The 105655-nt window shown below is 65.6% G+C and carries 91 protein-coding genes, 1 tRNA gene, 2 rRNA genes and 3 pseudogenes; 41 read left to right on the top strand and 56 right to left on the bottom strand.

The features are described from left to right. Nucleotides 1-26: 26 nt before the first annotated feature. The 4 genes from TV39_RS05435 to TV39_RS05420 form a co-directional block, all read right to left on the bottom strand. Nucleotides 27-671: a rhomboid family intramembrane serine protease gene (locus tag TV39_RS05435; protein WP_043479379.1), complete on the bottom strand. Its 645-nt coding sequence runs from the start codon at nt 669-671 to the stop codon at nt 27-29. 4 nt (nt 672-675) lie between these two features. Further along, nucleotides 676-1914 (bottom strand): threonine ammonia-lyase, encoded by a 1239-nt coding sequence (ilvA, locus tag TV39_RS05430; protein ID WP_043479377.1) that lies wholly within the window; start codon nt 1912-1914, stop codon nt 676-678. A gap of 3 nt (nt 1915-1917) precedes the next feature. Then, nucleotides 1918-3258, bottom strand: a complete 1341-nt coding sequence (locus tag TV39_RS05425) for an AI-2E family transporter (RefSeq protein WP_144406328.1) — start codon at nt 3256-3258, stop codon at nt 1918-1920. A 97-nt stretch (nt 3259-3355) separates the two neighbouring features. After that, nucleotides 3356-4375: an aldose 1-epimerase family protein gene (locus TV39_RS05420; RefSeq protein WP_043479419.1), complete on the bottom strand. Its 1020-nt coding sequence runs from the start codon at nt 4373-4375 to the stop codon at nt 3356-3358. Nucleotides 4376-4557: 182 nt separating this feature from the next. On the opposite strand from TV39_RS05420, the gene galT reads away from it, so the two are divergent. Genes galT through TV39_RS05405 form a run of 3 tightly spaced genes read left to right on the top strand, consistent with a single transcriptional unit; the run spans nt 4558 to nt 8194 of the window. Beyond that, on the top strand, nt 4558-5718 hold the full coding sequence (gene galT / locus TV39_RS05415; protein WP_043479373.1) for a galactose-1-phosphate uridylyltransferase: 1161 nt from the start codon (nt 4558-4560) through the stop codon (nt 5716-5718). Beyond that, nucleotides 5715-6935 (top strand): galactokinase, encoded by a 1221-nt coding sequence (gene galK, locus TV39_RS05410; protein ID WP_043479371.1) that lies wholly within the window; start codon nt 5715-5717, stop codon nt 6933-6935. Before galT ends, galK begins: the two co-directional genes overlap by 4 nt. 20 nt (nt 6936-6955) lie before the next feature. Next, on the top strand, nt 6956-8194 hold the full coding sequence (locus TV39_RS05405; protein ID WP_043479370.1) for an acetyl-CoA C-acetyltransferase: 1239 nt from the start codon (nt 6956-6958) through the stop codon (nt 8192-8194). A 95-nt stretch (nt 8195-8289) separates the two neighbouring features. Here the strand turns inward: TV39_RS05405 and TV39_RS05400 are convergent, their stop codons facing one another. Then, entirely contained in the window at nt 8290-9231 is a 942-nt protein-coding gene (locus TV39_RS05400; protein ID WP_043479368.1) for a Bax inhibitor-1/YccA family protein, read from the bottom strand. Nucleotides 9232-9726: 495 nt separating this feature from the next. On the opposite strand from TV39_RS05400, the gene TV39_RS05395 reads away from it, so the two are divergent. The 4 genes and pseudogenes from TV39_RS05395 to TV39_RS05380 all read left to right on the top strand — a co-directional run bounded on the left by TV39_RS05395 (nt 9727) and on the right by TV39_RS05380 (nt 13811). Beyond that, on the top strand, nt 9727-11022 hold the full coding sequence (locus TV39_RS05395) for a branched-chain amino acid ABC transporter permease (protein ID WP_235347282.1): 1296 nt from the start codon (nt 9727-9729) through the stop codon (nt 11020-11022). Between the two features lie 11 nt (nt 11023-11033). Beyond that, nucleotides 11034-12001 (top strand): annotated as a pseudogene (locus TV39_RS05390) (branched-chain amino acid ABC transporter permease). Next, on the top strand, nt 11998-13044 hold the full coding sequence (locus tag TV39_RS05385) for an ABC transporter ATP-binding protein (RefSeq protein ID WP_043479366.1): 1047 nt from the start codon (nt 11998-12000) through the stop codon (nt 13042-13044). Before TV39_RS05390 ends, TV39_RS05385 begins: the two are co-directional and overlap by 4 nt. Further along, a complete protein-coding gene (locus tag TV39_RS05380; RefSeq protein ID WP_043479364.1) occupies nt 13041-13811 on the top strand; it encodes an ABC transporter ATP-binding protein in 771 nt (256 codons plus the stop codon). The genes TV39_RS05385 and TV39_RS05380 overlap by 4 nt, the downstream gene beginning before the upstream one ends. Before the next feature lie 216 nt (nt 13812-14027). Here TV39_RS05380 and TV39_RS05375 read toward each other — a convergent pair whose 3' ends face one another. From TV39_RS05375 to TV39_RS05260, 24 genes and pseudogenes are all read right to left on the bottom strand, one after another. Further along, nucleotides 14028-15377, bottom strand: a complete 1350-nt coding sequence (locus TV39_RS05375; RefSeq protein WP_043479362.1) for an ABC transporter substrate-binding protein — start codon at nt 15375-15377, stop codon at nt 14028-14030. A 226-nt stretch (nt 15378-15603) separates the two neighbouring features. Beyond that, nucleotides 15604-15677: transfer RNA gene (locus tag TV39_RS05370), tRNA-Leu, on the bottom strand. A 20-nt stretch (nt 15678-15697) separates the two neighbouring features. Next, on the bottom strand, nt 15698-16642 hold the full coding sequence (locus tag TV39_RS05365; protein ID WP_043479360.1) for an N-acetyltransferase: 945 nt from the start codon (nt 16640-16642) through the stop codon (nt 15698-15700). A 65-nt stretch (nt 16643-16707) separates the two neighbouring features. Continuing rightward, nucleotides 16708-18177, bottom strand: coding sequence for an NAD(P)/FAD-dependent oxidoreductase (locus tag TV39_RS05360; protein ID WP_043479358.1), 1470 nt, complete (start codon nt 18175-18177; stop codon nt 16708-16710). Between the two features lie 53 nt (nt 18178-18230). Next, nucleotides 18231-19581, bottom strand: a pseudogene (locus TV39_RS05355) (S8 family serine peptidase). Between the two features lie 159 nt (nt 19582-19740). Continuing rightward, complete coding sequence (locus TV39_RS05350; protein WP_043479357.1) at nt 19741-20688, bottom strand: Ppx/GppA phosphatase family protein; 948 nt, start codon at nt 20686-20688, stop codon at nt 19741-19743. Next, nucleotides 20685-21404: a DUF501 domain-containing protein gene (locus TV39_RS05345; protein ID WP_043479417.1), complete on the bottom strand. Its 720-nt coding sequence runs from the start codon at nt 21402-21404 to the stop codon at nt 20685-20687. The genes TV39_RS05350 and TV39_RS05345 overlap by 4 nt, the downstream gene beginning before the upstream one ends. Nucleotides 21405-21498: 94 nt before the next feature. Beyond that, on the bottom strand, nt 21499-22221 hold the full coding sequence (locus TV39_RS05340) for an FtsB family cell division protein (RefSeq protein WP_043479355.1): 723 nt from the start codon (nt 22219-22221) through the stop codon (nt 21499-21501). An 84-nt stretch (nt 22222-22305) separates the two neighbouring features. Next, nucleotides 22306-23586: a phosphopyruvate hydratase gene (eno, locus tag TV39_RS05335; protein WP_043479353.1), complete on the bottom strand. Its 1281-nt coding sequence runs from the start codon at nt 23584-23586 to the stop codon at nt 22306-22308. A 121-nt stretch (nt 23587-23707) separates the two neighbouring features. After that, entirely contained in the window at nt 23708-24343 is a 636-nt protein-coding gene (locus TV39_RS05330) for a MazG nucleotide pyrophosphohydrolase domain-containing protein (protein WP_235347285.1), read from the bottom strand. Nucleotides 24344-24410: 67 nt separating this feature from the next. Beyond that, nucleotides 24411-25556 (bottom strand): adenosine deaminase, encoded by a 1146-nt coding sequence (locus TV39_RS05325; protein ID WP_043479348.1) that lies wholly within the window; start codon nt 25554-25556, stop codon nt 24411-24413. 69 nt (nt 25557-25625) lie between these two features. After that, nucleotides 25626-26381: a DedA family protein gene (locus TV39_RS05320; protein WP_043479346.1), complete on the bottom strand. Its 756-nt coding sequence runs from the start codon at nt 26379-26381 to the stop codon at nt 25626-25628. Between the two features lie 142 nt (nt 26382-26523). Next, complete coding sequence (locus TV39_RS05315) at nt 26524-27156, bottom strand: DedA family protein (RefSeq protein ID WP_043479344.1); 633 nt, start codon at nt 27154-27156, stop codon at nt 26524-26526. Between the two features lie 100 nt (nt 27157-27256). Continuing rightward, nucleotides 27257-28591: a thymidine phosphorylase gene (locus TV39_RS05310; protein ID WP_043479343.1), complete on the bottom strand. Its 1335-nt coding sequence runs from the start codon at nt 28589-28591 to the stop codon at nt 27257-27259. Further along, nucleotides 28588-28992, bottom strand: coding sequence for a cytidine deaminase (locus tag TV39_RS05305; RefSeq protein WP_043479415.1), 405 nt, complete (start codon nt 28990-28992; stop codon nt 28588-28590). Before TV39_RS05305 ends, TV39_RS05310 begins: the two co-directional genes overlap by 4 nt. A 38-nt stretch (nt 28993-29030) precedes the next feature. Then, on the bottom strand, nt 29031-30374 hold the full coding sequence (locus TV39_RS05300) for an ABC transporter permease (protein WP_043479341.1): 1344 nt from the start codon (nt 30372-30374) through the stop codon (nt 29031-29033). After that, on the bottom strand, nt 30371-31792 hold the full coding sequence (locus TV39_RS05295; protein ID WP_442853485.1) for an ABC transporter permease: 1422 nt from the start codon (nt 31790-31792) through the stop codon (nt 30371-30373). The genes TV39_RS05300 and TV39_RS05295 overlap by 4 nt, the downstream gene beginning before the upstream one ends. 19 nt (nt 31793-31811) lie before the next feature. After that, nucleotides 31812-33428 carry an ABC transporter ATP-binding protein gene (locus tag TV39_RS05290; RefSeq protein ID WP_043479334.1) on the bottom strand — a complete coding sequence of 539 codons (1617 nt, stop codon included), beginning with the start codon at nt 33426-33428 and terminating at the stop codon, nt 31812-31814. Nucleotides 33429-33614: 186 nt separating this feature from the next. Beyond that, complete coding sequence (locus TV39_RS05285; protein WP_442853484.1) at nt 33615-34724, bottom strand: BMP family lipoprotein; 1110 nt, start codon at nt 34722-34724, stop codon at nt 33615-33617. 241 nt (nt 34725-34965) lie between these two features. After that, nucleotides 34966-35991, bottom strand: a complete 1026-nt coding sequence (locus TV39_RS05280) for an NADP-dependent oxidoreductase (protein WP_043479332.1) — start codon at nt 35989-35991, stop codon at nt 34966-34968. Continuing rightward, nucleotides 35988-36419, bottom strand: coding sequence for an organic hydroperoxide resistance protein (locus TV39_RS05275; RefSeq protein ID WP_043479330.1), 432 nt, complete (start codon nt 36417-36419; stop codon nt 35988-35990). Before TV39_RS05275 ends, TV39_RS05280 begins: the two co-directional genes overlap by 4 nt. A gap of 74 nt (nt 36420-36493) precedes the next feature. Next, entirely contained in the window at nt 36494-36928 is a 435-nt protein-coding gene (locus tag TV39_RS05270; RefSeq protein ID WP_043479409.1) for a MarR family winged helix-turn-helix transcriptional regulator, read from the bottom strand. Between the two features lie 195 nt (nt 36929-37123). Beyond that, the gene (locus TV39_RS05265; protein WP_043479326.1) at nt 37124-38323 is read right to left on the bottom strand and encodes an amidohydrolase; all 1200 of its coding nucleotides are present in this window, start codon (nt 38321-38323) and stop codon (nt 37124-37126) included. 151 nt (nt 38324-38474) lie between these two features. Next, nucleotides 38475-39608, bottom strand: a complete 1134-nt coding sequence (locus TV39_RS05260; protein WP_043479324.1) for a mannose-1-phosphate guanylyltransferase — start codon at nt 39606-39608, stop codon at nt 38475-38477. 258 nt (nt 39609-39866) lie between these two features. Between TV39_RS05260 and sdhC the strand changes: the two genes are divergently transcribed. The 5 genes from sdhC to TV39_RS05235 all read left to right on the top strand — a co-directional run bounded on the left by sdhC (nt 39867) and on the right by TV39_RS05235 (nt 44324). Then, nucleotides 39867-40247, top strand: a complete 381-nt coding sequence (gene sdhC / locus TV39_RS05255) for a succinate dehydrogenase, cytochrome b556 subunit (RefSeq protein ID WP_011690992.1) — start codon at nt 39867-39869, stop codon at nt 40245-40247. 3 nt (nt 40248-40250) lie between these two features. Further along, entirely contained in the window at nt 40251-40745 is a 495-nt protein-coding gene (locus TV39_RS05250; protein WP_011690991.1) for a succinate dehydrogenase hydrophobic membrane anchor subunit, read from the top strand. Between the two features lie 119 nt (nt 40746-40864). After that, nucleotides 40865-42664, top strand: coding sequence for a succinate dehydrogenase flavoprotein subunit (gene sdhA / locus TV39_RS05245; protein ID WP_043479322.1), 1800 nt, complete (start codon nt 40865-40867; stop codon nt 42662-42664). Nucleotide 42665: 1 nt separating this feature from the next. Then, on the top strand, nt 42666-43448 hold the full coding sequence (locus TV39_RS05240) for a succinate dehydrogenase iron-sulfur subunit (protein ID WP_043479321.1): 783 nt from the start codon (nt 42666-42668) through the stop codon (nt 43446-43448). Nucleotides 43449-43553: 105 nt separating this feature from the next. Beyond that, a complete protein-coding gene (locus tag TV39_RS05235; RefSeq protein ID WP_043479320.1) occupies nt 43554-44324 on the top strand; it encodes an alpha/beta hydrolase family protein in 771 nt (256 codons plus the stop codon). Here TV39_RS05235 and TV39_RS05230 read toward each other — a convergent pair. From TV39_RS05230 to glyA, 10 genes are all read right to left on the bottom strand, one after another. After that, a complete protein-coding gene (locus TV39_RS05230) occupies nt 44281-45450 on the bottom strand; it encodes a YihY/virulence factor BrkB family protein (protein ID WP_235347281.1) in 1170 nt (389 codons plus the stop codon). The genes TV39_RS05235 and TV39_RS05230 overlap by 44 nt on opposite strands. Next, nucleotides 45380-45991 carry a 2'-5' RNA ligase family protein gene (locus TV39_RS05225; protein WP_235347284.1) on the bottom strand — a complete coding sequence of 204 codons (612 nt, stop codon included), beginning with the start codon at nt 45989-45991 and terminating at the stop codon, nt 45380-45382. Before TV39_RS05225 ends, TV39_RS05230 begins: the two co-directional genes overlap by 71 nt. A 94-nt stretch (nt 45992-46085) precedes the next feature. After that, nucleotides 46086-47129, bottom strand: a complete 1044-nt coding sequence (gene trpS / locus TV39_RS05220; protein WP_043479319.1) for a tryptophan--tRNA ligase — start codon at nt 47127-47129, stop codon at nt 46086-46088. Nucleotides 47130-47149: 20 nt separating this feature from the next. Further along, nucleotides 47150-47983, bottom strand: a complete 834-nt coding sequence (locus TV39_RS05215; protein WP_043479403.1) for an exodeoxyribonuclease III — start codon at nt 47981-47983, stop codon at nt 47150-47152. A 10-nt stretch (nt 47984-47993) separates the two neighbouring features. After that, nucleotides 47994-48557 (bottom strand): hypothetical protein, encoded by a 564-nt coding sequence (locus tag TV39_RS05210; RefSeq protein ID WP_043479318.1) that lies wholly within the window; start codon nt 48555-48557, stop codon nt 47994-47996. A 58-nt stretch (nt 48558-48615) separates the two neighbouring features. Beyond that, nucleotides 48616-49449 carry an ABC transporter permease gene (locus TV39_RS05205; RefSeq protein ID WP_043479317.1) on the bottom strand — a complete coding sequence of 278 codons (834 nt, stop codon included), beginning with the start codon at nt 49447-49449 and terminating at the stop codon, nt 48616-48618. Then, nucleotides 49446-50324 (bottom strand): ABC transporter permease, encoded by an 879-nt coding sequence (locus tag TV39_RS05200; RefSeq protein WP_043479315.1) that lies wholly within the window; start codon nt 50322-50324, stop codon nt 49446-49448. Before TV39_RS05200 ends, TV39_RS05205 begins: the two co-directional genes overlap by 4 nt. Further along, the gene (locus TV39_RS05195) at nt 50317-51240 is read right to left on the bottom strand and encodes an ABC transporter ATP-binding protein (protein ID WP_043479401.1); all 924 of its coding nucleotides are present in this window, start codon (nt 51238-51240) and stop codon (nt 50317-50319) included. Before TV39_RS05195 ends, TV39_RS05200 begins: the two co-directional genes overlap by 8 nt. Nucleotides 51241-51488: 248 nt before the next feature. Further along, nucleotides 51489-52397, bottom strand: a complete 909-nt coding sequence (locus TV39_RS05190) for a bifunctional methylenetetrahydrofolate dehydrogenase/methenyltetrahydrofolate cyclohydrolase (protein ID WP_043479399.1) — start codon at nt 52395-52397, stop codon at nt 51489-51491. Between the two features lie 8 nt (nt 52398-52405). Next, a complete protein-coding gene (gene glyA, locus TV39_RS05185; protein ID WP_043479313.1) occupies nt 52406-53713 on the bottom strand; it encodes a serine hydroxymethyltransferase in 1308 nt (435 codons plus the stop codon). A gap of 268 nt (nt 53714-53981) precedes the next feature. On the opposite strand from glyA, the gene purU reads away from it, so the two are divergent. Continuing rightward, nucleotides 53982-54842, top strand: a complete 861-nt coding sequence (purU, locus tag TV39_RS05180) for a formyltetrahydrofolate deformylase (RefSeq protein ID WP_043479397.1) — start codon at nt 53982-53984, stop codon at nt 54840-54842. A gap of 13 nt (nt 54843-54855) precedes the next feature. Next, nucleotides 54856-55545 (top strand): class I SAM-dependent methyltransferase, encoded by a 690-nt coding sequence (locus TV39_RS05175; RefSeq protein WP_043479311.1) that lies wholly within the window; start codon nt 54856-54858, stop codon nt 55543-55545. A 69-nt stretch (nt 55546-55614) separates the two neighbouring features. On the opposite strand, the gene TV39_RS05170 is transcribed toward TV39_RS05175, so the two are convergent. Then, a complete protein-coding gene (locus tag TV39_RS05170; RefSeq protein WP_052500500.1) occupies nt 55615-56202 on the bottom strand; it encodes a DUF2231 domain-containing protein in 588 nt (195 codons plus the stop codon). A 103-nt stretch (nt 56203-56305) separates the two neighbouring features. On the opposite strand from TV39_RS05170, the gene TV39_RS05165 reads away from it, so the two are divergent. Then, the gene (locus tag TV39_RS05165) at nt 56306-56827 is read left to right on the top strand and encodes a gamma carbonic anhydrase family protein (RefSeq protein ID WP_043479308.1); all 522 of its coding nucleotides are present in this window, start codon (nt 56306-56308) and stop codon (nt 56825-56827) included. A 53-nt stretch (nt 56828-56880) separates the two neighbouring features. On the opposite strand, the gene TV39_RS05160 is transcribed toward TV39_RS05165, so the two are convergent. Continuing rightward, nucleotides 56881-58611: a flavin monoamine oxidase family protein gene (locus TV39_RS05160; RefSeq protein WP_200890955.1), complete on the bottom strand. Its 1731-nt coding sequence runs from the start codon at nt 58609-58611 to the stop codon at nt 56881-56883. Further along, nucleotides 58608-60143, bottom strand: coding sequence for an amino acid permease (locus tag TV39_RS05155; RefSeq protein ID WP_043479391.1), 1536 nt, complete (start codon nt 60141-60143; stop codon nt 58608-58610). Before TV39_RS05155 ends, TV39_RS05160 begins: the two co-directional genes overlap by 4 nt. Nucleotides 60144-60245: 102 nt before the next feature. Here TV39_RS05155 and alr point away from each other — a divergent pair, with 102 nt between their 5' ends. Further along, on the top strand, nt 60246-61454 hold the full coding sequence (alr, locus tag TV39_RS05150) for an alanine racemase (RefSeq protein ID WP_043479306.1): 1209 nt from the start codon (nt 60246-60248) through the stop codon (nt 61452-61454). Beyond that, nucleotides 61435-63126 (top strand): PucR family transcriptional regulator ligand-binding domain-containing protein, encoded by a 1692-nt coding sequence (locus tag TV39_RS05145; protein WP_442853483.1) that lies wholly within the window; start codon nt 61435-61437, stop codon nt 63124-63126. Before alr ends, TV39_RS05145 begins: the two co-directional genes overlap by 20 nt. On the opposite strand, the pseudogene TV39_RS21585 reads toward TV39_RS05145, so the two are convergent. Together TV39_RS21585 and TV39_RS22325 are read right to left on the bottom strand one after the other, a co-directional pair. Continuing rightward, nucleotides 63108-63899, bottom strand: a pseudogene (locus TV39_RS21585) (nitrilase-related carbon-nitrogen hydrolase); the annotation flags it as partial. The gene TV39_RS05145 and the pseudogene TV39_RS21585 sit on opposite strands and share 19 nt — an antisense overlap. Nucleotides 63900-64045: 146 nt before the next feature. Continuing rightward, nucleotides 64046-65470 carry a polysaccharide deacetylase family protein gene (locus tag TV39_RS22325; RefSeq protein WP_200890954.1) on the bottom strand — a complete coding sequence of 475 codons (1425 nt, stop codon included), beginning with the start codon at nt 65468-65470 and terminating at the stop codon, nt 64046-64048. A gap of 142 nt (nt 65471-65612) precedes the next feature. On the opposite strand from TV39_RS22325, the gene TV39_RS05135 reads away from it, so the two are divergent. The 11 genes from TV39_RS05135 (at nt 65613) to TV39_RS05085 (ending at nt 78521) form a co-directional block, all read left to right on the top strand. Continuing rightward, nucleotides 65613-66803, top strand: a complete 1191-nt coding sequence (locus TV39_RS05135; RefSeq protein ID WP_043479304.1) for an ROK family transcriptional regulator — start codon at nt 65613-65615, stop codon at nt 66801-66803. A gap of 131 nt (nt 66804-66934) precedes the next feature. Continuing rightward, nucleotides 66935-68494 (top strand): multiple monosaccharide ABC transporter ATP-binding protein, encoded by a 1560-nt coding sequence (gene mmsA, locus TV39_RS05130; protein ID WP_043479302.1) that lies wholly within the window; start codon nt 66935-66937, stop codon nt 68492-68494. Between the two features lie 45 nt (nt 68495-68539). After that, nucleotides 68540-69811 carry a multiple monosaccharide ABC transporter permease gene (mmsB, locus tag TV39_RS05125; RefSeq protein WP_043479300.1) on the top strand — a complete coding sequence of 424 codons (1272 nt, stop codon included), beginning with the start codon at nt 68540-68542 and terminating at the stop codon, nt 69809-69811. Between the two features lie 50 nt (nt 69812-69861). After that, nucleotides 69862-70959, top strand: coding sequence for a substrate-binding domain-containing protein (locus TV39_RS05120; RefSeq protein ID WP_043479298.1), 1098 nt, complete (start codon nt 69862-69864; stop codon nt 70957-70959). 220 nt (nt 70960-71179) lie between these two features. Next, nucleotides 71180-72634, top strand: coding sequence for an ABC transporter permease (locus tag TV39_RS05115; protein WP_043479295.1), 1455 nt, complete (start codon nt 71180-71182; stop codon nt 72632-72634). A gap of 2 nt (nt 72635-72636) precedes the next feature. Next, the gene (locus TV39_RS05110) at nt 72637-73341 is read left to right on the top strand and encodes an ABC transporter ATP-binding protein (protein ID WP_043479293.1); all 705 of its coding nucleotides are present in this window, start codon (nt 72637-72639) and stop codon (nt 73339-73341) included. Between the two features lie 135 nt (nt 73342-73476). After that, nucleotides 73477-74547 carry a Gfo/Idh/MocA family protein gene (locus tag TV39_RS05105; protein WP_043479291.1) on the top strand — a complete coding sequence of 357 codons (1071 nt, stop codon included), beginning with the start codon at nt 73477-73479 and terminating at the stop codon, nt 74545-74547. 601 nt (nt 74548-75148) lie between these two features. Beyond that, nucleotides 75149-75640: a hypothetical protein gene (locus TV39_RS21990; protein ID WP_160292482.1), complete on the top strand. Its 492-nt coding sequence runs from the start codon at nt 75149-75151 to the stop codon at nt 75638-75640. A gap of 82 nt (nt 75641-75722) precedes the next feature. After that, complete coding sequence (locus TV39_RS05095; protein ID WP_052500498.1) at nt 75723-76517, top strand: hypothetical protein; 795 nt, start codon at nt 75723-75725, stop codon at nt 76515-76517. Nucleotides 76518-76770: 253 nt separating this feature from the next. Continuing rightward, nucleotides 76771-77994 (top strand): serine/threonine-protein kinase, encoded by a 1224-nt coding sequence (locus TV39_RS05090; RefSeq protein ID WP_043479287.1) that lies wholly within the window; start codon nt 76771-76773, stop codon nt 77992-77994. Beyond that, nucleotides 77991-78521, top strand: coding sequence for a hypothetical protein (locus TV39_RS05085; RefSeq protein WP_043479285.1), 531 nt, complete (start codon nt 77991-77993; stop codon nt 78519-78521). The genes TV39_RS05090 and TV39_RS05085 overlap by 4 nt, the downstream gene beginning before the upstream one ends. A gap of 71 nt (nt 78522-78592) precedes the next feature. Here TV39_RS05085 and TV39_RS05080 read toward each other — a convergent pair whose 3' ends face one another. Beyond that, nucleotides 78593-80818, bottom strand: a complete 2226-nt coding sequence (locus TV39_RS05080) for a catalase (protein WP_043479283.1) — start codon at nt 80816-80818, stop codon at nt 78593-78595. A 233-nt stretch (nt 80819-81051) separates the two neighbouring features. Here TV39_RS05080 and TV39_RS05075 point away from each other — a divergent pair, with 233 nt between their 5' ends. Further along, nucleotides 81052-81696 (top strand): SRPBCC family protein, encoded by a 645-nt coding sequence (locus TV39_RS05075; protein WP_043479281.1) that lies wholly within the window; start codon nt 81052-81054, stop codon nt 81694-81696. A 118-nt stretch (nt 81697-81814) separates the two neighbouring features. Here TV39_RS05075 and TV39_RS05070 read toward each other — a convergent pair whose 3' ends face one another. Further along, nucleotides 81815-84037 carry an NADP-dependent isocitrate dehydrogenase gene (locus TV39_RS05070; protein WP_043479279.1) on the bottom strand — a complete coding sequence of 741 codons (2223 nt, stop codon included), beginning with the start codon at nt 84035-84037 and terminating at the stop codon, nt 81815-81817. Between the two features lie 292 nt (nt 84038-84329). Here TV39_RS05070 and TV39_RS05065 point away from each other — a divergent pair, with 292 nt between their 5' ends. Next, nucleotides 84330-85322: a trypsin-like serine peptidase gene (locus TV39_RS05065; protein WP_043479278.1), complete on the top strand. Its 993-nt coding sequence runs from the start codon at nt 84330-84332 to the stop codon at nt 85320-85322. 28 nt (nt 85323-85350) lie between these two features. Further along, entirely contained in the window at nt 85351-85485 is a 135-nt protein-coding gene (locus TV39_RS22700; protein ID WP_268747726.1) for a hypothetical protein, read from the top strand. Nucleotides 85486-85599: 114 nt separating this feature from the next. On the opposite strand, the gene purH is transcribed toward TV39_RS22700, so the two are convergent. Then, a complete protein-coding gene (purH, locus tag TV39_RS05055; RefSeq protein ID WP_043479274.1) occupies nt 85600-87270 on the bottom strand; it encodes a bifunctional phosphoribosylaminoimidazolecarboxamide formyltransferase/IMP cyclohydrolase in 1671 nt (556 codons plus the stop codon). Nucleotides 87271-87422: 152 nt separating this feature from the next. Between purH and TV39_RS05050 the strand changes: the two genes are divergently transcribed. After that, nucleotides 87423-88775, top strand: coding sequence for an MFS transporter (locus TV39_RS05050; RefSeq protein WP_043479272.1), 1353 nt, complete (start codon nt 87423-87425; stop codon nt 88773-88775). Nucleotides 88776-88845: 70 nt separating this feature from the next. Here TV39_RS05050 and TV39_RS05045 read toward each other — a convergent pair whose 3' ends face one another. Then, nucleotides 88846-89781, bottom strand: coding sequence for a hypothetical protein (locus TV39_RS05045; protein WP_043479270.1), 936 nt, complete (start codon nt 89779-89781; stop codon nt 88846-88848). A 133-nt stretch (nt 89782-89914) separates the two neighbouring features. Next, nucleotides 89915-90478: a phosphoribosylglycinamide formyltransferase gene (gene purN, locus TV39_RS05040; RefSeq protein ID WP_043479268.1), complete on the bottom strand. Its 564-nt coding sequence runs from the start codon at nt 90476-90478 to the stop codon at nt 89915-89917. 39 nt (nt 90479-90517) lie between these two features. Between purN and TV39_RS05035 the strand changes: the two genes are divergently transcribed. Further along, nucleotides 90518-90949 carry a hypothetical protein gene (locus tag TV39_RS05035; protein WP_043479266.1) on the top strand — a complete coding sequence of 144 codons (432 nt, stop codon included), beginning with the start codon at nt 90518-90520 and terminating at the stop codon, nt 90947-90949. Nucleotides 90950-91017: 68 nt separating this feature from the next. Here the strand turns inward: TV39_RS05035 and TV39_RS05030 are convergent, their stop codons facing one another. Together TV39_RS05030 and TV39_RS05025 are read right to left on the bottom strand one after the other, a co-directional pair. Beyond that, nucleotides 91018-92334: a cell division protein PerM gene (locus TV39_RS05030; RefSeq protein ID WP_043479264.1), complete on the bottom strand. Its 1317-nt coding sequence runs from the start codon at nt 92332-92334 to the stop codon at nt 91018-91020. A 62-nt stretch (nt 92335-92396) separates the two neighbouring features. Next, the gene (locus tag TV39_RS05025) at nt 92397-92747 is read right to left on the bottom strand and encodes a hypothetical protein (RefSeq protein WP_043479262.1); all 351 of its coding nucleotides are present in this window, start codon (nt 92745-92747) and stop codon (nt 92397-92399) included. Between the two features lie 260 nt (nt 92748-93007). On the opposite strand from TV39_RS05025, the gene TV39_RS05020 reads away from it, so the two are divergent. Continuing rightward, nucleotides 93008-93469: a DUF4383 domain-containing protein gene (locus TV39_RS05020; RefSeq protein ID WP_043479260.1), complete on the top strand. Its 462-nt coding sequence runs from the start codon at nt 93008-93010 to the stop codon at nt 93467-93469. 166 nt (nt 93470-93635) lie between these two features. Here the strand turns inward: TV39_RS05020 and TV39_RS05015 are convergent, their stop codons facing one another. Beyond that, nucleotides 93636-95021, bottom strand: coding sequence for a phenylacetate--CoA ligase family protein (locus tag TV39_RS05015; RefSeq protein WP_052500497.1), 1386 nt, complete (start codon nt 95019-95021; stop codon nt 93636-93638). A 265-nt stretch (nt 95022-95286) separates the two neighbouring features. Here TV39_RS05015 and TV39_RS05010 point away from each other — a divergent pair, with 265 nt between their 5' ends. Together TV39_RS05010 and TV39_RS05005 are read left to right on the top strand one after the other, a co-directional pair. After that, entirely contained in the window at nt 95287-96720 is a 1434-nt protein-coding gene (locus TV39_RS05010) for a flotillin family protein (RefSeq protein WP_043479258.1), read from the top strand. After that, nucleotides 96713-96961: a hypothetical protein gene (locus TV39_RS05005; RefSeq protein WP_043479256.1), complete on the top strand. Its 249-nt coding sequence runs from the start codon at nt 96713-96715 to the stop codon at nt 96959-96961. Before TV39_RS05010 ends, TV39_RS05005 begins: the two co-directional genes overlap by 8 nt. A 31-nt stretch (nt 96962-96992) precedes the next feature. Here the strand turns inward: TV39_RS05005 and TV39_RS05000 are convergent, their stop codons facing one another. Then, a complete protein-coding gene (locus TV39_RS05000; protein ID WP_043479254.1) occupies nt 96993-97172 on the bottom strand; it encodes a hypothetical protein in 180 nt (59 codons plus the stop codon). A 177-nt stretch (nt 97173-97349) separates the two neighbouring features. Between TV39_RS05000 and TV39_RS04995 the strand changes: the two genes are divergently transcribed. The 5 genes from TV39_RS04995 to TV39_RS04980 all read left to right on the top strand — a co-directional run bounded on the left by TV39_RS04995 (nt 97350) and on the right by TV39_RS04980 (nt 103545). Continuing rightward, a complete protein-coding gene (locus TV39_RS04995) occupies nt 97350-98294 on the top strand; it encodes a hypothetical protein (protein WP_144406325.1) in 945 nt (314 codons plus the stop codon). Between the two features lie 86 nt (nt 98295-98380). Continuing rightward, nucleotides 98381-98533, top strand: coding sequence for a hypothetical protein (locus TV39_RS22220; RefSeq protein ID WP_160292481.1), 153 nt, complete (start codon nt 98381-98383; stop codon nt 98531-98533). 199 nt (nt 98534-98732) lie between these two features. After that, nucleotides 98733-99944 carry a glycosyltransferase family 4 protein gene (locus TV39_RS04990; protein WP_082049515.1) on the top strand — a complete coding sequence of 404 codons (1212 nt, stop codon included), beginning with the start codon at nt 98733-98735 and terminating at the stop codon, nt 99942-99944. Further along, nucleotides 99941-101305 (top strand): UDP-glucose dehydrogenase family protein, encoded by a 1365-nt coding sequence (locus tag TV39_RS04985; RefSeq protein ID WP_043479250.1) that lies wholly within the window; start codon nt 99941-99943, stop codon nt 101303-101305. The genes TV39_RS04990 and TV39_RS04985 overlap by 4 nt, the downstream gene beginning before the upstream one ends. 92 nt (nt 101306-101397) lie before the next feature. Continuing rightward, the gene (locus TV39_RS04980; RefSeq protein ID WP_043479248.1) at nt 101398-103545 is read left to right on the top strand and encodes a putative bifunctional diguanylate cyclase/phosphodiesterase; all 2148 of its coding nucleotides are present in this window, start codon (nt 101398-101400) and stop codon (nt 103543-103545) included. 336 nt (nt 103546-103881) lie between these two features. Here the strand turns inward: TV39_RS04980 and TV39_RS04975 are convergent, their stop codons facing one another. The 3 genes from TV39_RS04975 to TV39_RS04965 all read right to left on the bottom strand — a co-directional run. Then, nucleotides 103882-104721, bottom strand: a complete 840-nt coding sequence (locus TV39_RS04975) for an SDR family oxidoreductase (protein WP_043479246.1) — start codon at nt 104719-104721, stop codon at nt 103882-103884. A 282-nt stretch (nt 104722-105003) separates the two neighbouring features. Further along, a 5S ribosomal RNA gene (gene rrf, locus TV39_RS04970) occupies nt 105004-105120 on the bottom strand. A gap of 230 nt (nt 105121-105350) precedes the next feature. Next, nucleotides 105351-105655, bottom strand: a 23S ribosomal RNA gene (locus tag TV39_RS04965); the annotation flags it as partial.

The raw sequence follows: 105655 nt of genomic DNA, 5'->3' as shown, positions 1-105655 counted from the left end.
GGCGGGCGGCAGTCGTGCGTTAAGGCTTACGTCCGTGTGGCCTGGTCTTCCACCGACGGGCGTTCCTGCGGGAGCCCGCGGGGCCGTAGCAGCGTGGCGGCGGCGACGCCGCCCAGTGCTCCGCCCAGGTGGGCCTGCCAGGACACGAATCCTGCCACGCCGGGAAGGACTCCGAACAGGATCCCGCCGTAGCTAAGGAACAGGACTACTGACAGCGCTATCTGCCACCAGTTGCGGTTGAAGAACCCCCGGACCAGCAGGAAGGCAAAGAGGCCAAATACCAGGCCGGACGCGCCCACGGTGATCCCCCAGCCGCCGATCAGCCAGACCACTATGCCCGAGCCGAACCAGCTGAAGGCCACCGCGGTGACGAAGACCCTGAGCCCGGACATAAACACGAGGAAGCCGAAGATGATCAGCGGCAGTGCATTGGAGACGACGTGGCCAAGGTTGGCGTGGAACAGCGGGAACGTGAGGATGTCCACCAGTCCGTCGGCGCTGCGCGGACGGAGGCCGAACGTCCTGTTCAATGCGTGGAACGTGGCAGCATTGACGAACTCAATCGCAAACAGGATAACCACGAACAGCCCTGTGACCAACAGGCCGCCCTGGGCACGTGCGGCAGCAGTGTGCCTCACGTGCGGCCTGCCCCTCTGAGCCTCCGGCACCATTACCCTAGTGGACCACGATCGGCTGGAAGCCCTCGGCACGGAGCGCACCCAGGACCTGCTCGCAGTGCTCGTGGCCCTTGGTCTCCAGGTTCACGGTGATGGAAACATCGCCCATACTGATGGAACCGCCTACGCGGGTGTGGTCCAGGCCGGTGACGTTGGCATCGTTCTCCGCGATGATGCGGGCGATCGTGGCCAGCGAACCGGGCCGGTCGTCCAGCATCATGCGGACCGTCATGTAGCGGCCGGCCGCAGAGAGGCCGCGCTGGATCACCTTCAGCATCAGCATCGGGTCGATATTGCCGCCGGAGAGGATCACGGCCGTGGTGCCGGGATTTTCGATCTTTCCGTCCATCAGGGCGGCGACGCCCACGGCGCCGGCCGGCTCCACCACCATCTTGGCGCGTTCCAGCAGGAAGATCAGCGCCCGGGCCAGGGAATCCTCGCTGACAGTGACGACGTCGTCCACGAGTTCCCGGATGATGCTGAACGGCAGCTGCCCCGGGCGGCCCACGGCGATGCCGTCCGCCATCGTGGAGACCTTCTTCAACGGCACCAGGGCGTCTGCGGCGAGCGACGGCGGGTAGGCCGCGGCGTTTTCGGCCTGGACGCCGATGATCCGGATTTCCCGGCCCAGTTCCCTGGCCCTGGCTTTCACCGCCACCGCGACGCCGGCCAGCAGCCCGCCGCCGCCGACTCCCATCAGGATGGTGTCCACATTCGGAATCTGTTCCAGGATTTCAAGCCCCACCGTGCCCTGCCCGGCAACAACGTCCACGTTGTCGAACGGGTGGACGAAAACGGCCCCGGTCTCATCGGCGTAGCGCTGGGCTTCGGCGAGCGCTTCATCCACGTTGTGTCCGTGGAGGACCACTTCGGCGCCGTGGCTGCGGGTGGCAGCAAGCTTGGGCAGGGCCACCCCCAACGGCATGTAGATGCGGGCCTTGATGCCCAGGCTCTTGGCTGCAACTGCGACACCCTGGGCATGGTTTCCGGCCGACGCCGCCACCACGCCGCGCTTTTTCTCTTCGGCGGAAAGTTTCGCCATCCGGACGTAGGCGCCGCGGACCTTAAAGGAACCCGCCCGCTGGAGGTTTTCGCATTTGAAGAAGACCTCGCCGCCCACCATGCTGCCCAATGCCCGCGAGGATTCCACCGGGGTCCGCGTAATAATCCCCTCAAGCAGCTTCTGCGCCTCCAGGACATTGTCCAACGTGACGGGCAGGCTATTGAGGGTTTTCACGAACTAGTCTCCTTTGGGGAATTCGGCTGGGGCGTCCTGGCCGGCATGTCCGGCGGGATTTCCCGTTGACTGTGCGGCGTCCTTGCCGCGGCCCGGGTTTGCGCCGGGAAGGTAGACATCCTTGAAGGTGTTGTCCTGGCTGGGTCCGGAGCCCCCGGTTACACCCGGGCCCTCCGCCACCAGCACATCTTCATGTTCCCACGTTCTGGCAGCAATATATCGAATCGCCGAGTTTGCTACGGCGAGGATGGGCACCGAGAAGAGCGCTCCGGGGATGCCGGCGAGGTAGGAGCCGGCCGCCACGGACAGGATAACGGCCACCGGGTGAAGGGCCACCGCCTTGCCCATCACGAGCGGCTGCAGGATATGGCTCTCCAGCTGCTGGACCAGCAGCACGATCCCCAGCATGATCAGCGCATTGACCCAGCCGTTGGCCACAAGGGCAAGGAGCACAGCCACGGCCCCGGTGACCAGGGCGCCAACGATCGGAATGAACGAACCGATGAAGACCAGCACACCCAGCGGAAGCGCGAGCGGCACTCCGATGATGGCGGCGCCCACGCCGATACCCACAGCGTCCACGAATGCCACAAACATCTGGATGCGGGCGTAGCTGACCATGGACGCCCAGCCTTTGCGGCCCGCTCCGAAGGTGGCGGCCCGGGCTTTGCGTGGCAGCAGGCGGACCAGGAAACCCCAGATCCGGTCGCCTTCCAGGAGGAAGAAGATCAGGACGAACAGTGCGAGGATGAGTCCAGCGGCGAAATGCCCGGCCGTGCTGCCGAAGGACAAGGCGCCGCTCAGGATGCTGCTGCTGTTGTTTTGCAGCGCATCCGATGCCTCCTTCAGGTACTGGTCGATCTGGGCCGCCGTGAGGTGGAGCGGACCGTCCGCCAGCCAGCCCTGGATCTGTTGGATCCCGGCCAGCGCCTCGCTCCACAGTTCGCTGAAGCCCGAAACCAGCTGTCGCCCCACGAGCGCCAGGGAGCCGCCGATGAGGCCGAGGAAGCCCAGCACAGTGATGGCAACGGCGCCTCCGTTGGGGACGCGCCGGGCCTTGAGCCAGCGCGTAACCGGACTGAGCAGGCCGGCCAGCAAGGCGGCCACCATCACGGGAATGATCAGGAAACTGATCTTGCTCAGCAGCCAGATCAGTGCAGCAACAACGAGCAGGATCAGTCCGAGCCGCCACGCCCACGAGGCAGCGATCCGCACACCGTAGGGAATGTCCTGGTCCAGTTCACGGTCGGTTACCACCCGCAAAGGGCCGGCGGCGGCGGGCGATGCCGTGCCGTGGCGGGGATCCGGGCTCTGGTTTGGTGCGGAGTCCTCAGCTGGCGTCATAGCCTAATACTTCCCCAGCAGGGCCCCGATGGGAAACCGCCACGGCCTCCAGCCGCCATCGGCACCGCAGCACCCGTGTGGGCCTGCAGGGCCCGGGCTACAGCGAGGCGCTGATGCCCCAGGTCATGGTGAACGACTCCCCTGCCGGCAGCCAGCGCAGGCCGTCGCCGCTGTTGAACGCGTTCGCCGGGCCGGTCACGGGTTCGATGGCAACGGCTTTCGGCCTGCCGGGGAACTGGTCCGTCACGAAAACGTGGACGTAGCCGCAGTTCTCGTCCTGCCAGAGACTCACACTGCGGCCGTCGGACGCCTCCAGCGTTTGGCGGGCCACGCCGCCGTCGAACGTCAGGTCCGTGTAGGCGACGTCGATATCCAGCTCGGACACCGTCCGGCCCCCGCGCAGGTCCGCGCCGCCGCTGACCGGCTCCGAGCTGCGGGGTATGAGCCGCTCATCTGCCACGAGCCGGGTGCCGGCGCCCACCGTCAGGACCAGGTCCGAGGCGGGCACGTCGCCCAGCCTGAGGTAGGGATGGGATCCGAGGACGAAGGGGGCGGATGCCTGGGAATCGTTGATCAGGGTCTGGCGGACGACAAGCCCCAGGTCTTCGCCCAGAAGGTACTGGACGCGGTGCCGCACCAGGAAGGGGTATCCGTGCTGCGGGAAGACCGGCGCCTCCAGGGTCACGGAGAACTCCGATTCGTCCACGAGCTCATAGGAGGCGTTTCGCAACAGGCCGTGGCTGGCGTTGTTGCGGGACACTTCGGTGATGTCCAGCTGCTGCTTTTTGCCGTTCAGGTACCACACGCCGTCTTCAACCCGGTTGGCCCAGGGCGCCAGCGTGATTCCGGTTGCACCCGGAGGGATGTCCCCGTCTCCGTACGTTTCCGTCAGCTGGACGCCCGCCCGGGAGTAAAGCCGAAGGCCCGCGGCCAGCTCCGTGATCACGGCAAAGGCTTCACCGCGGCGGAGCTCATACTGCCTGCCGGAGGCGTAGCGGCGCGGCGCATCCCCGGTGCCCGGGTCCCCCGCGGCGCCCGGGTCCCCCGTGGCGGAGGCCTCGGTGGTGCCGGGGGCGGCGGTGTCGGTGCGGCCAAAGTGGGGTGCGCTCGGAGTCATGGCCACAACGCTACCTGCTCAGGCTCGCCGCCTCACCCCGTCGGGACATCCCGGCAAACCGGTTGTTAACTTTTGTTCGAAACTATTTCTTTTTGATCGTTTTGTGGGAGAATTGAAGTGCCTGCTGCCCCGCCCCTCGAGGGCGGGACTCCGATGGCCGCCGCTCGTAAAGGACTAGACGCATGACACACATCACCAGCACCAACCTTGCCGATGGCCGGGAGCTGCTCTACTTCGACGACGCCACGGCAGACGGCGGTTCGGCCGGAAGGACCGCACGCAACCCGGAGGCAACCCCCGACCGCCGCGAGCTGCCGGCCCGGAGCGAGCCGGGCGAAGTCAGGTTCGACGCCCTCACCGGCGAGTGGGTGGCCGTGGCCGCGCACCGGCAGAGCCGCACACACCTGCCCCCTGCGGACCAGTGCCCCATCTGCCCGACGACCCCGGCCAACCCCTCCGAGATTCCGGCACCGGACTACGACGTCGTCGTGTTCGAGAACCGCTTCCCCTCGCTCGGCCCGGCCCTGGGACCGGTCCCCGCCGACGCCGGCTGGGGAACCACCGGCACGGCGTTCGGCCGGTGCGAGGTGGTGTCCTTCACCCCGGAGCACACCGGTTCCTTCAGCGGGCTCAGCGAAGTCCGGGCACGCACCGTCGTCGAGGCCTGGGCGCACCGTACCGGGGCCCTCAACGCGCTGCCTGGCATCCGGCAGGTCTTCCCGTTCGAAAACCGCGGCGCGGACATCGGCGTGACCCTTCACCACCCGCACGGCCAGATCTACGCCTACCCCTACGTCACGCCGCGCGCAGCGGTGATGGGCGCTGCCGCCCGGAAATTTTACGACGACGCCGACGGCCGCCGGACGCTGACCGGCTCGCTGTTGCGGTCCGAACGCGAAGACGGCAGCCGCATGGTCCTCGAAGGCGAGAACTTCAGCGCCTACGTCCCGTTCGCGGCCCGCTGGCCGCTGGAAGTGCACCTGGTTCCCCACCGCCAGGTGCCGGACCTCGCGGCGCTCAGCGGCGAGGAGAAGGACGAACTTGCCCATGTATACCTGAACCTGCTCAAGCGGCTCGACGCCCTCTATCCGACGCCCACCCCCTACATTTCGGCCTGGCACCAGGCCCCGCTCGATGACCTGCTCCGGCCGGCCGGCTACCTCCACCTCCAGCTGACCTCCCCGCGGAGGGCGGAAGATAAGCTCAAGTACCTGGCCGGCTCCGAAGCGGCCATGGGTGCTTTCATCAACGACACCACCCCGGAACTCGTGGCGGAGCGGCTGCGCACCGTCACCGTTCCCGCATCAGCCCCCAAGCCAATCCCGGAAGGCGCACACGCATGACCGCCCCAGCAGGCAGCAGCACCCCAGGCAGCAACACTCCTGGCAACAGCAACCCTGGCGACAGCAAGCCGGGAAACAAGGACCTCGAAGCACGGTTCCGGGACGCTTTCGGTTCCGCCCCGGACGGCATCTGGCAGGCGCCGGGCCGCGTGAACCTGATCGGCGAGCACACCGACTACAACGACGGCTTCGTGCTCCCGTTCGCCATCGACAGGACGGCCCGGGTGGCCGTCCGGGTGCGGTCCGACTCGACGCTCCGGCTGCTGTCCACCTACGGAGACCAAGGCATGACCACGGCGGACACGTCGTCATTGGACGGCTCGCGTGCCAAAGGTTGGACGAAATACCCGCTCGGCGTCATCTGGGCGCTGCAGGAACGTGGCATCGACGTGCCCGGCCTTGACCTGCTGCTGGACTCCGACGTTCCTTTGGGCGCCGGGCTCTCCTCGTCCCACGCCATTGAGTGCGCCGTCATCTCTGCGCTGAACGACCTGACCGGCGCAGGGATGAAAGCCGAGGAAATGGTGCTCGCCACCCAGCGCGCCGAGAACGACTTCGTGGGAGCGCCCACCGGCATCATGGACCAGTCCGCGTCATTGCGCGGCGCCAAGGGCCATGCCGTGTTCCTCGATTGCCGGGACCAGAGTGCCCGGCTCGTGCCGTTCGAGACGGAGCCGGCCGGCCTGGTCCTGCTGGTGATCGATACGAAGGTTTCCCATTCACACGCCGACGGCGGCTATGCATCGCGCCGCGCCTCATGCGAGCTCGGGGCCGAAGTGCTGGGCGTCAAAGCGCTCCGCGACGTGGGTGTGGAGGACCTGGACGAAGCCAGCGGCCTCCTGGATGAAGTCACGTTCCGCCGGGTCCGCCACGTCGTCACCGAGAACGACCGCGTCCTGCAGACCGTGGAACTCCTCGGCTCAGCCGGACCCGGCGCCATCGGGCCCCTCCTTGATGCCAGCCACAGTTCCATGCGTGACGACTTCGAGATCTCGTGCCCCGAACTGGACCTGGCCGTCGACACCTCCCGGGCCAGCGGAGCCATCGGCGCCCGCATGACAGGCGGCGGTTTTGGCGGGGCGGCTATCGCCCTCACGCCGGTGGCCGCCGAGCAGCAGGTGCGTACCGCCGTCGAGCAGGCCTTTTCCCGCGCCGGGTTCAGGAAGCCGGACATCTTCACCGTTACCCCGGCGGCCGGAGCGATGCGGCTCGCATAGCTCGGGCGTAGGCTGGGCGCATGCCAGAAGCAGTCATTGTTTCCACTGCCAGAAGCCCGATCGGACGCGCCTTCAAGGGCTCCTTGAAGGACGAACGTCCGGACGACCTTGCCGCGGCAATGGTCACGGCGGCCCTGGACAAGATTCCGTCCTTCGACCCCCGCGGAGCGGACGGCGCGGGCCTGGACGACCTTTACCTGGGCTGTGCCGAACCGAGCGGTGAAGCGGGTTCCAACATGGCCAGGGTGGTCACCATCCTGGCCGGACTGGACAACGTTCCCGGTGCCACCATCAACCGGTTCTGCGCCTCCAGCCTGCAGACCATCCGGATGGCATTCCACGCCATCAAAGCGGGCGAAGGGGACGCGTTCGTTGCGGCCGGCGTGGAGTCCGTGTCCCGTTATCCCAACTGGACCGGGGCCGGGGAAACCGACGCCGGCAACCACAACCCGCTCTTCGACGCGGCGCGCCGGCGGACCGAGGCGCGGGCCGCATCCAACACGCCTTGGACCGATCCCCGACTGGGCGGGCGGATGCCGGACATCTACATCGCAATGGGACAGACTGCGGAAAACGTGGCCACCACCTACGGCATTTCCCGTGCCGAGCAGGATGAATGGGCGGTCCTGAGCCAGAACCGTGCCGAAGCGGCCCTGGCGGCCGGGTTCTATTCGCGCGACATCACCCCGTACACGCGCCGCGACGGCACCGTGGTGGACCGGGACGACTCTCCGCGCACCGGAGTCACACTCGAAGGCGTGGCCGCGCTCCAGCCCGTGTTCCGCAGTGAAGGGACAGTCACCGCCGGCAACGCGTGCCCGCTGAACGACGGTGCTGCCGCCGTGGTGGTGATGAGTGATGACCGGGCCCGTCAGCTCGGACTCGAGCCGCTGGCACGGATTGTTTCGACGGGCGTCAGCGCACTCTCCCCCGAACTCATGGGCATGGGTCCGGTGGAGGCAACCCGCCAGGCTTTGGCTCGGGCCGGGCTGGGCATCGGGGACATCGACCTCGTGGAGCTCAATGAGGCGTTCGCCGTTCAGGTGGTGGCCAGCGCGCGCGAACTGGGCATCGACCACTCGCGGCTCAACGTCCACGGCGGGGCGATCGCCCTCGGGCACCCGTTCGGCATGACCGGCGCCCGTATGACCACCACCCTGCTCAACGGGCTTCAGCAGCGCGGCGGAACGCTCGGGCTGGCGACCCTGTGCGTCGGCGGCGGCCAGGGCATGGCAGTGGTTTTCGAGCGGCTCAGTTAGGCACCTCGACTACGCAGAACGGGCCCCGCCGTTTGGCGGTGCCCGTTCCAGTTGATTCAGATCTAAATGCACGACGCCGCGTGCCGGCGGGGGTACTAGTCGTCGCCGCGGAGGATTGCCAGCAGGCGGATGATCTCCACGTACAGCCAGACGAGTGTCACCGTGAGACCGAAGGCGGCGGTCCAGGAGAACCGTTCCGGTGCGCCGTTGCGGACGCCCTCTTCGATGCTGGTGAAGTCCATGATCAGCGAGAAGGCAGCGAGGCCGATGGCCAGCAGGCCGATGAAGACGCCCAGCGGGATGCCGAAGATCTCCATGCTGCGCAGGCCGAACATTTCAGTTTGCAGACCCGTCAACATCATCACCATGTTGACCAGTGAGAAGACCGCGTAGCCGATAATCGCGATCATGAAGAAGCGCATCGCCTTGGGGGTGGCGCGGACCTTGCCGCTCTTGAACAGGAGCAGCGTCACGCCGAAGACGGAGAGCGTGCCGATGACAGCCTGCAGCCCGACTCCCGGATACATGCCGTCGAGGACGCGGGTCAGGCCGCCCAGGAAGAGCCCTTCCAGGCCCGCGTACGCCAGGATGAGGGCCGGTGACGGCTGCTTCTTGAACGTGTTGACGAGGGCGAGGACGAAGCCGCCCAGCGCGCCCACGATCATCAGCAGTGAGGCCAGCGGCATGCTCACGAAGAGCGTGACTGCCGCACCGGCCATCAGCACACCGAGGCAGGCGGCCGTCTTGATGATGACGTCGTCAAACGTCATCCGCCCGGTCTCTGCCGGGCCGGCAGCCGGCTGGTTGTACATCTGCTGCAGCTGATCATGGGTCAAGTTCTGCTGCTGGGCCATCCAGCCGCCCTGCGCGTCCATGACCTGGCCCGGAGCGCGGCCCGGAGCCTGGCCGTACGGGCCCTGCCCGTACCGGGGCTGGCCGTAGGGGTTCTGGCCGTACTGAGCCTGCGGAACAGGCGGTGCCTGGGTGGCTCCACGGAAATTCTTTCCGTTGAAGATCGGGTTTCCGCCAAGTGCCATTGCGGGTGTCCTCCAAATAAAGGGGGTAGGTGGTGATCCTGATAACTCAAGGTACCAATTCCCACGCGCAGGGGGCAGGGATAGTTCCCACTCGAGGCCAGCCGAACCGCAACCGTGACATGGGCTGCAGGCGGGCGTGACGCAGGCCACCGGCGCGCTCCGGCAGCGACTGTTTAGGAATACTCGGGCTCAACAAAAGTTTTCTTTAGCAGAACTGCAGCAAACCTGAGGCTGAGCTTCACTGTTGTTATCTGATCGCGATCTTAGGCCCGCCCGCGCGAGGCATCATTGATCCCCGCTGGCTGTAACATAAGCCCAAGCAGGGTGACTGACATCACAAGGTATCCGGTTTGTCTACCGCATATTTAGCGCCACGACTACGTCCCCCCGCTCCGTTCGCAGTGGTTGTAAAGGCGCAACCCAGTCCACCCCCATGTGGAGGTTTTCATTTTGAGAAGCACACCGAGAGGCCTGCCGCACAGACGGCGCGGCGGATTGCTGAAGACGTTGGGGGCCATATTCGCCGCCGTCGTTGCAATCCTCCTAGTCGTTGCCCCGGCATCCCAGGCCACTACCCCCTCGCCGACACCATCCCCGTCGAACCAGCAGTTCCAGAACAGCATCAGCGGCTTCCTCCGGGACGACACCCGGGCACCTATCGCTGACGTTACGATCACCGCCAAGAGCGGCGATTTCACCGGGACCGCAAAATCGGGCGCCAACGGCTCATGGAGCATCGGAGTCCCGGTCCAGGGCACCTACGAAGTAGAGCTGGACACGTCCACTCTTCCCGAAGGCATCAAGCTCGCTGACGGACAGGAAAATCCCCGCAAGGTCACTTTCAGCCAGACTTCCAACCTCTCCGTGATCTTCGCCTTCGGCAAAGGCATCGTGGTCCAGCAACAGGACTTCGGCCAGAACCTGCTCAACAGGCTCGTGGCCGGCCTGAGCTTCGGCCTCCTGCTGGCACTGGCCTCGGTCGGACTCTCGCTCATTTTCGGAACCACCGGCCTCACCAACTTCGCCCACGGCGAGATGGTCACGTTCGGTGCGGTCCTTGTCTTCGCCTTCAATGCCATGAGCCTGCCGTTCTGGCTGGCGGTGGTCCTTGCCCTGCTCGGCGGCGGCCTGTTCGGCTACGTCCAGGATGCCGGCCTCTGGAAGCCGCTGCGCCGCCGCGGGACAGGCCTTGTCCCCATGATGATTGTCAGCATCGGCCTGGCACTGGCAGTCCGCTATGTCATCCAGTTCTTCTTCGGCGGATCAACCCAGCAGCTGCCGTACGCCCAGAGCGCCGAAATCCAGATTGGGCCGGTGTCGATCTCGCCGAATAACCTTTGGTCGCTGGTCATCAGTGCCGTCGTGATCGCGCTGATCGGCTTCATTCTCCTGAAGACCCGCCTGGGCAAAGCCACCCGCGCAGTCGCCGACAACCCTGCCCTCGCGGCGGCCTCCGGCATCGACGTCGACAACGTCATCCGGATCGTCTGGGTGGCGGGCGGCATGCTGGCTTCCCTTGGCGGCATCCTCTGGGCCTACTACCGGCCCGGCGTCACGTTCGACATGGGTTCGCAGATCCTGCTGCTCATCTTCGCAGGCGTGACCCTGGGCGGCCTCGGCACCGTCTTCGGCGCTTTGATCGGATCCATCATCGTCGGCATCTTCGTGGAGCTGACCACCGTGTTCGGCCTGGCCGCCGACCTCAAATATGTGGGAGCACTGTTCATCATGATTGTTGTCCTCTTGTTCCGGCCGCAGGGCATCCTGGGCCGTCGCGAGCGCGTGGGTTAGGAGACACAGCCATGGACTTTGGATTTATTTTTTCCAGCGCTGCCGGTGAACTGTTCAGCCCGACGACGGCGGCGTACGCGCTTGCCGCGCTCGGCCTCGCCGTTCACTTCGGCTACTCCGGCCTGCTGAACTTCGGCCAGGCAGGCTTTATGGCCGTAGGCGCCTACGGCTTCGCCATCTCCACCCTCACCTTCGGCGTGCCGTTCTTTGTCGGCCTGCTGATCGCCGTCATCTGCTCGGCGATCTTCGCGCTGCTACTGGGTATACCAACCCTGCGCCTGCGCGCCGACTACCTGGCCATCGTGACGATCGCGGCGGCTGAAATCGTCCGCTACATCGTCACCACCAACCAGCTGACCTCCGTGACGGGCTCCGCCAACGGCCTGGCCGCCTTCGAAGGCGGGTTCTATTCCATGAACCCGTTCCCCGAGGCTCCTATTTCGGCATGAACAACAGGGACTTCTTCATCCGCGTAGTGGGCTGGGGCCTCGTGATCGTCTGCTGCACCCTCGTGTGGCTCCTGATGCGGAGCCCGTGGGGACGAGTCCTCAAGGGTATCCGCGAGGACGAGAACGCGGTCCGGTCGCTGGGCAAGAACGTCTACGCCTACAAGATGCAGGCGCTGGTGATCGGCGGCATCCTCGGCGCCCTCGCCGGCATGATCTTCACCCTCCCCCGCGGTGCAGTCCAGCCGGCCAACTACGGCACCGAGCTGACGTTCTTCCTGTACACGTGCCTGCTGTTGGGCGGACTCGGGACGGTGCTGGGCCCGGTGGTGGGCGCAATGATCTTCTGGGTGGTGCTTTCGCTCACCCAGGGCATTTTGTACGGCCTGATCGAGTCCGGGGCGGTGACGTGGCTGAATACGGTCCAGGCCGGTCAGCTGAGGTACATCCTCGTGGGTGTCGCCCTGATGCTGCTGATGATCTTCCGGCCCCAGGGCGTCTTCGGTAATAAGAAGGAGTTGGCGTTCGCATGAGTGAGCAACGCAATGTGCCCCCGTCAAAGGGCACCGGGTACAGCGGTACCACTGACGGAATCGACTACATGACGGACACCCGGCCGATCGCAGCCGGCGAAACGGCGCCCGGATGCAAGAAGCGGGATCCGATCGTCGTTGCCGAAAACGTCACCCGCAGCTTCGGCGGCATCAACGCCGTCGACGTCGAATACCTTGAGATCCCCCGCCACAAAATCACGGCTCTGATCGGTCCCAACGGGGCCGGCAAGACCACCCTCTTCAACCTGCTGACGGGCTTCGATACGCCGAACTCCGGCAAGTGGCAGTTCGAAGGCAACAGCCTCGCCGGCGTCTCCCCCTACAAGGTGGCCCGGATGGGCATGGTCCGCACGTTCCAGCTGACCAAGGTGATGGGCAAACTGACCGTCATGGAGAACATGCGGCTCGGCGGCTCGGAGCAGCCAGGTGAGCGGCTTTCCAAGGCCCTGTTCAAGGGCATGTGGGGCGGCCGCGAAAAAGAAATCACGGCCCAGGCGAACGTCCTGCTGGAGAAATTCAAACTGGACGCGAAGAAGGACGACTACGCGGCATCGTTGTCCGGCGGCCAGCGCAAGCTGCTCGAGATGGCGCGGTCGCTGATGGTCAGGCCCAAGCTGGTGATGCTGGATGAGCCCATGGCCGGCGTCAACCCTGCCCTGACCCAGTCCCTCCTTGACCACATCAAGAACCTCAAGGCAGAAGGCATGACCGTGCTCTTCGTCGAGCACGACATGAACATGGTGCGCCACATTGCCGACTGGGTGGTGGTGATGGCCGAAGGAAAGATTGTCGCCGAGGGCCCGCCGGCAGACGTCATGAAGAACCCCGCCGTGATCGACGCCTACCTGGGCGCCCACCACGACGTGGACCTTGGCGACGCCGAAGGCATCAAGGAACTGGCCGCCGAGCTTGTGGCCGACGAGGAGTCGATCGTGGGCACCGAGAACGCTGGAATCATCGCCGTCGACGTCGTGGCCGCTGACACGGAGGCGCCCGAAACCAGGAAGAAGGACACCGAATGAGCGCCACCAGCGCGGCAGCAGCCGCCACCCCTGCCGCCGCGGAACAGGCGGTAGTCAAGGTCACCAACCTGGTGGCGGGCTACATCCCCGGCGTTAACATCCTCAACGGCTGCAGCATCGAAGCCCGCAAGGGCGAACTGATCGGCATCATCGGCCCCAACGGAGCCGGCAAGTCCACGCTGCTGAAGGCGATGTTCGGGCTGGTGAAGGTGCACTCGGGGTCAGTGGTTGTCCGTGGCCAGGACATCACCGGGCTCAAGGCCAACAAACTCGTTGCCAAGGGCGTGGGCTTCGTCCCGCAGAACAACAACGTGTTCGCCACGTTGACCATCGAGGAGAACATGCAAATGGGCATGTTCCAGCGGCCCAAGGACTTCGCCGAACGGTTCGACTTCGTCACCAGCCTGTTCCCGGAGCTCGGTAAACGCCGTGCCCAGCGTGCCGGCTCGCTCTCCGGCGGGGAACGCCAGATGGTGGCCATGGGACGCGCTTTGATGATGGAACCGGCCGTCCTGCTGCTCGATGAGCCGTCGGCAGGCCTCTCCCCCGTCAAACAGGATGAGACCTTCCTGCGGGTCCACGAGATCAACCGGGCCGGAGTTTCAGTGATCATGGTGGAGCAAAACGCCCGCCGCTGCCTACAGATTTGCGACCGCGCCTATGTGCTGGACCAGGGCAAGGACGCGTACACGGGCACCGGCCGGGAGCTCATGAAGGATCCCAAGGTGATCCAGCTGTACCTCGGCACGCTGGCGGACGAAGTGTAGACCGCCGCTACGAGCCGCAGAGGGGCCGTCACCGCCAGGTGGCGGCCCCTCTGCATGGTAGGGGGCCCGTGTCCCCTCCGGGCTCCGCAGGGCCTCGCTCGGCGCCCTCAGCTCTGGAGTCACCATCGGTGCGGTCCCCCCGGCTCAGCCTGCGGGCACCAGAAAGCCCCCGCCCAAACGGACGGGGGCTTTCGTGCTATCCAGGTAGCGGCGGCTTTACAGCTTGCCGAATTCTTCCTTGGACGGCTTGTAGGTGTTGTCATCCTGGTACTCGTAGATGCCGATGTAGGCTTCCGTCGGGTCACCGGCGTCGGAGAAGGTCACCGGACCGGACTGGCCGTCGTAGTCGATGTCCTTGCCGTTGCGGAGCAGGGTCACGCAGGACGGGAAGTCGGTGCACTTCTCGCCGCCTTCGGAGACTGCCTTGAGCTGCTTGGCGATGTCGGTGCCCTTGGTGCTCTTGGCGGCTTCCGCAGCCAGGGCGATCAGGTTGACGGCGTCGTAGGACTCACCGGCGTAGCTGTAGTCCTTGAGTGCCGGGTCGATGGCCAGCAGCTTCTTCTTGAAGTCGTCCTTGGCGAACGTGCCCGGGATGGTGCCCTGGGCGCCCTTCAGCGTGCCCGCGGAGAAGTCCTTGCTGTAGTCCGACGTGTTGCCGTCCACCATGAACATCTGGGTTGGTTTGATGCCCTTGCCGGTCATCAGGGGAACGATGCTCTTGGCCTGGTCGAAGGTGATCAGGGCAATGGCGTCAGGCTTGGCCGCTATGACCTTGTCCACCTGGCTGCTGAACTGCGAGTCGCCTTCGTTGAAGAGTTCCTCGGCTACCACCTTGCCGCCGGCAGCCTCGAACGCAGACTTGACGTTCTTGGCCAGGCCGGTGCCGTACGCATCGTTCAGGACAATCATGCCGACGGTCTGTGCGCCACACGTAGCCATGTAGTTGCCGAGGACCTTGCCCTGCAGCACATCGGAAGGTGCCGTGCGCCAGTAGAGGCCCTTGTCATCCCAGGTGGTGAAGTCGGGAGACGTGTTCGCAGGCGAGAACTGGATGACGCCGGCACCGGTGATCTGGTTGATGACGGTCTTGGAAACGCCAGATGATGCAGCGCCGATGATGGCACTGACGCCGCTGCCCAGCAGCGCGGTGGTTGACTGCGTTGCAATATCCGTCTTGGTGTCACCGGAGTCGCGGTGGATCACTTCAACGGGCTTGCCCAGAACTCCGCCTGCGTCATTGACTTCCTTGATGCCCAGGTTCACACCGGCAATTTCGGGCGGGCCGAGGAACGCCAGAGACCCGGTTGTCGGCAGGAGCGAGCCGATCTTAAGCGGCGTGTCGGTGGTAGTGGTAGAAGCCGGAACCGAGCCGCCGGCGCCTGTCGGGGTGGTCGCGCCACCGCTGGCGCTGGGTGCGGGACAGGCAATCCCGGATGCCGCCGGAGTGGTGGAGCCTGTCGAACTCGGGGTGGACGAGCCGCCACAAGCCGTAGCCAGAAGGGCGACGCCGATGCTAAGCGCTGTGAGCTTAGCGACTCGCGGCGCCGCCTGGGGGAGTGAAATCATTAAGAGTCTCCTCGATCGAAAGGTGCGAACGGCCTTTGATGCGAATTACCAGGTGTTCCTGATTTAACTTCAAGCTAGTGCAATTTCTCCGCGAACATAAGTGACTATGATCACATCCTTATAACAGTCGTTGCATATGGGACACCACGGCGCGGAGGCGCGGAAATGGTGAAGCAGCAGGCCGGAAGCGGGCACAATGAAGCACGGCACAGCAAATGGAGGGAAGTACCCCAGGTGGGACTCGAACCCACAACACGCGGATTTTAAGTCCGCTGCCTCTGCCAATTGGGCTACTGGGGCGCCCGGTCAATGGTATCCCGTCAGAGCCTTTCAAAGGGCCCGGCATACCGGAACGTGCCGTGGATGCCGCCCGGCCAGACCGCGAGCGGGAGGAACTGGAAGGCGTCCCCACATTCGGCCTGGGGCGGTTCGATACCCAGGGAAACTGACGGCACAAAGCCGAAACGGGAGTAGTAGTCCGGTCTGCCCAGCAGGGCGATGCCCCTCTCCCCCGCAGCGTTGGCACGGGAGACGGTTTCCTGGATAAGTGCCGAGCCGATGCCGTGGCGTTGCAACCGAGGCACCACACCAATCGGGCCCAGCCCCAGCAGCCCGAGGTCGCCCACCCAGCCCCGCGTGCTGATGACGTGGCCCACCACTTCGCCGTTCTGTTCTGCGACGATGCTGAACTCCGGCAGGTACTCCTCACAGTCGAACAGCTGTTTCAACAACCCCACTTCCGCTGGTTCACCGTCCACGGGAAGCCCGGTTACCGGCGACACTGAGAAGGCCGCCGCCGTGAGCTCCACGATGGCCGGCCTGTCCGCCGGCTGTTCGTTGCGCAGGATGAGTTGGGGAGCGGGCTTGTCGGTGCTTGCTGCGGCCAGTTCATGCAGTATTTCCAGGGCGCGGTCCGCGTCCGCCACCGGGATCAGGAGATGGTCGTGGTGGAATCCCGCGAGGACGTTGCAGCTGATCCGGGCATCGGTGAGTGCCGCACTGACTGCAGCGGTCAGCCCGATGGCCTCGAGCGACGAATGCACCTGAAGCGTGATCCAGGCGGCAACAAAGTCGTAGCGGAGCGCCAGCCTGTCAGCCTCGTCCCGGGGCAGCACCACAGTCAGCCCTTCCGCTTCCCGGACGGCGGCTTCGATGCCTGGAACCAGCGGCCTGCCGTAGGGCCACAGGACGTACACATACTCCCCTTGGCGCAGGACGGGGTGGGTTAATGCCAGAAGGGTCCGGATGTCCTTTTCACCAGTCATTGGGCCATTAAACAACAACGGCGGCCGTTCCCCGGGGGAACGGCCGCCGTTGACGGCGCCGGTGGCTACTTGGTGTCGGCCGAAACAGTCTGCTTCTGCTGGCTGTTGCTGCCGGACTCGGCAGGCTTGTCAGCCGCCGGAGCAACGGGAGCCGCGGCCGGCTTAGGAGCGGGAGTGGCCGCAGCGACGAAAGCTCCGCGCGGGTTGTCCAGGTCCAAAAGCTGGGTGGTGTCGCGGCCTGCGAAGAAGCTGATGATCCAGTTGATGATCACCCGGAACTTGCGCTCGAAGGTGGGCATGGCCATGCCGTGGTAGCCGCGGTGGGCAAGCCAGGCCAAGGGGCCCTTGAGTCCGATCCGGCCCAGGAGGTTGATGTTGGCAACACCCTTCCATTCGCCGAAGCCGGCAACGGCGCCCAGGTTCTTGTGCTTGTAATCCTTGAGTTCCTTGTCCCAACGGGAGGCCCACAGGTTCTTCGCGAGGCGCTTGGCCTGGCGAAGGGCGTGCTGCGCGTTCGGTACGCAGGTACCGTCCGGCAGGCCGCTGCCCGTGAGGTCCGGGACGGCGGCAATGTCGCCGGCAGCCCAGGCGTTCTCGATGATGCCTTCGTCACCGGCGATACGCAGGTCCGGAAGAACGCGGACGCGGCCGCGCGGCTCCAGCGGGAAGTCGGTGGAGCGGACCATCGGGTTGGCCTGCACGCCGGCAGTCCAGACGAGGGTGTCCGCTTCGAATTCCTGGGCGGGGGTCTTGTCCGGCAGGTTGATGAGCTTCAGGGAGCCCTCAGCGTTGTCCAGCGAGGTGTTCAGCAGGACTTCGATGCCGCGGCTGCGCAGGTGCTCCACGACCCAGTCGGCCTGCTTGGCGGTGACCTCGGGCATGATGCGGCCCATGGCTTCCACCAGGACGAAGCGGACTTCCTCCTGCTTGACGCGGGGGTTGTTCCTGACCGCCGCACGGGCGAGGTCTTCCATCTCGGTGATGCACTCGATGCCGGCGAAGCCGCCGCCAACCACCACGAAGGTGAGGGCGCGGGCGCGCTCGGCGGGATCGGTGATGGTGGAACCGGCTTCGATCCGCTCGAGGACCTTGTTGCGCAGCGCAACGGCTTCCTCGATGGTCTTCAGGCCGATGCCCTTGTCCGCCAGGCCCTTGATGGGGAAGGTGCGGGTGATGGCACCGGCGGCCAGTACGACGTCGAAGTACGGCACCTCAAAGTTGGGGCCGCCGTCGGACGGCGCAACCACGGCGGTCCGGTTGGCGTGGTCGATCGAGGTGACCCGGCCCTGGATGAGTTCCGTCTGCTTCAGGTGCTGACGGTGCGAGACGACAGCGTGGCGCGCCTCAATGTTTCCGCCGGCAACTTCCGGCAGGAAGGGCTGGTAAGTCATGTAGGGCAGCGGATCAACGACAGTGACGATGCCACCGGCATTCGCGATCTTGTTCTGCAGTTTGAGGGCTACGTACAGGCCGACGTACCCGCCGCCGACGACGAGTACCCTGGGACGGTCCTGGAGCTGTGGGGTTGTTGCCATGGTTCAAGAATACCGTAGTTTGTGAAAATCTTCACTAACTAATTCGTCCCCCGTCAGGTTCCGTTCGAGTCCACCTTGTCCAGCACCCCGGTCTCGGGCTCGTCGCGCAGGTTCCCGGAGTTCCTGGACGCTCGTCGCAGCTGATATCCGGCGCCGCCGATGATGGCCAGGAAGAGCATTCCGAAACCGATGACAACCATGGCTGGAACCGCACTGTCCAGCTGGGACGGAGCTTCAGCCACCGGTATCGTGGCGGCGGGCAGCGTGGCGGGCGCACTCGTGGGGCTGTTGCCGGGTTCTGCCGCGGGGGTGGTTGCAGCGGACTCGCCACGACGGTGGATCCGGATCCATTCGGCGACGGTGCCCAAGGGATTTACCTTCGTTTCGGGCACGTCGTCCTTCAACGCCGCCTCCGCGTTCAGCACGCCAAAGCCGTAGATGGGGTCCTTGCCCGGAGCCCCGGCATCCTTGGCCGTCGTAACGATTCTGTTGATGACCTGGCTGGCTGTCATTTCGGGCCACTTCGAGCGGATCAGCGCTGCCACCCCGGACACGATCGGGGTGGCGCCGGATGTTCCGGCCCATTCTGCATAGCCGTCCCCGGGCATGCCGCCGATCAGGTCTTCGGCAGGTGCGGCCACGCCAATGCTGATGCCCTGGGACGACGAATCGACGCTGGCGGCGCCCGTGCGGTCCAGGCCGGCCACCGTCAGGACGCCGGGAATCGTTGCCGGCGCCCCCACCTGCACGTTGCCGCCCACGCGGTTGCCGGCCGCGGCAACGATGACCACGTCTTTTTGTTCGGCGTAGAGGAACGCGGCGTCCCAGCTCTGCGGCCATTCCGGTGAGGTACTGCCCAGCGAAATGTTGATCACCCGCGCGCCGTTATCCACGGCCCAGCGGACGGCGGCCGGGATCTGTTCCTGGTCGGTCTTGCCGCCGGGGTTCGGGGAGCCAAGCCAGGTGGACACCGACAGGATCTGCGCTTCGGGGGCGACGCCCACTATTCCGTCCGGGCCCGGCGCCGGCGTGGCGCCGGGGGGTGGGGGTGGCCGTGGACTTCGGCGGCTGGTGGCCGCGGCCGGCCAGCATGGTTGCCACCAGGGTGCCGTGCTCCGGCTTCGAGCCGATGCTCTTCTGGCCGTCCGCGCTGCCGGCCCCGGAGGCATCGCTTCCGCCGACGACTGCGCCCTTCAAATCGGGGTGCTTGGCATCCACGCCGCTGTCGATGACGGCGACCTTGACGTTGGCGCCCTTGGAAACGTCCCACGCTTTGGTGATGCCGGACTCTGCCAGCCAGTACTGCTTGTCCCGCCACGCGTCCGCGCGGGCTTCCGGCGCCGCAATCAGCGACGTTGCCAAGCTACCTGCGGCCAGGGCAATTGCAGTCACAGCGGAGGCCATCCGGCCCCAGCGGGTTGTTGCTCTGGTCATTCGGGTCCAATCGGCGTTACAGGTGATGGCGCAGCATGGAGGCAGGCTCCGGTCGCGTGGCATTGGCGGGACGGGGGTCCGCTGATGCGGACCCCGGCTGATGCGAAGTCGTTAGCTGATGCCAACGCACTAACTGATACTCAGGGCAATTCCGTCGAGAATATCGTGTTCGCTGGCGACAGCCGAAGTGATCCTTCCCTCCGTTACCTCCGCCAGGCGTTCCAGGACACGGCGCCAAACCAGTCCGCCGGCGCCGATGACATCCACCCGGCCCGGGTGCATGTACGGAAGTTCCGCCCGTTCGGCCTTGGACATCCCGAGGAGGTCCGTGCATGCCTCGCCGAACGTGCCCAGCGGAAGCTCGGCTCCGTGGATCGCCGCGGGCGAGTATTCCGGCAGCCGCAGCGCATGGGCGGTAATGGTGGTGACGGAACCCGCTACCCCGACGACGGCGGTGCTGCGCTCCAGCGGAACGGCCCGTCCCGCCTCGGCGATGGCGGCGTCGACGTCGGCCTCCGCTGCGGCGATCTGCTCCGGCGACGGCGGGTCGTTGCGAAGGTGGCGTTCCGTCATCCGGACACAGCCGACGTCCACGGATTTGGCAGCGATGACGCCGCCGGCGTCGCCGAGCACGAATTCGGTGCTTCCGCCGCCGAGGTCCACCACCAGCACGGGGTCGGTGCCGCGGGACGGGAGGACACTGCTGGCGCCGGCGAAGGAAAGGGCGGCCTCTTCGTCGCCGGTGATCACTTCGGGCTCCACGCCAAGGATCTCGCGGATGCCGTCCACAAAGACCTTACGGTTGCTGGCGTCGCGCGTGGCGGACGTGGCAACGAAGCGGACCTTCCCGGCCCCGTGTTCGCGGATCAGCGCCGCGTAGTCGGACGTGGCGGCGAAGGTGCGGTCCAGGGCTTCCTGCGCCAGTTCACCGGTTGCGTCCACGCCCTGGCCCAGGCGGACCACACGCATTTCGCGCACGACGTCGGTCAGCTTTGGGCTGTTCCCGGTTCCGTCCACGTCGGCGATCAGGAGCCGGATTGAATTGGTTCCGCAATCTATGGCGGCAACTCTGGTCACTGGGCGGCCTCCGGGGAGTTTTCGGCGTTCTCTTCAGCGTGGTTGCTATCAGCGTGCCGCTGGGTCTTGCGGACGGGCGCCGGACGGCCCACGATGGCGGGAAGGCCCTGCGGCCCGTGGCGGCTGAGGTCCCGGGAGGGCGCCTCCCCGCCGGTATCCCAGGCGCCGTCGCAGTAGCAGCGGTCCGCCGTCCACCATTCGCTGATGGCGGCAACGGCCTCGTCGCCGAGCGGATTGACTCCGGGACCGGCTGCGAGGGAATGGCCCACCAGGACGTGGAGGCATTTCACCCGGGTGGGCATCCCTCCGGCGGAAATACCGTCAATCTCGGGCACGGCGCCAATGCCGGACCGCTCGCCGATCTCCGCGCGGGAAACAAGGTAGGCATCATGGGCTGCCCGGTAGTCCGCGGCCAGACTGGAATCCTCGGCGAGGCGTTCGTTCATCCGGTTCATCAGGCCGGCGGCCTCGAGCCGGGACACTGCCGACGTGATGACCGGGTGGGTCAGGTAAAACGTGGTGGGGAACGGCGTTCCATTGCTGAGCCGCGGTGACGTCGCCGCGACCAGGGGGTTGCCGCAGATGCAGCGGGCAGGGATTTCCACGACATCGCGCACGGGCCGCCCCAACTGGCGGCTCAGGACGTCCAGGTCCCGGGCGGAGGGGTGGCTGTACGCGGGCACAGTCGATGATTCCTTAACAGGGCGCCCGCCCATGGCGTTGTCGCCTACTGCATTCTGGTCCACTGGCGCGGCCGCCTTCCTGCCCTTTAAGGCTGACCCGTGGGAAAGCCGGCGGAGGGCACCGCCTCTAGTCTGTTGCCGAGCGCCTGATGGACTCCCAAAGCGAGTCCACCCATGGCAGGTTGGCCGGGTCCTCTGCTGTTCCTGTACCGGCCTGGCCACTGGCGGTCCCGGCCGGCAGATCGCTGCCAAACACCCAGTAGCCGGTTTCTCCCGGCATAACCATGTTAATGCGGTCGCGGGCCTGCTGCTTCACGTAGTTTGGGTCCTGCCAGCGGGAGACCTGGAGTTTCAGGCCCTCCTGCTCCGCTTTCCGCGCTGCGATATCGGCCTCCAGAGCGGCGATTTCGGCCTTTTTGTCGATAAAGATCTTGACGGTGGGTGCCAGCATGATGGTGATGGCAATCATGACGACGGCCAGGGCCAGCATCCGGCCGGAAAAAGCCTTTGCAGGTACCGGATCCTGGTGATCGGCCCCGCCCTTCGCCGCAGCACCGGCGGGCTTCGCCGCGGCTTGGCCGCCAGCCGGCCGGCCGGCGGCCTGCCTGCCTGCGGCAACCCCGGCCTTCACGGAAGCCCCCAGCCGTTCGGCAGTGGTCGTGCCTCTTCCGGGTACAGCGGGCCCGCGCTTCACGCTTCCGGCCGCGACGGGCGTTTTGGTTTCACCGTCAGCGGGAACGTGCCGCGTCGCTCCGAAATCCGCGCGGATGACTTCAGCGCCGTCGTCGGAATCCTTGGACTGACGCACCGCGGGCGTAGCCCGGGGAACCTTGGGACGTCGGGTGGCCATGTCACTCCTTCAAAAACTGACCAAAAACAGAACCGGTGGCCATGGTCTTCAACCATAGCCACCGGTCAGCTGTTTCTGTGGATGCTAGCCCTTGAAACGCGGGAAGGCGCTGCGTCCGGCGTAGCGTGCGGCGTCGTCGAGTTCCTCTTCGATGCGCAGCAGCTGGTTGTACTTTGCGACGCGCTCGGAACGGGCGGGGGCACCGGTCTTGATCTGGCCCGCGTTGGTGGCAACGGCGATGTCAGCAATGGTGGTGTCCTCGGTTTCGCCGGAGCGGTGCGAGGTGATGGTGGTGTAGCCGGCACGCTGGGCCAGCGACACGGCGTCCAGGGTTTCGGTCAGCGAACCGATCTGGTTCACCTTGACCAGCAGGGAGTTGGCCGTGGCGGTGTCGATGCCGCGCTGCAGGATGGACGGGTTGGTAACGAAGAGGTCGTCGCCAACGAGCTGGACCTTGTCACCGATGGCGTCGGTGAGGGTCTTCCAGCCTTCCCAGTCGTTTTCGTCCAGCGGATCCTCAATGGAAACCAGCGGGTAGTCGGCCACGAGCTCGGCGTAGTAGGCGCTCATCTCGGTGGCGGAGAGGGCCTTGCCCTCGAACTGGTAGGCGCCGTCCTTGAAGAACTCGGAGGAGGCCACGTCCAGTGCCAGCGCGATGTCCTTGCCCGGGGTGTAGCCGGCGTTCTTGATGGCTTCCTGGATCAGGTCCAGTGCGGCACGGTTGGACGGCAGGTTGGGCGCGAAGCCGCCTTCGTCGCCCAGGCCCGTGGAGAGGCCCTTGGCCTGCAGGACGGACTTGAGGTTGTGGTAGACCTCAACACCCCAGCGGAGGCCCTCGGAGAAGGTCTCGGCGCCGATCGGGGCGATCATGAATTCCTGGATGTCCACGTCGGAGTCGGCGTGCGAGCCGCCGTTGAGGATGTTCATCAGCGGAACAGGCAGGACGTGTGCGTTGGGGCCGCCGAGGTACTTGTACAGCGGCAGGTCAGCGGATGCCGCTGCGGCGTTGGCCACAGCCAGGGAGACACCCAGGATGGCATTGGCGCCGAGCTTCGACTTGTTGGGCGTGCCGTCCAGGTCAATCATGGCCTGGTCGATGCTGCGCTGGTCCGTTGCGTCAAAGCCGGTCAGGGCCGGTGCGATCTGGTCGATGACGGCGTCGACTGCCTTCTGGACGCCCTTGCCAAGGTAGCGCCCCTTGTCTCCATCACGGAGTTCAACGGCCTCGTGTTCGCCGGTGGAGGCGCCGGAGGGGACTGCCGCGCGGCCGATCTGGCCATCGGAAAGCAGAACTTCAACTTCTACGGTCGGGTTGCCACGGGAATCGAGGATCTCGCGGGCGTGAATGGCATCGATAAGCGCCATGAATATGCTCCTTATGGTGAAGCGATTTACTGGGAAACTAGCGGAAAGACTCGACGTCCTCGTCAGGGACTAGCGTAGTCGAGAGTGGTGCACGTTACGGAAACCTATCCGGCACCGGACGTCATGATCCCGTCCGGGGCAGGTCAGGGTGAGTAGGGCGGTGGCTGTCCTGGTACCGCCTGACTGCCCCGCGGAGGGCGCGTTCGGCGTCGAAACCGCTGGTGCGGGCGGCGGCGACGAGCTCGAAGAGGAGATCGCCGAACTGCTGTTCGGAGTCCATGGTTTCGACAAGCCCAGCCACCGGGCGGACTTCCTCAACCACCGGTGGTTGAGCCCGTCGAAACCCCGCCCTTGCCGCCCGGTCCAGGGACTTTTGGGCCCGGGCGAGGGCCGGAAGATCCCGCGGAATTCCCTCGAAGGGATCACCGCGTTCCGGTTTCTCGGCCCGCTTGATGGAGTCCCATTTCCGGACGATCTCGTCCACGCTGGCCGGAAAGGTGTCCTGCAGCGAGCCGTCCGGCCGGAACACGTGCGGGTTCCGGCGGATCATTTTCGCCGTGAGGCCGCGGACGACGTCGTCGAACCCGAAACTCCCGCGTTCCTCTGCGAGGCGGGCGTGCAACACCACCTGGAGCAGGACATCGCCCAGCTCCCCGCGGAGCTCCGCTTCATCAGCGCCGGTTTCGATTGTTTCGGCCACCTCAAAGGCCTCCTCGAGGAGGTACTCCACCAGCGACTCGTGCGTCAGCGCCCCCATCCAGGGGCAGTGCTCCCGGAGGGCGGCTATGACGTCCACCAGGGAGGCAACCGGAACTGAACCGTCCTTAGGCAAGGTTGGCGTAGGTGTCGTTGATGTACTCAACGAGTGCTTCCTTTTCCTCCAGCGGCAGGAAGGCGGCTTCGGCGGCGTTGAGCGTCAGCTCCAGGATGTCGTCCAGGTCGTAGTCGAAGGTCTCCACGAGCAGTTCGAACTCGTCGGTGAGGGTCACGCCGCTCATCAGCCGGTTGTCCGTGTTGATCGTGACGTTGAAGCCGAGCTGGTACAGCATGTCCAGCGGGTGGCTTTCGATGCCTTCGCCGAAGCCGGCGATGGCGCCGGTCTGCAGGTTGGAGGACGGGCAGATCTCCAGGGCGATCCCGCGGTCGCGAACCCAGCTGGCGAGCTCGCCGAGGGTTACCATGCCGATGTTCTCGTCGGCTTCCTCCGCGGAGTCCTCGTCGTCGAAGTCGACGGTGATGTCCTCGGCGATCCGCACCCCGTGGCCCAGCCGCAAGGCACGGCCGTCGACGAGGGCGGACTGGATGCTTTCCAGGCCCGCAGCTTCGCCGGCGTGGACGGTGGCCGGGAAGTTGTGCTGGGCGAGGTAGGTGAAGGCATCGCGGAAGCGGGACGGCAGGAACCCGTCCTCGGCCCCGGCGATGTCAAAGCCCACGGCGCCGTTGTTACGGTGGCGGACTGCCAGTTCGGCAATTTCCTGGCCCCGGTCAGCGTGGCGCATGGCCGTGATGAGCTGGCCCACCTGGATCTCCCGGCCAGTTTCGGCCACGGCGTCCACGCCGGCGTCAAGCCCTTCCTGGATGGCCTCTACCACTTCGTCCAGCGTCAGGCCCTTCTGCAGGTGCTGCTCCGGTGCCCAGCGGACTTCGCCGTACACCACGCCGTCGTCGGCAAGGTCTTCCACGAATTCCTTGGCCACCCGGAAGAGACCTTCTTTGGTCTGCATCACGGCAATGGTGTGGTCGAAGGTTTCAAGGTAGCGGACCAGGGAGCCGGAGTCTGCGGATTCGCGGAACCACTCCCCCAGCGCCACGGGATCGGTGGAGGGCAGCGTGTGCCCCACTGCTTCCGCCAGTTCGATGATGGTGGCCGGGCGCAGGCCGCCGTCCAGGTGGTCGTGCAGGGATACCTTGGGGAGGCTCTTGAGGTCGAAGTCGATGGCAGGGGCAGCGTCAAGAATAGGCTCAGTCACGTTCCAACCTTAGGGTCGGACTGCGTCCGGCGCCACCCGGAAAGCCACGGCTCTGGCCGCGGTCCGCGATTAGCGGCCCGTTTCCACTTCCGCCACGGCGGGAAGGGCCAGCGGAGCAGGCTCGACGACGGCCTCCCGCTCGGCGCGCGCGCCCTGCTCCGGCGAGGTCTCCCTGGCGGCGTCGCTGCCTGCAGTCCTGCCGGTGCCAGCATCATCGTGGCGGCCCAGGCGCTTATGCCACCAGCGCAGCAGATGGTCGATGATGATGCCGAGGATGATGGCGAACACGACCGCAATGCCGGCTCCGAGCAGCGGGTTGTCATGCAGCAGGGGGAAGGAGCTGGCCAGGAGGCCTATCCCGATCGAGTAACCCACCCACGTGAAACAGGCAAGGGCATCCAGGACGAAGAACCTGCGGTGCGGGAATGCGGTGGTGCCGGCAACGTAGTTGACCGCCACACGGCCCCAGGGGATGTACCGGGCCGTGAAGATCAGGACGGCGCCGCGCTTCTCCAGCTCATAGTGGGCCCAGGCGAAGACCTTCTGCACCTTGGGTTTGCGCATCCAGCGCCAGCGTTCAAGCCCGATCTTCCGTCCGAGCATGTAGGCCATGTTGTCGCCGGCGATGGCGCCGACCAGGGCTGTGGCGCCAAGGATCCAAAGGTTGGGTTCACCGCTTTGGCGGGAAAACGCTGCAAGCGCCACGATGAGTGTTTCGCTGGGGACGACCATCGCAAAGCCGTCCACAAAGAAGAACACCAGCAGGATCGGATAGATCCACCATTGACCTGCGGCATGGAGCACTGCCTCATTGATAAATTCCACGCGGGGCCCTGCTCCTATGAAGTGACGGAAATCGCTATTTAGTGTCCCATGTCAGCGGCATGATCCGCTACGCTACGGCCGGGAAAAACTGACCCCGCAGCCGTCTGTTTCCCGTGCGGCCGGGCGCGGGCCACACAGCGGGTCAGGGTCCCGGCGCGGCCTCCCCCGCCGGTTCTTCGGGCAGGCGGCCACGGAGGCGGCTGATCAGGATGTCCACGATGATGCCGAGAAGGATGGCACAGGCGATGGCAATGGCGGCACCCAGCAGGTGGTTGTCTTCGAACCACTGCCCGAAAAACAGCCCGATAGCTACTGAATACGAGGACCACAGCGCTGCCGACAATACGGTCAGCCCCACGAAACGCAGGTGCGGGAAACGGGTGGCGCCGGCCGTGAGGTTGACGGCCACCCGGCCAATCGGAACGAACCGGGCCACGAGTACCAGGGAAGCCGGCCTTTTGCGGAGCTCCCTGCCTGCCCAGTGGAAGGCGGTCTGCATTCGCGGTCCGCGCATCCACCGCCACCGGCGGGTGCCCACCTTCCGTCCGATCAGGTAGGCGATGTTGTCTCCGCCGAATGCCCCCAGGGCAGCCATAAGCATGAGCAGCCAGGGATTGGGGACATCTGCGGTCGCTGCCACGGCCGCCAGGCCAACTACCACCGACTCGCTGGGGATCGGCGGAAAGAACCCGTCAATCACGCAGCAGGCCAGCACCAGGACGAGCACCCAGGGCTGCCCTGCCGCCGCGAGAATGAAGTCGTTGATAGCCTGCACAGTTTCCTAACGGCCGGGACCACCCGTTTTCTCCCCGGCCGGTCCGCGGGCGGCCGGTGGAGCCGCCGCGGAGGGAACCGGGCCGGGGAGAATCACGGGATCAGGCGATGCGGTCGATGATGAGCTGCTGCGCGGGCCGGGAGCCTTCCGGCGCAACCACCACGGCCCCTTCGAGTGCCTCCTTGGCGCGGCCGAATTTCTCCGGGGTGTCCGTCAGCAGCGTCATCAGCGGCTCGCCGGCCCGGATCATGGCGCCCGGCTTGGCGTGCAGCCGGACGCCTGCACCCGCCTGGACCTGGTCCTCCTTGCGCGCCCGGCCGGCACCCAGCCGCCAGGCGGCCACACCTACGGCCAGGGCGTCCAGCTCCACGAGGACACCGTCAGCCGGCGCGTAGACAACCTCGGATTCCCTGGCAACGGGCAGCTTGGCCCGGGGATCCCCTCCCTGCGCCTCGATCATGCGGTTCCACACGTCCATGGCCCTGCCGTCCTTCAGAGCAGCGCGCGGGTCTGCGTCGTGCACGCCTGCGCAGGCCAGCATCTCCTCCGCCAGCCGGACCGTCAGTTCGACGACGTCTTCCGGACCGCCGCCGGCCAGCACCTCCACGGATTCCTCCACTTCGATGGCGTTTCCCGCAGTCAGCCCCAGGGGCGTGTTCATGTTCGTCAGGAGGGCAACAGTGTTCACCCCGGCGTCCTTGCCCAGTGCCACCATGGTCTCGGCGAGCTCCCTGGCACGGGCTTCGTCCTTCATGAAGGCGCCGCTTCCCACCTTGACGTCGAGGACCAGCGAGCCGGTGCCCTCGGCAATTTTCTTGCTCATGATGGAGGACGCGATGAGCGGGATTGCTTCCACCGTTCCCGTGACGTCACGCAGGGCGTAGAGCTTTTTGTCCGCGGGCGCCAGTCCGGCACCAGCAGCGCAGATCACTGCGCCGACGTCCCGCAGCTGGGCCATCATTTCGTCGTTGCTCAGCGCTGCGCGCCAGCCCGGGATCGATTCGAGCTTGTCCAGGGTGCCGCCGGTGTGGCCCAGGCCGCGTCCGGAGAGCTGCGGAACAGCCACGCCGAATACAGCAACGAGCGGTGCCAGCGGCAGCGTGATCTTGTCTCCCACTCCGCCGGTGGAGTGCTTGTCCGACGTCGGCTTCGCGCTGCCGTCGGCACGCCTCAGTCCGGAGAAGTCCATCCGCTCGCCGGATGCGATCATCGCGGCGGTCCAGCGTGAGATTTCCGCGCGGTCCATGCCGTTGAGGAGGATGGCCATGTTCAGGGCGGCCATCTGCTCGTCGGCGATCGCACCGCGGGTGTAGGCGTCGATGGTCCAGTCGATCTGGGCCGGGCTCAGCACGCCCTTGTCCCGCTTGATGCGGATGATGTCGACGGCGTCGAACGCTTCGGTGTTGCTGTTGTTGGTCTTAGTAGTCCGTGTCACCGGGGTTCCTCCAGGTGTTGGGGACCAAAGGCATCGGGTAGCATCTGGTCCATTGTCTTAATTCCCTGTGCGGTCATGAGTTCCATGTCCGGCGCCCGGAATTCGTACAGCAGCTGCCGGCAGCGCCCGCACGGCATCAGGATGGTGCCTGCGGCATCCACGCAATAGAAGGCGCGCAGCAGGCCGCCTCCGGTCATGTGCAGGTTGCCCACCAGTGTGCATTCGGCGCACAGCGTCAGGCCGTAACTGGCGTTTTCGACGTTGCAGCCGCTCACCATCCGGCCGTCCGCGGTGAGGGCCGCTGCCCCCACCGCGAACTTCGAATACGGTGCATAGGCGTTCTTCATGGCGTCAACGGCGGCCGCTTCGAGTGCTGCCCAGTCGACATCGCTGCCTTCCATGCCGGTGCCCGCGCGGGTCGAATCCTCGTCCACCGCCGTCAACCCTTGACGTACGGTATGCCGTCAGCCGCCGGCGGCCTGGAGCGGCCCACCAGTCCAGCCACGGCGAGCACCGTCACCAGGTAGGGCAGCATGGCCATGAACTGGCTGGGAACCGGCGTGCCGATGATAGTCACGATGCTTTGCAGGTTGTCCGCGAAGCCGAACAGCAGGGCCGCGAAGAAGGCCCCGATCGGGTTCCACCGGCCGAAGATCAGCGCGGCCAGGGCGATGAAGCCGCGTCCGCCCGAGATCTCCTTGGTGAAACTGTCGATGGCCACCAGGGTAAAGAAGGAACCGCCGATGCCTGCAACCGCTCCGCCGAGGGTGACGTTCCAGAAGCGCGTGGCGTTGACCTTGATGCCCATGGTGTCGGCGGCCTGCGGGTGTTCCCCGACGGCCCGGACGCGAAGGCCCCATTTGGTCTTGAAGAGGCCGACCCACACCACGGCGACCGCGATGTACATCAGGTAACCCACCACGGACTGCTTGAAGAGGATGGGGCCGATCACCGGGATGCTGGACAGCACGGGGATGTCGATGATGGGCAGCCGTCCCGGCGAGTTGAACTGTGCCTTGTTCGCCTGCATCACGGTGCTGAACAGGAAGCCCGTCAGGCCCGAAACCAGGACGTTGAGGACCACGCCCACGATGATCTGGTTGACCAGGTATTTGATGCTGAAGACCGCCAGGACCATGGAGACGACGGCGCCGGCAACGGCCGCCGCCAGCAGCCCGATGAAGGGGCTCTTGGTCAAGGTGGCCACCATCGCGGCGGTGAACGCACCGCCCAGTAGCTGGCCCTCAATCGCGATATTGACGACGCCCGCGCGTTCGCAGAGCACACCGGAAAGGGAACCGAAAACCAGCGGGACCGCGAGCGTCACGGAACCGGCAATGAGCCCGGCCAGCGAGATGCTCGGCGTGCGGGCACCGCCTACCACCCAGATCAGGAACGCTGCCACGAAGAGCACGATGAAGACGATGGGCAGCCAGCCGGGAGAGGCTTCGTTACGGGTTTTGAGGTACACCGCGTAGGCGGCGAGGCCGAGCATCAGGACCGACAGGACGATTCCGCCCAGGAAAGCTGGAACTTCGATGGCCGGAAGCTGGAAGAAGTCGCCGCTCGACGAAATTCCGAACTTGGCCGTCTGGTTGGGTCCCATGACACCGAAGAAAATGAACGCCACGACGCCGAGGACGGCGAGCAGAACCGGCACCTTCCACGTCACGGGCTTTGCCGAGACCGCAGGAACGCTGTCCGCGGCCGGCCGCGTTGTTCCGGGCTCCGGCTTTCCCTGCTGCGGCTTTCCCGGAACGGGCGATGTTGCTGTTGTGCTCATGCTGCACCTCCGGTGGTTGCTGCCGTCTTGGACTTACCGGCCCCTACGGCCTTCTTCTTGCGCGGGTTAAGCCCGAAGACGGCCCGCACCAGCGGCGGTGCCGCGATGAACAGCACGATCAGCGACTGGACCACGAGCACAATGTCGATCGGGGTTCCGGTCTGGATCTGCATCTGCACCGCGCCGGCGCGGAAGGCGCCGAACAGCAGTCCGGCCGCGAAGGTGCCCCACGGCGTCGAACGTCCCAGGAGCGCAACGGTGATGGCGTCGAAACCGTAAGTGGCGGCGACGCCGTCGGTCAGGACCTTTTCGGTTCCCGCCACCTGCGCCACGCCGGACATCCCGGCCAGGGCACCGGCGATCGCCATGACCAGGACCGTGGCCCGGGGCACGTTGATGCCCGCGGTCAGGGCCGCCTTGGGGTTGGCACCGACCGCGCGGAATTCAAAGCCCACGGTGGAGCGGTTAAGCAGCCACCAGACGAGAACGGTGGCGGCGATGGCCAGGACAAAGCCCAGGTGGAGCCGGTACTGGGTCCCCAAAATCTGCGGATACACAGCGGTGGGATCCAGGATCGGCGAGATGGGGTTGGACTCCCCCGGCCGCTGGAATGCCGGCGTGTTCAGCAGGTAGCGCAGGAAGTACAGGGCGATGTAGTTGAACATGATGGTCAGGATGACCTCGTGGGCCCCGGTGCGGGCCTTCAGCAGGCCCACCAGCCCGCCCCAGAGAGCGCCGCCCACGATGCCGGCAACGAGTACCAGCAGCAGGTGCAGTCCCAGCGGCAGGTGCAGGGCGAAGCCGACCCAGGCCGCGAGGATGCCGGCCATGATGATCTGGCCCTGGGCACCGATGTTGAACAGGCCGGCGCGGAAAGCCAGCGCGACGCCGAGGCCGGCCGTGATCAGCGGAGTGGCGATGGTGAGGGTCTCCATGAGCGGAGCAAACTGCACTGCAACGCTGGAACCGCGGGGGTTGAACACGGAACCTTGGAACAGCGCGACGTACGATCGCGTCGCGGCGGTCCAGACAGCCGAGAGGAAGTCCGAGGGGCGGGCAAAGAGATAGCTTGCCGTGGCCCCCACCTGCTTGTCCGTGCTGGCAATCAGCAGTCCGCCGAGGATCAGGGCCAGCAGGACCGCCAGCACCGACACCATGCCGCTGCCGGTGAAGATCCGCCGGACCAGCGTGTCCGCCCCACCCGGAACGGTGCCGCTCTGGGCCGAGACGGGAACAGCCGAAGGCTGCATCACCCCGCCGGCTGTGTCCAGCGCGGCCGCGGCTGCGGCTGCTTCGGCAGGCGCCTGAGGTTCGGGGCTTTGGGGCTCGGGGCTTTGGGGTTCGGAACTTCGGGGATCGGGACTTTGGGGTTCGTGCGCCGGGGTTGCCCTGCGGTCCGCCGCGTTTTCGTCAGCCATGTGCTTGGGCTTGTCCTGTTCAGTCATGGTCGCCTCCTTCGGCACCGGAGGTGGACGTCTGGACGGGTGTGTACCCGCTGGTCGCGCCTGCGTCCGCGTGGGCCGCGTCCGCTTGGGCGGCATCCGCGTGAGCGCTTTCCGGGGACAGGCCCGCCATCATCAGGCCCAGGACGTCGCGTCCGGTGCCGGAAGGAACGATGCCCACCAGCTTGCCCTTGTAGAGCACTGCGATCCGGTCCGCGAGCTCGATGACTTCGTCGAGTTCCGTGGACACAATCATCACCGGTGTGCCGTTATCGCGCTCCGCCACAATCCGCTTGTGCAGGAACTCGATGGAACCCACATCCACGCCGCGGGTGGGCTGGGAGGCGATGAAGAGGCGCAGCGGCCGGGACAGCTCGCGGGCCATCACCACTTTCTGCTGGTTTCCGCCGGAGAGGGTTCCTGCGGCCAGTGACCCGGACGGTGTCCGGACATCGAACTCGTCGATCCTGGACGTGGCATTCTCCAGGATCCGGGCAGGGCTCATGCTGATGCCCTTGGCGAACGGCAGCTGATCGTAGCGGTCCAGGACCAGGTTCTCCGCGATGGAGAACGTACCGATGAGGCCGTCAACACTCCGGTCTTCCGGGACAAAGCCGACGCCGGCCCGGAGTACTTCCTTGACGCTGCGGCCCAGGAGCTCCTCGCCGTCCAGAAGGATTGATCCATGGCAGCGTTCCTGCAGGCCAAGGATGGCTTCCGTGAGTTCCGTCTGGCCGTTGCCCTGGACACCTGCCACTGCCAGGATCTCGCCGCGGGCGATGTCGAAGCTGATGCCGTCCACCACATGCTGGCCCGTCGGGGCGATCACGGTGAGGTCCTTGACCTGGAACGTGGTTTCCTGCGGTTTGGCGGGGGCTTTGTCCAGGGTGAGGTTGACGGCGCGGCCCACCATCATGGACGCCAGTTCGGTGGTCGAAGCACTCGGGTCCGCGGTGCCCACCACCTTGCCGCGCCGGATGACCGTGATCGTGTCGGACACGGCCTTTACTTCGCGGAGCTTGTGCGAGATAAACACGATCGACGTGCCGTGGCTCTTCAGCTGGCGCATGATGTCCAGGAGCTCGTCGGTGTCCTGCGGTGTCAGCACGGCGGTGGGCTCGTCGAGGATGAGCACCTTCGCATCGCGGACCAGGGCCTTGATGATTTCCACGCGCTGCTGGACGCCTACGGGGAGGTCCTCGATCAGGGCGTCGGGGTCGACGTCGAAACCGTACTTGTCGGAGATCTCCTTGATCTTGCGCCGGGTGTCATCCAGGTTCAGGAAACCGCCGGCCTTGGTGGTTTCAGCGCCCAGGGCCACGTTCTCCGCAACAGTGAACACCGGAACCAGCATGAAGTGCTGGTGCACCATGCCGATGCCTGCAGCCATCGCGTCGCCCGGGCCGCGGAAGGTGACGGCCTTGCCGTCCACCAGGATTTCGCCCTCACTCGGCTCGTACAGGCCGTACAGGACATTCATCAGCGTGGACTTGCCAGCGCCGTTTTCACCAAGCAAACAATGAATTTGCCCGGGTTCAACAACCACATCGATGTGATCGTTGGCAATAAGGGAGCCGAAGCGTTTGGTGATCCCTCTGAGTTCAAGTTTCAAAACTCTGACCAATCTCGAAGCGTCCGGAGAATGTGCCCGGACGGGATATGTGGCTGCAGCACCAGCCTAGTGCCTGCAGCCTTTGGCGGAGCGGGCGGCGCCCCTTGGGGAAAGCCCACGCCCAACGAAAAGCGCCACCGCCCGGAAGTCAATGACCAACCGGGTGGTGGCGCTTTGCAGAGGGTTCTAGGCCTTCGGGCTCGCCGCAGACTCGACCTTAAGCTTGCCGTCAACAATGTCCTTCTTGATCTGCTCAAGTTCGGTCTTCAGTTCCGCGGGAACCTGGGAGTCAAGATCGTGGAACGGAGCCAGCTGCACGCCGTCGTTCGCGAGGGTGCCGACGTACGGCGTGTTGGTGAACTTGCCGTCCTTGTCTTCCTTCACGACGGTCTCCACTGCTTCGCCCATCTGCTTCATGACGGAGGAAAGCATGATGTCCTTGTAGTCAGGAGCGGTGAGGAAGCCGTCGGAGTCAACCCAGATGAGCTTGACGTCCTTGCCTGCGGCCTTGGCTTCCTTGAGCGCCGCGCCTGCACCCTTGCCGACGGGGCCGGCAACGGGCATCACGATGTCTGCGCCCTGGTCCAGGAAGTTCTGGGTCAGCTGCTTGCCCTTGTCCTGCTTTTCGAAGTCGCCGGTGAAGCTGCCGTCCTGCTTCGCCTTGTCCCAGCCAAGGATCTTGACGTCCTTGCCCTTCTGCTCGTTGTAGTACTTCACACCGTCGGCGTAGCCGTCCATGAAGATGGTGACCGTGGGGATCTTGATGCCGCCGAAGGTTGCCACGGTTCCGGTCTTGGTGGAGCCGGCTGCCAGGTAGCCGGCCAGGAAGGCAGCCTGGGCGGTGTCGTAGATGATCGGCTTGACGTTGGTGATGGGGGTGTCGTAGCCGAAGTCGATGATGGCGAAGTGCTTGTCCGGGTTGGCGGTGGCCTGGGCCTTGGTGGCGTCGCCGAGGAGGAAGCCGACGGTGACGGTCAGGTTGCAGCCGGCAGTGACCATGGCGCGCAGGTTCGGCTCGAAGTCGTTGTTGGTCTTGGACTCGACCTGGTTGACCTTGATGCCGAGGTCCTTCTCCGTCTTCTTCAGGCCTTCGTAGGAGGACTGGTTGAACGACTGGTCGTCGAATCCACCCGAGTCGGACACGATGCAGCCCGTGTAGTCGCTGGCGGTGGCGCTGGCCGTGCTGCCGGCTTCCGGGGCAGCGCCACAGCCGGTCAGCAGGAGTGCTGCCGCCCCTACGGTGGCGACACCGGTCATTGAACCGCGCTTGAGGGTTGCACGCAGTGAGTTCTTCAATTTTCCTCCAGGAACAAAGAGATAGGCGCTACGACGGGAGTTCAATGAGTGTCCGTTTCGAATGCTCCACACTGAAATTCTGTTTTCACTGATGGTTTCGCAGCACTGCGCCGAGGCGCACTGATGACAGCTACTGTAGTGGCCTGGAACACGTCCCGGCACCACGCCGCCACCGAAGCCCGGAGATTGTTGAGAACTTGTTACCTACCGGTAGCCGCCACCGCAAGTCGCGTCCATTTCCCTAGATTCGGACCAGCATCTTCCCGGTGTTGGCGCCGTCGAGGAGGTCCATAAACGCCTGCGGAGCGTTCTCCAGGCCGTCCACAACAGTTTCGTCGTAGCGCACGGTGCCATCAGCGACCCAGGCGGACACAGTCCCGACGAACTCCTGCATGTGCTGCCAGTAGCCGCCGACCAGGAAACCTTTGAGGGTCAGCTGCTTGCCAATGGCCAGCATGAGGTTCCGGGGAGCGGGAGTCGGTTCGGTCGAGTTGTACTGCGCAATGGCACCGCACATGGCCACGCGGCCGCCCACCGTGAGCGCAGACAGTGCCGCTTCAAGGTGTTCGCCGCCCACGTTGTCAAAGTACACGTCGATCCCGCGCTCCCCTGCTGCCGCTGCGAGCTGCGCGGCCACCGGGCCGTCGTTGTAGTTGAACGCGGCGTCGAAGCCCAGCTCCAGCAGTCGCGCCACCTTTTCCGGCGACCCCGCACTGCCAATGACCCGGGACGCACCCATCGCCTTCGCGATCTGCCCCACGAGCGAACCGACGGCACCCGCGGCTCCGGAAACGAAAACCACCTCTCCGGGCTTGAACTCAGCAACCTTCAGGAGGCCTGCGCACGCGGTCAGGCCCGTCATGCCCAGCGCACCGAGGAACGCCGACGCCGGTGCCAGGTCGGTGCGGGCCAGGGATGTGGCGGCGGCATCAAGCACCGCGTATTCGCGCCAGCCGAGGGAATGCACGACGACGTCCCCCACCTTGCGTTCCTCCGACCGGGACGCGATCACCTCACCGACGGCGCCGCCGTCGAGCGCTGCATCCAGCGCAAAGGGCGCTGAGTACGACTTGACGTCGTTCATGCGGCCGCGCATGTAGGGATCGACGGAGATGAACTGGTTGCGGACCAGCACCTGGCCGTCCTGCAGTTCCGGGAGCTCCGACTCGGCCAGACGGAAGTTGTCGGGAACGGGCCGGCCGTGCGGGCGGGACGCCAGCTGGATCTCGCGGGTTGTACGGGGAAGGGTTGTGGTGTTGGCGCTCATGCGGCCACCTCCAGGATCTTGATGTCTACGTTGATGTTGCCGCGGGTGGCATTGGAATATGGGCAGATCTGGTGCGCCTTGGCCACCAGCGCCTCCGCCGTTGCCAGGTCCAGGGCGGGCAGTGCGATTTCGAGTTCAGCGGCCAGGCCATAGCCCACGCCGTCCTCGAGCGCGCCGAAGTGGATCTTGGCGGCCACGGCGGAGTCGGTGAGGTCGGCCTTTTCCTTGCGGCCTACCAGGCGCAGGGCTGAGTGGAAGCACGCTGCGTATCCGGCAGCGAACAGCTGTTCCGGGTTGGTGCCCTGTCCGTTTCCGCCCAGTTCCACCGGGCTGGCCAGGGTGACGTCAAGCCGGCCGTCCTTGGTGCGGGCGTTCCCGTCCCGCCCTTCGCCCGAGGCGAGTGCTTCAGCTGTATAGAGAGTCTTCACGTGGTTCCGTTCTGTTGGAGAAAAAATTCAGCGGATGGAATATCCGGTGGATGCAAATCCGGCTGGCGGGTGGGCTAACGGGAGGAATGGAGGGCGGCCGTGAGCCTACCCAGGGTCTCCCGGAGCTGGTCGAGCTCTGCCGCGGACAGGCCGGCGGCATTTGCGAGCTGCTGGGGAATGGCGACGGCCTTGGCGCTGAGCGCCGTGCCGGAGTCCGTCAGGGAAACTTCAACCCGCCGCTCATCCTCGGCAGAACGCCGACGCTCAACAAGCCCCAGCGATTCGAGCCTCTTCAGCAGCGGGGAGAGCGTGCCCGAATCCAGGCCCAGCTCCTCCCCCAGCTCGCGGACACTGCGCGGCTGGTCCTCCCAGAGCACCAGCATGACGAGGTACTGGGGGTAGGTCAGGCCCAGTTCGTCCAGCATCGGCCGGTATACGGCTGTCGCCGCCTTCGAGGCGGAGTAGAGCGCAAAGCACACCTGGCGGTTGAGTCTGGGAGCATCGGTCATGGAAAAAACGATATCGCACAATTAGATTGTGCACAACCTATCATCGCCGAAGAAGCGCGAACGGACACTTCCGGCCCCGAAGAAGCGCGAACGGACAGTTGAGGCCCCGGTCAGGGGGCCTCAACTGTTCGTTCGCGCTGGGAGGTGGGGCTTAAGTGTCCGTTCGCGCTGGTTCTCGCTGGTTGGCTGGTGAGGCTAGAGGTCGCGGATGGTGCGGAGCGCTGCCGCGGTCAGGACCTGGATGCCGTAGCCCAGGGCACGCTCGTCCAGGATGTAGTCGCCCCGGTGGAGGTCATACTCCTCGCCGCCGGGAGTCTTGGTGCCAAGCCGCATCATCGCGCCCGGCAGTTCGGCCAGGAACCAAGCGAAATCCTCCCCGCCCATGGACTGGGGCGTGAGGACCACCGCACTTTCGGCGATTTCGGCGCGTGCAGCCGCCTCAATCAGGGCCGTCTCATGTTCGGAGTTGACCACCGGAGGAACGCCCCGGGTGTGCTCCAGCCGGACGTCCACGTTGTAGGGCGCAGCAACCTGGTGGACCACTTCGTCCAAAAGTTCGCCGGCGCTGTGCCAGGCGTCGCGGTCCAGGCAGCGCATGGTGCCCGCCATGTAGCCCGTGCCCGGAATGGCATTGGGTGCCGAGCCGGCCGAGATGTGCCCCCACACCACGGAAACGCCGCTTCGAACGTCCACCCGGCGGGACAGGACCGCCGGCACGTTGACGGCGATCTGCGCCAGCGCGAAAACGAGGTCCTCGGTGAGATGCGGCCGGGACGTGTGGCCGCCGCGACCGGAAAGCTCAATCCTGATGGTGTCCGACGCCGAAGTGATGGCACCGATCCGGGTGCCGATCTTGCCCACTTCGATGCGCGGGTCGCAGTGCAGGGCAAGGATGCGCGGCACGCCTTCAAGCACGCCCTGCTCGATGCAGGAGTGCGCCCCGCCGGGCATGGTCTCCTCGGCAGGCTGGAAGATGATCCGTACCGTGCCGCCCAGCGGGGATTCCTGGTGCATGCGGTGCAGCACGAGGGCGATCCCCAGCATGGTGGTGGTATGGACATCGTGGCCGCAGGCATGGGTGACGCCGTGGTTCTTGGACGCGAACGGCAGCCCGGTTTCCTCAATGATGGGGAGGGCGTCGATGTCGCCGCGGAGGGCGGTGGCAATGGGGCCCTCGCCGACGTCGACAGTAAGGCCCGTGCCTTCAAGCCGGCGCGGCTTGAGCCCGGCAGCTTCGAGCCGTTCCGCCAGCTTGTTCGTGGTCCGGAACTCCTTGAAGGACAGTTCAGGATGCGCATGGAGGTCACGGCGGAAATCGATCAGTTCCGGCAGCAGCGGCTCCAGCCACGGCCCCACGAGGGCGGTGGGCTCGGCTTCAGTAGTGTAATTGCGCACGAAACAACTCTAGCGAGGCCGCCCCGAATACCCGCATCAGCGTCGGAGGTTACGTATCCGGGAGCCGGCTCCCGTCGCCTGGAACGGCTCAGTCCAGTCATCCCGGCGGCCGCCGGGAAGACTGGACTGAGGAGGGTTTTCCGGGTCCGGTTTAGAGGACGTCGGTGTCGCCGCTGGCCTTGAGCGCATCCACGGCGGCCTTGACCCGCTGGGAGTGGGCCATGGTGGTGACCAGCAAGGCATCCGGCGTGTCCACGATGACCACATCCTTGATGCCGATCAGCGCGATGACGCGCTTGGTGTCCGTGACAACCACGCCGCTGGCGTTTTCGGTGAAGACGCGGGCGCCTTCACCGAGGACTGTCACATCGTCCACTTCCTTGGCGCTGTTAAGCCGGCCCACGGAAGCAAAGTCGCCGACGTCGTCCCAACGGAAAGTTCCCGGCACGACGGCGACGTCCCCGGCAGCGGCGGCAGGCTCCGCCACCGCGTAGTCGATGGCGATCTTCGGCAGCGTAGGCCAGACGCGGGCAGTGACCTCATCACGTTCCGGCGTGTCCCAGGCCTGCGCAATTTCCGTGAGCCCCTTGAAGAGCTCAGGCTGGTTTGCCTCGAGGTGCTTCAGCATCAGTGAAACCGGCGCAACGAACATGCCTGCGTTCCAGACGTACTCTCCGCTGTCCACGTACTGCTGGGCAACGTCCTCGCTGGGCTTTTCCACGAATTCCACCACGGCCTGCGCGCTCGGGGCGTTCGGAATCGACAGCTTCTGGCCGGCACGGATGTAGCCGAATCCGGTGGAGGGGTGCGTGGGCTTGATGCCGATGGTGACGATCTTGCCGGCCGCGGCCGTGTGGATGGCCTCGCGCACGGCATCCTGGAAGAGGTCGTCGGGGCTGATCACCTGGTCCGCGGCGAAGGAGCCCATGATGATGTCCGGATCCCGCTGGTACAGGATGGCGGCAGCGAGGCCGATGGCCGCGCCGGAGTCCTTGGGCTCGCTTTCCAGGACCAGGTCGGATTCCTGGATCTCCGGAAGCTGGCTGCACACGGCGTTCCGGTGGGCAACGCCGGTAACAACCAGCACGCCTTTTCCGGCAAGCGGCTCCAGTCGGTCGTAGGTAGCCCGCAGCAGCGTGCTGCCGGAGCCAGTGAGATCGTGAAGGAATTTAGGGGCTGCTGCACGTGACAGGGGCCAGAGGCGGGTCCCCACTCCGCCTGCAGGAATTACCGCAATAAAACGGTCCAGCGGTGAATTCCGGCTTGTCACTATGTCTGTAGTCATCACGGCCTACTTTAGCCGACCACCGCCCCGACACCGGCAGATGCGGCTACCGCGACGCCGCCGCGACGGCCACAATGTGGCGTTCGTCTCAAAAATGCGCAAAAACCGCGCGGGGAGGCGTCACCAAGGAGTTCCTGAATTGAATAAGCTGTGAGCGAAGCCTAGATTTAGGCTTGAGCTTACGAGTGCTCTCGCAGCAGGCGTTCCCCCCGCGTGGATCCCATGCCAGCGCCGCTGTGTTGCAGGGAGGTTTATTCAGTGCCGACAAAACCAGCTGGCACCTTGTACCGCGGCCGTGAAGGCATGTGGTCCTGGGTTGGACACCGCATTACCGGTGTAGTGATTTTCTTCTTCTTGTTGGTCCATGTGCTGGACACCTCATTGGTGCGCGTGTCCCCCGAGGCATACACCGCCGTGATCGGCGCCTACAAGAACCCCCTGATGGCCCTGGGTGAAACGGGCCTTGTCGCAGCGATCGTGTTCCACGCCTTCAACGGCCTGCGGATCATCGCCGTCGACTTCTGGAAGAAGGGCGCGAAGTACCAGCGCCAAATGCTGTGGACGGTCCTGGTTCTCTGGGTCATCGTCATGGTGGGCTTCTCCATCCGCCACCTTTCCCTCGCCTTCGGAGGTCACTAAGCCATGACTGCAACCATCCAGAGTCCCCGCAGCGGAAAAGACGGCGGAAAGCCGGGGGCAGGGCTGATTGCCCCCAAGTACCGCCGCAGCGGCGCGTCCAAGGGCAACTTCGAAATGGCTGCCTGGCTGTTCATGCGGCTTTCGGGCGTCGTCCTGGTGGTCCTGATCTTCGGGCACCTCTTCGTTAACCTCATGGTGGGCGAGGGCATCCACGCCATTGACTTCGGTTTCGTCGCCGGCAAGTGGGCCGATCCGTTCTGGCAGTTCTGGGACCTGGCCATGCTTTGGCTGGCCATGCTGCACGGCACCAACGGTGTCCGCACCATCATCAACGACTACGCCGAGAAGGATTCCACCCGCTTCTGGCTGAAGATCGTCCTCTACGCCGCAACGGCCGTCATCATCATCCTGGGCACACTGGTGATCTTCACCTTCAACCCGTGCCCGCTGGACGTCAACGGCGTACCGCTGCCGGGCGGCTTCTGCCCCGCAGCCTAACGGCACACTTCCTCCCAGGGGGATCAGCCGTGCCCGCACTGAGCGTGCGGACGGTTTTACGGTGCAGGCTCCGCCCGCCCGTGGTTTTATAGCGAATTTTGAGAGAAAGAGCGTCTGGTATGCAGGTCCATAAGTACGACGTCGTCATCGTCGGTGCCGGTGGCGCTGGCATGCGCGCCGCGATCGAATCCGGTCAGCGCGCGCGCACAGCAGTACTGACCAAGCTCTACCCCACCCGCTCGCACACCGGTGCGGCGCAGGGTGGCATGTGTGCAGCACTGGCCAATGTCGAGGAAGACAACTGGGAGTGGCACACGTTCGACACCATTAAGGGCGGCGACTACCTGGTGGACCAGGACGCAGCCGAAGTCATGGCGAAGGAAGCCATCGACGCGGTGCTGGACCTGGAAAAGATGGGTCTGCCGTTCAACCGCACGCCGGAAGGACGGATTGACCAGCGCCGCTTCGGCGGCCACACCCGTGACCACGGCAAGGCCCCCGTCCGCCGTGCCTGCTACGCAGCAGACCGCACCGGCCACATGATCCTGCAGACGCTGTACCAAAACTGCGTCAAGCACAACGTGGAGTTCTACAACGAGTACTACGTCCTGGACCTCCTGACGGTCGAGGAAGACGCAGTCCGCGAGGACGGCACGCCGTACAAGCAGAAGCGGGTTGCCGGCGTCGTGTCCTACGACCTCGCATCCGGCGAACTGCACGTATTCCAGGCCAAGTCCGTGGTGTTCGCCTCGGGCGGCGCCGGCAAGGTCTTCAAGACCACGTCCAACGCGCACACCCTGACCGGGGACGGCATGGGCATCGCGTTCCGCCGCGGCATTCCCCTGGAGGACATGGAATTCTTCCAGTTCCACCCGACCGGTCTTGCCGGCCTGGGGATCCTGCTGTCGGAAGCCGCGCGCGGCGAAGGCGCCATCCTCCGCAACTCCGAGGGTGAGCGCTTCATGGAGCGCTACGCCCCCACCATCAAGGACCTGGCACCCCGTGACATCGTGGCCCGTTCCATGGCCAACGAGGTCCGCGAGGGCCGCGGCTGTGGACCGAACAAGGACTACGTGCTCCTTGACCTGACCCACCTCGAGCCGGCGCACATCGACGCCAAGCTGCCGGACATCACCGAGTTTGCCCGCACCTACCTTGGTGTTGAGCCGTACACGGAACCGGTTCCGGTGTTCCCGACGGCGCACTACGCCATGGGCGGCATCCCCACCAACATCACCACCGAAGTCCTGCAGGACAACGACACCGTGGTGCCGGGCCTCTACGCGGCCGGCGAAGTTGCCTGCGTTTCGGTCCACGGCTCCAACCGCCTGGGCACGAACTCGCTGCTGGACATCAACGTGTTCGGCAAGCGCGCCGGCATCGCCGCCGCAGAGTACGCCAAGACGGCCGACTTCGTGGATCTCCCGGCGGACCCGGAGGCATACACCATCGAGCTGCTGGACATTGCCCGCAACGGCAACGGCGACGAGAAGGTGGCCGTGATCCGCAAGGAACTCCAGGACACCATGGACGCCAACATGCAGGTGTTCCGCACGGCTGACACGCTCAACCAGGTGCTGAGGGACATCGAGTCCTTCGAAGAGCGGTACAAGCGCATCAGCGTCCAGGACAAGGGCAAGCGCTTCAACCTTGACCTGCTCGAGGCCGTTGAACTGGGCTTCCTGCTGGAACTGGCCAAGGTCATGACGGTGGCAGCCCTGCACCGGGAGGAGTCCCGCGGCGGACACTTCCGCGAGGACTTCCCGGAACGTGACGACGAAAAATTCATGAAGCACTCCATGGCGTACAAGGACGACCACGCCCCGGCCGACGGCTCTGCAGAAGCAATTGCCGGCATCCGCCTGGCCACCAAACCGGTTGTCTTTACCCGCTACGAGCCGATGGTGAGGAAGTACTAAGATGTCCGCCGAACTTGCTGAGCCAGCCTCAAAGATCGAACTGCCCGCGCACATCGGAGGCGGCGGAGAGATCCCGACGTTCGACGTCACCCTGCGCGTGCGCCGTTACAACCCCGAGGTCTCCGACGAGTCCACCTGGGACGACTTCAAGGTCACCATGTACGGCACCGACCGCGTGCTGGATGCCCTGCACAAGGTCAAGTGGGAAATCGACGGCAGCGTCTCCTTCCGCCGTTCCTGCGCCCACGGCGTCTGCGGTTCCGATGCCATGCGCATCAATGGCCGCAACCGCCTCGCGTGCAAGACCCTGCTGAAGGACCTGGACACGACCAAGCCCATCACCGTGGAACCCATCAAGGGCCTGCCGGTGGAAAAGGACCTGATCGTGGACATGGAGCCGTTCTTCCAGTCCTTCCGCGAAGTCATGCCGTTCCTTATCAACAAGGGCCACGAGCCCACCAAGGAACGCCTGCAGTCCGCTGAGGACCGTGAGCGGTTCGACGACACCACCAAGTGCATCCTGTGCGCCGCGTGCACGTCCTCCTGCCCGGTCTTCTGGACCGATGGCCAGTACTTCGGCCCGGCAGCGATCGTCAACGCCCACCGCTTCATCTTCGATTCCCGGGATGACGCCGGCGACATGCGCCTGGAGATCCTCAACGACAAGGAAGGCGTGTGGCGCTGCCGCACCACCTTCAACTGCACCGAGGCATGCCCCCGCGGCATCCAGGTCACGCAGGCGATCGCTGAGGTCAAGCAGGCAATCCTCTCCCGCAAGATCTAGCACCCGCTAGCCACGAAAACCACGACGACGGCGCCTCTCACCTTTCAGGTGGGGGCGCCGTCGTCGTTTTACGGCACTTTAGCGCCACCCAACGAAAGGGTCCCCATGTCCCGCTCCGAAAAAGTCAGTTTCGAAGGATCCACCGGCGAATTGCTCTCCGGCATCATCGACGTGCCGGAAGGCCCGGTGAAGGGCTGGGGTGTGTTCTCGCACGGGTTCACGCTGGGCAAGGACAGCCCGTCGGCGTCCCGGATGTGCAAGGCGCTGGCGGACAACGGAGTGGGGATGCTCCGCTTCGACAACCTGGGGCTGGGCGATTCCGGCGGGTACTGGTCCGAGGGCTCCTTCAGCCACAAGGTGGCGGACACCGTCAAGGCCGCGGAGTTCATGCGGGCCGACGGTAAGCCGGTCTCGCTGCTGGTGGGGCATTCGTTCGGCGGTGCGGCTGTCCTGGCGGCCGCCAAGGAGATTCCCGGGCTCGACGCCGTGGCCACCGTGGGGGCCCCGTTCTCGCCCAAGCACGTGGCCCATGTGTTTGACGCGGCCTTGGACCGGATCCTGAGTGAAGGCAGCGCGGAGGTGGACCTGGGCGGAAAGCGCGTGGAGATCCGCCGGCACTTCGTGGAGGACCTGGAAAATGCGGACCTGACCGATTGCATCAAGCAGCTGCACAAACCCCTGATGGTGCTGCACTCCCCCACGGACAACACTGTGGGGATCGAAAACGCCAGCACCATCTTCCAGACCGCACGGCACCCGCGCAGCTTCGTCTCACTGGAAGGCAGCGACCACCTGCTGACCGGTAAAGGCCAGGCCGCCCGGGCCGCGAAAATTATTTCCGCGTGGGCAGATCAGTACCTCGACGCCGGCCGGTAGCCGCAGGCCGAGCCCGCTCCACCGGCGTCTTTCCGGGCTGGACCTGGCGGGAACCCCATCCGGTTGTCTTCGGAGCAGGGGCATTCTTCAGGTCCTCATCCCTGACGACCGACCACGCCGCTGACAGCAGGTAGACCTGGCTGACCAGGTTAAACCAGATAAGCAGCCCGATGATGATCGCGAAAGGCGCGAGAATCGGGTTGCGTCCGGCGTTGGCAAGCAGCTCCGTGCTGAAGATCTGGAGCACAGTGGTTCCCACAGCCGACAGGATGGTTCCTTCAAACAGTGCCCGCCGGGTAAGTTTCAGGCCCGCCGCCAGCCGGAACATGATCAGGGCGGTGACCCAGCCAAGGGCGAGTGGCACGCCCACTTTAATGGCGGTGGTCAGCGGCCAGGCCATCACCGGGTCCAGGTGCAGCTGCTCAGTGACCCAGCCGGCCGCGGTGCCGAAAATCAAGGAGGCCGCGGCGCTGAGCACCAGTGCCACGCCCAGCAGCAGCAAGGTACCGGCGTCCCGCAGTATCTGCAGGACCGGGTTGATCCCACGCGGGCCGAGCTGCATCATGCCCCGCACGCCGTCGCGGATACCGCTGATCCAGCCCAAGGCGGTGAAAACCGTTACGGCGGCAGCGATCACGGCGGCCCAGCCAAGGCCGGAGGGATTCAGCAGCTCATAGGGATCAACCAGCCCCTCCCCGCCGTCGACCTTCATCAGTCCGGGCGCAGCCTTGGCCACGCTCCTGATGACCTGATCCAGCAGGGCCGGCTGTCCGCTGAGGACGAGGCCGGCCAGGGAGAGCCCGGTAGCCAGCAGACCCGTGACGGAGAAGAACATCCTGAAGCCGATACCGGCCGCCATGAGCGGACCGTGCTGCAGGTTGTAGTGCTGGAACGCACGCATGGGACGGAAGGCATTCAGCCGCGCAAGCAGCCACTGGAACATGGCCGGCAGCCCGGCTACGGCGCCGCTGCCCGACCTGCGCGCCTTGCTCCACTCGACCTTCTTCCGGCTCACTTCCAGCTTCAGCCGGGCGCGTTCCGTGGGAAGCGGAGGATTATCTCCGCCCTGCGCCGCCGGGGCTACCAGTGCCGGACGTGCCTCGGGTGGGGTCAGTTTCGATGCCAAAGTCGAGTTCTTCCCGTAGCTGCCAAATGCCGTTGATGTCGTGCTCGTACAGCCCCATGCTAACCACAGGGAACGTGGCCCGGTAATCCTTCAGCACTGTTTCAGCCTCGTCCAGGCTCTCCGGCGCCACGTCGTGGGCAATGGTCACATGCGGGTGGTAGGCAAACGGCAGTTCGCGTTCCAGCGGCCCGGACTGCAGCTGTTCGTGCAGGTTCACGCAGTGGCCGAAACCGTCTTCGACGTTCAGGAAAACCACCGGGGAAACGGGCCTGAACGATCCGGTACCGGCGATGGTGACGGTGAACGGCTGCTGCCTGCGCGCGACGTCGCGGACGTGGCTTCGGGTGGCCTCCCAATCCTTGGTGGGAGTGGTGGTGACCAGCGTGATGTGCGCGGGAATGACGCCGGCCATGGGGTCCCCGAACGATGCCCGCCAGCGCTGGAGTTCCTCGGCAATGTCCGGCGGGAAGCCCAGGATGACGCCGACGCTCATCTCATCGGTGGTGGCCTGACGCTTACGTGGCGCTGTGCCCCGCATCATGGCAGCGTCATCATCGGCGGCAACGAATTTTCCCTCTCCGCGGTATGCAGGGGAGGTTTCGTTTGCTGTGACTTTGCTGGCTGATGACATGGGGCTAGTGGACTCCTGCGAGGGTGAGGGACGGCAGGAAGCCCATGCGCTCATAGACCTGGCCGAGAGTCACGGAGGCGATTTCCCGGGCACGTTCGGCGCCCTGGGCCAGGAGCCTGTCCAGCTCTGCCGGATCCGCCATCAGTTCGTTGGTCCGGTCCCGGAGGGGGGTGATGAAATCCACCATGACGTCCGCGAGGTCCTTTTTGAGGTGGCCGTACATCTTGCCCTGGTACTCCGCCTCCAGTTCGGCCACGGACTTCCCGGTGAGCGTCGAATAGATGGTGAGCAGGTTGGAGACCCCCGGCTTGGCTTCGGCGTCGAACCGGATCTCAGTCCCGGTGTCCGTCACTGCGGACTTGATGCGCTTCGCCGCGATCTTGGGGTCCTCCAGGAGCTGGATGGAACCGTGGGGCGAACCGCCCGTCTTGGACATCTTCGCCGTGGGGCTCTGGAGGTCGTAGATCTTGGCGGTGGCCTTGAGGATAGTGGCCTCAGGCACCGTGAACGTATGGCCAAAGCGGGTATTGAAGCGCTGGGCCAGGTTCCGGGTCAGCTCCAGGTGCTGCCGCTGGTCCTCGCCCACCGGGACGAGGTCGGTCTGGTACAGGAGGATGTCCGCTGCCATCAGGGTGGGGTAGGCGAACAGGCCCAGCGTTGCGGCGTCTGCCCCCGATTTCTGCGTCTTGTCCTTGAACTGCGTCATGCGGGAAGCCTCGCCGAAGCCGGTGATGCAGTTCAGCGCCCAAGCCAGCTGCGCGTGCTCGGGGACGTGGGACTGGACGAAGAAGATGCTCTTGTCCGGGTCGATGCCGGCCGCAATGTACTGGGCAGCAACCACGCGGGTGCGCTTGGCCAGCTCTGCCGGTTCGAAATCAACGGTGATGGCGTGGAGGTCCGGAATGAAGAACACGGCGTCGTATTCCGCCTGCATGTCTACCCAGTTGCGGACAGCACCGATGTAGTTGCCCAGGTGCAGCGAGTCCGCTGTGGGCTTGGCACCGGAAAGGATGCGTTTCTTGGTCACCGTGGAAGTCGAGCTAGTCATTGTAAGAAAAACCTTCGGGCTTAGAGCTGGTAGTCCACTACCAGCGGTGCGTGGTCGGAGAAGCGGGTGTCCCATGACGGCGCCCGGTCCACGGTCGCCGAGACGGCGGCTGCGGCAAGGGCGGGAGTGGCCATGTGGTAGTCGATGCGCCAGCCTGTATCGGTATCAAAGGCCTTGCCGCGCTGGGACCACCAGGTGTAGGGGCCGTCGACGTTTCCCGCCAAGCCCCTGTGGACATCCCTCCATCCGATTTCTTCGCCGAAGAAGCGGTCAAAGTACGCGCGCTCCTCGGGGAGGAAGCCTGCGCGCTTGACGTTGCCCTTCCAGTTCCTGATATCCAGCTCCGTGTGGCCCACGTTCAGGTCACCCACCACGAGGGCGTGGTCGCTGTGCTTCGCCAGCTCGGGAAGTCGGGTGGTCATGACATCGAGGAAGCGGTACTTGTCGTCCTGCTTAGGGGTTCCGGCCTCGCCGGAGTGAACGTAGGCGCTCGCCACGGTCAGGTGGACCGGGGCGCCGGCAGCGTCCGTCAAGCGGAAGTCAGCCTCCACCCAGCGGCCGGCGGTGGCGAAGTAGTCGTCCCCGATGTGCGGGCGCGTTGCAAGCGGCTCGGTCCGGGAGGCAATGGCCACGCCTGCGCGGCCCTTGGCATCGGCTTCTTCATGCAGGATGAACCAGTCGTCGCCCAGGAGTTCCCGGACGATCTTGTCCGGCGCCCTGACCTCCTGCAGGCAAAGTATGTCCACCTCGCGGGGCTCAAGCCACTCCGCCATGCCGTTACGGTAGGCAGCGCGGAGGCCGTTGACGTTGACTGATGCGATGCGAAGGTGGTCCTTCTTCAATGCCGAGCTCACCCGCTCCACTCTAGTCGATGATGGTTCCGCTGACAGGTTCGTCAGCACCACCGGAGGACTTGATCATGTCCCTGGCATTGGTGGCCGTGATTTCGATGGTTTCCAACGCGCGGCGGATGGTGTCCTGGTCCGCGGCAGCGTCCTTGGCCCGTTCCTGCTCAACGACCCGGACCTGGACCTGGACGATCTTGAAGGAGTGGTCCAGCTTCATGTCACGGACCTCGTCGGCTTCGTTGCGCGACCGGACCAGGCGAGTACCGCCGTGGTCGGCGCTGCCCGACGACGGCGCGCGGCCGGTCGCGGCGTTGAAGGCGTTCTGTGCCTCGTTGAGTTTGGCGGTCGCCTTCTTGGCCGCTTTCTGGATGCTGAAGACGACGAACGCTGCCAACGCGAGCCAGAAGCCGGCGATGACCGCCACAACCCAGCCGACGACGTCGTTCTGGTTGGCAGCGAAGATGACCGCCACCACGAAGGCGACGACAAACACCATCATTCCCGGGCCGCTGATTCGCAGCATGGAGAACCCGCCCTTGGCCGGGTTGGACGCAGAGTGAGGGTTACCCAAAGTTCGCATGGGTCTATTGTCTCAAATGCCGGAGCGGGCAAATGGACGCTTCCACCCGGGGCGAACGCTACTTCAGGAACAGCTTGCGCAGCCGTCCGGCCGTGAGCATGACGCCCAGCACGATCATCACGAGGTAGTAGCCGATGTGGATGGCGGTGGCGGGGGTGAAAATTCCCACGCTGATCTGCCGGAGCAGCTCCACCCCGTGCCACAGCGGCATGGCCTGGATCAGCCACTGGATGTACTGCGGGTACACGCTCAGCGGGTAGAACGTGGCGCTGAAAAGGAACATCGGCAGCATCACGAAGTTGATCCAGTCCATCTGCTGGAAGGTCTTCATGAAACTGGTGATCCCCATCCCGAAGCTGGCAAAACCGAAGGCGATCAGCACGGACGCGGGAATCATCAGGATGGCCCACGGTGTGGTGATCAGGCCCATGACGCCCATGACGGCGGTGAACCCGGTGGCGTACAGCAGGCCCCGCAGCAGAGCCAGGAAGATCTCCCCCATGGCCACGTCCAGCGGACCCAGCGAGGTGTAGAGCATGCCCTGGTACAGCTTGGCGAAGTTCATCTTGAAGAAGACGTTCCACGTGGAGTCGTACACGGCGCCGTTCATCGCGGACACCGCCAGGAGCGCCGGCGCGATGTATGCGGCGTAGCTGATTTCCTGGCCGCCGGGCCCCTGCACGGCGCCCACGATGGCGCCCAGGCCCACCCCCATGGAGATCAGGTAAAGCACCGGCTCGAAGAAGCCGGAGAGCATCACCATCCAGTTGCTGCTCTTGGTGGCCATGAGGCCGCGGGCAATGACCGCCCTGACGTTCCGTGAGTACATCGGCCCGAAGCGGCGGTTGCGCGCCGCCTCGGTGACACTGTGGCCTTCGGTGAGCGCGCTCATTGTCCCAGCCTCCGGACGAACTGGCGCGTGGTGAGCATCCACCCCGCCACTGCGAGGCCAACCAGGAACACAAGGTGCAGGACGGTCAGCAGGGGTGGCTCCTCGTAGCCGTAACTGAAGACGCGGCCCAGTTCGGTGCCGTGCCAGATCGGAGAAATCCACCCGATCCACCGCACCGCGAGCGGCAGGGAATCGAGCGGGAAGAAGGTTCCGGAAAACAGGAACAACGGCGTCACGATAAACCTCATCACCATGGCGAATTGTCCCTTGTCGTCCCTGATGGAGGCGGCATAGGCCATCAGCGGCAGGCCGAAGGAGAGCCCCGCGAGGGTGGCGACCAGGATTGACACCCAGCCCCAGCCGCTCGGTGAGGCGCCGAAAAGCGCCACCACCACGAAGTAGATGGCGGACTGCAGCAGAAACCGGAGGGTCACCGCCATGATGTGGCCGGAAGCGATCTGTTCAGGCGTGAGCGGCGAAGCGTGCGGCCCGTAGTAAACGCGCCGCCATTTGAAACCGTCCATGACCGGGAACGTGAATTCGTTGGCTGCCGTCATCACGGCAGCCGAGATCAGCAGCGCCGGGGCAATGAATGCCAGGTAGCTGACCCCGCCGAACCCGGCGTCGCTGTTCGTGTCCACGAGCGTGGCCAGGCCCACCCCCATGGCGAACAGGTAGGCCACCGGCTGGCCCACGCCGTACATGAGAATGGTCCAGCCGTAGCCCTTCATGACGCGGAGGACCTGCTCGGCGTAGTAGAAGGATCCCCACCGGCGGGCACGGGCCGCTGACACTGCCGGCGAATGGGCGCGCAGCACTGCAGGCCTGGCCGGCCCTCCGGCGTCCGCCACGGACGGCGCGGACCGCTCAGTCAACGAGGCTCCTCCCGGTGAGGCGGAGGAAGACATCCTCCAGGGATGACCGGCGCACCAGTGACGTGAGCGGACGCAGTCCACGGGCGGACACCTGTTCCAGCGCCGCCTCGCCGTCGTGCGCATAGATCAGCACGCGGTCCGGGAGCGTCTCAACCCGCTCGCCGATTCCTTCGAGTTCGGCACCGATCGTGGCATTGCGTTCCGACCCGAAGCGCAGCTCCAGGACTTCCCGGGTGGAGTACTCACGGATCAGGCTGGAAGGCGATCCCTCGGCCATGATGCGCCCCTTGTCCACCACGATGAGGCGGTCGCACAGCTGTTCCGCCTCGTCCATGTAATGCGTGGTGAGGATCAGCGTGACACCCTGCTCCTTGAGCCGGAAGAGCCTGTCCCAGAGGATGTGCCGGGCCTGCGGGTCCAGGCCCGTGGTGGGCTCGTCCAGCAGCAGGATCCGGGGTTCGTTGATCAGCGAGCGCGCAATGGTCAGCCGCCGCTTCATGCCGCCGGACAGTGCATCCACCTTGGACTTCGCCTTGTCCGTGAGCTGGGCGAACTCCAGCAGTTCATCAGCCTTGGGCCGCAGGTAGCTCATCGGCAGTCCGAAGTAGCGGCCGTAGACAAGGAGGTTGTCGCGGACCCGGAGCTCTTCGTCCAGGTTGTCCTGCTGCGGCACGACGCCGAGATGGGCGCGGACTTCCGGACCGTGGCTTTCCGGGTCGAGCCCCATGATGGACAGGCTCCCGGAGGTGCGCTGGGAGACGCCGCCGATCATCTTCATCGTGGTGGACTTGCCTGCACCGTTGGGTCCAAGCAGCCCGAAGGCCTCACCGGCCGGAACACTGAAGGAAATACCGTCGACGGCGGTGACGTCGCCATACGTCTTGGTGAGGTTTTCAGCGGTGATGACGTACTGCATCGGGTCGCCCTGGGTCTGGCTGCGGGTTGGTTTGCTTGACAGTTCTTCGTAGGACACAAGTTCAGGCACCCACACAACGTTAGTACGCACGTTCGAACAAAGAAAGAGTTGGATCTCAAAAAATCCATTCGATGTGGTTGGGCATGCGGGAATACATCTCCTGCGGTCCGAGCTGCCTGTTAAACCGGCAGGGCGCCTACCCCAAGGAAGTAGGCGCCCTGCGTGCCAGTTACCTGGCCCACCCGGAACTAGGCGGTGCCGGCGCTTTTCGCAGCCAGCTGGCGTTCCGCGGCTTCGACCACGTTGGTCATGAGCAGCGCCACGGTCATGGGCCCCACGCCGCCGGGGTTCGGCGAGATCCAGCCCGCTACCTCGGCCGCAGCGGGATCGATGTCGCCGTGGACCTTGCTCTTGCCCGTCTCAGGATCGGTTTCACGGGTGACGCCGACGTCGAGCAGGGCCGCGCCCGGCTTGACGTCCGCAGCCTTGACGATGTGCTTGGCACCCGCCGCGCCCACAATGACGTCCGCCTGCCGCAGCAGCTCCGAGAGGTTCTCGGTGCCCGTGTGCGTCAGCGTCACGGTGGCGTTCACGGACCGCCGGGTGAGCAGCAGGCCGATCGTGCGGCCGATCGTGACACCGCGGCCGACCACAACGACGTGCTTGCCCGAGAGGCTGTAGCCGTTGCGCTCCAGGAGCTCGATGACGCCGCGGGGCGTGCACGGCAGCGGCGAGGTGATCTCGCCGCTGACGTTGAGCACCAGCCGGCCAAGGTTGGTCGGGTGCAGGCCGTCGGCATCCTTGGCGGGGTCAATCCGCTCAAGGATGGCGTCAGTGTCCAAGTGCTTGGGCAGCGGCAGCTGCACGATGTAGCCGTGGCAGGCCGGGTCCGCATTGAGTTCGTCAATGAGGGCCTCGACCTCGGCCTGGGTGGCATCCGCCGGAAGCTCACGCTGGATCGAGTTCATCCCGATCTCCACAGACTGCTTGTGCTTCATGGACACGTACAGCTGCGAGGCAGGGTCCGCGCCCACGAGAACGGTGGCAATGCCCGGAGTGATTCCGTGGGCCTTCAGGGTGGCGACACGCTCAGCCAGCTCGGACTTGATGGCGGCAGCGGCGGCCTTGCCGTCCAGGATCTTCGCGGTCTGCGTCATGGACGGGGTCACCACTGCTCGTGCTGCGGGTACAGCGGGAAGTCGGCGGCAAGCTTGTCCACCCGGGCCTGCAGGGCCTCCACGTCCGTGGCGGAGCCGGCCTTCAGCGCGGTGGCGATGATCTCGGCAACCTCGGTGAATTCCTCGGCGCCGAAGCCGCGGGTGGCCAGGGCCGGAGTACCAATGCGGAGGCCGGACGTGACCATCGGCGGGCGGGGATCGAACGGAACGGCGTTGCGGTTGACCGTGATGCCGACCGAGTGGAGGAGGTCCTCGGCCTGCTGGCCGTCCAGCTGGGAATTGCGCAGGTCCACCAGGACCAGGTGCACGTCGGTGCCGCCGGTGAGCACGGAAACCCCGGCATCGGCGACGTCAGCCTGGTTCAGGCGGTCGGCGATGATCTTGGCACCTTCGAGGACGCGCTCCTGGCGCTCCTTGAATTCGGCGGTTCCGGCGATCTTGAAGGCAACGGCCTTGGCGGCGATGACGTGCATGAGCGGTCCGCCCTGCTGGCCCGGGAAGACGTTGGAGTTGAGCTTCTTGGCCCATTCCTGCTTGGCCAGGATCACACCGGAACGGGGACCTGCGAGGGTCTTGTGCACGGTGGAGGTGACGACGTCGGAGTGCGGCACCGGGCTCGGGTGGAGGCCCGCGGCCACCAGGCCGGCGAAGTGCGCCATGTCGGTCCAGAGCAGCGCGCCCACTTCATCGGCGATGGAGCGGAAGGCTGCGAAGTCCAGGTGGCGCGGGTAGGCGGACCAGCCGGCGATGATGACCTGGGGTTTCTCGGCGATGGCCTGCTCGCGGAGCTTGTCCATGTCGACGCGGAAGGTGTCCTGCTCCACCTGGTACGCGGCAACCTGGTACAGCTTGCCGGAGAAGTTGAGCTTCATGCCGTGCGTCAGATGGCCGCCGTGGGCCAGGGAGAGGCCCAGGATCTTGTCGCCGGGGGTGATCATGGCGGAGAGTGCTGCGGCGTTGGCCTGCGCACCGGAGTGCGGCTGGACGTTGGCGTATTCTGCGCCGAACAGGTCCTTGACGCGGTCGATCGCCAGCTGCTCGGCGATGTCCACGTATTCGCAGCCGCCGTAGTAGCGGCGGCCCGGGTAGCCCTCGGCGTACTTGTTGGTCAGGACGGAGCCCTGGGCTTCCATCACAGCGCGCGGGGCGAAGTTTTCGGAGGCGATCATTTCCAGGGTGCCGCGCTGGCGGCCAAGCTCCTGGTCAAGTACGGCGGCGATCTCGGGGTCGAGCTCAGCCAGCGGCAGGTTACTGACGGCGGAGGAAGTGCTGACGGAAGTCGGTGAAGTGGTCACGAAAAACTCCTGGCTAGGGATGGGCACTGCTAAGGTCAGGCTACCGGCTGTGACGCGGCTCCGCCCCTAGGTTACGGGCAGGACAGCGCCAGGGTTCGGCGGCGGTTAAACTGCCGACCGGCAAAACATGACCCTCGGCCCAGGCGTACGATCCGTGGTCTTCGTAAGTGCCGCTCCCTGATGGTTAGCCATCCAACGCCAGTTGCGACCGGTTAAGACTATCAAAACCTTTCCTGACGGCGACTCCGGCGCGGGTAGGCTGTTCTTCGTGATTGAAGACCAGCTTTCCTCCGCTTACGTACTGACCCTCTCCTGTCCGGACCGGCCCGGCATCGTGCATGCCGTAGCGGGCGCGCTGCTCGTGGCCGGCTGCAACATTACGGACTCGCAGCAGTACGGCAGCCAGACCACCGGCACGTTCTTCATGCGTGTGGAGGTCACCACTGCAGCTTCGCAGTCGGACGTCCACGCTGCGCTGGAGCCGGTGGCCGAGGCCTTCGGCATGCAGTGGAGCCTGAATCCCGCGGGCCGGAAGGTCCGCACGCTCCTGATGGCAAGCAAGTCCGCCCACTGCCTCAACGACCTCCTGTTCCTGCAGCGCTCCGGTACGCTGCCCATCGACATCCCCGCCATCGTGTCCAACCACGAGGACCTGGCCGGCCTGGCGGAGTTCTACGGCATTCCGTTCCACTACATTCCGGTGACTGCGGACACCAAGGACCGGGCCGAGGACCAGCTGCGGAAGATCATCGCCGAGGAAGACATCGAGTTGACCGTCCTGGCCCGCTACATGCAGATCCTGTCCAACGAGCTGTGCACGGAGCTCACCGGCAAGGCGATCAACATCCACCACTCGTTCCTGCCCTCCTTCAAGGGTGCCAAGCCGTACCACCAGGCCCATGCCCGCGGCGTGAAGCTGATCGGCGCCACGGCACACTACGTCACAGCCGCCCTCGACGAGGGGCCCATCATCGAGCAGGAAGTCATCCGCGTGGACCACCGCCGCACGGCAGAGCAGTTCGTGCAGATGGGCCGGGATGTGGAAGGCCGCACGCTGGCCCAGGCCGTCCAGTGGCACGCCGAGCACCGGGTGCTGCTGGACGGAAACAACACCGTCGTCTTCAACTAGGGTCCGGCAGGACGTGGCCCCGGCCGGCGACGACTCCGCAGCGCAGCGGCACAGCGGCGAGGACCGGCTGGCTGCGTTCTACAACCAGCGCGCCGTCCTGCATCCGGAGCACCCGCTGACACCGCAGCGGGTACGGCAGCGGGCGGCGTTCATAGCCAGGCTCAAGGCCGAGGGCCGGCACGGGGTGTTGGAGATCGGCACAGGCCCGGGGCTTGACGGGCTGAGCTTCGTGCAGGCCGGCATCCACTATACGGGTGTGGACCTGTCGGAGGAGCAGGTCCGGATAGCGACCGCCAAGGGCCTGAACGTGTCGGTTGCCAGTGCGCGGAACCTGCCGTTCGCCGACGGCGTCTTCCCGGCACTGTGGACCATGAGCACGCTGCTGCACATCCCGAACACGGACATCGACGACGTCGTCGGTGAACTCGTGCGGGTGGCCGCGCCGGGGGCGCCGATCGCCGTCGGCCTTTGGTCCGGGGACGATGAAGAGGTGCTCAACCCCGAGGACGTGATCCAGCCTCCGCGCTTTTTCAGCCGGCGCAGCGACCCCGCGCTGCAGCGGATCTTCGGCCGTCACGGCGAGGTCGAGGAATTCGTCACGTGGCCTGAGGGCACCGGCGCCGAGTCGGGCCCCGGTGCCGGGCACTGGACGCAGCACTACCAGTTCCTGGTCCTGCGCACTCCCCCGCCCCAACCCAAGTAGCTGGCAGTTAACGTCGCGAAATCCGCGAATGACGACGTTAAATGCGAGTCAGTTGGGGAAAGCGAGGGCCTAGGTTCCCCTGCGCGCGCTACCCATGTAGCCGCCCAGGAAAGCGGCTGCAATCGTGACGAGGGCCCCGAGCCGTGCCAGGCCGACGCCGAACCTGTGCCTGCCCCGGAGCCGTGCAGCCCAGGAGCCGGCGAAGATCAGCACGGCCGCGCCGTTCAAGCCTGCATGGACGACGCCAACCCGCTGCGTTCCCCGGCCGGCCAACGACCACTCCGCCCATCCTGACAGCGCGGTGGGAACGGCTGAAACGACGCCGAGGCCCATCAGGCGGGTTGCCGCCCGCTGGGTCCCTTCATCCGGGTACAGGTCCAGGAACATGGCCATGAACCACGCGCCGAACGGCACGTCGGTGAGGATGCCGTGCAGTGGTATTCCGGTTGCATCGCCGTGGAGGAAACTGCGGACTCGCTCGTTCTGGACCAGGCGGCCGGCCTTCGGCTCGGCAAACCGGACGGCCGGGTCAAGGACCTCCAGCTGCTCAATCCGCCGCATCAACCGGCGGAAGCGGCTGAGCCCGCCCGCTCCGGTCTTCCGCAGCTGAAGTCCTTGCAGTTCCAAACCGTGAAGGTCCAAGCCCCGAAGTTCCATGGCCCCATGCTAGTGAGCCAGCCCCGCGGCGTCACTAGGCACAAAGTCCGATGTGTTGGCCCTTTTTCGAAGGCCGGCGGGAGGAGTGTCCTAGGCTGGGCTCATGGCTCCTCTATATCCCTTTGCCGGCACCAGCCCGGATGTCCACCCTTCCGTTTTCGTCGCCCCCAGCGCATCAGTGATCGGCAACGCCACCCTCGCCGAGAACGCCAGCGCGTTCTACGGCGTCTCGGTCCGCGCGGACACCGCCGCGATCAAGGTGGGAACCGGCAGCAACCTGCAGGACAACGTAGTGCTCCACGCCGACCCGGGGTACCCCTGCACCGTCGGCGCCCGGGTCAGCGTGGGCCACAGCGCCGTCGTCCACGGCTGCACCGTGGAGGATGACTGCCTGATCGGTATGAGTGCCACCATCCTGAACGGTGCGGTGATCGGCGCCGGCTCGCTGGTGGCGGCCGGCGCCGTGGTGCTCGAAGGAACGGTCATCCCGCCCCGTTCCCTGGTGGCGGGCGTCCCGGCCAAAGTCCGCCGGGAACTCACCGACGAGGAGTTCGACGGCGTGAAGCGCAACGCCGCGCACTACCGCGAACTGGCGCAGGCGCACCGGGAGATGCACGCCGGCTAACGGCTGATTGAGCCCGCCGGGAAACAGGTTTCGGCAGGCTCAACCACCGGCCGTCAGTCCAGGCTGATCGGACCGAGAGCGTCGAGCAGTTCCCCCGGCCCCGGGTTCCCGGCCGCCGACCGGCCGCCGAGGTGGTTCACCACGCCCCACACCGCGTTGAGGCCGGTGGTGACTGCGCCCTCGGCCCAGCCGGCGGTGAAGGAGACGTCGTCCCCGGCCAGGAAGATGCCGCGCTGGGACTCCGGGAGCTTGTCCTGCTTGAAGTGCGTGAACAGCCGCTGCTGGTAACGGTAGTGCCCGGGAAGGTTTGCCTTGAAGGCGCCCATGAAGTTGGGGTCCGCCTCCCAGGAGACCGTGATGGGCTGGCCGATGATGTGGCTGGCGATGTCCACGCCCGGGTAGATCTGTTCCAGGGAATGCAGCATGAGCTCCACGCGCTGGTCCGCATCAAGCGCGAGCCATTTCAGGGCGTCGTCGTTCCAGGTGTAGGAGAGCAGGATGACCGCGGGCTTGTCCGGCCCGTCATCCAGCAGGTAGGTGGCACGGTTGAGCCGGTCCGTCAGGGTCATGGACAGCACGTCGCGGCCGGTGTCAGGATCGGTGTCCTTCCAGAACGGGCGGTCCACCATCACGAAGGTCTTGGAGGACTGCATGTAGTGCGAGCGTTCGATCGCGGTCCACAGCTCCGCCGGGAAGAGTGCCTCCTCGGTGTGGATCCGGGTGGACAGCAGCCAGGACTGGCAGGTGGTGACGACGGCGGCGTAGCTCGCTTCCCGGCCCCAGCGTTCGCGGAGGCGGAGATCGCCGTTGGCGTCCCGGCTGATCCGGTCCACGGCGCCGCGCGGTGAGCCTGAATGCAGGGACGCGAGTGACGTCCCTTCCGGCCAGTGGGCCATGCCCGACGGCGCGTGCTGCCACAGTGCCTCGGGGAGCCGCTGCGCTCCCCCGGCAATGAGGCGGTGCTGGTCGTCGGCGTCCGTATATACAACGCGCAGGATTTCGAGGATGGAATTGGGGAAGTCGGTGTCCCAGCCGCCGGTGCCGAATCCCACCTGCCCGAATGCCTCGCGGTGCGCGAAGCCCGCTGCCTTGAAGGACTCACTGGCGGCAATGAAGCCGTAGAACGTCTGTTCGTCCATGAGCGGCAGGAGCTCGTTCCAGATCTCCTTGATGCGGGCGGTGTCCCGCGCCCGGATGGCCTCCTGCATTTCGGTGAACATGGCGCCGTCGTTCACTGCGGCCTTCCAGGCGTCTGCCACTTCGCGGAAGAACGGCGGCAGGTCCGCCGGCGTGCTCGCGTAGTGCTTCTGTCCGGCCAGTTCGATGACGGTGCTGGAGGTTGCGGCGGCCAGCGGGTTCGGGAACTCCTGGGTCTGCAGGCCCAGCAGGTCCACGTAGTGGTAGAACGCCTTGCCGGACACCGGGAACCGCATGCCGCCAAGGTCAGCCACCACGCCCGGGGCTGAGGGGAAGCTGGCGGTCCGCAGCCGGCCGCCGATCTGGTCTGCCTCGTACAGGACCGGGCGGAGCCCCAGTTTCATCAGTTCGTAGGCGGTGACCAGGCCGGACAGGCCCGCGCCGACAACCGCCACTTCGGTCCCGTACAGCTCGGGCGGCACGGAGCCGAGGCCGTCCGGGTGGGCCAGGTAGTGGTCGTAGCTGAAGGGGAAGTCCGGGTTCAGCATGGTGATGGGGGCCTCGGCTGCCCGCGCCGCTGTGGAGGCGGATTCCAGGCTCGGGGCCGCAGCGGGATCGTTGGCCGGCAGTTCGGTGGCGATGGTCATGAAAGGTCTGCCTTCGTCGGTTCGGGGGTGGACAGTGTTGAAGCATGGCGCCCGCTCAGTTCACGGTATTCCTCGTGGCCCAGCGCCGCCACCCTGGAGTGCTTCCGGCCGTAACCGAAGTAGGCTGCGAGGCCCACCAGCATCCAGATGCCGAACACCGCCCAGGTGTCGGCGCCGAGGTTGGCCATGAGGTAGGCGCACATGAGGGCACCGAGGATGGGGGTCAGCGGGAACAACGGCACGCGGAAGGTGCGCTTGAGTTCAGGACGGTTGCGGCGCAGGTAGATGACGGCCACGTTGACCAGCGCGAAGGCGAACAGAGTGCCGATGCTGGTGGCGTCCGCCAGGTCACCGAGCGGTACCAGTCCGGCGGTGAGGGCCACGAGGATGCCGACGATCAGGGTCCCTGCGACCGGAGTGCCGGTGCGGGTCGACACGCGTCCAAAGACCCTGGGGATCAGGCCGTCGCGGGACATGGAGAGCAGGATGCGGGTCTGGCCGTAGAGGACGGTCAGGACGATGCTGGCGATAGCCAGTACGGCGCCGACGGCGAAGACGAGTGCGATCCACGGCTGACCGGTGGTTTCTTCGAGGATTTTCACGAGCGCGGCTTCGGTGCCGTCGAACCAGCCCCAGGGACGGGCGCCGATGGCGGCGACAGCCACGAGGACGTAGATGGTGGTGACGATGACCATGGAGAGCATGATGGCGCGTGGCAGGTCCCGCTTGGGATTGCGGGCTTCCTCGCCGGCGGTGGAGGCGGCGTCGAAGCCGATGTAGGAAAAGAACACGGTGGAGGCGGCGGCGGAGACGCCGGCGGCGCCCATCGGCAGGAGCGGCTCGAAGTTGCCTGCGTTGAAGGCAGTGAAGGCCACGGCGCAGAAGAAGAGGAGGATTGCCACCTTGACCACTACTATCGCGGTGTTGATCCAGGCGCTTTCCCGGGCCCCACGGACCAGCAGGATGGTGGCCAGGACCACGATGACAATGGCCGGGATGTTCATGATGCCGCCGTCACCGGGCGGCTGCGAAACGGCGTCGGGCAGGACCTGCCCGAACACTGCCAGGGTTTCGTTCACGTACTGGCCGGCGCCGACGGCCACGGCCGCCACCGACACGGCGTACTCGAGCACCAGGCACCAGCCGCAGATCCACGCCATGCCTTCGCCCATGGTGGCGTAGGTGTAGGAGTAGCTGGAACCGGCCACCGGCACCAGACCTGCCATTTCGGCGTAGGAGACGGCCGAGAGCAGGGCGGCCAGGCCGGCGATGGCGAACGAAATCCAGATCGCGGGACCGGCCAGAGGCACGGATTCGCCGAGGATCACCAGGATGCCGGTTCCCAGCGTGGCGCCCACGCTGATCATGGTCAGCTGCAGGACTCCGAAGCTGCGGACCAGTTTGGTGCCGCCGTGGCCGTTGTCGGCCTCGCTGACCATCTGGCCGATCGGCTTGCGGCGCAGCAGTTGAGCAGCAAGGCCCGGACGGCGGGCAGCGGCCGGCGGCCGGCCGGTGAGTGTAGGCGCAGTCATCATTGACGTCCGTTCGTGAGTAGTTATCGGCTTTCCCCTGGACCAGCTTAGGTTTGTGAGCCACCTCTCACCGTTGTGCAAATTGCCCTATAGTGTTCTGGCATGAGACTTAATGCACACATCGAAGGCCCGCAGAACGCGGCTCTCACCGGGCAGGTCAGCGTTGACCTCTCGGCCATTTCGGACAATATCCGCACCCTCCGCCAGCGGTCCGCGGCACCCCATTTCATGGCCGTGGTGAAAGGGAACGCCTACGGCCACGGGCTCGTTGACGTCGCCCGGGCGGCGCTCTCCGCCGGCGCGGACTGGCTGGGAACGGCACAGCTTCATGAGGCGATCGCCCTGCGCCGGGCGGGGATCACCGCCCCGGTGTTGTCCTGGCTGTACCTCGCGGCGGCCTCGAGCGGGACGATCCGGGAAGCGCTGGAGTACGACGTCGATGTCTCGCTGGGCAGCGTCGCCCAGCTCAACGTCGTGGCCGGCATCGCCCGCCGGCTGGACCGTCCCGCCGTCGTCCACCTTGAACTCGACACAGGGCTGAGCCGCGGCGGAGCGCGGGCGGAGGACTGGGCGGAGCTCGTTGCCGCAGCCAGGGCGGCGGAGCGCGACGGCACCCTCTCGGTGCGGGGTGTCTGGACGCACTTGGCCTGGGCCGATGTTCCGGCGCACCCGGCCAATCTGGCGGCAGTGGACGCCTTTGAAGAAGCCGTCCTCGCGGCCAGGGCAGCGGGCCTGGAACCGGAACTCCGGCACGTCTCGAGTTCCGCCAATATCCTTGACCGGCCCGAGTTCGCGTTCGACATGGTGCGCGCCGGCCTGGCTTTCTACGGGCTGGCGCCGGCGGACCACCTGGCCCCGGCCGACTTCGGCCTGCGCCCCGCCCTGACCGTGACGGCGCCTGTGGTGCTGGTCAAGAAAGTGCCCGCCGGAACCGGAGTGAGCTACGAGCACCAGGCGATCACGCACGAGCCGCGGTTCCTGGGGCTGATACCGCTGGGCTACGCGGACGGCATCCCCAAGGGCATTTCAGGCCGCAGCCTGATCCTCCTCGGCGGCCGCCGGGTACCGGTGATCGGCAAGGTCTGCATGGACCAGTTCATGGTGGACCTGGGCCCGGATGCCAACGGGGTGGCCGTTGGTGACACAGCCGTGCTATTTGGCGATCCGCGCACCGGGGCGGCGAGCGCCGATGACTGGGGTGCGGCGATCGGCAGCCACGGCGACGAGATCATCAACCGGATCGCCCCGCGCCTGCCGCGGGCCTACGAGTGCCCGGACTACCAGGAAGCCGGTGCCCGCGTTGGCGCCTGAGGCAACCGCCGAGCAGCTCGGCTTCGTCACGCTGGAACAGTTCCTGAACAAACTGCCGACGGGGCCGAAGATACTCCACGACGGCGGCAACGGCGCCGGGATGCTCCGCTGGGTGGAACCGAGCGAGCTGGAGGATCCCACACCGTACCTGTTGGACGGTGAGTTCATCCTCACGGCCGGGCTGCCGTTCCTCGGCGACGGCGGCAGCGCGGAGAATGTGGATGCCTATGTGCAGCGGCTGGTCGGCGCCGGGGTGGGGGCGCTGGGGTTCGGGCTGGAACCGTATTTCGACGCCGTCCCTGAAGCCGTGGTCGAGGCCTGCCGGCGCCACAACCTGACCCTCGTGGAGTTCCCCAGGACGGTTCCGTTCGCCGCGATCGGGCTGGAATTCTCGCAGCTGCTGGAGTCGGACAACGCCCGGGTGTTCCGGCAGCTGGCGGACACCAACCGGCAGCTGATGCGGGCGGTCCTCTCGGCCAGGCCGGAACACGAGCTGCTGGCGGCACTGGTGCAGCGGGTTCCGGCCTGGGCGCTCCTGGTCGGTGCCGACGGCCGGGTCCGCGCCCGGGCCGCTGGCACCGCCGTCGAACTTTCCGCCCTGCAGCCGCTGCTGAAACGGCTGCTGGCCGGCAGCGGCCCCCGGGTGGAGATGGAGCAGCTTGAGGAACCGGGGTCCACGGTGGTGTTCGGCCATCCGCTCCGCAGCACCCGGGACGCCAACCTCGGCGCGCTGGTCCTGGGCTCCGACGGTCCGCTCACCGCGGCGCAGAACAGCGTGGTGTCCTCCGTCGTCGGGCTACTGGAACTGCTCATGCGGCAGAGGACCAGCGGCTCGCTGGCACCAAGCCAGCTGGCGACGGCGCTGCTGCTGCACCCGGAAACCGTGGCCTCAGGCGGCACGAAGCACGTCAACGGCCTCAAAGACCTCCTCGCGCAAAGCATCTCCTCCACGCGCTCGGCACCCCTGCGGGTTGTCCAGGGCGTGAAGGCGGACACTGGCGGCCCTGCGGGCGAAAGCCCCGTGCGGGAACTTCTGCAGTGGCGGCGGATGTTCGACACCAAGCTGGTGGAGATCACCGATTACGGCTTTGCCGCCATCACCCGCCTCAAGGTGGACGAGGCACTGCTCGCCGAGACGGAGGCGCTCGGCTGGCGCCTGGTGGTCGGGGATGCCACGGAGTTCCCGGGCCTGGCTTCCGCGTACCAGCGGACCACCTCCCTGCGCGCGCGGGTGCAGGCAACAGGCCGGAGCGCCCGGGTGGATGAGGTGACCTGGTCCGTGGCCGGGCTTCTCGGCCGCGAGGCCGGCACCATGCTTGCGGCCCGGCTGCTGGAACCTGTCCTCGGCCAGGAGGATCCCGAGCGGCGGGACGCCCAGCTGGCGGTGCTGCGGACATGGCTGGGCGAGAACGGGAGCTGGGACGCCACGGCGAAAGCCATGGGCCTGCACCGCAACAGCGTCCGCCGCCAGATCAACGCTCTGGCCGAACTCCTGGACACCGACCTCAACCTGGCCCAGGTGCGGGCGGAGCTCTGGTTTGCCCTTCAGTACGTGGACGAAACCCCGGCAGCTGCTCCCCCGGGTGCCGCCGGCCCCGCCGTCGCCGCTATTCCTGTTGCCGATACTGATCCTGCTTCCGCCCCCGGGCCGCGCGATTCCCAGTCGCGGTAGAGGTCCGGCCGGCGCTCCCGGAGATACGGCACTCCCTCCCGGGCGTCGCGCGCGCTGGCTGCGGATACTTCCGCGTACAGAAGCTCCGGCGCCGGACCGGCCGCGGCCAACAGGGAGCCGTCCGGCCCGGCTATCACGCTGCCGCCCAGGAATTCACAGCCGTCCTCCTCCCCTGCATGGTTTGCGTAGGCCACGGTCAGCTGGCTCTCCAGCGCCCGGGCCCGCAGCAGGACCTGCGGGACGGAATCGAACCCCTGAGCCAGGGCCGTGGGGACCAGGAGCAGTTCGGCGCCGCGGACTGCGGCGGCGCGCACCGCTTCGGGGAATTCGACGTCGTAACAGATCACCATGGACGTCTTGATTCCGTGAAAATCCACGACGGCGGGGGGTTCGGTTGCAGGGCTGAACGCCTGGCGCTCCTCCGCACCGAACAGGTGCACCTTGGCGTAGTTCAGCAGTTCACCGCCCTCCCGGTCCACCATGGTGGACGTGATCTGCCACCGGCCGTCTGCGGTGACGGCCGGCAGGCTGTAGACCAGCGCGATGCGGTTCCGCCGCGCGATGCCGGCCAGATTCCGGCGGATGGACGGAAGCCTGGCTGGATCCAGTCCCGCCCGGACCCGGAGTGGCGCATAGCCCACCGGGAACAATTCCGGGGTGAGCAGCACGCGGGCCCCGGCGGCGGCCGCCGTCCGGGCGGCGTCATCCACCGCTGCACAGTTGGCTTCCACATCAAGTACGGCGGCGTTCGCCTGCAGGAGTGCCAGGAGCACCTTTGCCTCCGTATTCCTCAGTCAGGTCCGGGTCGTTCCGGTCGCCGGTGTTTCCCGGTCTTCGTCCAGCGTACCGAGGCGCCGCGGACGGCTCTCGGGATATTTTGACCCGCGGAAAGTCAGCGGCGGGCATTGCGCCCGGGCTGTCAGGGCACCAGCGAGGAGAGGCTGACGAATTCGTACCCGCGCGCACGCAGGCCCTCGATGATCGACGGTAGCGCGTCGGCGTCCAGGGTTGACCCGTCGGTTGGATGGGCACCGACGTGCATCAGAACGATCTCACCGGGAGTCGCCGCGGCAAGGACGCGGTCCCGCACGGACGTCACGGAGCGGCCGCCACTGGTGCCCTGCCACCCCAGTGAATCGACTGTCCAGCGGAACGCCACGTAACCGGCGTCGTTGACGACGGCGGTGTCGGCCGGAGTCCGGGCGCCGAAGGGGAACCGGAACAACGGCACGGTGGCACGGCCGGCCGCTGCCTTGACCGCACCGTCAGCAGCAGCGAGTTCGGCCATTATTTGTGCGTTGGTCAAGGTGGTGAAGTCGGGATGGGTGTCACTGTGATTGCCCACCGGGTGGCCACCCGCAACCATCGCCTGGACCGCACGCGGGTAATTGCGGGCAAATGCTCCGGTGACAAAGAACGTGGCGTCCACGTCGTTCCGTGCCAAGGTGTCCAGGATCGACGCCACGCCGGCGTCCGAGGCCCCGGCGTCGAACGTCAGGGCAACAACCGGGCGGGTGGTCTGAATCCGCTCAAGATCCACACCACGCCACTGGGCCGGAACTCCCCACGTAGCGGGCACATTGATAACCAGCGGCGCCGGACTGCCGGCTGCCTGCCATTCGGCAAAGGTGATGGGCCGGTATTCCGTGGGACCCGCGTACCAGATGGTGCTGCTCGAATATTCGCGGTAGAACTGGTCGCCTGTCACCCGGTTCACCACCCTCGGGGCGGGGAATGCCTGCTCACGCCACTGGTCGTAGCTGATGGGGGCGCCTTGTCCGGTGGCGAGGTCTGACATGCGGGCGATTGTGCTGGTCCATGAGAGTTTAAGGAAGCCCTCATTGTGCCGGCGGTCGAACGTTCGGAATCCGGAGGCCTCCCACTCCGGGTAGCTCAGCACATGACGTACCCCGCCGGGCTCCTCAACCAGGATCTGCGTGGAAGTGCCCCACTGGTAGAAGTAGCTTCCCCCGACGTACGGGACTACCCGCGGTGCAGGCGCTCCCGCCCTTTGCCATGACGCATAGTCGAGGGCCTCCCAGAGCCATGAATCGCTGTTGGCAGGATCGAAGTAGGTCACTGCGCTGATGGTGGGGGTCCAAGAATACTTCACGTAATCGGTGGGCGCCGGCCTGGGGGCGGGAAATCCGGCCGCGGCCCATTCCGCGTAGGTGATGCTGCGGATTTCGGCGCCGTCGCTCACCCGGTAGATGACTCCCGAATATTTCAGCAGGTAGTACCCGTCAGGTATTTGCGCTGCCGTCACGGTGCCGGCAGCGCTGAGACTTCCGAGGATCAGTGCGATGGCGGCCAGTACGGCCGTCAATAGTCTGTGAGGCTTCATGTCCAGCCCCCGATCGTGGGAGTGCCCGGATGGGCCTTTCCTGATAGTAACCCCGGAAGGGGCAACCGTCACGGGCCTTACCGCGATCATCCTTGCGTTAACTTCTTGACTACAACGGTGCAGATGGTGCACGCTTCATTGCATGCCCTCAACACCGCGCTCAACGAGGAGCCGAACCAAGAACCCTGGTTCACAGTCCGCATTGAGGCACCTGAACCAGCAACGGATCATCGAGTGCCTGCTGAACGGTCCGTCAACCCAGGCTGAACTCGCCCGGCAGACCGGCCTGTCCACGGCAACGGTCTCCAACATCGTCAAAATCATGCAGGACGCCGGGCTGGCGTCCACGGAACCGATCACCAGTTCCGGCCGGCGGGCACTGAATGTCCGGCTCAACAGCAACGGCGCCGTTGCCGTTGGCATCGACTTCGGCCGCCGGCACCTCCGGGTGGTCCTCGCGACGCTGAGCTACCACATCATCGCCGAGGAATCGGTGCTGCTGCCGCTGGGCCATCACGCGGACGAAGGCATCCGTGCCGCCGTCGAACTCCTTGCCAAACTGCTGGACGAAAGCGGCGTCGAACGCAGCGCCGTGGTGGGCGCCGGCGTCGGAATCCCCGGACCGATCGACCGCCGGACGGGCACCGTGGCGCAGGGCGCGATCCTCCCCGAGTGGGTGGGCATCAATATCCTGCAGCACCTTGAAGACACCCTGAATTTCCCAGTGTTTGTTGACAACGACGCCAACCTCGGCGCCCTGTCCGAGGTCACGTGGGGGCCTCACAGCGGCATCAGCAACCTGATGTTCCTCAAGATCGGCTCGGGCATCGGTGCCGGACTGATCCTTAACGGCGCCCCGTACTACGGCAACGTGGGCATTACCGGCGAAATCGGCCACGCCACCATCCATGAACACGGCCTCATCTGCCGCTGCGGAAACCGGGGGTGCCTGGAAACCATTGCTTCCACTACAACCATGATCGAACTCCTGGGCCGCGGCGAGGAGAAGCCGCTCAGCGCCGAGGACATCGTCCGCAAGGCGCTGGACCGGGACTCCGCAACCCTCCGGGTCATAGACGACGCAGGGCTGGCCGTTGGCCGTGCACTCGGGAACGTGGCCAACCTGATCAACCCCGAGGTCATTGTGGTGGGCGGCCCCCTGGCGGGGCTGGGAGACCTGCTCCTGGACCCCATCAGGCGGGGCCTGGTCCGCCACGCAGTGCCCGTCATCGGCGAAACCACCACACTGACGATGTCGTCGCTCGGGGACCGGGCGGAGGCCCTCGGAGCGGCCGCACTGGTCTTCCAGCATGCGGGAATCCGCCGCTCCTGAACCTTTTCGTTATCTGCCCGTTGCGTTAAAGACTTGACGACAAGGGCTGTGATCCAGTTTACTTTTTCATCAGACGGCCCTGCGGTTTGCGGGGCGGACAACGAAGTCATGCATTGGAGGCGTAAGGGCACATGACGTCCCAGACCACGCAAAGTGATCCGATCCTTCTCGAGATGCGGTCCATTACCAAGGAATTCCCCGGCGTTAAAGCTTTGTCCGAGGTGAGCCTGCGGGTGAAGGCCGGCGAGATCCACGCCATCTGCGGTGAGAACGGCGCCGGCAAGTCCACCCTCATGAAGGTCCTCTCGGGCGTGTACCCGTACGGCAGCTACGACGGCGACATCGTGTACCAGAACGAGGTCCAGCAGTTCAAGGACATCCGTGCCAGCGAGCAGGCCGGCATCGTGATCATCCACCAGGAACTCGCGCTCATCCCGGAACTCTCCATCATGGAGAACATCTTCCTGGGCAACGAGCCCACCAAGCGCGGCATCATCGACTGGGCAGAGGCCCGAACGCGTTCCACCGAACTGCTCGCCCGGGTGGGCCTGCGCGAAGACCCCGATACGGCCATCAAGGAGATCGGCGTCGGCAAGCAGCAGCTCGTTGAAATCGCCAAGGCGCTCAGCAAATCGGTGAAGCTCCTCATCCTGGACGAGCCCACGGCGGCCCTGAACGAGTCCGACTCCCAGCACCTGCTGGATCTCATGCTGGGGCTCAAGGGCCGCGGCATCACGTCCATCATCATTTCCCACAAGCTCAACGAGATCGAGCAGATTGCCGACTCCATCACCATCATCCGTGACGGCAAGTCCATCGAGACCCTCGACGTGAAGGCCGACGGCGTGGACGAGGACCGCATCATCAAAGGCATGGTGGGCCGCACGCTGGAGTCACGCTTCCCGGACCACGAACCGAAGATCGGCGAGGTGTTCTTCGAGGTCAAGGACTGGAACGTGGGGCACCCGCAGATCCAGGACCGCCTGGTCTGCAAGAATTCCAACTTCTTCGTCCGCCGCGGCGAGATTGTCGGCTTTGCCGGGCTCATGGGCGCCGGCCGGACCGAGCTCGCCCGATCCGTCTTCGGCCGTTCCTACGGACGGTTCATTTCCGGCCACATCTACAAGGACGGCAAGGAGATCACCCTCCGCTCCGTCCGCCATGCCATTGATGCCGGGCTGGGCTACGTCACGGAGGACCGCAAGTCACTGGGCCTGAACCTCCTGGATGACATCAAGACCACCACCGTTGCCGCGAACCTGAAGAAGATCAGCAAGCACAACATCGTGGACCCCAACAAGGAATTCACCGTTGCGGAGCAGTACCGCAAGTCGCTTCGCACCAAGGCGCCCTCCGTGGAGGAAGGCGTCGCCAAACTCTCGGGCGGCAACCAGCAGAAGGTGGTGCTCGCAAAATGGATGTTCACCGACCCGGACCTGCTCATTCTTGACGAGCCGACCCGCGGCATCGACGTGGGCGCCAAGTACGAGATCTACGGCATCATCCAGCAACTGGCCAACCAGGGCAAAGGCGTGATTGTGATCTCCTCCGAATTGCCGGAGCTGCTGGGACTCTCGGACCGCATCTACACCATCTTCGAAGGCGCCATCACCGGTGTCCTGAACAAGGATGAAGCCAGCCAGGAAAGCCTGATGAAGCTCATGACATCCGCCCGTAAGACCGCCGCCTGACCTTCTGGATACCTCCAGAACCTTCCAGACACAAGGACCGAAACAATGAACGCGCTCAAGAAGCTATTTGGCGGCAACACCCGCCAATTCGGCATGATCTTCGCCCTGGTTGCACTGATCGTCTTTTTCCAGATTTTCACCGAGGGCCGCACGCTCACCCCGGGCAACGTCATCAACCTCTTCAACGGCAACTCCTACATTCTGATCCTGGCCATCGGCATGGTGCTGGTCATCATTGCCGGCCACATCGACCTCTCCGTGGGTTCCGTGGCAGCCTTTGTGGGCGTCACCGTGGCCCTGGCCATCCGTGACTGGGGGATTCCCTGGTACGCCGGTGTTCTCCTGGGCCTGGCCCTCGGGGCGCTGATCGGGGCGTGGCAAGGGTTCTGGACCGCCTACGTGGGCATTCCCGCCTTCATCGTGACCCTGGCCGGTATGCTGCTCTTCCGCGGCTTCAACCAGTTCGTCGGCAAGTCCAACACCATCCCGGTTCCCGCCGATTTCCAGTACCTCGGCTCGGGCTACCTCCCCGAGGTGCCACCCAACACGGGATACAACAACCTCACCCTGCTCCTGGGCCTGCTGGCCGTGGCCTTCGTGATCTTCAGCGAAATCCGTTCACGCCGCCGGGCCGTGGCCCTTGGCGCTGAGGTCCCGGAGGCCTGGGTGATGATCCTCAAGCTCGTGCTGATCTGCGGTGCCATCCTGTACGCCACGTACCTGTTCGCCACCGGCCGGCCGGGCACCTCCTTCCCCATCCCGGGCCTCATCCTGGCCGTCCTGGTCATCATCTACGGCTTCATCTCCTCCAAGACCATCGTCGGCCGCCACATCTACGCAGTCGGCGGCAACAGGCACGCCGCCGAGCTCTCGGGCGTGCAGTCCAAGAAGGTCAACTTCCTGGTGATGATGAACATGTCCATCCTGGCCGGCCTTGCGGGCATGATCTTCGTGGGACGCTCCACCGCATCCGGCCCGTTCGACGGCGTCGGCTGGGAACTTGACGCCATCGCAGCCGTGTTCATCGGCGGTGCCGCTGTGACCGGCGGCGTGGGTACCGTAATCGGCTCCATCGTTGGTGGCCTGGTGATGGCCGTGCTGAACAACGGCCTGCAGCTCCTCGGCGTCGGTGCCGACCTCACCCAGATCATCAAGGGCCTGGTCCTCCTGATCGCCGTTGCCTTCGACGTCTACAACAAGACCCAGGGCAAGAAATCCATCATCGGCATGATGATGAAGAACTTCGGCCGCAGCAGCAGCGAGCTCCAGCCGGACGAGACCACATCCACCAAGGACGCCATCCGCAAGGAAGCCTGAGCGCTCCCCCACGATTCTCCGCACACCATCTAAAGAAAGTGAACCAAGCAATGCAAATGATTGGTAAAGCAGGAAAGGCAGCAGCGATCGCTGCTATTGCGGCACTGGCGCTGACAGCCTGCGGCCGCGCCGAGACCGGCACCACGGGTGGTAGCAGCGGCGGCGAGGCATTCCCCAAGAACTCCTCGATCGGCGTCGCACTCCCCCAGAAGACCAGTGAAAACTGGGTGCTGGCCGAGAAGCTGTTCAACGACGGACTGAACGGAGCCGGCTTCAAGGCTGACGTGCAGTTCGCCAACGGCGGCGTCTCCGAGCAGCAGAACCAGATCAGCGCCATGGTCACCAAGGGTGCAAAGGTCATCATCGTGGGTGCCATTGACGGCGCCCAGCTGGGTACCCAGCTCAAGCAGGCCAAGGACTCCGGCGCCACCATCATCGCCTACGACCGCTTGCTCCTGAACACCGAGAACGTGGACTACTACGTGGCCTACGACAACTTCAAGGTGGGCGAACTCCAGGGCCAGGCGCTGCTGGACGGCATGAAGGCCAAGAAGCCTTCCGGCCCGTACAACATCGAGCTCTTCGCCGGGTCCCCGGATGACGCCAACGCGAAGGTCTTCTTCGACGGCGCCATGAGCGTCCTCAAGCCGAAGATCGACGACGGCACCCTCAAGGTTGTCTCCGGACAGACCTCGTTCGAACAGGCTGTCACCCAGGGCTGGAAGGCTGAGAACGCCCAGCGTCGCGCCGACACCCTCCTGACCGGCAGCTACGGCACCGCTTCCCTGGACGGCGTCCTGTCCCCGAACGACACCCTGGCGCGTGCAGTCCTGACGTCCGTCAAGGCCGCCGGCAAGCCGCTTCCGATCATCACCGGCCAGGACTCCGAGGTTGAGTCCGTCAAGTCCATCATGGCCGGCGAGCAGTACTCCACCATCAACAAGGACACCCGCAAGCTCGTTGAGCACGCGATCACCATGGTCAAGGACATCCAGGCCGGCAAGACGCCTGAGATCAACGATGACAAGTCCTACAACAACACGGTCAAGACCGTTCCGGCCTACCTGCTGGATCCGGTCATCGTGACCAAGGAGAACGTCAAGACGGCCTACGTTGACGATCCGGTACTCGGACCGATCACCAAGTAGTCCGCGCTGAGGCGCCTTCGACTGAACCAGGAGCCCCGGCTCACCCGACAGGGTGGGCCGGGGCTCTTGGTTTGTCCACTGTTCCGCGTCCCGGCACGTGCCCTCGGTACCCCGTCTTCACAGCGGAAACATAGCTTCGGCCCGTTCCCCGCACAGCCAGGCGCACCACTGTTGGATCAGCAGCCGGTTATTCCGTCCGGCCAGAGATCCTAGGAGTAGCGTGAGCGTCCTCGCCAGAAGTGTAGGCAATGCCTTCCGAAACAAGGTCCGAACCGGGGCCGTGGTGGCGGTGCTGGCCGTGGCGATCGGCCTGGCCCTGTCCATGCTGGTGGCCAATCAGGCGGTTGCCGCCAAAGTCGCGGAACTGAATGCATCCGTAGGCACGGTCCTGACCGTCAACCCGGCCGGCGGCCAGGGCTTCGAGGGCGGCGGCGAACCGCTCACGGCGGAGCAGGCGGCAACCGCGGCCGCAGTACCGAACGTTAGCACCGTCGTCGGCACGAAAGCGCTGAGGCTTCGCAACGCCGCTGAAGCGGCGGCACAAGCCGGCGCCGGAACCCAGGCCGGCGGACCAGGCGGCGGCCAGGGCGGACCCGGCGGACAGACCACCACCACGCTGACCACCAGCCTTACCGCCGCCATCGATGCCGGAACTCTCGGCAACCGCAACCAGGCCGGCCAGGAAACCACAGGATCCAACGGGACCACACAGCCGGCGCGGACGATGTCCCTTCCGATCACGGCCACCGGAATCGGTGCCGAGGTGGACAGCACGGGCAAGGCCCTGACTATCACCGAAGGTTCCGGCCTGGGCGACTACACCTCCGAATCGGCCAACGCGCTCCTGGGCACCACCCTTGCCGAAAAGAACGGCCTCAAGGTGGGCTCCACGTTCACCATCAACGACAAGACGTTCACGGTGGCGGGCCTGTTCGACGCCGGGACCACTTTCGGCAACAACGCCCTCTACGTAACCCTTCCTTCCGCCCAGACCCTGGCCTCCCTGCCGGGCGAGCTGTCCACCATGATCGTCACGGTCGACAGCATGGAAAACGTTGACTCCGCCAAGACAGCCCTCCAGGCCGCCCTTGGTACGGACAAGGCGGATGTCACCCAGGGCCAGCGCAACCTGGAAACGGCTGTCAGTTCACTGGACAGCGTCAAGAACATTTCACTCATCGCCTTCATCGCGGCGCTGGGTACGGCCGGCCTGATCATCCTCCTGATCATGGTGATGCTGGTCCGCGAGCGCCGCCGTGAGATCGGTGTCCTCAAGGCGATCGGCGCGCCCAACCGCACCATCGGACTCCAGTTCGTCCTGGAGGCGCTGGTAGTGGTGGCCATGGGCAGCGTGGTGGGTGCCGCCGTCGCGTCCTTGGCCAGCGGCAGCATCGCCTCCGCGCTGATCAGCTCCAATTCAACGACGACGACGGCGGCACCCACCGGGCGCGGCGTCCCCGGCGGCGCGGCCGGCTTCCCCGGCGGCGCTGGTCTTCCCCAAGGGGGACCCTTCGGCGGAGCCTCCCAGCTGCTCACCACCGTTACGGCGAGCGCCTCCCCCGGCGTGATCGCCGCCGGCATCGCCGCAGTGTTCGGCGTGGCCATTATCGGCGCGCTGGTCCCCGCGCTCCTGACCGCCCGCATCCGCCCCATCGAAGTCCTCCGAGGAGAGTAGCCATGATTGAAGTCAAGAATCTCGTCCGCACCTTCAAGTCCGGCGACCGGACCATCAAACCCGTCAACGACGTCAGCTTCGAACTGGAACAGGGCACGCTCGCGTCCATCGTGGGCAAGAGCGGCAGCGGCAAGAGCACGCTGTTGTCCCTGCTGGGTGCGCTGGACAAGCCCACCAGCGGAGACGTCGTCGTCAACGGCGTCAGCCTGGCCAGCATGCCGGACGGCAAGCTGACCGAGTACCGGCGGCGCGATATCGGCTTCGTGTTCCAGCAGTTCAACCTGATCCCCAACCTGTCCGCGGTGGACAACGTCATGCTGCCGATGGAGTTCGCCGGGGTCCGCAAGGCCGCCCGGCTGGCCCGGGCCAAGGAACTGCTGGAGCAGGTGCAGCTGGACCCGGAGAAGCACGTGCGCCGCATCAACCGGCTGTCCGGCGGCGAGCAGCAGCGTGTGGCAATTGCCCGCGCACTGGCCAACGAGCCCAAGCTGATCCTGGCCGACGAGCCCACGGGCAACCTCGACGAACAGACCGGCGAGCACATCATCGAGCTCCTCAGCTCGCTGAGCCGCGACCACAACACCACCATCCTGGTGGTGACGCACGACCGCCAGCTCGCCAACAAGACGGACCGCCGCTTCCGGCTGCAGCAGGGAGGCCTCACGGAGGAGCCCGCCCGTTCCAGGGTGGCGGCGGCCTCGGGATAGCTGGCCGGCCGGGCTGACCCGGCGCAGGCCGCAGGCATTCGGACGCGGCGGGAGCTGAGGGAGGGTGGATTCAACCCTCCCTAAGCTCCTGCCGATTTTAACCCGACGCTCTCTCACGGGTGAGAAGATGGCTCAATGAGTGCCCCCATCGCGAAGCCGTGGCTGTTCAGCCAATCCGACCAGGATCCCCGTTCCGCCACAGGACAAACGCTGCGGTGGGGAGTGGTTGCCACCGGCGGAATCGCCCAGTCGGTGGCGAAGGATCTTGCCCTCCTGGCCGATGCTGAGCTGTACGCAGTCAGCTCCCGAAGCCAGGCGTCGGCTGATAGATTCGCGGCGGAGTACGGGTTTTCCACAGCGTACGGTGACGACTCCACCGGGGCCGGTTACCACCGGCTTTTGGCCGACGACTCCGTGGATGTTGTCTATGTGGCCACGCCGCACGCCCAGCACTATGAAGTTGCTCTGGCAGCGCTTGAGGCCGGCAAGCATGTGCTCTGCGAGAAGGCCATGACCATCAACGCGCGTGAAGCTGCGGAGCTGGTGGCCCTGGCCCGTTCCAAGAAGCTGTTCATGATGGAAGCCATGTGGAGCCGATTCCTTCCCAGCATGCAGCGCGCCTTCGACATCGCCGCATCCGGGGAACTCGGGACAGTCCAGTGGGTCACCGCGGATCTTGGTTTCCCGGCTGTCTACTCCCCCAGCGCACGGCTGTGGGCCCTCAAGGACGGCGGAGGTGCCCTCCTCGACCTGACGGTTTATCCCCTGCTCTGGGCACTGGGCACCTTGGGTTTCCCGCAAACCGTCAGTGCCACCGGCTCAGTGAACGACGACGGCGTCGACGCCCAGAATGCGCTGACGCTGGGATACCACCATGGCGCGCAGGCCCAGCTGACATCATCGCTGACGGCTTACGGTCCGCGGGCGGCAACCGTCGCCGGCAGCCTGGGGTACCTCCAAACCATCGGTTCCGTGAACAACCCCAAGGAAATCCACGTCCGGATCGGCATGGCGGAACCGCGTACCGAGCACTTCGACGTTGTGGGCCGAGGCTACTCCTACGAGCTCCGCGAGGTCACCAGATGCATCCAGCAGGGGCTCACGGAGAGCCCGGTTATGCCGCTTGAGGACTCGCTGAATGTCATGAGGCTGTTCGACGGCGTCCGCGGCCAGCTGGGCGTGAGCTACCCGAACGACGCCCGCTGAGGTCATCTGACGCTTCCAGAAGATAATCAATTCGCCGGACTATTATCCGGAAAACGCTGGACTACCCCGACAGATCGTGCCTAGGCTGTTAGCCAATCGTCGAATTTTCGAGGAGCGTTGGGGGTGTTTGCGTATGGACTCAGCACGTTCGCCATGGCGCGCGCTCCGTCCGCTGCTCCTGGCAGGCGCCGCAGCCGCAACCTGGTTGACCCTATCGGCCCCGGCCGCCAGCGCCGATGCAGCCACTGATCCTGGTTCATTACTCGGGGGCGTCAGCTCCTCAGTATCTTCAGTCAGCGAAACCGCAATCAATCCTGTTGGGGACGTCCTGGCCGCCGCTGTTCCGGCCGTCAGTGCCGAGTTTTCTGTCCAGCCAAGCTCCGCTGATCCGGACGGACTCCTCCAGCCTCTTACCGGCGCTGCAACCGGCACCGTGGACCACCTCGTTGAAGCCGTTCCTGTGGTGAACCAGATAGTCCCCTCCGGCACTGTCGGCACCGTCACGGCACCGGTCACTGCGGCGGCCGACGGAATCGCCTCCGGAATCGCTGAGGAAGTCTTGCCGGTAGCAAGCTCTGCCCTGCCGTTACCGGAGCCCGTTGTGGAACCGGTGAGCGACCTGCTTTCCAGCATTGATTCACTTCCGGGCACAGACGTTTCGGCACCGGATCTTGCGTTTCCGGACGTCTCCGCGGTGCACGGCACGACCGCCAGCGGCGCCGTGCCGCCGCTTGTTCTGCCCGTGCAGGCAGACGCTGAAAATAGCGGCGATCTGCCGGCTGCGTCCGTCATGCCGATGTCAGCGGCGCACTTCCCTGCCTATGGTCTTGATCCGTTGCCGCCTGCTCCGGTACAAGCCGGAATTCTCGAAGCTCCCCTACCGAACGAGGGAACCCCTCACCCGGCAGCGTTGCCGGCTGTTCCGGGCTCCGGTTCAGCAAGCAGCCAGTCTCAAGGCGGCGGCGCTGGCAGTACAGCCTGGCTATCAACCTTCGCCATGAACGTTCCGCTGACCGGTGTTCTTCCCGTCGGCGGCGCGCTGCAAAGTCCTCCCTCGCCGGTGTCTTTCGACCCCGGCTCGTCTCCTGACTAGTTAGGCCCTCCCGCGCCCTTGTGCGGAAAACGGCCATTCGGGCTGCCTTGGCGCCCGACAACAACTTTCAGGAGACTTCACCATGCATGCAACTATCCGCAGGGGGCTGCTCAGCACCCTCTTTGCCGGAGGACTACTAGCCCTCGGCACCACCGCTGCGAGCGCAGCGGATACCACCAGCGGTTCCGACGGTCTCGCCTCCGGAACCCAGGTCATCGCACCCGTCACCGCACCAGTCACGATCGGAACGACGTCGTTGGGCCTGCTGGGTGACTCAACGGCCACGTCCGAAAGCGGCACCACCACGCCGGCGGGAAGCAGCACCACCCCCGCCACAACCACCAACGGTTCCGACGGTCTCGCCTCCGGAACCCAGGTCATCGCACCGGTCACCGCCCCTGTAACAGTCGGAACGACGTCGTTGGGCCTGCTGGGTGACTCAACGGCCACCACCGAAGAAGGCACGTCCGAAAGCGGCACCAGCGCGCCAGCGGGAACCAGCACCACCCCCGCCACAACCACCAACGGTTCCGACGGCCACGCCTCCGGAACCCAGATCGTCGCACCGGTCACCGCACCAGTCACGATCGGMCGTGCGTCAGTAGGGATCGGCGGTGCGTCGGTTGGAATTGGCGCTGACTCGTCTTCCACGGTGGTTCCTCCTATGGCGCCTTCCCCCGTGGTCAATCCCCCCGGCTGTCACGCCCCCGCTGGGCTTCGGCCCGGCAACCGCCGGTCCGGCGACAGTTACCGAAGGTCCGGCGTCGTTGGCCGTGCTCGGTACACAGGTGGCGCCTGCCGGTCCGCAGATGGTGCCGGCCGCTGCAGTAACTCCCTTGGCAGCTCCCGTGCTGGCCAACACCGGTGCCAGCCTTGACCTGGTGACCGCCGCCCTCCTCCTGCTGGCCGGCGGCATGATCATCGTCCTTGTCCAGGCCCGGTGGAAGAGGGCCTAGGATGCCAGCTGGTCCGGTCCGGGAAGCCGCTCAGGGCTTCCCGGACCGGACCTCCGGACCCCGGCAATTCGAGTCCAGCAGGCGTAACTACCAAGCACCCTTATGAAAATGCATACCCGTCCCCGTATCATCTTTTAGAGTGCGTTCCGAGGGAACGCTAAAAAGGATGGGGACATCGTGGAGAGTTCGCCTAGCGAAACGGCAGAGGTCCTGGGCGGCCGATACCGCCTCGGCGAGGTCATCGGGCGCGGCGGCATGGCATCGGTGTACACGGCCAGGGACGAGAACCTTGGCCGTGACGTCGCATTGAAGCTTTTTGCCCCCCAGTCGGCTGACGCGGACGAGCTCAAGCGTCAGGAAGCCGAGATCCAGCTGCTCGCCACCCTGAATCACCCCAGCCTCGTGACTTTGTTCGACGCCGGAATAGACTCCCGCGTGCCTGAAGAGCCCCGCCCGTTCCTGACGATGGAACTGGTTGAGGGGCAGGACCTTCGGAGCAGGATCCGGCACAGCGCCGTTCCGCTGGATGAACTGGCAGTGATCGGGGCCGGCGTGGCCGATGCCCTGGCGTACGTCCACAACCTGGGCATCATCCACCGTGACATCAAGCCAGCCAACATTCTCCTGGTGCAGGTCCGCCCCGGAGAGCCCCTGCGCCCCAAGCTGACGGATTTCGGCATTGCCAGGATCGTCGACGGCACCCGGCTGACCGCCACCGGGACCATGGTGGGAACAGCCGCCTACCTGAGCCCGGAACAGGCCCGGGGCGCCGACCTTGGCCCCGCCAGCGACATCTATTCCCTCGGTCTGGTGCTGCTCGAGTGCATCAAGGGCACCGTGGAGTATCCGGGGAGCGCCATTGAGTCTGCGGTGGCGCGCCTGCACCGTGCCCCGGAAATTCCCGCCGACGTTCCAACCGAGTGGGCTACCCTGATCAGCTCCATGACAGCGCTGGACCCGATGGACCGCCCGACGGCCGCCGATCTCGAGACCGCCCTTCGGCAGGCCCTGGTCTCCCCTGAATCGGTACCGGGCGCCGTGGCCGAGGAACCCACGCGCATTCTTCCGGCACCGCCGTCCCGGCCGCCGATGGTTGTGCCGGACACGACGGACCGCCAGACTGCCTGGACGGCGGACGCCGAGACCGGGGGCCGCTCCACGGCTCCTTTGCGGGCCGAAGCCAGCGGCCCGCCCCGCGCCGGAATCAGCCGGCGCTTCCGTTCCGCCGGGCGGGGGAAGCTGGTTGCTGCGGTGGCAGCGGTTGCCGTCCTTGCGGCAGGCGCTCTGATCCTCCTGCCCAACATCACGCCCGAAACGCCTGAGCCTGTCCAATACCCCGCGGTTACCGGCACCCTGGGAGAGCACCTCGATCAACTACAGAAGAGCGTGGAACCGTGACGTTATATCGACTTACCGCGCGGCCGCTGCGCTGGCGGCCGGTCCTCGCGGCAGCACTGCTTTCGGCCGCCCTCGGCGGCTGCGGCGCCGCGCCCCCGGACCTTGAGGCGGAAGCCGCACAGCAGCTGCAGGCCAAGGTCCTCACCGTCTCACAGTCCGCCGCCGGCAACGACCCGGCCGGCGCCCTCAAGTCCCTCGACGAGCTCGTCGCCCAGCTTGACGCGTCGGCAGCCCAGGGAAGTGTGTCCTTCAAACGCCACCAGAGCATCATGAAGGCGATCGAGGCAGTAAGGGCGGACCTCTCGGCGGCGAAAGCCCAGGCCGAAGCAGAAGCTGCTGCAGCGGCTCAGGCAGCCGCAGCCAAGGCAGCGGCAGATGCAGCAACAGCGGAGGCGGCAGCGGCGGCGGAAGCTGCGAAGGCGGCAAATGTTCCCGTTGCCGAAGCTCCGGCGCCGGCTGCTCCGGTGCCCGCCCAACAGAACCAGGGTCCGGGAAAGGGCGAGAAGGGCAAAGGCAAGGACGGCTGACTCCGGCGTTAGCCGGAGTCAGCCGTCCATTCACGGAATCCGGCATTCGCCGGACCGAGTCACCTCGGGCGCTAAGACGACGTAGCCCCTGATGCCGGGAAACGGTCCCAGGCCCGGTGCGCGGCGAGAAGCTCCTGGACCTGCGCGACAACGCCGTCGGCGGCGTCGCCGAATATTACCCCGGAGGCATCCTGCGGGATGCTTGCGGCGTCGACGACGGCGGCACCCCCGCCCCAGCCGCCGATCGCCTTCGCGTGGCGGAAAGTCTCAGACAGCAGCAGGACGACCCTCGGATCAACGGACACGCCCGGCTCGCCCGCTTTGGCGTCCAGGCCTTGGTCAGCGTCGGGGGCCGGATCAGCCGATCCGGCCACCAGCACGGCGTCGAACTCCGTGGAGCGCGCGGTGAGGTAGGTGCGCTGGACGGGGATCCCGCCGTCGGCCGCCTCCCCCAAGTAGCCTCCGGACGGTGCGATCACCAGCGGCACGATCCCGGCCGCGTCCAATGCCGTGCGCGCGGCACGTACCGCCGCCAGATCGCTGGACGCGTCAGCCACGATGCCCACCACGCGTCCCGCCACCGGCCAGGTGCCCCCGATCTGGGACAGCGCCGGGCTCGGGTCAGCGTCGGCAACCTCCACCGACGCTGCGGGTGCCTGCATGCCCAGTCCCTTGGCGACGGCGGCGCACAATTCGGCATCAATGTTGGCCAGGCTCTGCAGCTGGCGTTCCCTGATGGCTTCCTCCCGGCACTTGCCGAGCTCAAAGGTGTAGGCCTGGATGACGTGGTCCTGCTCCACCGGGCTCAGGCTGCGGAAGAAGAGGCTGGCCTGGCTGAAGTGGTCATCGAACGACGCCGGCGACTTCCGTTCCTTGACCGCCGCCGCCAACTGCTCGGGAACGTCGACGAACGCGCCGAGGTCCGCCCCGGCGAGGAACGGGCAGCCGCCGTCCAGCGAATTCGGATGGTACGGTGCCGCTCCCCCGTGCACCGCCTGCTGGTGCATTCCGTCGCGGAGCATGTCGTTGACGGGTGCCTGCGGCCGGTTGATGGGGATCTGCCCGAAGTTCGGGCCGCCCAGCCTGGATATCTGGGTGTCGATATAGGAGAAGAGACGCACCTGCAGCAGGGGATCGTTGGTGACGTCGATGCCCGGGACGAGGTGGCCGGGATGGAAGGCAACCTGCTCGGTTTCGGCGAAGTAGTTCACCGGGTTCGCATTGAGGGTCATCAGGCCGATGGGCTGCACCGGGGCGAGCTCTTCGGGGACGAACTTGGTGGGGTCGAGCAGATCGATCCCCTCGAAGAACTCCTCCTCCGTGTCCGGGAAGACCTGCACGCCCAGTTCCCACTGCGGGTAGGCACCGGCCTCGATCGCGTCCGCCAGGTCCCGCCGGTGGAAGTCCGGATCCATGCCGTTGATCAGCTGGGCCTCCTCCCAGAGTAGTGAATGCACGCCCTGCTTGGGCTTCCAGTGGAACTTGACCAGAACCGTTTCCCCGGCGGCGTTCACGAAGCGGAACGTATGGACTCCGAACCCTTCCATGGTGCGGTAGGAGCGGGGCAGGGCCCGGTCGGACATGTTCCACATGGTGTGGGCCTGCGCTTCGGTATGGAGCGACACGAAGTCCCAGAACGTGTCATGGGCGCTCTGGGCCTGCGGGATTTCGCGGTCCGGGTGAGGCTTGCCGGCGTGGATGATGTCCGGGAACTTGATGCCGTCCTGGATGAAGAAGACCGGGATGTTGTTGCCGACGAGGTCGAAAGTGCCCTCGTCCGTGTAGAACTTCGTTGCAAAGCCGCGGGTATCGCGGACCGTGTCGGCGGAGCCGCGGGACCCCAGCACCGTGGAGAACCGGACGAAGACGGGCGTTTCGACGTCCTTGGCCAGGAATCCCGCCCGGCTGATGTTGGCAGCGGAGCCGTAGGAACGGAACGTGCCGTGCGCTCCCGCGCCGCGGGCATGCACCACACGTTCCGGGATGCGCTCGTGGTCGAAGTGGGTGATCTTCTCGCGGAGATGGTGGTCCTGGAGCAGCACCGGGCCGCGCCGGCCTGCCTTCAGCGAGTGGTCAGTGTCCTGGAGCCGGAGCCCCTGCGCGGTGGTGAGGTAGGCGCCGGACTGGGCCCTCGAATGGACCGGGGCGCCGCTCGGCGTTCCGGTGGGCGAGACTGCCTCGGGACCTTGCTGGTCCGGCTTGGGCGGCAGTGGCTCGCGCGGTTCCGTCGGCTCGGCAACACTGGGAGGCTCGCTCGACGTCGCGCCGGGAATGTTGACGTTGCTGTCTGGTGACATGGTTTGTTCCCCTTTGGTGTGCAGTCCTTAGCCACAGGCGGCCATCCGGCCGAAAACTAAGCTTGCTTATCACTCTAGGGACGGCGGGGTGCAATCTCAATGGACCATGGAACATTCATCAGCAAACTTACTATTTGCCGCAAATCTCGCTAGGTTGGTTGTGTGCGCCTACGAAGCGCAGCGAGATCAGAACCGCGGGCCGTCGGCCCGCCAGCTGAAGGAGTGATGTAAGCATGGCAACTGTCCAGGAATCCATCAACGTAAGTGTCCCGCTGAGCCAGGCCTACAACCAGTGGACCCAGTTCGAGGACTTTCCGCACTTCATGAGCGGCGTGGACGCTGTCCGCCAGCTCGACGACACTACAGTGCACTTCCAGACCAGCATCGCCGGCGTCAAGAGGGAATACGACGCACGGATCACCGTCCAGCAGCCGGACCAGCGCGTCACCTGGGAAAGCCTCGACGAGCCGCGAAACGCCGGGACGGTATGGTTCGAAGCGCTCAACCCGACTGAAACAAAGGTCAGCGTTGAACTCGCCTGGGAGCCGGACTCCGCCGTTGAGAAGGTGGGAGCGGCAGTCGGGCTTGATTCCCGCCAGGTGGCCTCGGACCTCAAACGCTTCAAGAAATTCATTGAGGAACGCGAAGTGGAAACCGGCGCGTGGCGGGAACGCGTCAGCGACAGCGCAGTCACCGGAGGTGCCGCCGGAGCCGGCGCTGCAGCAGCAGGTCCGACGGCGGAAATTCCGCAGGCTGCGACCACCGCGGTTCCCCTCGAAGAGGAAGTGGGCTACGACGCCGCGCCCACGGAGCAGCCCGTGAACACCGATCCGGACATGGCGACCGAGCCTCCGTTCGGCAAGCACGTCCAGCGCTAACGCTGTTGTGGCCGGCGGCCCGCTGCGGCTGCCACGCCGGCGTCGGCTGCCACGCCAGGCAAGAACGCCCCGCCTCCCGTGATGGGAGGCGGGGCGTTCTGACGTTCAGCGGGTCCGGCTACTTGGCCAGGCCGGAGAGAACTTCAGTGAACTTCGCGGACGGACGCATCACCGAGGCAACCTTGGCGACGTCCGGGTGGTAGTAGCCCCCGATGTCCACCGGTGAGCCCTGCACTGCGAGCAGCTCGGCAATGATCGTTTCCTCGTTGGAGGTCAGCGCCTCGGAGACAGCTGCGAAGTCGGCGGCCAGTTCGGCGTCGTCGGTCTGCTTGGCCAGCTCCTGCGCCCAGAACTTGGCGAGGTAGAAGTGGCTGCCGCGGTTGTCCAGTTCCCCGACGCTGCGGCGGGGGGACTTGTTCTCGAGCAGGAACGTGCCGGTGGCGCGGTCGAGGGTGTCGGCGAGAACCTGGGCACGCTTGTTGCCCGTGGTGGTCGCAAGGTGCTCGAAGCTGACGGCGAGGGCCAGGAATTCACCCAGGCTGTCCCAGCGCAGGTGGTTTTCCTTCAGCAGCTGCTGGACGTGCTTCGGGGCGGATCCGCCGGCGCCCGTCTCGAAGAGTCCGCCTCCGTTGATCAGCGGAACCACGGAGAGCATCTTTGCGCTGGTACCCAGTTCGAGGATCGGGAAAAGGTCCGTGAGGTAGTCGCGGAGCACGTTGCCGGTGACCGAGATGGTGTCCTCGCCCTTGCGGATGCGCTCGAGGGTGAAGGCCGTGGCCTTTTCCGGGGACATGATTTCGATCTGGAGGCCCTCGGTGTCGTATTCCTTGAGGTATTCCTTGACCTTGGCGATCAGGTTGGCGTCGTGGGCGCGCGTCTCATCCAGCCAGAACACGGCGGGCGTTTCGGAGGCGCGGGCGCGGGTGACGGCCAGCTTGACCCAGTCGCGGATCGGCACGTCCTTGGCCTGGCAGGCGCGCCAGATGTCGCCCGGTGCCACCTGGTGTTCGATCAGGACGTTGCCCTTGCTGTCCACGAGCTGAACAGTGCCGGCGGACTGGATCTCAAAGGTCTTGTCGTGGCTGCCGTATTCCTCGGCCGCCTGCGCCATGAGGCCCACGTTCGGCACGGTGCCCATGGTGGTGGGGTCGAAGGCGCCGTGGGCGCGGCAGTCGTCAATGACAACCTGGTAGATGCCTGCGTAGCTGCTGTCTGGAAGGACGGCGAGGGTGTCGGCTTCCTTGCCGTCCGGACCCCACATGTGGCCGGAGGAGCGGATCATGGCGGGCATGGAGGCGTCCACGATGACGTCGGAGGGAACGTGCAGGTTGGTGATGCCCTTGTCCGAGTCCACCATGGCCAGCGCGGGACCCTCTGCGAGGCCCTTCTTGATGGCCGCCTGGACGCCCTCCCGGACGTCTTCCGGGAGCTCTTCGAGTCCGCCGAGAATGGAGGCCAGGCCGTTGTTGGGGCTCAGGCCGGCGGCTGCGAGCTGCTCGCCGTAGGTGTCGAACAGTTCGGTGAAGTAGGCCTTGACCACGTGGCCGAAGATGATGGGGTCCGAAACCTTCATCATGGTGGCCTTCAAGTGTGCGGAGAACAGCACGCCCTCTTCCTTGGCGCGGGCAACCTGGGCGGCCAGGAACTCGTCCAGGGCGGCGGCGCGCATCACGGTGCCGTCTACTACTTCACCGGCGAGGACGGGGAACCCGCGCTTGAGGACCTTGACGGTGCCGTCTTCCTTGACCAGCTGGATCTTGACGGAGTCGTCAGCCTCGATGACCACGGACTTCTCGTTGGCGCGGAAGTCCTCGGCACCCATGGTGGCAACGTTGGTCTTGGACTCCGGCGTCCAGGCACCCATGGAGTGCGGGTTCTGGCGGGCGTAGTTCTTGACCGACAGGGGCGCGCGGCGGTCTGAGTTGCCTTCACGCAGGACCGGGTTGACGGCCGAGCCCTTGATCTTGTCGTAGCGTGAGCGGATGTCCGTCTCGGTGTCGGAGGACGGGTTGTCCGGGTAGTCCGGGAGGTCGTAGCCCTGGGACTGGAGCTCGGCGATGGCCGCTTTCAGCTGGGGAATGGAGGCGCTGACGTTAGGCAGCTTGATGATGTTGGCTTCCGGCTTCTTTGCCAGGTCACCGAGTTCGGCCAGGGCATCACTGATCCGCTGCTCTTCGGTGAGGTAGTCACCAAACGCCGAAATGATGCGGCCAGAGAGGGAGATGTCTCGGGTCTCCACTTCCACACCGGCAGTCGACGCGTAGGCCTCGACAATCGGCAAGAACGAATAGGTGGCCAGCATGGGCGCTTCGTCAGTGTGGGTATAGATAATCTTGGCCATTGCTTGGGCGTCTCCTGAAGGTATACATACATCTGGAACTCTGGCGTTATTTCAACATACCTAACTTACCCGAGCAGGGCGCGTCGGCGCCCATCGGGGCCTCCGAAGACGCGTAGCATGACCCGGCCAGTCACTGAAAGAGCCGAAACGACACGGGACTCGCCATACCACCAGTAGCAATACATAACGTGCGTTTTCTATTTACAACAATTGTCACATTGGGTAGGTTGATCACCACCAGCGGCGGCCACCATCTGGGGGCGCCGCATTCACTTCTGTTGAGGACACACCCATGACGAAATCGAAGACTCTGGCCACCAGCCTCCTGAGCCTGTCCGCAGCCGCGCTGCTGGCCGTCTGCGCGGCCGGCGGGGCAAGTGCCGCCCCTGCGTCACCGCAGAACGCCTCACACCAGGAAGGCGCGCAGGTTGCCAGCCAGTCGGTGGACGGCTCGAATGCGGCAGATTACTGGACGGCCGACCGCATGCGTGCAGCGGTTCCGGGCGACGTACTGGCAGCCAAGGCGCTGGAGCGCGGCAACACCTCTTCAGCCGCGGCGGTGGAAAAGGGTTCGAGCACCAGAATTACGGGCAAGGCCGGCAAGGGAAAGACAGTCCTGCACGTCGATGAGAATCCGGTGTCCCATATTGGCAAGGTCTTCTTCACCATGGGCGGCAGCAACTACGTCTGCTCAGGCAACTCCGTGGTGTCCAACAACAAGAGCACCGTGTCCACAGCGGGTCACTGCGTGAATGAGGGTCCGGGCGCGTTTGCCACCAACTTCGTCTTTGTCCCGGCCTACCTGGACGGCGCCGCGCCGTACGGAAAATGGGCAGCCAAGGCCCTGTACACCCCCACGCAGTGGAGCTCGGCCGGCGACATGCAGTACGACACAGGCTTCGCCGTCGTCTCACCGCTCAACGGCCAGAACCTGGCCGATGTGGTGGGTTCGTCCGGAGTCCAGTTCAACGCAGCGCGCGGCCTGACCTACAAGTCCTATGGCTACCCGGCCGCGGCCCCGTTCAACGGACAGTCACTGGTCAGCTGCACCGGCGCGGCGAGCGATGATCCGTACAACCCGCAGTTCAACAGCCAGGGCATTCCGTGCGACATGACGGGCGGTTCCTCCGGCGGTCCGTGGTTCATCGGCACCAGCTCCGGCGGCTACCAGAACTCCATCAACAGCTACGGCTACAGCGGCGCACCCTCTAAGGTCATGTACGGGCCCTACTGGGGTTCCGTCATCCAGCAGGCGTACTCGAGTGCATCATCATCCGCGAACTGACGCCACGGGGCCTTCCGATGACGACGCTGTGAGCCACAGCGTCGTCAGCCAGACTCCGGAGGACATCCTCGCGTACTGGACCCAGGAGCGGATGGCCGAATCGGAACCCCGCGAAATCCGGCTCCCGGAACCTGAGGCGGAGGCGGAACCTGAGGAAAACTAACTGAATAAACCACGACGGCGACCGTCCCCTTCCGGGGGGGGCGCGGTCGCCGTCGTACGTGCAGGGTTTCGACAGGCCCAACCACCGGAGTCGGTGACTGGGTCCACCTTTTTCTTAGTGGAAGAAGTGGCGCGCGCCCGTGAAGTACATGGTGATACCGGCGGCGTTGGCCGCGGCGACGACTTCGTCGTCGCGGACGGAACCGCCCGGCTGGACCACGGCGCGGACGCCGGCGTCGATGAGGATCTGCAGTCCGTCGGCGAACGGGAAGAACGCGTCCGAGGCTGCCACGGCACCACGGGCACGCTGCGGGGCGCCCTCCGCGCTGGTATTGGACGCGCCGCCCGCTCCGTCCACCTCCGACTCCACCTGCACGCCCAGCGTGTTGGCGCGTTCCACGGCCAGCTTGCAGGAGTCGAGCCGGTTGACCTGGCCCATGCCGATGCCCACCGCGGCACCATTGTCCGCGAGCAGGATGGCGTTGGACTTGGCCGCGCGGCAGGCGGTCCAGGCGAACGCGAGGTCGGCCAGCGTGGCTTCGTCCGCGGCGTCACCGGCGGCGAGAGTCCAGTTGGCGGGGTTGTCGCCTTCGGCGTCCACCTTGTCCGCAGCCTGCACCAGCATGCCGCCGGAGACCTGGCGGAACTCGGTCGGGTAGCGGCCGTAGCCCTCCGGCAGGGACAGGAGCCGGATGTTCTTCTTCTTGGACAGGATCTCCACGGCCTCGTCCTCGAAGCCCGGCGCGATGACAACCTCGGTGAAGATGCCCGCCACGGTGCGCGCCATTCCGGCGGTGACCGTGCGGTTGGCTGCGATGACGCCGCCGAATGCGGAGACGGGGTCGCAGGCGTGGGCCTTGGCGTGGGCGTCGGCGATCGGGTCCGCGGCGTCGGCGGAACCGACCGCCACGCCGCAGGGGTTGGCGTGCTTGATGATGGCCACGGCAGGCTCGGCGAAGTCGAAGGCTGCACGGAGGGCGGCGTCGGCGTCCACGAAGTTGTTGTAGCTCATGGCCTTGCCGTGGATCTGGTCGGCCTGGGCGATGCCGGCCGGAGCGGCCTTGTCCACGTAGAGCGCGGCCTGCTGGTGCGGGTTTTCGCCGTAGCGGAGGACCTCGGAGCGTTCCAGGGCCAGGCCGGCGTAAGCGGGCCAGTCGATCACGCCGTCGCCGTCTTCGTCGAGGAACTGGCTGGCGGTCCAGGTGGCCACGGCGGTGTCATAGCTGGCCGTGTGGGCGAATGCCTTCGCGGCAAGGCGCTGGCGGGTCTTCAGGTCGAAGCCGCCTTCAGCGGCGGCACGCACCACGTCGCCGTAGAAATTGGGGTCGGTGACGATCGCGACGGCGGCGTGGTTCTTCGCGGCGGAGCGCACCATGGCCGGGCCTCCGATGTCGATCTGCTCCACGACGTCGTCCTGCGCGGCACCGGATTTGACGGTCTCCACGAACGGGTACAGGTTCACCACGACGAGGTCGAATGCCTCGATCTCCATGCCGGCCAGCGTTTCCATGTGGGCGGGGACGCGGCGGTCAGCCAGGATGCCGCCGTGAACGCGCGGGTGGAGCGTCTTCACGCGGCCGTCCAGCATCTCAGGCGAACCGGTGACTTCCTCGACCTCCTGGACGGGGATGCCTGCGGCCGCGATCTTCTTGGCGGTGGAGCCGGTGGAGACAATCTTGACGCCTGCTTCGTGCAGGCCCTTCGCGAGCTCCTCCAGACCGGTCTTGTCGTAGACCGAGATCAGGGCTCGGCGGATGGGAACACGGTCTAGCTGCGTAAAGCTCACAAAGGTCTCCGTCTTTTGACACGGTGGGTGCCGCGGTTGGTGGGGATGTGGCCAGTTTATCGCGTCCTGGGGGATGCCCTCCCTGCGCGCCGGAGTGTGAAGTCCGCGCGCGCACCCGGCCCCGCACCGTAGAGTTTTCACAGGAGGCCGAGATGAATACTTACACCACTGTGCCCAGCGGCGAACAGGTGGTCCAGGAACTGCCGTGGCGGTGGAAGGTCCAGGGCCGGATTTTCCTGATCGGCGGCCTGGGTTTTATGTTCGACGCCTGGGATGTAACGCTGAACGGGATCCTCATCCCGTTGCTGTCCACCCACTGGAACCTGGCCCCCGGCGATGCCGCCTGGATCGGCACGGCGAACCTGGTGGGCATGGCCCTGGGCGCGTTTGCGTGGGGCACCATCGCGGACACCATCGGGCGCAAGAAGGCCTTCACCGCCACGCTGCTGATCTTCTCCCTCTTCACCGTCCTGGGCGCCTTCTCCCCCGACTTCATCTGGTTCTGCGTGTTCCGCTTCATGGCCGGATTCGGCCTGGGCGGATGCATCCCCGTTGACTATGCGCTGGTGGGTGAGTTCACCCCGCGGAAGCAGCGCGGCAAGGTCCTCACCGCCATGGACGGCTGGTGGCCGGTGGGTGCTGCGCTCTGCGGCTTTATCTCCGCCTGGCTGGTGGCCGCCTTCGCCGACTGGCGGCTGACCATGCTGGTGATGGTGCTCCCTGCCCTGCTGGTCTTCTGGGTCCGGCGCAGCGTGCCCGAGTCGCCCCTGTTCCTCATCCGCAAAGGACGCCGGGACGAGGCCGCCAAGGTCATCGACGACCTGGTCAAGGCCACGGGAGCCGAACCCCGAGCCTACAGCCTCCCGGATGCACAGGACGCCCCGAAGCTTTCGGCCGGCAGCGCCTGGCTCCAGCTGGTCCGGGTCTGGCGATTCAACTGGAAGATTACGGCCGCTGCCTGGTCCCTGTTCTTCAGCATCCTGCTGGTCTACTACCTGTCCCTGACGTGGATGCCGCGGATCCTGATCGGCGCCGGTTTCCAGGACTACAAGGCTTTCCTCACCACGGCGTCCATGGCCGCCGTCGGCCTCCTGGGAGTGGTGGTGGCCGCAGTGCTGGTAGAGCGCGTGGGCCGCAAGTGGATCCTGGCGATCACCGGGCCGCTGTCCGCGCTGACCCTGGTGATCGTGGCCTTCGTGGTGGACATCCCGTCCGCCGCCGTGTTCTGGCTGCTGGTGTTCGGGTTCATCGTGCAGGTGGCCATCCCGGTCCTGTACACCTACGTGTCAGAGCTGTATCCCACGGACCTGCGCGGCACCGGCTTCGGCTGGGCGTCCACGTTCTCTCGGCTCGGGGCAGGCTTCGGACCGCTCATCTTCGCCTCGGTCCTGTGGCCGCAGCTGGGTCTGGCAACGTCCTTCGCGCTGGCCGGCGGGCTGGTCCTGCTGTCGGTGCTGTGGATGGCGTTCTTCTCCCCCGAGACGAAGCAGCGCACGCTGACGTAGGCACTGCTTCCATCCCAACTGACTCGCATTTAACGTCGCGAAACACTCTTCTCACGACGTTAAGTGCCAGTCACTTGGGTACCCAGCCGCGGCTCACGAGTGCCGCGCGGACCTTTGCCACCGCCGGCCGGGCATCGTTGACCATGTGCCGCTTGGAGATCCGGACCAGCACCCACCCGGCGCGGCTGAAATCCTCCTCGCGGGCTATGTCCCGGACGATCTGCGCCACCTCGGAATGGCCCTCGCCTTCGTACTCCACCGCCACTTTGTGTTCCGGATAGCTCAGGTCAGGCTGACGCACGACGCCGGGACTCAGCTCCGTGGGTACGTTCAGGTGCGGTTCGGGCAGGCCGGCGTTCTCCAGCGCCAGACGAAGGCGGGTCTCCGGTGCGGAGTCTGCGCCGACGCGCGCCTGTTCCAGTGCCAGCCGGGCCTTCCGGATCCCGGGCGTTCCCTTGTGCCGGTCCAGCATGTCCGCGAGTTCCTCCAGTGTGGCGTGCGGCTCCGTCCTGCCCTCGAATTCGGGGCGCGGAATCCTCAGCAGGTGATCGGCCACAACCGTCAGTTCGTTAATGCTCATCTTCCGCGCGCAATCCAGCCAGGTCCGTGCAGGCGTGGTTATCAACAGCCCTCCGAGGTTGACGACCTCGTCGGAAAAGAACTGCCCGACATGCCCCACCACGCCTCGTCGACGCGGGATGGCCATTGTGTCAGGACGCGATATGTGTATCCGCTCATCGTCCCGATTCGGGAGATAACCCGGAAGCGCCCACAATACAAAAGCCGTGGTGTGCGAGGCTGCCGAGAACGGGGTCACCACCGTGTACGGCCTGACCACCTTGCGACGGTCAAGAGGCTCGGATGTGCTGGGGATGCGAACGCCGCGGCTTGGGACGCGCAGTTCACGGAACCTAAGGCGCCCGGGGCTCACGCCGGCGTCGACAGCTTCGTAGACCGTGAAGGGTGCTTCGCCCAGCGGGGCGGGCAGTGGGTTCGGATCTCGCATTCCTCATGATTTCAAACCCCGGGCCCGCGCTCAGAAGTTATCCACAGAACGGCGCACGCTCCCCCATCTGACTCGCACTAAACGTCGTGAAAACCGCGTTTCACGACGTTAAGTGCCAGTCAGTTGGGCAGGCTCAGGCCGCGGCGAGCTGCGCCAGGGTGGAGACCAGGAGCCTGCGCTCCACCACCTTGATGCGTTCGTGCAGGGTGTCCTCGGTGTCGTCGTCGCGGATGGCGACGGCTTCCTGGGCGATGATGGGGCCGGTGTCAACGCCGGCGTCGGCCCAGTGCACCGTGCAGCCGGTGACCTTGACGCCGTATGCCATGGCATCGCGGACGCCGTGTGCCCCGGGAAAAGCCGGCAGCAGCGCGGGGTGGGTGTTGAGGTATTTGCCGTCGAACGCGTCGATGAACTCCGGGCTGACGATGCGCATGAACCCGGAGGACACCACAACATCCGGCTGATATGCGGCCACGGCTTCGGTCAGCGCCGCGTTCCATTCGGCACGGTCGGAGTAGGCCTTGAAGTCCACCACGAACGTCGGGATTCCGGCGGCCGCTGAACGTTCCACACCGTAGGTCCCCGGCCGGTCGGCGCCAACGGCGGCGATCTCCACGTCCAGATCGCCCGCCTTAACGGCGTCAATGACAGCCTGGAGGTTGGAACCGGTACCGGACACGAGGACTACGATGCGCATGGCTCTAGCTTATGGGGCCGCTCGCGTAGGCTGGAAAACATGAATCCCCCGAAGGACCCCGCAGGTCCCCAGCAGGCCCGGCAGCCCCTCAGCGAGGCCGCCAAGACGTCACTGCTGAAGACCCACAACCTGTTCCGTGCGTTCATCGTTGCCGTCCTGGGCGCCTTCTTCGTCTACCAGCTGGACGTCACCTACCTGTGGCTCACCTCCATCCTCACGGCTGTGAGCATCGTGCTCGGCATTATGGTGCTGGTCCGGGCCATCAAGCTGAAGGAATCCAAGCTGGTGCTTTTCGGGACCATTTCAGGGCTGGTGGTCTCAGCGGTGATGGTGCTGCTGATCCTTGTCTCCGCGGTGTTCTTCAACCAGGTCCGGGACTTCCAGCAGTGCTCGCGCAGTGCGCTCACAGAGCAGGCCATGAGCCAGTGCCAGACCCAGCTGCAAAAGTCCCTCCCCGCCCAGCTTCGCTAGGCCGCCGCACACCGCCAACCGTCCGGTAATGCCAGCCGTCCGGAAATAACGCCCGACGGCGGCGCCCCCTAGGGCTTCGCTGTGTCCAGGTCCGCTTCGCGCAGCTTCTGCTGGCGTTCCAGCCAGGGGCCTGCCGCGTAACCGATCACGACGCCGATGCCCACTTCCGCGGCCACCCACAAGGCCGTGCTTAAAGGATCCGGTCCGATGTCCGTGAGGCGGCCGATCCCGGCCGATCCGCGTGCCATCCAGGCCAGGCCGCCCGCCATCAGGCCTGCGGCCACGCCGATGATCGCGCCGAGGACTATCGTTGACGCCGATGCCGTGAACCAGCGGGAACGGATCTTGATGGACAGCCATTCGTCGAAATGGTTTTCGCCTTCGCGAAGGAACCACCAGCCGGCAAGTGCGCCGGCCAGGACGGGAACCACCAGCGCCACGAAGCCGTAATCAAGCGGACCGGCGGGCAGGGCGGCGAACACAGGAATGGACGGCAGCGGGCCGACGGCGGTTCCGAGCGGTCCGGCCTGCGAGCCGACGCCCAGGGCAAAGCCGGAGCCGGACGTCCAGGCGAGCGCAAAAACGGCAAGGTTGGGGAGGAAGCCGAGCTGCGCGATGGTGAGCACGGCGCCGCCCATGGCGCCGGCGTCGAGCCCTTCATATACCGCGATCACCAGGTCCCAGTGGATGAAGAGGTCAACCGCGAGCAGCGCGGCGGACATGGTGAAGGCGGCCATCAGCGCGACGAAACCGGCCTTGATGGCGGAGCCCAGGTAGGAGCCGGCCCAGCGGGAATGCTGGCTGGTCCGGGCGATCCAGTCCACGGCGTCGACGCCGATAAGCCGGCTCCAGGATCCCGCTTCGCGCCGGGCTCCCACCACCATGCCCAGGCCGAACGGGACCAGCGGCATCAGCCCGGCGAACCACAGGAAGATAGCGACGTCGTCCGTGCGGCATACGAAGCCGGTGGCCATGCCGAACCCGGCGTACACCAGCCAGGAACCCAGCAGTGCCTGCCAGAGCTGGTCCGTGTAGGAAGCCCTGGCCAGGCGCCGGCCTGCCCGCCATGCGAGGAGGAACGGGATGAGGGTGAGGCCCAGCGGGATCAGCGACAGGGTGCCCGATTCCGGCTGCGCGGCAGCGTCCCCCGCCACGGTGGTCAGGTGCAGGGGAACGCCGTGGATCAGCAGCCAGGCCTGGCCGCCGAGCCGGGCCAGGGCGTCGAAGTTGTTGTTCTGGAATCCGGCTGTGGCCCACACGGCGACGATGGGTGCCAGCACCACCAGCGCGGAAATGACCGCCGCCTGCGCTGATTCGAGCGCTCCCTGCAGCCACAAGGGCATGGGAATGCCACGGTCTCCGGTCTGATCAGCGCGCAGTTTCATCGTGTTCCATGGTGTCACGGGAGGTGCCCCGGACCCGTCTGCGACAGGCTCAAACCCCCGAGTTACCAGAGCTCGTAGTTGTCCCTGCTGATCATGAAGCCGTGGCCCGTCCGCAGATGCGCGCAGGTCATGGCGCCCGGCGCCCGTTCGCACACCATGTTGCCCAGCCGCACGGTCTGGCCGTCCTGGATCCACGGCCCAGGGAACGCCGGACCTGCAACCTCCTCCGCCTCCATGGGGGACGTTCCGTTGCCGCACAGCCCGTACTGGGCACCGCCGTCGAGCGTTACCACCGCATATCCGCCGAAGTACTCACTAAGCCCGGTGCACTGGCCTTTGATGTCGCCGGGCCGGGGCGGAACGTCCGTGAGCAGGTGGCAGGCTGCACTATCCGCGTCAATGGAGCACTGCATGTCCTCTCGTCGCTCATCCGCAGTGCCCCCACCGCGGGCGCCCTCCCGGCCGGGACGGCCACGTTGCAGCCGGCGGTAAGCAGAAGCACGACGGCGGCCGCAAGGGTCCGGATGATCACTGTTACAGGGCGCATGGTCCTGGCAGTTCACCAGACAGGAGGCGGCCCTGTCGCTGGGCAGAAGTCCCCATGCCCCAGCGCTTTTTTCGTTACTCAGCCGTAAAATTGGAATGTCCGCAATCAGTGGTTGGAGGCAGAAAAATGACTACCGCATCCCCACATGCACATGGCGTTCACTTTGGACGTACGGATGTCCAGAACGTTGGCATGGGTGTAGGTATTGTCCTGATGCTGGTAGGTGTCTTGGGGTTCATCCCCGGCATTACCCAGCAGTACGGCGAACTGAGGTTCCTTGGGCCTGATTCGCACGCCATGTTCCTTGGCCTGTTCCAGGTATCGATGCTGCTGAACATTGTGCAGCTGGTCATCGGTGGAACCGGCTGGGCGATGTCCCGTAATGGAATGGGCGCCCGGAACTTCCTCATGGGCTTTGGTCTGCTGTACATCGTCCTCGGCATCTTCGGGCTCATTGTCGGAGTAGGTTCGGCGGCCAATTTCCTGTCGCTGAACACTATGGATAACTGGACCCACATGGTGCTGGGTGTGCTGATGATTGGCGTCGGCTGGATCCTCTCGAGGCATCTGGCCGAGGACCGCAGGTAACCCGGATCGCGTAGCCGGGACATAAGGAGCCGCTAATGAGGAACGCTTCATAGCAATCTGAATGTTTTAACCACCGGTTGGTGCAGTTGCCCTGCGTAGTCGCAGGCGGCTGCACCAGCTTTTTGCGTTAAGGCCCGGTTGGAGATCCACCGCACGAAGCTGCCCCTCACCGCGCGGACCAGACCTGCCGGAATTTCCCGCTGGGGTCAGGGTGGGGCTGCTCATCCGAATGCTCAATCACAACCGGCACGGCGCCTAGGGCTGCGAAATATGCACCCAGCCGTTCCGTCACAGCCCTCCGCACGTGGCCCCGGTCCGCGCCCGCCCAGGTTTCGAGCCGCACCGTCAGGTTCCCCGGCGCCGTCCGGATCGCCTGGAACCTGCGCACGCCGGGGGTCTCCTCGATCACGGTGCCAAGCGCCAGCGGCAGAACGGTGACGGAACTGCCATCCGCAGCCGCGAAGGAAACCAAGTCGCCCGAGCGGCCTTCGATGCTCACTGCGGGAAAGGGGCTGCCGCAGGGGCACGGTTCGGGTGCCAGCGTTACCCGGTCGCCGAGGTCGTAGCGGATCAGGGGCTGCACCCGGTTGGCTAGATTGGTGACAAGCACAGTGTCGGAGGTGGTGCCGGCCGGGACCGGCCGGTAGTTCGTGTCCACCGGTTCGAGGATGTACCAGTCAGTGTTGACGTGGAACGCACCAAGTTTGCACATGCTGGTCAGAGCCGGGACTTCCGAGGAAAGATAGCGTTCGGTGAGCCGGCAGCCGAACGCCGATTCGATGGCAACACGTCCGCCGGCGGACAGGTTCTCGCCGGAGCAGATCGCCAGGACGGGCTTGATCCGCAGCCGACCGGCCTTCTGCTCGGCGGCCAGCTGGATCATCGCGCTCGGATAGCCGTAGAGCAACGTTGGCTTGAAGGTGTTGAGCTCCTCCACCAGCTCGGGCAGCGGCCTCAGCACCGAGAAGACGCGGAGCCTTCGGGCAATGAAGGGGGCGCGGCGCCGGGCGGCTTCGGTCAGCGCGACACCCGCGAAGTGTCCGCCGGACGCCACGAGGGCCGCCGCCCGCAGGCCGCGGACCAGGAAATCCCGCACCTCGGAGCCACCCACCAGGGACCGGCGCTCCCGGATCCTGACCACCGCGTTCACCACCACCCAGGAGAACCGGTCGTGGACCAGGACGGCCGGCTCACCCGAAGTGCCGGACGTCGTGACCACCAGGTAAAGCCCGCGGTACAGGCTGCCCAACCGCGAGAGGTCGGACAGGAGCTCAGACCTCAGCTTCGCCAATGTAACGTGCGGGTCGGTCACCCAGTCGTCGAAGTTCGCCATCAGCTCACGTTTACTGACCGGGGGAAGCTGGCGCGGATCGGTCACCGTCTCCGGCATCTCCCGGTACAACCGGCGATAGTACGGCGACGCCGACCGGGTAAACTCCACGAGGTCCGCAAGCCGGGCACGTTGCCGTCGGCTGATCGCTTCAGGGCCTCCACGTTCAGCCCGCCAGACATCCCACGCGGCTCCGAGGATCCGTACGAATACGCCCCGCATCGTGAAACTCCTCTCCGGATCAGTCCGCGGTCCCCGGTCCCCTGTCCCCTGTCCCACCATTCCACAGCTGCAGGCACCATAACAGGGGCCTTCCTCCCCCTGCCCCGCCGAATTGCTGGACTTCCCGGCGGGTGCCAATCAGACTGGCTACATCAGCTGGCCCGGCCGTCCGGAATTACCCTCATTCCGGCCTTCCAGGAACGAACGGCTGGAATATTGGGGCTTTGCCGCGATGCCTGTTCCATAACCTGAAAGGACCTGGGCCATGCCGGACTTGTCAGCATTCTTCCCGCTTATTGCCGCCCTCATCGGGGCGGTTCTCGTCGTCGGTTTTATCTGGGTGGCAATAAAGCTGATGTGGAAGGTGGCTGAACCTAACGAGGCCCTGATCATCTCCGGCTTGACCCGCGGAACCTTGGAAACACGGGCCGGAATGGACTTCAAGATTGTCACCGGCAAGGGTGCGCTGGTATTTCCCGGGCTTCAGACTGTACGCACTCTGTCACTGACCCTCAACGAAACTGAGCTCAAAGTTTCCTGTGTTACCTCACAGGGCATACAGGTAATTGTGGAAGGTGTAGTGATTTACAAAATTGGCGATGCCCCGCCTTTCATTGCAAATGCTGCCCGGCGCTTTCTGGGCCAGCAGCCCAAAATGGAAAGCCAGGTATACAACGTTTTTGAAGGACACCTGAGGTCGATCATTGGCAGCATGACAATGGAAGAGATCATCCGCGAGCGGGACAAGCTGGGTTCGCAGGTCCGCAGCGCCAGCGGCGTGGAAATGGAGAAGCTGGGCCTGGTGGTGGATTCGCTCCAAATCAAGGACCTGCAGGACCCTACGGGCTACATCCAGAACATCGCCAAGCCGCACATTGCCCAGGTGAAGATGGAGGCCCGCATCGCCGAAGCCACCAGGAACCGCGAGGCGGCGGAGAAGGAGGCGGAGGCGGCGGCGCTCATCGCCGACGCCCAAAGCGTCTCAGCGATCAGGCAGTCCGTGGCGCAGGCCAACGCTGAGCGGGCCAAAGCCAATGCCGCCCAGGCCGGGCCGTTGGCGGATGCGACGGCACGGCAGCAGGTGGTGGTCCAGGAAACCGAGGTGGCCAAACTCGAGGCGGACCGCGAAGAGCAGAAACTCCAGACCACCATCCGCAAGCCCGCCGATGCCAAGGCCTACGCCAAGCGTACGGATGCCGAAGGCCAGAAGGCGGCGGACATCAGTGCGGCAGAAGCGCTGGCCCGCCGCACCGAACTCGAAGCACAGGTGAACGCCCGGCGGACGGAACTGCAGGCACAGGCGAATGCCACAGCCGCTGCGGCCGCGGCCGGCGCCACCAAGGTCACCGGCGAGGCGGAAGCTGCAGCCACCCGGGCGCGCGGCGATGCCGCCGCCTCGGCCATCAAGGCCAAGGCTCTGGCGGAGGCGGAGGGCATCAAGGCCCGCGCCGAGGCACTGGGGACCAACCAGGACGCTGTCATTTCACAGCAGCTCGCCGAGAATATGCCCGCCATCATCGCCGCGGCGGCCGAGCCCTTCTCGCACGTCGGCCAGATGACTGTGCTCAACGGCGGGGAAGGCGTCAACAAGATGCTCGGCGGCATTCTCGCCCAGGTGGGCGACTACCTTCCGGCCCTTTCTTCGGCGCTGAAGAACAGCCGGGAAGGCAAGCGGCCGGCGAAAGCCCCCGATGCGTAGGGATGTTGACCGCAGCCTCACCGGCAAGATCGGGCGGGTGACCGGGCGCATCGGCCCGGGCACCATCGGCGAAGTCATGCTGCCGTACCTCGGCGGCACCATGGCTTTCCACGCCCACCCGTTCGACAAGGCAAGTGAATTTGCGGTGGGCGAGGAGGTGCTGGTCATCTATTTTGATCCGCCGCAAACGGTCTACGTGGATGAACTTCCGGAGGTGTTAAGGCACGACGGCGGGCGCTGAGTCCCGCTCCCGGCCGCCCCTTGAGGGCGGGTCAGAACCGCCAGACTGAGTAGGGAACGCTGGGCAGGTTCCCTGCCATCCATGGCCGCTCGGATTCCTCCCGCGGCAGGATCCCGCGGCCGTCGCGCACAACCACCACTACCGTTCCGATCACCCCCAACAGGGCAACGACGGCGAAGAAAATCAGGAGGGCGACGATTGGCGCTGACATCGATGGAACACCTCTGATACCCATTTTACGGCGGTCTGGTCCTGCCTCCGAGGGTCGCTCGAACGAACCCCGGCGATGGTAGGTCCGCCCGCTACCACTCCGCAAGCGCGCGGGTCTGGACGGTCAGACAGCACCGGGCGTATCCTGATTTTCCATTGCCTCTGGGGGGTGATCTGGATGGGCGGCATTTTCCGCGATCGTTGCCTTGCTGCCCTGCGCCCATGCCTTCTCGCTTTCCTCCTCTGCGTCGCCTGGATGGCCTGGTTCGCCGGCACCGCGAGCGCCGCATCCGATGCTCCGGAGCCCCTTGCCACCACTGTCGCAACCATCCAGGACGTTCCGGTTCCGGTCGCCGCTGTGCCGTTTCCGGTCTCCGGCGCAGCGGCGGCCGCCGTTGACGTCGTGGAACCGCCGGTTGGCGGGACAGCAGAGGTAGTGGCCAACCTTGCGGACAGCGCCGCTCCGCAGATCACGGATATTCCGCTCACGGACCCGCCGTTGGTTGAAACAGTCGTTGACACGGTCAGCGAAACGGTGACCGCCACAGTCGGCGGGGTCGTGTCGGTGGTGGATTCCGTGGCTTCCGCGCTGCCGGATATCCCTGTTCCTGCGGTGCAGGTTCCGCTGCCAGAGGTTCCGCTGCCGCACGCTCCGGTGCAGTTGCCGGAAACGGCCGCCCCCGTGCGTTCGGCCGGAACGGCAGTCCCGTCGTCGGCCGTTCGCTCGCAGCCGGCGGAACCTGTCAGCGGCGTCGAGGCAGCCTTCCCCGCCGGCCGGGTCCGGCCTCCCGAAGTCACCGCCGCTCCGCAGCAAGTCCGGCTTGCGGTCTCGCCGCTGCAGTTCCTGGCCAATACGCAGGGAATCCGGGCCCTGGCCGCCACAATTAGCTACGTTGTTTCGGCCGCTCCGGCTCCTGAGCCGGCAACGGAACTGCGTTTCCCCGGCCTCCAGAACCAGTCCGGTTCGGGGACGTCAGGTACCGGCAGTACCGGCACGGAGGCGTCGGCTGACGTGCCCGGGTTCTGGAGCCCGCTGCACGACGGCGGACGCTGCCCCGTGCCCGGCGCGGCGCTGATCCTGGCCGCCAGCCCGTCATTCGATCCGGGGTCTTCCCCCGACTGAACAGGTCACCTCTGCGCTTTTTCAGGCAGAGCATGGCCGCCGACGCCGTCCGCGTACGGAATCACAACTCAGTCAGGAGAAATGTCATGTCCATCCACACCCAGCTTTTCAGCGCCACCGTAATAGTCCGTCCCTCCTCAGCCCGTGCCGCCATCGGCTGGTGGCCCAACGCCACGAACGCCCGTATCGGCAACTGGCCCGACCCCATGGGCCGCGCGGATTCGGCCGCCGGCCGCTGACCCCGGACCGGTCCGGGTCCTGTCCCTTGTCTGCCTGGGGGCGGCAAGGGCCAGGATCCGGGCCCTGGGCGGCAAGCCCGCCCCGGCAGCGAGCGCCGCCGTCGTCGTGCTTCAACGCGGCCCGGCTGTTAACCCAACCTTCCCTTGCCCGTCATGCCCCCTCCCCCTCGGCGCAACGCGCCGCCCGCACCGTGGAGGGGTGAGGATCGCAATCGTTGCCGAATCATTCCTGCCACTGATGAACGGGGTTACGCACTCCATCCTTCGGGTGCTTGAGCACCTGCAGGAAAGGGGCGATGACGTCTTGGTGATCGCCCCGTCCACACAGGACACAGAGGTCCTGGACGTGGTGCACGGCGCGTTCGTGCACCGGCTTCCGTCGGTGCCGCTGGCCGGCTACACGAACGTGCGGGTGGCGTTGGGCGGTGTGAACCGGGTCAAGAGAATCCTTGCCGATTACGCGCCTGATGTTGTCCACCTAGCGTCCCCGTTTGTGCTCGGCTGGCGGGCGGTGCAGGCGGCGCACCAGCTGGGGATTCCCACAGTGGCCATCTACCAGACCGAGGTCCCCAGCTACGCGGCGCGCTACGGGGTGCCGTTTATGGAGAACTGGGCCTGGAACCGGGTGGAGAACATCCATCTGCTGGCTTCCCGGACGCTTGTGCCATCGACCTTCGCGCTGAACCAGTTGCGCGGCCGCGGAGTTCTGCGGGTGGATATGTGGCGGCGCGGTGTGGATACCGCGCGGTTTGCGCCGGGTAAGCGCGACGCCGGTTGGCGGGCAACCGTGGCCCCCGGCGGGGAGCGGATCATCGGCTATGTGGGCCGGCTGGCCGTTGAAAAGCAGGTGGAGGACCTGGCCGTGCTGGCCGACGTACCGGGAACACGGCTGGTGATTGTGGGCGACGGTCCGCAGCGCGAGGCGCTGCAGGAAGCCCTGCCGAACGCCGTGTTTACGGGGTTCCTGGGCGGTGAGCAGCTGGCCAGGGCGGTGGCGTCGTTCGACCTGTTCGTGCATCCGGGCGAGTTAGAGACCTTCTGCCAGACCATCCAGGAGGCCATGGCGTCGGGCGTGCCGGTGGTGGCCACGGGCCGCGGCGGGCCTCTGGACCTGGTAGAGAATTCCCGCACGGGCTGGCTGTACAGACCGGGCGACCTGGCCGGGCTGCGCGCCCGCGTCATGGACCTGATGGGCGACGACGCCAAACGACGCGCGTTCGCCGCGGCAGCCCACGCTTCGGTGCAGGGGCGGACGTGGCCGGCGTTGAGCGCGGAGCTGGTCCGGCATTACCGGGCAGTGATCGCCGGCGAGCCGGTGGTTGAGCCTGTCCGGCGAATGCCGGCGGTTGAGCCTGCCCGACGAATGCCGGCGGTTCAGCCTGTCGGAACCAAAAGAGGAGCAGCGCTGTGAAGATTTCCGTGATCGGCTGCGGGTACCTCGGTGCCGTGCACGCGGCAACCCTGGCGTCGATGGGCCACACCGTGGTGGGGATCGACGTCGATGCCGCCAAGGTGGAGCAGCTGGCCCGCGGCTTGGCCCCGTTCTTTGAACCGGGTCTGGATGAGCTCCTGCAGGACGGCCGGGCCAGCGGACGGCTGACGTTCTCCACGGACTTCGCGGACGCGGCCGGGGCCCGGGTGCACTTCCTTTGCGTGGGCACCCCGCAGTCCAAGACGTCCGACGGCGCCGACCTCAGCTACCTGCTCGCCGCCACCGAAAGCCTCCTCCCGCACCTGGGCCGGGGAGCCGCCGTCGTGGGTAAATCGACAGTGCCGGTGGGGACCGTCGACATGCTGGCGGGCCTTCTGTCCGCGCGGCCGGACGTGCTGCTCGGCTGGAACCCGGAGTTCCTGCGGCAGGGCACCGCGGTGAAGGATTCGCTGGTGCCGGACCGGCTGGTATACGGCGCGCCGGGCGGCAAGGCTGCGGCGTTTGATCGGACGAGCGGTGCCGCATGCGGGGTGACCGCGGCACTGGACGCCGTGTATGGGCCGCTGCTGAGCGCCAGGATTCCGCGGCTAGTGTGCAACTTTGCCACGGCGGAGCTGATCAAGTCGGCGTCGAACGCGTACCTGGCCACGAAGGTGAGCTTCATCAATGCGATGGCCGAGCTTTGCGACGCGTCCGGGGCGGACGTCACCGAACTGGGCGAGGCGATGGGTCTGGATCCGCGGATCGGCAGCCGGTACCTGCATGCCGGGCTGGGTTTCGGCGGCGGCTGCCTGCCCAAGGACATCCGCAGCTTCCGGACCCAGGCGGCCGCCCTCGGCGTGGAGCCCGTGGACGACTGGATGGGTGTGGTGGATGCCATCAACCTGGGCCAGCGATCGCGGACAGTGGAGATCGCCCGCGGGTTGTGCGGCGGCACTTTGGCAGGCCGGACGGTTACTGTGTTGGGTGCGGCGTTCAAGCCGGACACGGACGACATCCGCGACTCCCCCGCCCTGGACGTCGCACTGCAGCTGGCCGCGGCCGGCGCACACGTGACGGTGACGGATCCGAAGGCGATCAACAATGCCTGGATGCGTTTCCCGCAGCTGCGGTTCGAGGCGCGCACGGACCGGGCGCTTGAGGGCGCCGAGCTGGTGCTGCTGCTGACCGAATGGGACGAATACCGTTCGCTGTCGCCGGCGGTTGCGGGTGCGTTGGTCCGCCGCCGGACGGTGCTGGACGCGCGCAATGTCCTGGATGCTGCGGCGTGGCAGGCGGAAGGCTGGACCGTTCGCGGGCTGGGGACCGGGGCGAGTCTGATTCCTCAGCGGATCGTGTGACAAGCGGTTCCTGCCTTTGCGCTCTATGATGTGCGGAAGGGAGGACATTCAATGCAGCAAGTACGGTCTCATGTTGTCTTTAGGGTGCTGTGATGGCGCTGCAGGGAAGCCCGGATCCGGGGGCCGTTTCAGGCCAGTATTACCAGGCCATCATTGATTCGTTGCCCGACGCCCTGCTGGTGCTGGCCCAGGACGGCACTGTAGTGCTCATGAACCCTGCCGCTGAACGCGTGTTCGGTTACTCACGGCAGGAACTGGTGGGCCATGACCACCGGATCATTCTCGCCGAAGGGTACCGGCTGGGATTCCAGCGCTTCTTCAAGGCCCTTCGCGCCGGGGGCCCGGAGTCAAGCTACGGTTCACCGTTCGAGGCGTACGGTCTCCGGAAGGACGGCACGGAATTCAAGGGCGAGATAGCGTGCGGCCTCCTGGATATAGCCGCCGGTCATTGCATGTCCGTGTCAGTGCGGGATATGACCCATCGCGAAGAACCCGACGACGGGTTGCGCGAGGCGATGTCCCTGCTGAGCGCCACCCTCGAATCCACGGCTGACGGGATCCTCGTTGTAGATACGGGTGGCCAGATCGCCGGTGTGAACGAGCAGTTCGTGTCCATGTGGGGCATTCCGCGCGAGTTGTTGGCAACCCATGATGACGAGGCAGTGATCCGCTACGTGCTCGGGCTGCTGAAAGGGCCGCAAAGCTTTCTTGACAAGGTCCGTGATCTCTATGAGCACCCCTTGGCCGAGAGCAACGACGTCCTGAAATTTACTGACGGCCGGACCTTCGAGCGGTATTCACGCCCACAAAAAGTGGCTGACAAAGTGGTGGGCCGGGTGTGGAGCTTCCGCGACGTCACCCCGCGGCTGGCTGCCCAGGACCAGGCAAAACAGGCCCTGGCCGACCTCGCCGAGCAGGCGGAACAGCTCAAGGCACTGGCGTTCCAGGACCCGCTGACCGGCCTTGCCAACCGGAAACTGTTCCACGACCAGCTTGCTGAATCTCTCCGCGGCAATAGGTCCGGAACCGTGGACGTCCTGCTCCTTGACCTGGACGACTTCAAGGAAGTCAATGACATCCTGGGGCACCATGCCGGCGACGAGATGCTGACGGAAGTGGCGCGCAGGCTGCGGTCCTGCGTCCGGCCCGACGACACCGTGGCCCGCCTGGGCGGAGATGAGTTCGTAGTGCTGCTGACGGATTCCCCTGAACCCGATGACGTAGCGGAATCCATCGTGGCCTCCTTGAATGTACCCATGTGGATCGACGGGACCATGCTCCGTCCTAGCCTCAGCCTGGGCCTGGCGTCAGCGAGCCGGGACGTGGTGGCGGCCTCCGAGCTCCTCCGCCAGGCTGACGTAGCCATGTACGCTGCGAAGGCAGCGGGCAAGAACCGGTACATGCGGTTCGAGCCGCATATGATGACGGCGTTGGTCCAGCGAACGGACATGGAGGCCGGCCTCCGGCTTGCCGTGGACTCCAGGCAGATCACTGTCCACTACCAGCCGGTGATTTCGCCGAATCTCGGTGAAGTAGTGCAGTTTGAAGCCCTCGCCCGATGGAGGCGTGACGGGAACCTGGTTCCGCCGGGACAGTTCATTCCGACGGCGGAGCGCAGCGGCCTGATCTCGGCCATTGGCATGCAGGTCATGCGGCACAGTTTTGTGGAGCTGCAGCCATGGCTCGCCGGGGACGCCGGCCGCTCCGTGGCTGTCAATATCTCGGGGGTGCAGCTGAAGGACTGTACGTTTGCAGAGAGGGTCCTGCGGCTGGCGGATTCCTGTGCCACGGCTCCGCGGCAGCTGGTGCTGGAGGTGACGGAGAGCGTCTTCTTTGATCCGGATGCCCATGTGATCAGGCAACTGGACCTGCTCCGCGACGCAGGCGTGCGGGTGGCGCTGGATGATTTCGGCACCGGATACTCCTCGCTGGGGCGGCTCCAGGAACTTCCGGTGGACGCGGTGAAGATCGACCGATCCTTCGTCTCGATGGTCCGGACCGGAGCGGAGAAACTGCCCATCCTGAACTCCATGATCAACATGGCCCACAGCCTGGGCCTGACGGTGACAGCGGAAGGAATCGAGACCGCTGCCCAGGCCAATTACCTGACCAACCTGGATTGCGACTCCTTGCAGGGCTATCTCTTCTCCCACCCGGAACCGGAGTCCGGCCTGGAGCTCGCGCTGCTCCGCTCGGCAGATGCCATCGATCAGATGCGGGGCATTCGTCTCGAGGGCTGAGTGCTTCAGCGAACAGTGCACTACTTGTCCAGTCCTTCGACCACATCGATTCCGGTCAGGAGCGGGCCTCTGAACGATGATGCCTGAGTCGCCGAAGCCCGGGTCCCTAACCACCGGGGCTTTGTCAGACGCGGCAGTGGTCGCTGGGACGGGCTCCTGATCGGACAGTGGAGCAGGCGCTGCCACAGGTAGTGAGCACCCGGCCAGCCCTACTACGGCGGTAGTAATCAGCGCGGCGATGAACTTCTTCATGGATCCCCCTCATAGCGAATGTCACCACGCTACGAGGGGTCTGCGGCAAGCAGAACGGAGGCAAGTCCCTATGTGGATAACCGATCAGCTTCGCTGGTTGAGCTTGTCGGTGCTGACCAGCGCTTCGCTGCGGTCCCAGAGTTGCCGCGCCAGCTCGGCGTCGTAGGCCTGCTTGTTGGCTTTGGCCAGCGCCCGCTTGGCGTAGTACGCACCGGAGACCCAGTCCTGCCCAGGCTTGGCGGTTGCGAGCCACACGAGGGTATCTGCGCCCTGCTCCGGGGTGAGCATGAACCGCTTGATGAAAGTCTTGTAGGCGAACCGGAACCAACTGGTGGATTCTGCCGCGAAGTTCGTGGCCACGCCGCCCGGGTGGAATGCGGCCGTGGAAATGCCGGCGGCGCTGTAACGATGGTGCAGCTCGGTGGTGAACAGAATGTTCTGCAGCTTGGCCGTGCCGTAGGCCTTGTTGGTGGAGTACTTGCCGGCGGCGTCAAGGTCGTTAATGTCCACGTATCCGAATGCGTTCGCCGCGCTCGATGTGTTGATCACCGTCGCTTTGCTTGCCGTCAGGACATCCATCAGCTCTGTGGTCAGCAGGAATGGCCCCAGGTGGTTCACTTGGAAAGTCTTCTCGTGGCCGTCAACCGTCAACTCGCGCTTGCCCATGATCCCGCCGGCATTGTTCGCCAGGACGTCGATCCGCGGATACTTCTCCATCAGCTGACCGGCCAGGGTGCGCACTTGAGACAGGTCCGCAAAGTCGCTGACAAAAAAGTCAGCGCCGATTTCCTGCGCCACCGCTTGAGTCTTCTCCGCAGAACGCCCGACGACGACCACCCGATCCCCTGCCTTGGCCAGCGTCCGTGCGGCGGAGGCACCAATGCCGTCGCTAGCCCCGGTGATAACGATGGTACGTGCAGTCATGAAGTGTCTCCCATTCGATGATGGAGTTCGCCGCTACCCGGCGTCCCGAACCAGTGAGTACAACGACGGCGGAGCGGCTGGTGTTCCTCCCCTTGGGACGCGCTCTCGGTTGTGGCGGGGTTCGACGGCGGTGGCCGGGCCGGGTTTCCCGGGCCAGGGCCGCGGGGTGAGAGAGGGCTGCCCGGGAAGGGGGCCTTAGGTGGGAGAGGGTGCTGGTGTGGCGTGGGTGGTTAAAGTGGGAGAGCCCCAACCGTGTGGTTGGGGCTCTCGACCTGAATGGTGTTCCGGCGGTGACCTACTCTCCCACACCCTCCCGGGTGCAGTACCATCGGCGCTGTGGGTCTTAGCTTCCGGGTTCGGAATGGGACCGGGCGTTTCCCCCACGCTATGACCGCCGTAACCCTTGCTCCACAACCCCTGGTTAGGGGTCGGGAAAATTTGGTGGTTACAACATGCTCTGCCTGTTAGGGCAGTTGTGGTGTTGTTATGTAGTTTTTTGGTTCCTTGCAACGTTTCGTCTGGCGACGGGTTTGTTGGTTGGGAACCACATAGTGGACGCAAGCAGTCTTGTTTTCTTTTTACCGCCCCTGGGTGCAAACCCCTTTTGAATGGGTTTGCAGGGGTGGTGTGTGGTGTAAGTTATCGGCCTATTAGTACCGGTCAGCTTCACGAGTCGTTAGTCCTCGCTTCCACATCCGGCCTATCAACCCAGTGGTCTGGCTGGGGGCCTCTCACACACAAGGTGTATGGAAATCTCATCTCGAAGCGAGCTTCCCGCTTAGATGCTTTCAGCGGTTATCCCATCCGAACGTAGCTAATCAGCGGTGCACTTGGCAGTACAACTGACACACCAGAGGTTCGTCCGTCCCGGTCCTCTCGTACTAAGGACAGCCCTTCTCAAATTTCCTGCGCGCGCAGCGGATAGGGACCGAAC

It is taken from the genome of Arthrobacter sp. SPG23, from assembly GCF_000876655.1.
In the GTDB taxonomy this organism is placed as follows: domain Bacteria; phylum Actinomycetota; class Actinomycetes; order Actinomycetales; family Micrococcaceae; genus Arthrobacter.
The sequence above is the reverse complement of the archived record's forward strand: the minus strand, read 5'-3'. Positions and strand labels throughout refer to the sequence as shown.

Excerpts from the sequence above, each read along its gene's own strand:
- sdhA (WP_043479322.1), top strand. The coding sequence starts at position 40,865 with ATGCAGGTCCATAAGTACGACGTCGTCATCGTCGGTGCCGGTGGCGCT.
- TV39_RS05235 (WP_043479320.1), top strand. The coding sequence starts at position 43,554 with ATGTCCCGCTCCGAAAAAGTCAGTTTCGAAGGATCCACCGGCGAATTG.
- TV39_RS05375 (WP_043479362.1), bottom strand. The coding sequence starts at position 15,377 with ATGATTTCACTCCCCCAGGCGGCGCCGCGAGTCGCTAAGCTCACAGCG.
- galK (WP_043479371.1), top strand. The coding sequence starts at position 5,715 with ATGACCGCCCCAGCAGGCAGCAGCACCCCAGGCAGCAACACTCCTGGC.
- TV39_RS05165 (WP_043479308.1), top strand. The coding sequence starts at position 56,306 with ATGGCTCCTCTATATCCCTTTGCCGGCACCAGCCCGGATGTCCACCCT.
- TV39_RS05295 (WP_442853485.1), bottom strand. The coding sequence starts at position 31,792 with ATGGCTGACGAAAACGCGGCGGACCGCAGGGCAACCCCGGCGCACGAA.
- TV39_RS05270 (WP_043479409.1), bottom strand. The coding sequence starts at position 36,928 with ATGACCGATGCTCCCAGACTCAACCGCCAGGTGTGCTTTGCGCTCTAC.
- TV39_RS05050 (WP_043479272.1), top strand. The coding sequence starts at position 87,423 with ATGAATACTTACACCACTGTGCCCAGCGGCGAACAGGTGGTCCAGGAA.
- TV39_RS05435 (WP_043479379.1), bottom strand. The coding sequence starts at position 671 with ATGGTGCCGGAGGCTCAGAGGGGCAGGCCGCACGTGAGGCACACTGCT.
- TV39_RS05425 (WP_144406328.1), bottom strand. The coding sequence starts at position 3,258 with ATGACGCCAGCTGAGGACTCCGCACCAAACCAGAGCCCGGATCCCCGC.
- TV39_RS22220 (WP_160292481.1), top strand. The coding sequence starts at position 98,381 with ATGTCCATCCACACCCAGCTTTTCAGCGCCACCGTAATAGTCCGTCCC.
- eno (WP_043479353.1), bottom strand. The coding sequence starts at position 23,586 with ATGGCGCTTATCGATGCCATTCACGCCCGCGAGATCCTCGATTCCCGT.
- TV39_RS04975 (WP_043479246.1), bottom strand. The coding sequence starts at position 104,721 with ATGACTGCACGTACCATCGTTATCACCGGGGCTAGCGACGGCATTGGT.
- TV39_RS05210 (WP_043479318.1), bottom strand. The coding sequence starts at position 48,557 with ATGCGAACTTTGGGTAACCCTCACTCTGCGTCCAACCCGGCCAAGGGC.
- TV39_RS05110 (WP_043479293.1), top strand. The coding sequence starts at position 72,637 with ATGATTGAAGTCAAGAATCTCGTCCGCACCTTCAAGTCCGGCGACCGG.
- TV39_RS05005 (WP_043479256.1), top strand. The coding sequence starts at position 96,713 with ATGCGTAGGGATGTTGACCGCAGCCTCACCGGCAAGATCGGGCGGGTG.
- mmsB (WP_043479300.1), top strand. The coding sequence starts at position 68,540 with ATGAACGCGCTCAAGAAGCTATTTGGCGGCAACACCCGCCAATTCGGC.
- TV39_RS05345 (WP_043479417.1), bottom strand. The coding sequence starts at position 21,404 with ATGGGCGGGCGCCCTGTTAAGGAATCATCGACTGTGCCCGCGTACAGC.
- TV39_RS05155 (WP_043479391.1), bottom strand. The coding sequence starts at position 60,143 with ATGACTGCGCCTACACTCACCGGCCGGCCGCCGGCCGCTGCCCGCCGT.
- alr (WP_043479306.1), top strand. The coding sequence starts at position 60,246 with ATGAGACTTAATGCACACATCGAAGGCCCGCAGAACGCGGCTCTCACC.
- TV39_RS05280 (WP_043479332.1), bottom strand. The coding sequence starts at position 35,991 with ATGAGCGCCAACACCACAACCCTTCCCCGTACAACCCGCGAGATCCAG.
- TV39_RS05340 (WP_043479355.1), bottom strand. The coding sequence starts at position 22,221 with ATGGCCACCCGACGTCCCAAGGTTCCCCGGGCTACGCCCGCGGTGCGT.
- TV39_RS05065 (WP_043479278.1), top strand. The coding sequence starts at position 84,330 with ATGACGAAATCGAAGACTCTGGCCACCAGCCTCCTGAGCCTGTCCGCA.
- TV39_RS05250 (WP_011690991.1), top strand. The coding sequence starts at position 40,251 with ATGACTGCAACCATCCAGAGTCCCCGCAGCGGAAAAGACGGCGGAAAG.
- TV39_RS05015 (WP_052500497.1), bottom strand. The coding sequence starts at position 95,021 with ATGCGGGGCGTATTCGTACGGATCCTCGGAGCCGCGTGGGATGTCTGG.
- TV39_RS05225 (WP_235347284.1), bottom strand. The coding sequence starts at position 45,991 with ATGATGCGGGGCACAGCGCCACGTAAGCGTCAGGCCACCACCGATGAG.
- trpS (WP_043479319.1), bottom strand. The coding sequence starts at position 47,129 with ATGACTAGCTCGACTTCCACGGTGACCAAGAAACGCATCCTTTCCGGT.
- TV39_RS05380 (WP_043479364.1), top strand. The coding sequence starts at position 13,041 with ATGAGCGCCACCAGCGCGGCAGCAGCCGCCACCCCTGCCGCCGCGGAA.
- TV39_RS05045 (WP_043479270.1), bottom strand. The coding sequence starts at position 89,781 with ATGCGAGATCCGAACCCACTGCCCGCCCCGCTGGGCGAAGCACCCTTC.
- TV39_RS05240 (WP_043479321.1), top strand. The coding sequence starts at position 42,666 with ATGTCCGCCGAACTTGCTGAGCCAGCCTCAAAGATCGAACTGCCCGCG.
- TV39_RS05400 (WP_043479368.1), bottom strand. The coding sequence starts at position 9,231 with ATGGCACTTGGCGGAAACCCGATCTTCAACGGAAAGAATTTCCGTGGA.
- TV39_RS05360 (WP_043479358.1), bottom strand. The coding sequence starts at position 18,177 with ATGGCAACAACCCCACAGCTCCAGGACCGTCCCAGGGTACTCGTCGTC.
- TV39_RS05070 (WP_043479279.1), bottom strand. The coding sequence starts at position 84,037 with ATGGCCAAGATTATCTATACCCACACTGACGAAGCGCCCATGCTGGCC.
- TV39_RS05075 (WP_043479281.1), top strand. The coding sequence starts at position 81,052 with ATGGCAACTGTCCAGGAATCCATCAACGTAAGTGTCCCGCTGAGCCAG.
- TV39_RS05000 (WP_043479254.1), bottom strand. The coding sequence starts at position 97,172 with ATGTCAGCGCCAATCGTCGCCCTCCTGATTTTCTTCGCCGTCGTTGCC.
- purN (WP_043479268.1), bottom strand. The coding sequence starts at position 90,478 with ATGCGCATCGTAGTCCTCGTGTCCGGTACCGGTTCCAACCTCCAGGCT.
- TV39_RS05010 (WP_043479258.1), top strand. The coding sequence starts at position 95,287 with ATGCCGGACTTGTCAGCATTCTTCCCGCTTATTGCCGCCCTCATCGGG.
- TV39_RS05020 (WP_043479260.1), top strand. The coding sequence starts at position 93,008 with ATGACTACCGCATCCCCACATGCACATGGCGTTCACTTTGGACGTACG.
- TV39_RS05365 (WP_043479360.1), bottom strand. The coding sequence starts at position 16,642 with ATGACTGGTGAAAAGGACATCCGGACCCTTCTGGCATTAACCCACCCC.
- TV39_RS05135 (WP_043479304.1), top strand. The coding sequence starts at position 65,613 with ATGCCCTCAACACCGCGCTCAACGAGGAGCCGAACCAAGAACCCTGGT.
- TV39_RS05205 (WP_043479317.1), bottom strand. The coding sequence starts at position 49,449 with ATGAGCGCGCTCACCGAAGGCCACAGTGTCACCGAGGCGGCGCGCAAC.
- TV39_RS05035 (WP_043479266.1), top strand. The coding sequence starts at position 90,518 with ATGAATCCCCCGAAGGACCCCGCAGGTCCCCAGCAGGCCCGGCAGCCC.
- TV39_RS05105 (WP_043479291.1), top strand. The coding sequence starts at position 73,477 with ATGAGTGCCCCCATCGCGAAGCCGTGGCTGTTCAGCCAATCCGACCAG.
- TV39_RS04980 (WP_043479248.1), top strand. The coding sequence starts at position 101,398 with ATGGCGCTGCAGGGAAGCCCGGATCCGGGGGCCGTTTCAGGCCAGTAT.
- TV39_RS22325 (WP_200890954.1), bottom strand. The coding sequence starts at position 65,470 with ATGAAGCCTCACAGACTATTGACGGCCGTACTGGCCGCCATCGCACTG.
- galT (WP_043479373.1), top strand. The coding sequence starts at position 4,558 with ATGACACACATCACCAGCACCAACCTTGCCGATGGCCGGGAGCTGCTC.
- TV39_RS05190 (WP_043479399.1), bottom strand. The coding sequence starts at position 52,397 with ATGACGCAGACCGCGAAGATCCTGGACGGCAAGGCCGCCGCTGCCGCC.
- TV39_RS05170 (WP_052500500.1), bottom strand. The coding sequence starts at position 56,202 with ATGGAACTTCGGGGCTTGGACCTTCACGGTTTGGAACTGCAAGGACTT.
- TV39_RS05080 (WP_043479283.1), bottom strand. The coding sequence starts at position 80,818 with ATGTCACCAGACAGCAACGTCAACATTCCCGGCGCGACGTCGAGCGAG.
- TV39_RS05405 (WP_043479370.1), top strand. The coding sequence starts at position 6,956 with ATGCCAGAAGCAGTCATTGTTTCCACTGCCAGAAGCCCGATCGGACGC.
- TV39_RS05330 (WP_235347285.1), bottom strand. The coding sequence starts at position 24,343 with ATGGGGGCGCTGACGCACGAGTCGCTGGTGGAGTACCTCCTCGAGGAG.
- TV39_RS05160 (WP_200890955.1), bottom strand. The coding sequence starts at position 58,611 with ATGACCATCGCCACCGAACTGCCGGCCAACGATCCCGCTGCGGCCCCG.
- TV39_RS05300 (WP_043479341.1), bottom strand. The coding sequence starts at position 30,374 with ATGAGCACAACAGCAACATCGCCCGTTCCGGGAAAGCCGCAGCAGGGA.
- TV39_RS05260 (WP_043479324.1), bottom strand. The coding sequence starts at position 39,608 with ATGACTACAGACATAGTGACAAGCCGGAATTCACCGCTGGACCGTTTT.
- TV39_RS05420 (WP_043479419.1), bottom strand. The coding sequence starts at position 4,375 with ATGACTCCGAGCGCACCCCACTTTGGCCGCACCGACACCGCCGCCCCC.
- TV39_RS04995 (WP_144406325.1), top strand. The coding sequence starts at position 97,350 with ATGGGCGGCATTTTCCGCGATCGTTGCCTTGCTGCCCTGCGCCCATGC.
- TV39_RS05385 (WP_043479366.1), top strand. The coding sequence starts at position 11,998 with ATGAGTGAGCAACGCAATGTGCCCCCGTCAAAGGGCACCGGGTACAGC.
- TV39_RS05305 (WP_043479415.1), bottom strand. The coding sequence starts at position 28,992 with ATGGAAGGCAGCGATGTCGACTGGGCAGCACTCGAAGCGGCCGCCGTT.
- TV39_RS05030 (WP_043479264.1), bottom strand. The coding sequence starts at position 92,334 with ATGAAACTGCGCGCTGATCAGACCGGAGACCGTGGCATTCCCATGCCC.
- TV39_RS05120 (WP_043479298.1), top strand. The coding sequence starts at position 69,862 with ATGCAAATGATTGGTAAAGCAGGAAAGGCAGCAGCGATCGCTGCTATT.
- TV39_RS05025 (WP_043479262.1), bottom strand. The coding sequence starts at position 92,747 with ATGCAGTGCTCCATTGACGCGGATAGTGCAGCCTGCCACCTGCTCACG.
- mmsA (WP_043479302.1), top strand. The coding sequence starts at position 66,935 with ATGACGTCCCAGACCACGCAAAGTGATCCGATCCTTCTCGAGATGCGG.
- TV39_RS05195 (WP_043479401.1), bottom strand. The coding sequence starts at position 51,240 with ATGCAGTACGTCATCACCGCTGAAAACCTCACCAAGACGTATGGCGAC.